This is a genomic window from Bradyrhizobium sp. Ai1a-2, assembly GCF_000426245.1.
GTDB lineage: Bacteria > Pseudomonadota > Alphaproteobacteria > Rhizobiales > Xanthobacteraceae > Bradyrhizobium.
The window spans coordinates 30,538-145,880 of sequence record NZ_AUEZ01000006.1; the positions used below are offsets into that span (position 1 = coordinate 30,538).

Genomic DNA, 115,343 nt, shown 5'->3' on the forward strand with positions numbered 1-115,343 from the left:
CTTAGCGCCAGCGTCGGGGCGCCAGGACCACACGACTTCGCCGTCCGCTGATGCTGTGTTCGTCGTTCACAGCACCCGCGTCCACCGCATCTCACCGCAACGTTCGTGACGATCGCGATGCGCCCCTCATTCGGGTGAGACGCGCGGAGTTAAATCACTGATTTGCCCGACGGCGAAAGCGATATGTTTTTTGCGGCAAGGCTGGACGGAGCAAATCACGTTGAAATCACTGCAAGAATTCGTGTGTTCTGACTCGTGCTCGGGGCGCTTTCTCAAGGGGGTGGCGCAGCTACACAAGCTGCGACCTACTGTTTCCTTGCGCCGAAGGCCGGCATTGCCGCTCACAAGCGCGATCGACGAATTCCACCGCACCCCGCGGAGGCGGCAAAGGGCGGCCGTCGTGCCTCACGAGCGGATACACTTCGAAAAGCCTTGAATGCCGGCCCTTCACCCAAGCGGCGCAAGCCAGTCTATCGCGCGGTTCCGGAAGCAGACGTTGGCTTCCGAGTGAAGGCTGATCGATTCGCGACGGCATTACGGATGTAGCGTTCTCCGCGGGCCTGGAAATACTGCGGCAACACCGAAAGTTCATGATCTCCAGCCAATTGCATTGGGAGAGTGCAATGCGCATTGTCGAAGACATAGATGGGAAGGCCAGAATGTCCCGACGGCGGGCAAAGTGGCCCAAAAATTTGCGCAGTTTGCCCTGCGCCACGCCCGATCGATTTCCGAACAGTTCACGAGACTTCGGCCCGCCGACCACATTTGCGGTGATGTCGACTGAGCATGTTGATCAAGTGGCTCCCCGCAAGCTCTAACTGCCAGGAGCGCGGCGTTCGGTGGTCACCTTTTCCGTCAATCCCAAAACGACAGCGGTTCTGGCGATTGATCTTCAGAATTGCTTCGTAGAGAATTCACCCGTGGCAGTGCCGGACGGCATTCGCGTTGTCGAGCGGATCAACGGCCTCGTGCGCAGGTTTCGAGAGGCTGGATCGCTCATCGTCTGGACTCGGCACGTGGTGCGTCCGGACCATGCGGATGTTGGGATCTTGGGGATCACTGCTCCGCCGGTGAGTGCAGGGATCATCGACGAGGACGGCCGTTCGTCAGCGCTCCATGCTGCCGTTGATCTGGGGAAGGCCGACATCATCTTGGGCAAGCCCCAATTCGGCTGTTTTCAAAGCACCTCGCTGGACTCACTCCTGCGCGCCCGAGGGATCGACACGGTTCTGATCGGAGGGATCGCCACAAATTTCTGCTGCGAGACTACTGCGCGGGAAGCTCACGCCCGTGAGTACAAGGTTTTGTTCCTTAGCGACGGTACCGCAACGTTCGATCTTGCAGATTCCAAGGGAGAGATGATCGGCGCCGCTGACTTGCAAAGACACACGCTGGCCACGTTGGCGTTCGCCTTTGCTGAGGTTCTGTCCTGCAGCGACGCGGTAGGGCGGCTCGTGTCCGTCGCCTGCTAGTACCTGCTCTCAGAAGAAATAGGAAACGATAGAAGGAGCCGGCCATGCACAGGACACTCGATCCTAGCCGAGACAGCCGATACGACAGTGCCCGTGAGCGGGCTCTCTCCCTGCCGCTGGAAGAGTTCGACCCCGGAGATCCCGAGCTGTTCCGCTCCGATACCCATTGGCCCTATTTCGACCGGCTGCGCAAGGAAGATCCCGTCCACTACACCAGCGACAGCATGTTCGGCCCGTATTGGTCCATCACCAAATACGACGACATCATGGATGTCGAAACCAATCATGAGGTGTTCTCCTCGGCCTCGGCGCTTGGCGGCATCACCCTGGTCGACGTGGCGTCCGACCTGCGCCGTGAGAGCTTGATCAACATGGATCCTCCGCGCCATACCGCGCAGCGCAAGACGATAGCGCCAATGTTCACCGCAACGCATCTCGAACAGCTCGCAATCGGCATCCGTAAGCGCTCTGTCGAATGCTTCGGCAATCTGCCGACCAATGAGGTGTTCGACTGGGTCGACCGGGTCTCGATCGAGCTGACGACGCAGATGCTGGCTGTGCTGTTTGATTTCCCCTGGGAGGATCGCCGCAAGCTCACGCGCTGGTCCGACGTCGCAACGACAATTCCGGGCCCTGGAGGCGTCGTCGCGACCGAGGACCAGCGGCAGGCTGAACTCGAAGAATGCGTGCGATATTTCAGCCGGCTCTGGGAAGCTCGCATCAATCAGCCGCCGAAGAGCGATCTGCTGTCGCTCCTGGCGCACAGCGCGGGCACGCGCGACGTGAACCCGGGCAACTTCCTCGGCAATCTGCTGCTGCTGATCGTTGGCGGGAACGAGACCACCCGCAATACCTTGTCGGGCAGTATCTATGCGCTGAACCGGCATCCGGCGCAGTATGAGAAGCTAAGGAAGAATCCTGCCTTGATAGACAGTCTCGTGCAGGAGGTGATCCGCTGGCAGACGCCGGTTGCGCACATGCGACGGACGGCACTTGCCGACATCGAGTTTCGCGGCAAGAAAATCAGGAAGGGCGACAAAGTCGCTATGTGGTACGTCTCGGCCAACCGCGACGAAGATGCGATCGAGAAGCCGTACGACTTCAGCATCGATCGCGAGCGGCCGCACCGACATCTGTCGTTCGGCTTTGGCATTCACCGATGTGTCGGGCTCAGGCTCGCCGAGCTGCAGCTCAAGATCATCTGGGAAGAGATCCTGAAGCGTTTCGGGCGCATCGAGGTGGTCGGCGAACCCAAGCGAGTGTATTCGAATTTCATCAATGGCTATGAGACCCTGCCGGTTCGGATTGCCGGATAGCAGAGCCGTTCAGACCGAAGCAGAATCTGATCCATGGCGTCGAGCGAAAGGGAGCAGGCACCGGATGCTGGAACATATTCGTTCGCTGGAGAGAGCCAGGTTTTCGGCAATGATGTCGGGCGATCTCACAGCGCTGTCTGCACTACTGGACGACGATCTGATCTATGTTCATTCGAACGGCCAGGCTGACAGCAAGGATGAGTACATCGAGAGCCTTCGTCAGGGCCGGATCACCTATGACGAGATATCGGTGACCGCCGACCGTTTCTGGCAGGTCGAGGGCTGCTTTGTCCTGGTCCAGTTCGTATCGGCCAGAATGCGCCTCGGTGCAGGGGCGGAGCCTGTCGACAGGGCGCTGACAATCATGTCCGTGTGGCGACTTGCCCCGGCCGGCTGGCGATTGGTTGCCATGCAGTCAACAGCAAGGCCTGACGGCACGACACCGTAGTTGCTGTGCATGGGGTGGAAGGCATAACCGCCATCATTGGCGCAATGGACCGAGGGTCAAAGCGCGCTCGCGGCTTTAACAAGTTGTAAACTTCTATTGATCAATTTGACTGACCTAGCCCATGTAGCAAGGAGCTCCAAATGTTGCGCCGCGAGCGTAAAGAGTTGGAACGGAAGCTTGCGCAAACCCGACGGCTGGCACAGGAACCGACCGATCTGTTTACGCTCGAGCGGTTGGCGCAGCTCATCGAGGAATTGGAGTTCCAGTTGGAGGCCGGTCGCGTCGCTGCCTAGAGCATGATGCGTTTTGGTCGAATCGGCCCGTCCACGCGTTTCACCTCTCCCGCTTGCGGGAGAGGCGTAGGCCCGCCTACGGCGGCCGTTCTTAAGAACGCCGAAGCGAAGCTTCGGCTATGGCGTAGGCGCCGGGTGAGGGCTCTCTCCACACGGTCGGACAGCTTGAATCGCGGAGAGACCCCCACCCCAGCCCTCCCGGAGCGAGCTATGCTCGTCTCCCCCGCAAGCGGGAGAGGGAGCCCAGCAGCGATCGCGGATGCAATTCGACCTGATTTCATCGCGCTCTCGGCGCGCGCTCGTCTGTCGTAAAAGCTGCGTTTGCCGCATCTCTCAGTCGGCTGCCGTGACGACGTAGTCGGCGAATTGCACGTGACTATCGGCCTTCGACCATAGACCGACGCGGCCTGAGACGGGCTGGGCCAATGTGTGCTCTAGATAGAGCTTGCCATCGAGATAGCCCTCGACCTTCGTGCCAACGATGCGGACCTTGAGGTCGTGCCATTGGCGCGTGGCGGTCGGCGTGTTGCGCACCCATTTGACCGACGAGCGCTTGCCGTTCTCGAACTTCCAGAGCACGAGGTTGTTTTCCAGACAGTTGGCGCGGATGGTCAGGTAGTTGCCGTTCGGCTTCAGGTTGAACAGGATTCCGGCACCCTGATCGATGCGGCCGGACAATCCCTGGAAGCGCACCGTGATCTCGCCATTGGTGAAGTCTTGGATGTTGGGCGCGATCACGTAGGGGAAATAGGCATAGGCCTGGACCCGGTCGAGGAACTCCGCGTAGCGCTCGCCATAAAGCGCGCGCGCCTTGTCGGCGATCTCGGCAGACGATTCTCCCTCCCTCCACTGCCGGCCGTCCACCGCGAGCACCTTCTTGCCGCTATCGTTCTCGATCCGCCAGATGCCGACGACCGGCACGAGCGATTTCGGTTCGGCGCCAACGGTTTCATCTCCGAAGTCGATCTTCGTCGGCTGCCCAGCGAGCGCCGGCAGCGCTAGCGCTGCGACAATCATCGCAGCAGCGACGGGCCTGATGCTTCCTCCTGCGGTCATGATTGAGCTCCTCTGCAGGTGAACGGGGATTTGGCCGGCGGGCGTCGGCTCCACCACCACGCGCCCGCGATCAACAGCGGTAGTCCGCCGACGAACCAGAACAGTGCCGCATCCGCCGTGGCGACCAGCGGATAGCCCGGATATTCGTCGCCGGGTGCGGACGCGGGCGGTTGCATGCCGGCGAGAGCGTACAACAGCGGCAGGACTTCGCGCGGGCTGGTCGAGCGGCTGACGTCCGATCGGGCGCCGTAGGAATATTCGATTTCGCCATAAGCATCGTTGGCCGGCTGGCCGGCGGCATCGCGATGGCTGCCAATGACAATGATCGAAACATTCGGCATCGCGCGATCGAGCTTTGCCAGCACGTTGCGCTGCAGATCGGCATAGCGTGGATCCTCGGGTGCGAGATTGACCTTGATGACCAGAGGCAATCGGAGCGTGGCGAGCAGCCGCTGGTCGGCAGCCGGGAAGGAGTTTCGCCGGTCCTGGGTGACATCGACCGATTGCTTGATCTGCGTCGTCATGCCGAGGGCCAGCAAGACGGCGAGCACGCATGGGACAGAACGCATGCACTTGGTTTGCGTTGGCGTGCCGGGCGGCAGCCAGACGGAGGCGAGGGCGGACAGGCCTGCGATTGCGCCGATGATGCCGAGCACCGGCCCGGCGGAGAACAAGCCCTGTTCGAACGGGCGCAGCGCTTGCGTCAGCGATAGTTGTGCGACAAAGGCCGCGACGCCGGAATGGCCGGCGAGGGTGAAATCGAGCACCCATGATCCGATCGTCACCGCCAGCGCGATGATGGCTGAAGTGGCCGAACTGTCGGCAATGGTCGCGGCGAATAGTGCGATCGCGCCCACGAGCAGGCCGTAGAGCAGATGGCCGAACAGGAGATTGACGGTCTCGGACGCCGCAAGATGCCCACCCATCATCGCCCAGATCGCGAGTGCTGAAAGGGCGGGGATGCTTGCCAGGATCCAGGCCGCGAGCACAGCGGCGAGCTTGGCAAGAATGAGCGTCGAGGATCGATAGGGCAACTGGATCAACAGGCGCAGCGCGCCCGACTCCTTTTCCTGCCCCAGCACGCGGATCGCCACGAATGGGAACAGCAGCGTGACCGCGACGTAGAAAGCGCCGAATGTCGGCACCAGAACGCCGTCGAGCGGCGACAGGCTTGCCGCCAGAACTGGAGATTGCCGCGCGGACGCGCTCGCTTCGCCATAGAGCGAGACGGCCTGAACGAAACTGTAGCCGATCAACGGACAGACCAGGAGCAGCATCGTCCATAGCGCGCGGCCGCAGACGATCTCGGCCAGTTCCTTTGCAAGCAACGGAGTGAGCGGCGCCTCGCGAGCGAGATATGGTTCAGGTGAGCGCAAGGAAAATATCCTCCAGCGAACCGCCCGTCAGCGCGGCTTTCGCGCGCAATTCGCCGAGAGTGCCGATACCGCGCACCTTTCCTCCGGCGAGCAGCAGAAAGCGGTCGCAGACACGCTCGGCATCCGCGAGCTGGTGGATGGCGAGGATGAAGGTGCGTCCCCGCGCCGCTTCCTGGCGGATCAGGTCGATGATGGTTCGCGTCTGCCTGATGTCGAATCCATCGAACGGCTCGTCCATCACCAGCACGTCGTGCGGCGTCAGCAGGCCGAGCCCCAACAGCAACCGGCGATTATAACCCTTGGACAGTGCATGCACGCGCTTGCCAAGGACCGGCGTCAATCCGACGGCAGTGACCGTTGCGGCTGCCTGCGCCTGCGTTCGCTTGTAGACCCGCGCAAAGAAGGTCATGGCGTCGATCGCGAACCGGTCCTGATAGGGCCGTACTCCGTCGGGCAGATAGAACAGCGCTTCCTTTCTCCGCGGCGGCGGCAATTCCTCGCCGCACCAGAACACGGCGCCTTGCTCCGCTGCAAGCAGGCCCACGAGCGCTTCCAGCAAGGTCGTCTTACCGGCCCCGTTCGGACCGACAATGCCAAGGATTTCGCCGGTCGCGACGGAAAATGAGACGTGCGCGACCGCCATCTCGCGGCCATAGCGCTTGGTGAGGTTTTCCACGCGCAGGAGCTCGCAGGGCTTATCGCGAGCAGCGGCATCCGCAGGGATCATGGACCGCTCCAATCGCGGCGGGCGCACACATGGGCTCCTTTCTCACTTCTGCGCCACGGCTGTCTTGTCGAGCGCGGCGCGGATGCCTCGGGCGAGCTTCAGTGCGTCGTCGTTGGCCCAGAAATGGATGAAGAACATCCGCGGCTGCTCGTCGAGCATGTGACTGTGGATCGCGGTCACCTCGATGTCGCCGGCGCGCAGGGCTCGGATCAGCGGATTGACCTCGTCGCCGGTGACGAGGAAGTCGCCGGTGATGGCGGCCTTGCCGCCACCGGTCGGCTGGAAGTTGATCCCGTTGGCGCCGCCCATCGCGGGGGTGACCGCCATGCCTGCTTCGGTCGCCGGCTCGCGGCGCGGGATCGTGAACTGATCGACGCCGCCGGTGACGTTCCCCTTGGCGTGCATGATCTCGTCGAGCTTCGCGGTGTCGAGGTCGACGGCGGGTGTCGATCCGCCGGTCGTCGCCGCCGGTGGTTCGAACGGCGTCTTGCTGCCGGTCGACAGCGCCTCGTGGATCGCGGTGGCCAGCTTCGCCGGATCGCCATGGCCGGCGACATGCATGTAGAACGTCGCGGGCGAAGCGCGCAGGATGTGGTTGTGGACCGCCGTGATGTCCAGGCCGCTGTTCAAGAGCTTCGTCATGACCGGCGTGATCTCGGATTCGAGCAGGACGAGGTCGCCCATCACCATCGCCTGGCCGTCCATCGGTGTGAACGCCACCCAGCCGCCAAGCGCGAGCGCGGGCTTGATAGCTACGCCGTCGAGCGTGACGTGCAGATCGGACCGCGGCAGGCCATAGCGATGGACCTCGCCGCTGACGGTGGCGGTCTTGCCGAGCGCTGCGTCCACCTTCTTCCAGTCGATCGCCTGCGCGTGAGCTTCCGAGATGAACGGCTCCGCAAAGATGTTCCAGTCGACGGGCTGCGCCGACGCGAGGCTCGGCAAAAGCAAGGCCGCGGCGATGGCGGCAAAACGAGTTTTCATGGTCATGGGGATTGGCTCCTCTTGTTGGAGTTCGTGTACTGGAGATGCTTGTGCTCGCGGCGGCAGCGCGCAGCTCTACCGCCGCTCCTTGATTTGACCGCTGCTGTCGACGACGATCTGGACTTCCTTGCCGTCCTTGACGGCCTTCACGACGATGCCTTCGGCCGTCGATTTCATTTCACCGACCTGCGAGTAGCCGGCGGATTCGAGCTTCGCGACGAGTTCCTGTTGCGTCAGGGCGTATGCAGGCGACAGCACGCCCGTCATCATCAGGCAAAGGGCTGCACCGGAGATCAGTCGCATCATGGTCTTTGCTCCCGGGTTGTGCCTCCAGCCCGCTTGTCTTGTTGATATCGTCATCCTGCCGGCCTCCGCATGCGGTCAGATGATGCCGGTCAGGCGCAACAGGATGCCCGTGATGCAGGACGCCGCAAGGACGACAAGCATCCCCACATTGAAGCGGAAGATCGCGGTGGCGGCCGCGATCGACAACGCCAGCGCCGCCCAATCCACGCTGCTCAGCGCCGGTGCATCGAAGGAGAGGCCGAAGCCTTGAACTGGAAAAGTCTGCCGGAAGATCGTGTGCAGCGCGAACCAGATCGAGAGATTGAGGATGACGCCGACGACCGCGGCGGTGATCGCCGAGAGCGCACCGGCGAGCGCCTTGTTGCCGCGCATGGTCTCGATGTAGGGACCGCCGAGGAAGATCCAGAGGAAGCAGGGCGTGAACGTGACCCAGGTCGCGAGCAGCCCGCCGAGCGTGCCCGCCAGCATCGGAGACAGTTCGCCTGCCTCACGGAACGCCGCCATGAAGCCTACGAACTGGACGACCATGATCAGCGGTCCCGGCGTCGTCTCGGCCATGCCGAGGCCGTCGAGCATTTCGCGGGGCTCGACCCAGTGATAGTAGTTGGCCGCCTGCTGCGCCACATAGGCCAGCACGGCATAGGCGCCGCCGAACGTCACCATCGCCATCTTGCTGAAGAAGATCGCGATCTGGCTGAAGACATTCGACGGGCCGAGGCCAACGAGCAGCGCGGTGACGGGAACGAGCCAGAGCGCAAGCCAGATGGCACCGACGCGCAGCGCCCGGGACGCGCTTGGCCGAACGTGCTCTGGGACTGCTTCGTCGAGCATGCTGTCGATCGCGGCGGGATTCTTTCCGCCGTGCTCGAGCGCGGCGAATTCCGGCCTGTCGAGCCGTGCGCCGATGTAGCCGATGACACCGGCAGCCACGACGATCAAGGGAAACGGCGCCGCGAAAAAGAAGATCGCGACGAACGCGATCGCCGCGATCGCGATCATGACCCGGTTGCGAAGGGCGCGCTTGCCGATCCGGACCACCGCCTGGATCACGATCGCGAGGACGGCCGCCTTGAGGCCGAAGAACAGCGCCTCGACGAAGCCGACATTGCCGTAGGCGGCGTAGATGTAGCTCAGCGCCATGATGGCAACGACGCCGGGCAGGATGAACAGGCCTCCGGCCACGACCCCGCCGACAGTCCGGTGCAGCAGCCAGCCGATATAGGTTGCAAGCTGCTGCGCCTCGGGTCCGGGCAGCAGCATGCAGTAGTTGAGCGCATGCAGGAAGCGCGCTTCCGAAATCCAGTTCTTCTCCTCGACGAGGATGCGATGCATCACCGCGATCTGCCCGGCCGGCCCGCCGAAGCTCAGGATCGCGACGCGCAGCCAGACCGCGAGCGCCTCGGTAAAGGCGATGCCGTGCGCCTCGCCGGGCGAAGCGGCTTTGGAGTCTGCGGCGAGGGTGGTCATGGCTTCACCTTGCTGGTCGGCCAGTTATGGGTCTCCTTGGTCGCGTCGCGGCACCAGCGATAGAAGGCGTCGTAGAGAAGCAGGCCGGCGTTGAGCTGCTCGAGGTCGTCGTCGTACATGCGCGACAGGCCGAGCGACGCCGCGAGCAGGCCCGGCGCCTCCGGAGACAGATCGAGCCGCGCGGTGTCGGCCGCGCGCACCATGACGGCGAGCCGCTCGAGTGCGGGCGTGGACAGCCCGAACTCCTGCACCATCACATCGAAGGTGCAGAGCTCGCCGCGGTGGCTCCAGAACACATTCTCGATGTCGAACGGCGTGGCCGCGAAGCGCTCGGCGACCGCCACGACTTCCGCAGGAGTGACGAACAGGAAGACCGCGGCGGGATCGACGAACCGGCGAATCAGCCAGGGACAGGCGATGCGATCGATCTTCGGCCGCGATCGCGTCACCCAGACGGTGCGCCCGCGCCCGTCACGCTTCGGAATCCTCTCGGCGGGCACGGTGGGCAGTTCCGCCTGTTTCCAGCCGAGATGGCCGCCTTCCAGGATCTCCGCCGCGATGCCGTTGTGGCGGAGCCAGGCGGCGGCGCCTTCGCTGAGCTTCTCGCCCTTGTTGCAGATGACGATCGCCGAGCGCCCGGCCAGCTCTCGCGCCCAGTCGTGAACGTCGAGATGTGAGCGGCGCGTCGCGCCCGGGATCAGTCTCGGATCCGCCGCGAAGTCGTCATCAAGGCGGACGTCGATCAGAACAGGCACGCTGGCCGTGCCAATCAATCGTGAAAGCTTGTCAGGGGAAATGGATGTGTATGAAGACATGCTGCGTCCCTCATCGTTAAGGACGCGATACTTGGGCATGTCGCCTCGCGGGGAGATCGCCTAATCCCCGTGAGGCAAAATAAACTCCTTGCTGCCGGCCATGTCAATCGACGTCGCGATGCGTCCGCAGTCCTGACAAATCCCTGATCGGATGTTCCGATCGGTTCCGCGACATGTCGAAGCATGGCGATGTCCGTCGCCCCGCTGCATACTGCGACGTGCATTTCGCGGACGAACCGATAACGCACATCTTGTTGACCGTCCCTCCTGATTGACGCCCCAGATCTGTGGTTCGATCTTGCTCTTGAACCTGGCAATGGGGCCGGGATGGAGATCATCTGATGAGCGCCGTGAACGCAGTTTCTGGTCCGGTCGTGACTGCCGTTGCGCCAGCCGATATCGAACGGGCCATTTCCGTTCTGGTGCTTGCCTTCAGCACCGATCCGGTGGCGCGTTGGACCTATCCGGATCCGGACCAGTACCTCGCATCACTCCCGGCGTTCGTGCGCGCATTCGGCGGCCGCGCCTTTGAGCAAGACACGGCGCGCTGTGCCGACGACTATGTGGGCGTGGCGCTGTGGCTGCCGCCGGGCATCGAGCCCGACGAGGCGGCCCTCGCAGCGACCATGCCGGCAGGGCGAGAGTCCGAGATGGCTGCCGTTTTCGAAGGGATGGCGGCCTATCATCCCCATGAGCCTCATTGGTATCTGCCGCTGATCGGTGTCGATCCGGTGTATCGCGGCAAGGGTCGTGGCGGAGCGCTGCTGGGAGACGCCGTTCGGCTGTTCGATCGGGATCATGTTGCGGCCTATCTCGAATCCACCAACCCGGCCAACATCCCGCTGTATCAGCGACATGGCTTCGAGCTCCTCGGCACGATCCAGGCGGGGACATCGCCGCCACTGTTTCCAATGCTGCGCCGGGCTCGCTGAGGGCGCCGGCTTCGGCTGAAGCGTTCCGCGCAAGTTCACCAAAGCGATCGCGTGTTCCAGAGGGCGACGGCTATCTGCCGGGCGTCAGCGTCGCATCGTGTCGGCCTGTTTCCCAATAGGAACAAATGGTCGCTGCGATGCAGCAACCGAAGATTGAATTGTCCGATGACAGACCGGGGAAAGGAGATGTAGCCTCACGAAAAATCAAATGCACGGGAGGATGGCATGCCAGACGCAATGGTTGCAGCACGTGCTTCAGAGGCGACAAACGGCACGGCGCAACAGGTCGACGTCGCGGTGGTGGGGGCCGGGTTCGCCGGCCTCTATCTTTTACACCGGTTGGCCAAGGCTGGCTTCAGCACGGTGGCGTTGGAGGAGGCCGACGACGTCGGCGGCACCTGGTACTGGAATCGCTATCCCGGCGCGCGTTGCGACATTCAGACCATCGACTACAGCTACACATTCGATCCGGAGCTGGAGCGCGCGTGGCAATGGTCGGAGAAATACGCGACCCAGCCTGAAATCCTGCACTATCTCGGCTTCGTCGCCGATCGTTATGACCTCAGGCGTCATATCCGCTTTGGCACCAAGGTCACGGCGGCGACGTGGGATGAGGCCGCGGAGCGCTGGCTGCTCACGACCGATAGTGGCGCGGCCGTCTCGTGCCGCTACTACATCATGGCCACGGGCTGTCTCTCCGCGCCCAAGCCGCCGGAGATCGACGGGGTCAAGGACTTCGAGGGCGACGTCTATTTCACCAGCCGCTGGCCGCATGAGGGAGTCAACCTCGCCGGCAAGCGCGTAGCCGTCATCGGCACGGGATCGTCGGGAATCCAGTCGATCCCAATGATTGCGGAGCAGGCGGCGCACCTCACGGTTTTCCAGCGCACGCCGAACTTTGCGCTGCCCGCGCACAACGGTCCTCAGCCGGCGGATCGGTTCGCGATGCTGGAGGGTGACCGCGCCGGCTATCGCGAGCAGGCGCGCTGGTCGCTCACGGGCGTGCCATATCCGCAGCAGACCGTGGTGAGTTGGCAATTGAGCGATGCCGAGCGGCGCGAGCGCTTCGAGCAGGCCTGGGCCGCGGGCGACCTCGTCCATGTGCTGACGCAGCTCTGGGCCGACCAGGGCGTGGACGTCGACGGCAACACGCTGGTCAGCGAGCTGATTCACGAGAAGATCCGCGCAGTCGTGAAGGATCCTGATACGGCCGAGGCGCTCACGCCGCGCGACCATCCGTTTGGCGCCAAGCGTCCCTGTCTCGATACCAACTATTATGCCACCTATAACCGTCCCAACGTCACGCTGGTGAACCTGAGGCAGGAGCCGATCAAGGAGATCACGGCCTCCGGCATCACGACCGAGAAGCGCAGCTTCGATCTCGATGTGATCGTGTTCGCCACCGGCTTCGACGCCATGACCGGCGCCATCAAGGCGGTGCATCCGATCACGGGACGTCACGGAAAATCGCTGTCCGACGTCTGGTCGCACGGACCGCAGACTTATCTCGGGCTGACCGTCGCGGAGTTTCCCAACCTGTTCATGATCACGGGGCCGGGCAGCCCGTCGGTGCTGTCGAACATGGCGGTATCGATCGAGCAGCATATCGACTGGGTGGTCGATCGATTGATCGCGCTGCGCGAGGCGGGCTTCACCACCATCGAAGCGACCGAGACGGCGCAGGCCGGTTGGGCGCAGCACATGGCCGACTGCGCGACGGTCACGCTGCATCGGCTCGCCAACACCTGGTACACGGGCGCAAACGTTCCGGGCAAGGCGCGCGGCGTGATGCCGTATACCGGCGGCGTCGGCCCGTATCGCAGCATCTGCAACGAGATCGTCAGCCGCGGCATGCTCGGCTTCAAGCTCACCGGGCCGAACGTTGCAGAGCAATGCAACGACGGCGAGGTCGTACGCCTGCAACCGGATGTGCGGCTCGTGCTCGGCATGCTCGCGGACATGAACCTGCCGCCGATCGAGTCCCTCGGCGCCCAGGGCGCGCGCGACTTCCTCGACGAGTTCAACAAGGGCCGTCCCGCGGGCCGGCCGGTCGGAGAGATCGTCGACGGCACGCTTCCCGGCAATGACGGTCCGCTGCCCTATCGCCTCTATCGGCCGGCGACGCCGGGGCCGCATCCGATCGTGGTCTATTTCCATGGCGGCGGCTGGGTGCTGGGCGACGAGCAGTCGGACGATCCGTTCTGCCGCGACATGTGCCGGCGAAGCGGAATGATTTTCGTCAGCGTTGGCTATCGGCATGCGCCCTGGCACCGCTTCCCGACCGCGGCGGAGGATGGCTTTGCCGCGACGCGCTGGATTGCCGAGCATGCGGCCGAACTCGGCGGTGTGCCAGGACCGGTGCTGGTCGCCGGCTGGAGCGCCGGCGGCAATATCGCGGCCGTCACCTGCCAGCTCGCGCGCGATCGCGGCGGCCCCGAGATCGCGGGACAGCTCCTGCTGACCCCGGTCACCGACTGCACGTTCGACCGGCCGTCCTACACCGACAATGCGACGGGTTACTTCGTGACGCGTTCGCTGATGTATTGGTTCTGGGACATCTACTGCTCGCCCGGCGACCGGACCGATCCGCGCGTCTCGCCGCTACGCGGCAAGCTGGAGGGCTTGCCCCCGGCCTTCGTGGTGACCTGCGAGTTCGATCCGCTGCGTGACGAGGGGATGGCTTACGCCGAAGCGCTCGCTGCTGCCGGCGTACCGGTCGAGCAGCTCAACGCCCGCGGCCATTTCCACTGTTCGTTCACCATGGTCGACGTGATTATCACCGGCGTCAGCGGACGTGTGCGGATGGCCGAAGCCTTGCGCCGGTTTGCCGGGCTGGGTGACGAGGGGGCGGTGCCTATCGGCGTGGCCGCGGAGTAGAAGAATGTAGAACGTAGGATGGGTAGAGCGAAGCGAAACCCATCAAATCGCATCGACTGAAGCGAAACCCATTACTCTCCGGGATGAAGGTGATGGGTTTCGCTGCGCTCTACCCATCCTACGCGTCTACGCGCTGTCTCGCGACGTCCGCCTCGATGTGGCGAAGATATCCCAACTCACCATGAAGATCGCGGCGATCAGCGGGCCGATGACGAACCCATTCAGGCCGAAGACCTCGATGCCGCCGAGCGTGGAGATCAGCACGACGTAGTCGGGCAGCTTGGTGCCCTTGCCGACCAGGAAGGGACGCAGCACATTGTCCACCAAGCCGATGACGAGCACGCCATAGGCAATAAGACCGAGGCCCTGCCATATGGCGCCGGTCGCCAGGAAATAGATGGCAACGGGGATCCAGACCAACCCGGCGCCGATCGCCGGCAATAGCGACAGGAAGGCCATCAACACGGCCCACAAGATCGGCGCGTGAACGCCCAAAAACCAGAACGCCAGTCCGCCGAGCGCGCCCTGAGCCATCGCGACCAGCACGCCACCCTTGACGGTGGCGCGGACGACATCGGCGAATCGCGTGAACAGCGCGGACTTCCGATCGGCCTCGAGGGGAACGGCCTCCCTGATCCTATCAGCCACTGCCTTGCCGTCGCGCAACAGGAAAAACAGAAGATACAGCATGATGCCCAGGCTGATCACGAAATCGAATGTGTTCATCCCGATGCTGAGCGCCTGAGGCGCCAGAACCTGTCCGCCCTTCATGAGGCCGGACGTCAACGTTTCGCGCAGGGCCGAAAGATCGCCCAGGTTGAAGCGATCCAGCCAGCCGGTCGCCCACGCAGGCAGCGCATCGAAAACCCGCTGGACGTAGCCGGAGAAGTTGTACTCCCCGGACTGTATCTTTGAGTAGAGACCGGCAGCTTCTCGAGCCAGGGACGTCGCGATGATAGCGAGCGGCAGCAGCACCATCGCGATGATAAGCAGGACCGTGATCGAGGCGGCGAGGGTCTCCCTTCCGCCGACCGATCTCAATATCCTCCGGTTGACCGGCGCAAAGATGACGGCCACGACGATAGCCCAGAGCACCGCGCCATAGAACGGCTGCAGGATCCAGGCGAACGCCAGGGTGACGACGAACAGCAGCAGCAGGAAACCTTGATCTTCAATCCGTCGCACGGCCGTCTCGCTTTCACCTTTGCAGCCATCTTCCATACAACGAATCCGATGCGGGCTCCGTTCACGGACTTGTATAACGCCTTTCGGCCCGCGCCGTGCCGTAGCGCTCTACCGACTTGCATCTGCTCAATGATTCCCACGCTCGATTGGGCCGGGGGACGTCCGCCAACGGCCGGTCAGCAGCGAACGAACTCAGAGAATCGCTTCGATACCTTTGCGACGGATTACGTCAAGCAGGACAAGCGCCGGGCCGGTCGGACGTCTAACCCCGCGTTCAAGCTGCGAGACGTATCCCACGGTCAGGTTGAGGTAACGCGCGAAAACCGCCTGGCTAAGGTTGGCGTGTTCGCGGAGAGCCCTGATTTGGCGTCCCGTCAGCGACGCCTTGACGGCGGGAGGGATCTCGGCCTTGTGCCGCATGGTGATCTTCTCGTGCTCGGCTTTTGTCAGCAGGCCGCTCGCGCGCATGTCCAGCGCCGTCTCCAACAGTTCTTTGGTGAGCCGGCTGGTTCTCGTCTTTGGCTTCTTAGTCTTCGCTGCCATGTCGCACCTCGATCAAGGTTCCGTCCTTGAGGGCTTGTTCGATCTTTGGATCGCTGGCGTTCAGGAAAGACTCGGCGATCTGCCGCAACGTCACCAACTCCGCATCATCGATATTTTCGCGTTCGTTTTTCGCGAAGCCGAACAGGAAGACGGCTCGATGAGAGCCAAACCCGACAAGCAGGCGAAAGCCTCCTCTCTTACCCTCTCCCGGCCTCGCAACACGCTGTTTGATAATGCGGCCGCCAAGGTCGGCGTCGATCAAGCCGCGCCGTGCGCGTTCGACGGCGGAAACCAGACTGGTATCGGGGATGCCATTCTGACGGGTGAACCTCGCAAGCGTCTTGGTCTTAAAGATGCGCACAAGCTCTTCTCTAATTCCATAAACTATAGTTTATAGCGCTATAGATAGCAAGGGCCGAGCTCGACGAGTTCTGTCTGCTACAAGCTGGAGAACCTGATCGCCGCAAGTGTACTTCTGCAATGCTGCACTCGCTGGTGCGTGACGTCGTCATGCGCCGGTATTCTCCCACAAGATGCCTCCGTCCCATTTGGCGGAGATGTCGCATCCTGCAAACGTCGTCATAGTCTCGCGCCGAAAAAGAAACGTGGAGGAAACATGACGGAGAGCACCATTGAGACGATCGCTTCGCCGGTCGAGGAGGGCGGGGCGGTATCGCCCAGGAAAGTGTTCTGGGCGACCTGGTTCGGATGGATGCTCGATGGCTTCGACTCCTCCATGTACAGTTATATCCTGGTCGGCGCGCTCTCGGAATTGTTGCCGGCGAGCGGGATCGAGGCGAGCCACGCCAATATCGGCATCTATGGCGGCCTCCTGTTCTCGATCTTCATGCTTGGCTGGGCCTGCTCGATGGTGTGGGGCTGGGCGGCTGACCGCTATGGCCGCGTCCGGATCATGTGCTGGACGGTGCTGGTCTATTCGTTGTTCACGGCACTGTGTGGGCTTGCCACCGGCGTCGTGATGTTCGCTCTGTTTCGCTTCATGGCGGGCTTTGGCGTCGGCGGCGAATGGGCGGCGGGTACGCCGCTGCTGCAGGAATCCGTGCCCGAACACACAAGGGTGAGATTGGCCGGCTGGCTGCACACGGCGACGCCGACAGGACTGTTTCTCGCCGCTGCCGTCACGCTGATCGGCGGCAGCGTGCTCGGCTGGCGCGGCATGTTCCTGCTCGGCATCCTGCCGGCGCTGTTGATCGCGTACTTGCGCAGCAACATCCCAGAGCCCGCCCGCAGCCACGCGTCCAAGACCAAGACCTCCGTGGCGGCGCTGTTCTCGGGCGCGCAGGCGCGCACCACCTGGGCGGCCGCGCTGATGATGGCCTGCATCATCTTCGGCCTGTGGTCATCCAACTTCTGGGCGCCGACGGTGATCATCACCAAGCTCACCGCGGCGGGCGCGACGCCGGCCCATGCGCAGCAGATGGGTGCGGTCGCGGGTTTGATCACCAATGTAGGCACGCTGACCGGCTGCCTGCTGATGCCATGGATCACTGGCTACCTCGCAAGCCGCCGCCGGACGGCGGTGCTGTTCTTCATGGGCTCGCTGATCTCGGTGGTGGTGAGCTACAAGATCGCCATCGAGCAGCTCGACAACCTCGCGCTGTTCCTGGTCCTGCTTCCGGTGCTCGGCTTCTTCACCAACGGCGTCTTCGGACTGTTCACGATCTGGCTGCCGGAGATGTTTCCGACCGCCTTGCGGGGATCCGGCTCCGGCTTTGCCTTCAGCATGGGGCGCGTATTGGGCGCGGCCGGCCCGACCCTGATCGGCGCGCTCGCTGCAAAGACCGGGAGCTATCCGCTCGCGATCTCGCTGCTGTCGCTGATCTACGTGGTCGGCCTGCCTTTCATCGCGATGGCGCCCGAAACGGCGGGGAAGCCGCTGGCAAAGTAGAGTCAGGCGCGCGCTTCGGTTCGCATCATTCGGCCAGCTCCGGAACGCGCGCCTTGCTCGCCGTCACCGGCGCCGCGACCGGCGGATGTGATTGGTCCAGGTCGTCGGAAGGCAGGCCGAAACCCTTGACGATGCCGAAGATCGCGGGGATCACGATCAGCGTCAGCAAGGTCGAGGAGACCATGCCGCCGATCATGGGCACCGCGATCCGCTGCATGATCTCGGAGCCGGTGCCGGTGCTCCACATGATCGGCAACAGGCCGGCCATGATCGCGACCACCGTCATCATCTTCGGCCGCACGCGCTCGACCGCGCCCTCCATGATCGCATCGCGCAGGTCGCTCCGGGTCAACGCGCGTCCTTCGGCAACGCGACGCTCCCTGATCTCGGCCAGCGCCTGGTTGAGATAGATCAGCATCACGACGCCGGTCTCGGCGGCGACGCCCGCGAGCGCGATGAAGCCGACCGCGACCGCAACCGAGAGGTTGAAGCCGAGCCACCACATCAGCCAGAGGCCGCCGACCAGCGCGAACGGCAGCGACAGCATCACGATGGCGGTTTCGGTGACCGATCGGAAGTTGAGGTAGAGCAGCAGGAAGATGATCAGGAGTGTCGCCGGCACGACGATCTTCAACCGCGCCATTGCGCGTTCGAGATATTCGTACTGGCCGCTCCAGATCACATAGTAGCCCTGCGGAAACTGGATGCTTGCCTGCACGGCATGCCGCGCGTCGGCGACGTAACCGCCGAGGTCGCGGTCGCGGATGTCGACATAGATGTAGGTCGCAAGCTGTCCGTTCTCGGTCCGGATCGAGGTCGGCCCACGCGCCGGCTGGATGGTTGCGACCTCGCCGAGCGGCACCGCGCCTCCCGCCGGCATCGGCACCAGGATGTCGCTTCCGATCGCTTTCGGATTGTCGCGGAGATCGCGGGGGTAGCGCATGTTGACGGTGAAGCGCTGCCGGCCCTCGACCGTCGTCGTCACCGTCTGTCCGCCGAGCGCAGTCGCGATCGTATCCTGTACGTCCTGGACCGACATGCCGTAGCGCGCGAGCGCCGTGCGGTCCGGGGTGATCTCGAGATAATAGCCGCCGATGCCGCGCTCGGCATAGGCCGACGATGTCCCCGGCACGGCTTTGAGCACCTGCTCGATCTGCCTGGCGAGACGATCGATCTCGATCAGGTCGGTGCCAACAACCTTCACGCCGATCGGCGTGCGGATGCCGGTCGAGAGCATGTCGATGCGCGCCTTGATCGGCATGGTCCAGGCGTTGGAGACACCAGGGAATTGCAGCGCCTTGTCCATCTCCGCGATCAGGCTGTCGATCGTGAGGCCCGCGCGCCATTGCTCCTTGGGCTTCAGGTTGACGATGGTCTCGAACATCTCGGTCGGCGCCGGATCGGTCGCGGTCGCGGCGCGTCCGGCCTTGCCGTAGGCCGATGAAACCTCGGGGAACGCGCGGATGATCCGATCCTGCATCTGCATCAGCTCGGCGGCTTTGGTCACGGAGATGCCGGGCAGCGTGGTCGGCATGTAGAGCAGGGTGCCTTCATTCAGGTTCGGCATGAATTCCGTTCCGAGCTGTCGCGCCGGCCAGATCGTCACAGCGAGGACGGCGAGCGCAAGCAGCACGACCAGCGTCTTGGCACGCAATACGCCCGTGATGACGGGACGATAGATCCAGATCAGGAAGCGGTTGATCGGATTTTTGTGCTCCGGAACGATCTTGCCGCGGACGAAGATCACCATCAGTGCCGGCACCAGCGTGACCGACAGCAGGGCGGCGGCCGCCATCGCGAAGGTCTTGGTGAAGGCCAGCGGGCTGAACAGCCGGCCTTCCTGGGATTCCAGCGTGAAGATCGGCATGAAGGAGACGGTGATGATCAGCAGGCTGAAGAACAGCGCTGGCCCCACTTCGGCGGCGGCATCGATCAGGATCGAGAGCCGCGACTGCCCGGGCCTGGCACGCTCGAGATGCTTGTGGGCGTTCTCGATCATGACGATGGCGGCGTCCACCATGGCGCCGATCGCAATGGCGATGCCGCCCAGACTCATGATGTTGGAGCCGATGCCGAGCAGCTTCATCGCGCCGAATGCCATCAGCACGCCGACCGGCAGCATCAGGATCGCGACCAGCGCACTGCGGACATGCAGCAGGAACACGACGCAGACCAGGGCGACGACGACGCTCTCCTCCACCAGCGTGTGCTTCAAGGTATCGATGGCGGCGTTGATCAGGTTCGAGCGGTCGTAGACCGGAACGATCTCGACCGATTTCGGCAGGCTGGTTGCGATCTCCTTGAAGCGCTTCTTGACGTTCTCGATCACATCGAGCGCGTTGACCCCGAAGCGCTGCAGCACGATGCCGCTCGCGACTTCGCCCTCGCCATTGAGCTCGGCGATGCCGCGCCGCTCGTCCGGGCCGAGCTCGACGCGGGCGACGTCGTGCAGCAGCACCGGCGTGCCGTTTGCGGTCTTGAGCACGATATTGCCGAGATCGTTGATATCCCTGATGTAGCCCTTGCCGCGGATGACATATTCGAACTCGGACAGCTCGACGGTGCGGCCGCCGACATCGGCGTTGCTGGCGCGGATCGCCTCGCGCATCCTTTGCATGGTGATGCCGCGGTCGCGCATCCGCTGCGGATCGAGGATCACATTGTACTGCTTGACGAAGCCGCCGATTCCAGCGACCTCCGCGACGCCCTCGGCCTTGGCGAGCGCGAATTTCAGATTCCAGTCCTGGATCGTGCGGGTGTCGGCGAGGTTCAGCTCTTTCGAGATCACGGCATATTGGTAGACCCAGCCGACACCGGTCGCGTCGGGGCCGATCGTCGGCGTCACGCCGGCCGGCAGGCGCGAGGCAGCGGAATTGAGGAATTCGAGCACGCGCGAGCGCGCCCAATAGATATCGGTGCCGTCCTCGAAGATCACATAGACGAAAGAGACGCCGAAGAACGAGAAGCCGCGCACGACCTTCGATTTCGGCACCGTCAACATCGCTGTGGTCAAGGGATAGGTGACCTGGTCCTCGATCACCTGCGGCGCCTGGCCCGGATATTCGGTGTAGACGATCACCTGGGTGTCGGAGAGATCAGGGATGGCGTCGAGCGGCAAGTGAAGCAGCGCATAGATGCCGGCCGCCGCGGCGAAGCCGGTGCCGAACAGCACCAGCAAAAGGTTGCGTGCCGACCAGGCGATGACGCGGGCGATCATGGTCGTCCTCCCATGCCGCTGGTTGATGATGTCTCCTGCGCGCTGCCCGCGCCGGAAAAGCCCTTCAGCGCCGCCTTGAGATTGCTCTCGGCGTCGATCAGGAAATTGGCCGAGGTCACGACTATGTCGTCTTCGCTGACACCCTCCGTGATCTCGACATAACCGCCGCCGCGATGTCCGACCTTGACCTCGCGCGGCTCGAACCGGCCGCCTCCCTTGTCGATGATGACCGTCTGCCGGTTGCCGGTGTCGAGCACGGAGCTGTCGGGTACGGCGAGCACGGGATCCTGGCTGCCGACTTCGATCTCCGCATCGACATACATGTCGGGAAGCAGCGCGAGGTCGGCGTTATCGAGTTCGATCCTGAGGCGGGCGGTGCGCGTTTCGCGGTTCACCTGCGGATAGATCACGCTGACCTTGCCGGCGAAGGTTCGGCCCGGGAAGCTGCGGGCGCGGACGATGACGGGCTGGCCGACTGCCACGCCGCCGAGATCGCGTTCCGCCACGTCGACGACCGCCCAGACGAGCGAGGTGTCGGCGACGCGGAACAGCACGTCGCCGGGCTGCGCGCGCATGCCCTCGATTGCATTGCGCTCGAGCACGATGCCGTCGCGCGGCGCGGACCACTGGATCACGATCGGGACGGCCTTGGTCTTTTCCATCGTCGCGATGGCGGATTCCGGCACGTCGAGATTCATCAGCCGCTGCCGGGAGCCCCGGCCATAGCTTTCGATCGCCGCCGTGGTCTTCGAGGTGATGGTCGCCAGATATTCGGCGGCGGCCGAGGAGACTGCGGGGCTGTAGATCTCCATCAGCGGCTGGCCTTTGGCGACGCGGCTGCCGGTGGTGACGTCGGCGACCTTGTGCACATAGCTTTCGGCACGCATGGCAATGACCGAGACGCGGCGCTCATCGAGCTGGATCGTGCCCGGCGCGCGCACCACTGTGCTGACAATGTGCAGCATCACCGGTTCGGACTTGACGCCGGTGCGCTGGATCCGGCCCGGCGACAGCCTGATCGAGCCATCGTCGGTCTCCTCGCCCTCGTAGACGGGGATGTAGTCCATCCCCATCGAGTCCTTCTTCGGCGTCGGCGACGTATCCGGCAACCCCATCGGGTTGCGGTAGTATTTGATCTTGCGGGTGCTCGCAGGCGTGCCGCTCTCGGCGGCGGCTGCGTGCGAGACTGTGTGACCCGCGAGCTTCGACGGAAGTCCGCCGGCGAAAATGGCGATGCCCGCCGCTGCGAAGGTCGCAGCGGCGGCGCCGATCATGATGGCGCGGGTCATTTCTGCGCCGTGACGACGAGCTTGTTTTCGACCGCGCCGGTTTCGCCTCGCACCTTGGCGCCGAGCGACAGCTGCCAGCGGCCGGCCATGCCCAGAGTGGCCTTGAACTTGTACGTTCCAGGCTCGCCGCCGGGCACGATGGTGACCCTGGTCGCCATCTCCTGCATGCCGTCAGGCGCCATATCCAGCCGGGTGGCGAAGATCACGGCATCCGGCACCGGCTTGCCGGTCCTCTTGTTGACCAGCCGAACCGCGATGATCTTGTCCGCTCCCGCCTGGACGTTCTGATCGACCAGTTGGAACTCGTAGTCCTTGATCTCTGCCCGCGCGGTGCCGGTCATGGCCAGCATGGCCATGCCCATGAGCGCCGCCGAGACGGCGCGCCTGGTGTTGAACGCTTTCATTTTCCATTCCTCGATTGCTTTGGTCTTGCTGCTTGCGCAGCACGTGTCATCCGCGCGGCGTCTCAAGCCGCGCGGCAGCGCCCGGCGCCGTGACGCCGGTCAGGCCAAAGTTCGAGGGGGATGGTCGGGAGGTGGACGCGCCAGTCCGTCCGCGATGATGTCGTCCAGCGGACGCAACTGTTCGTCGAGCCGCCGGTTCACTCCAACCATGCTGGTCGATGGGCCGGCCAGCAGCACCTGCATCATGCAGATCGCAACCAGCGGACAATCCTGGCAAGCCGGACTCTTCTCTTTGTCCGGGCAGCAGGGCATGTCCGCCATCATGTCGGACATATCCATATCCGTCATGTCATGATCATCCGCCATCGGCGCCATCTGCACGCCGGCAGACGACAGCAAATGCTCCGCCGCGGCCGGAGTGGCGAGCGGCGCCAGGGTCAGGCTTGCCGTCACCAGCAGCGCGACCATGAGCTTGAGCAGTTGGCGGATGTCCATGCGCCAAGTTTCGCACAGGTGGCCGGTCGCTGGAAGGGCTCCGTGCTCGCAAAATGGGTGGGGGACCGGAACACGGTGGTCATTCCGGGATGCGCCGTGAGGCGCAGGCGGGGAATCCATTGGGCCACATACGCCATGGTGAAATGGATTTCCGGGTTCTCACTGCGCAAGCCCCGGAATGACGGGAATGGTGGGCGCGTTTCCGCATGCCCAATATTTCGCCAAAACGCTTGACCGGGAGGCAATTCGCGACGAAGTTTGGCGCCGCCGTGGAAATTCCTTCTCAGTTCAGCCCAAATCCGGACCTGTTCATTCCCGATTCGCGCCGGGCGTGGCTGCGGCTTGCCGTTGCCGTGGTGATCGGCTCGCTCGGCAGCGTGGGCATGTGGTCGGTGGTGGTGGCACTGCCGGTGGTGCAGGGGGATTTCGGCGCCACGCGAGGGACCGCGTCGCTCGCTTTCACCCTCGTCATGATCGGCTTCGGCTCCGGCGGGGTTCTGACCGGCAAGATCACTGATCGCTACGGCATCGTCACCGCGATCGGGCTCGGCATCGGCATTCTCGGGCTCGGCTATATCGGCGCCGGCTATTCGCCCTCGATCTGGTCGTTCATCCTGTTTCATTTCGCGATCGGGCTGTCGTCATCGGCGACGTTCGGGCCGTTGATGGCGGAAGCCTCGCACTGGTTCGACCGCTACCGCGGGCTTGCGGTCGCGATCGCCGCCAGCGGCAACTATATCGGCGGCACGATCTGGCCGCCGCTGGTGAATCTCGGCATGCAGCAATTCGGCTGGCGCACCACGCATGTCGCGATCGGCATCTTCACGGCGGTGGCAATGACGGTCGCGCTGTTCGTGCTGCGGCGCCTGACGGGCGCGGCAAGCCAGCGCAGCCATCTCAACGCCGCGCCGCCGCGCGTCAATGTGCGGCTCTCCACCAATGCGCTGACGGCGATCCTGTCGCTCGCCGCGGTCGCCTGCTGCGTGGCGATGGCGATGCCGCAAGTGCATATCGTCGCCTATTGCGGCGATCTCGGCTATGGCGTGGCGCGCGGCGCCGAGATGCTGTCCCTGATGCTCGGCTTCGGCATCATCAGCCGCATCGGCTCGGGCTTCCTTGCCGACCGGATCGGCGGCATCCGCACGCTCCTGCTCGGCTCGGTCGCGCAGGGCACGGCGCTGTTGTTCTATCTGTTCTTCGACAGCCTGACCTCGCTCTACATCATCTCGGCGATGTTCGGCCTGTTCCAGGGCGGCATCGTGCCAAGCTACGCCATCATCATCCGCGAGGCGATGCCGGCCGCAGAGGCCGCCACCCGCGTCGGCATCGTGATCTTCGCCTCCGTGATCGGCATGTCCTTGGGCGGCTATGTCTCCGGGGTGATCTTCGATGCCACCGGCTCCTACGCCGCCGCCTTCGCCAACGGGCTCGCCTGGAATGCGCTCAACGTCACCATCATGCTGATGCTGCTGATCCGCTCGCGACAGCGGCTGGCGATGGCGTAGAGCTTTTCGCCGTCGTCACAGGCACGATTTCGGCAACAGCATGTGGATGCCCTTGTTGCCGTCGACCAACTGCGTCACTCGTAAATTGCCCGCCAGCGAACACAGCATGTAGGCCTGGTTGCGAGAGAGGTTGGTGCGGGCGCAGACGTGCTTGACCATCTCCCGCACCGCCTGCCTAGCGGCATCATCGAGATCTTCGTCGAGGCCGATCGACATCAAATGCGTCGCGCTCTCGGCGAATGGCCACTCGATCGCCATGTCCTTGCGCACGGTGAGGCGGAAGCTGCCGGTGACGCCGGTCTCGAGCGCGGTGATGCAGACCTCGCCGTCGCCCTGCACCGCGTGTCCGTCGCCGGCGAAGAACAGCGCGCCATCATTGAACACCGGCAGATACAGCGTGGTCCCGGCGCGCAGTTCCTTGTTGTCCATGTTGCCGCCGAATGAGCGCGGCACCGGCGATCCGCAGCGGCCCCAACTCGGCGGCGGCGCGGTCGCGATGATGCCGAAGAACGGATCGATCGGGATTTCCGTGCCCCACGGCATCACGCAGACATTGCGCTCCCGATCGATCGAGGGGTGAATGGTCTCGTAGTCGGTGAACTCGTTGGGCAGCGTGCCGAGCAGTGGCAGGATCGAGACAAAGCCCCAATCCTGCCGGACCTTCACGTCCAGAATGTCGACCTGCAGCGTGTCGCCGGCGCGGGCGCCGCGCACATAGACCGGTCCGGTGATGAAGTGCGGGCCGGGTCCGGGCGGCAGCGTTTCCAGCGCCGTTATGTAATCGGCGCTGACAAGGCTGAGATCGTCGGGCAGCGTCTCTTTCCCGCCGGCGGGAAAGCTGTGGAACGTGACTGTGTCGCCCGAGCTGACCTCAAGAACGGGAGGGGTGGAGCTATCAAGGTAGCCCCATACCATAACGTCGGGGGTGCTCGGAAGTTCGTGTCGTCTCGGCATGGCGTTGTACTCCGATCTCGGAGAAAGCAAATCGCCTGCCAAACCACGCCTGCGGGCCGGGCAACGGCAACGCTTCCGCGAGATGGCACGATTTCTGAATTTCCGAGACTCCAATCAATCCATCGGCGCTGCGACCAAAGCGTGGGAGCAGCCCGGTGAAAGCTTGGAGGGAGCATCCGATGAGGCGTTCGCAATTCACCGAAAACGAAATCCTGCATCTGCTTTACGAAGCAAGCGCCGGCGTCTCCGTTGCTGAAATCTGCAACACCGCCGGCGTGTCGGTGCGAACCTTCTACCGCTGGCGCCGCCGGTTCGGCGGTCTCAACGTGCCGGCCGTCCAGCAGATGAAGGAATTGACCGCCGAAAACGCAAGGCTGCGGAGCCTGGTCAGCAATCTGTTCGAGCGTTTGCGCGAACCCGCTGCCGATCCGCCGTCGGTTGCGATCGCTGCGGTGGGGGACGACAAAGCGCGCCGGCAGGAGCAGGCGATCCGCAGCGCGGCGAAAAAGTGCGGCGGCGCGGTGACCGGACGCTTTGCGTCGGTCCGTGTCAATCCCTGATGGCGCAATCCCGCGACCGACAGGCGCTGGTTCTTGCGTCGTAAGGTGACGTTTCTTTGGGCGGCGATAATGTCAAAACTGACATTATGGGATTCTGTGTGACGTCGAATTGCTCATCGTGCCTCTTTCTGAAGCAGCTAAATTACAAGCCGCGATCAGTCACGAGATCATTGTGTCACTGCGAGTGACGCAATGAACTGTAGAGGCACGAACCGGGCAATCGCTGTCGTTTCTTTCAACTTGCTGCCCATTCATTCAGCGCACTAGTCTCCCGCGCATCACCGCCTTTTTGTTGTGCGAGGAGTCCTGAACCATGACTGACCATCGCCGTTCGCTCTTCAGCCATTCCTTCAACCGCCGGCGTTTCCTGACCAGCGCGGCGGCAATCGCGGGTGGGTTGGGCGCGTCGTCGCTGGTCGGTTCGCGCAGCGTGCGTGCTGCAACATTGAAGACCGTTCGTTTCAGCGAGGCCGTGCACAATCTCGGTTACATCAACCTCTATGTCGGCATGCACGCCGGCATCTTCAAAAAGAACGGCCTCGATATGCAGGTGAGCGCCGCCGGCGGCGACACCCAGACCTTTGCGGCCGTGCTCGGCGGCTCGGCGGATTTCGCCATCGGCGATGCGACGATGGCGCAGATCTCGCGCGAAAACGGCGGCCCCGGCGTCGTGGTCGGCACGGTGGTGCAGCGCGCGCATTACTTCGGTGTGTCGAAGACGCTTCAGCCGATCACCGATCCGAAGGCCTTCAAGGGGCTGAAGATCGTCACCTCGCCCGAGCCGAACACCAATTACAGCGTCGCCAAGCGGCTGCTCGAGAAGGCCGGCCTCAAGGTCGGCGTCGATGCCACAATCGTGCCGGTCAATCCCGGCACCGAGATCGCCGCCATGCTGGCGGGGCAGGCGGATATCGCCATCGCCTACCAGCCCAGCGTGGCCGCGGCCGAAGCGCAGGGCGCCAAGGTGGTGTTCGATTTCTCCAGCTATATCGGGCCGTTCTGCAACACCGGCATCATGGTGCTGCCAACCACGATCCAGAAGGACCCGGAGATGGTGCAGGCGCTGGTGACCTCGTTCGAGGAGGCGTCGCGCAAGACCTACGCCGATCCCGCCTTCGCCAAGGAAGTCGCGCGCAAGGAGTTTCCGGATTTGCCGGGCGACGTCGTCGACAAGGCGATCGATGCCGAGCTCAAATTCCTGATTCCGGCGCAGTCGGTCGTGACCAAGCAGGACCAGTGGCAGAACCTGATGGACATGCAGGTCTATCTCGGCAACGCCAAGGGCTCTGTACCGTTCGAGCAGATCATCGACAATTCCTTTGCCGATAAGGCGGTCGCCAGCCTCAAATGACTGATGTCGGCAATGCAAAGACCGCCGGCGCTGCAAGCGCGGTAGCCGGCGGCGCCGTCGTTCCGCCGCTGGTCGTGGAACACGTCTCCAAGGGCTATGAGGTCAACGGCGAGATCGTGCCCGTGATCGGCGATCTCAGCCTGACACTGCGGGAAGGGGAGATCGTCAGCATTGTCGGGCCGTCCGGCTGCGGCAAGACCACGCTGCTCAACACGCTGTGCGGTCTGCTCAGTCCGGACTCCGGACGCATTCGCTGGCATGGCCGCGAGGTCACCGGCCAGCCGCAGAATGTCGGCTACATGCTGCAGAAGGACCTGCTGCTGCCGTGGCGGACCGCGCTCGACAACGCCATGCTCGGGCTCGAAATTCGCGGCGTCGCCGCCGCCGCCGAGGCCGAGGACCGCAGCCGCGCGATGCTCGATCAACTCGGCCTGCACGGCTTTGCCGACCACTATCCCTCGACGCTCTCGGGAGGCATGCGGCAGCGGGTGGCGCTCGCGCGCACGCTGGTGCACGAGCCTGATGTTCTGCTGCTCGACGAACCGTTCGCAGCGCTCGACTTCCAGAGCAAGCTCTTGATCGAGAATGATACCGCGTCGCTGGTCCGGCAAGGCAGGCGTTCGCTGCTGCTGATCACCCACGATATCGAGGAGGCGGTGTCGCTGGCGGATCGCGTCATCGTACTGTCGAAGCGGCCGACCCGCATCAAGGCCGTCTACGACATCGCGCTCGGCGCCGAGCGTACCGACATGATCGGCCTGCGCCAGAGTCCCGAATTCAGCCACTATGTCCGGCGCATCTGGGCCGACCTCGACGTGGTGCTGCAATGACCGCGGAGGTGGATGCCGGAATGGCTCGTTCGACGGGCGCCTCCACGCCAATCCCGGATACGGCCGCGCGACGGCGGCGGTGGAAGCGGCTGCGCGCGACCGCGCTCGTGCTGGCCACACAGGTCGCGATCCTGATCGCGTTCCTTGTCTTCTGGGGTCACATGACCTCGCGCAACAGCGCGGCCGCCTTCATGTTCGGTTCGCCCTCGGCGATCGGCGGATTCCTGCTTCAGATGGCGCGCGACGGCAGCCTGTGGCGCGACCTCTATGTGACCGGCAGTGAAACTCTGCTCGGATTCTTTGTCGGCAACCTGGTCGGCACGGTGATCGGCCTGTCGCTGTGGTATTCGCGATTCGTGTCCCGCGTCGTCGAGCCGTTCGTGATCGCGATCGGCTCGATCCCGATCATCGCGCTGGCGCCGATCATCATCATCTGGTTCGGCACCGGGCTGATCTCGAAGGTCGCGATGTCGACGCTGTCGGTCGTCATCGTCGCGCTCGTGACCTCCTACAAAGGCGCGCTCGGCGTCGATCCGGACCAGATCAATCTGATGCGGACGCTCGGCGCCTCCAAGTTCCAGGTCTTTCGCAAGCTGGTGGTGCCGGCTTCGCTGACGGACATCTTCGCGGGGCTGAAGCTCACGGTCGGCTTCGCCCTGATCGGCGCGATCGTCGGCGAGTTCATGTCGTCATCGGAAGGGCTGGGCCACGCCATCTTCAAGGCGGGCTCGCTCTACATCATTCCAAAGGTGTTCGCGGCACTGGTCGCCACCATCGCGCTGGCGCTGATCCTGACCTTCATCGTCGGCAAGATCGAACGGCTGCTGATGCCGTGGCGGCGGCTATAAGCATGATCCGGAAAAGTGGAAACCGGTTTTCCGAAAAGATCATGCTCAAACAAAGAATCCTGCAACGGTCATTCAAGGCGGAGTGAAGATGTCAAAGCGCATCACCAAGGAAAACAACATCAAATACGCGCTGTCCGGCGACGAGCGCTTCATCGCCAGCGTCGAACCCGGCGAAACCTTCGTGGTGGAGTGCGCAATCAACGCCAATGACGGCACGATCCGTCATCTCGGCCAGCAATTGACCGAGAAGGATGTCACTTTTCCATTCGTCAACGGTGCGACCGGGCCGATCGAGGTTCGCGGGTCGAAAGCCGGCGACATGTTGAAGGTCGAGATCGTCAAGATGGAGCTGGACCGGCTCGGCTTTACGGCATTGTGGCCCGGCATCGGCATGTTTCCCGACTGGGTTCGCCGCAAGGAATTCGGCATCCAGACCCGGGTGGTCGAGGTCAAGGACGGCCTTGTGCACTGGAACGAGCACCTCAAGCTGCCTGTCAAGCCGATGATCGGCGTGCTCGGCGTCGCGCCGGTTCACGGCGCGGTGCTCACGGTCGACAATGGTCCGCACGGCGGCAATCTCGACGTCCAGGAGATCACCAGCGGCAACACCGTGATGTTCCGCGTCAACAAGGACGGCACGCATCTGTTCATGGGCGATTGCCATGCGATTCAGGGCGACGGCGAATGCAACGGGATGGGCGCGATCGAGATCGCGGCGACCTTGACGGTGAGGGTGTCGCTCGAGAAGGCGCCGCCGCGGCTGAACCATCCGCGGATCGAGACGCCGACGCATATCGGCACGCTCGGCTGCGCCCGGCCGCTCGAGGACGCGATGCGGATCGCGTTCGAGGAAATGGTCTACTGGCTGGAGGACGACTGGAAGATCCCGGCCGCCGAAGGCTACATGTTGCTCGGCCAGATCGCCGAAGCGCGCTGCACGCAGGTGGTCAATCCGAAATATACCTACATCTGCAAGGTCGATAAGAGCGTGTTGGCGCGATATTTCGGCTGAGCCCCCTGAACGCCGTCGGTGCGAAGGACGCCCGGTTTCCGTACCCCAAAGTCCCGCGGGATTGATCGAGCGCAAAGCGGATCGGCGACAATCCGCTAGCTTTTCTCCAGCAACCATGGAGAAAAGCCATGACACTCGACACCATCCTGGTCGTCATCGGCGTGACGGCGATGTTCGTGACGATCGCTGCGGCCATCGCCTGGGGCGACAAGCAGACCCGTAATCTCTGAGACCGCGCGGCGCCTGCCGCATTCAGAATGTCGGCGGGGTGCAGGCGCTGATCACCTCGCAGGGCTTGCCGCCGACGCAGCGGAAGCGATGCGGGCGGCGGCTTTCGAAATAATAGGCGTCGCCGGGATTGAGGATGCGGCGCTCGTCATCGACGGTCACCTCGAGCTTGCCCGAGACCACGATGCCGCCTTCCTCGCCGTCATGCACCAGCGGTACGCGCCCGGTATCGCTGCCGGGCTCGTAGCGCTCCTTCAGTATTTGCAGGCTGCGGCCGAACAGGTTGTCGCCGATCTGGCGGTAGGAGATCGGCTTCTTGCCGATCTCGGTCAGTTCGTCGGAGCGATAGAACACCTTGCGGCGGCGCTCCGGCTCGAGCGCGAAGAATTCCGCCAGTCCCATCGGAATTCCGTCGAGGATGCGCTTCAGCGCCCCCACGGACGGATTCATCTGGTTGGACTCGATCAGCGAGATCGTCGAATTGGTGACGCCGGACCGCTTGGCGAGTTCGCGCTGCGACAGCTTCTGCTGCGCGCGAATGAATCGCAGCCGGCCACCGATATCGACGCTCATGGGACAATCCCTGTTGCAGGTGTTGCGGATCGCGCAAATATGCCGCGTTCGCCCCAATGAGATCAATGGGTTGCGGCGGCAAAGAAAAAGACTTGTTGCGCGTTTGAGAGCGTGTTCGGCTTGGTTTTCAGCAGTGGAGCGACGCCGTGACCGTTCATCAGATTCCGAACACCATCAAGCTTGATTCGTTCTGGATGCCGTTCACGGCCAACCGGCAGTTCAAGGAGACGCCGCGGCTGTTCGCCTCCGCCGAGGGCATGTACTACACGAGCGTCGACGGGCGGAAGGTGATCGACGGCTCGGCCGGGCTTTGGTGCGTCAATGCCGGCCACGGCCGCAAGCAGATCGCCGCAGCGGTCGAGCGGCAATTGATGACGCTGGACTTCGCGCCGTCGTTCCAGATGGGCCATCCGATCGCGTTCGATTTCGCCGAACGCCTCGCCGCGCTCGCGCCCACGGGATTGGATCGCGTCTTCTTCACCAATTCGGGATCGGAATCGGTCGACACCGCGCTGAAGATCGCGCTCGCCTATCACCGCGCAGCTGGCCAGCCCACCCGCACGCGCCTGATCGGCCGCGAGCGCGGTTATCACGGCGTCGGCTTCGGCGGCATGTCGGTCGGCGGCATGGTGGCCAACCGCCGCGCTTTCGCGACCCATCTGCCTGGTGTCGACCATATCCGCCACACCTATGACCTTGCCCGCAACGCCTTCTCCAAGGACCTGCCGGAATATGGCGCCGAACTCGCCGACGACGTCGAGCGGCTGGTGGCGCTGCACGGCGCCGAGACCATCGCCGCCGTCATCGTCGAGCCGGTGCCGGGCTCGACTGCGGTGCTGCCGCCGCCGAAGGGCTATCTGCAGCGGCTGCGCGAATTGTGCGACAAGCACGGCATTCTGTTGATCTTCGACGAAGTCATCACCGGTTTCGGCCGGCTCGGCACGCCGTTCGCCTCGCAATTCTTCGGCGTAACACCCGATCTGATGACGACCGCAAAAGGCATCACCAATGGCACCGTTCCCTGCGGCGCGGTGTTCGCCAGCCGCAAGATCTACGACGGATTGATGACCGGGCCGGAAAGCCAGATCGAACTGTTCCACGGCTACACCTATTCCGCGCATCCGGTGGCCTGTGCCGCCGGCCTTGCGACGCTCGATATCTACAAGGACGAAGGCCTGCTGACGCGCGGCGCCTCGCTCGCTGACTACTGGCGCGACGCGCTGCATCAGCTCAAGGGCCTGCCGAACGTGATCGACATCCGCAATGTCGGCCTGATGGGCGCCATCGAAGTCGCTCCGCGCAAGGATGCGATCGGCGCACGCGGCTATGATATGATGGTCGATTGTTTCAATCGCGGCTTATATCTTCGCCAGAGCGGCGACTCATTGGCGATGTCGCCGCCCCTTATCGTCGAGCGCAGCCATATCGACGAGATGATGTCGATCCTCGGTGACGCCATCAAGCGAGTGGCCTGACCCTTGCTCCAGCCGTTGCGGAGATTATTTGCAGCGGCAAGTCATGCCGCGGCGGGAGCCTGGAAAGCGTGAAAGTCATCATCCTCGGCAGTGGCGTCATCGGCGTCACGTCGGCCTACTATCTCGCGCGTGCCGGTCATGAAGTGACTGTCATCGACCGGCAGCCAAAGCCGGCGCTCGAGACGTCCTTTGCGAATGCCGGCGAGGTCTCGCCCGGCTACTCTTCACCCTGGGCCGGCCCTGGCGTGCCGATCAAGGCCATCAAATGGCTGTTGATGAAGCACGGTCCGCTGGTGGTGCGGCCGAAGCCCGATCCTGCGATGTGGATCTGGCTGTTGAAGATGCTGCGCAATTGCACCGCGGAGCGCTACGCGGTCAACAAGAGCCGGATGATCCCGATCGCGGAATACAGCCGCGACTGCCTGCGCGCGTTGCGCGGCGAAATCGGCATCCACTATGACGAGCGCTCCCGCGGCACGCTGCAATTGTTCCGCTACGCCGCCCAGCTCGACCACACCGCCGACGATATCGCGGTGCTCAAGCAATATGGCGTTCCGTTCGAGCTGCTCGATCGTGAGGGCTGCATTGCCGCCGAGCCGGCGCTCGCCGCCGTGAAGGACAAGATCGCGGGCGGGCTGCGGTTGCCGCAGGATGAGACCGGCGATTGCCACATGTTCACACAGGCACTCGCGCTCGAAGCGGAAAAGCTTGGCGTGCGCTTTCAGTTCAACGTCAAGATCGACGGACTGATCGCGGATGCCTCGCACATCACCGGCGTTGCGACCAGCAATGGCGTGCTGCAGGCCGACGCCTATGTCGTCGGGCTCGGAAGCTGGTCACCGCGGCTGCTCAGGCCGCTCGGCATTTCGCTGCCGGTCTATCCCGTGAAAGGCTATTCGATCACGGTGCCGATCGTGGACGCCACCGGTGCGCCGGAATCGACTGTCATGGACGAGAGCTACAAGGTCGCGATCACCCGGCTCGGCGACCGCATCCGCGTCGGCGGCACTGCGGAGATTTCAGGCTATTCCGACAAGCTCTATGCCGCGCGTCGCGCAACGCTTGATCATTCGCTGACGGATCTGTTTCCACGCGGCGGCGATCTCGCCAAGGCGACGTTCTGGAGCGGCTTGCGGCCGATGACGCCGGACGGACCCCCGGTGATCGGTGCGACACGATATGGCAATCTCCATCTCAACACCGGCCACGGTACGCTCGGCTGGACCATGGCCTGCGGGTCGGGCAGGGTGCTGACGGACCTGCTGTCCGGACGCAAGCCGGAGATCGATGTGAGCGAGCTGTCGATCGCGCGCTACGATCACCGGTTCGGTTGAGTGAAGCGGGCGCGGATCAACCTCGCCCCGCTTGCGGGGAGAGGTCGAAATTCAAGCGAAGCTTGAATTTCGGGTGAGGGAGTCTCCACGAGTACATCTGTCGCCGTGTTCGCGGAGAGAGCCCATCACCCCAACCCTCTCCCCGTAAGAACGGTGAAAGGGAGAACTGCTGCCGTCGCAGCAGTCCGAAATGGTCATGCGCTAGCGCGCGATGAGATCAGGTCGAATTGCATCCGCGATCGCTGCTGGGCTTCCTCTCCCGCTTGCGGGGGAGACGAGCATAGCTCGCTCCGGGAGGGCTGGGGTGGGGGTCTCTCCGCGATTCACGCTGTCCGACCGCGTGGAGAGAGCCCTCACCCGGCGCTTGCGCCATAGCCGAAGCTTCGCTTCGGCGTTCTTAAGGACGGCCGCCATAGGCGGCCTACGCCTCTCCCGCAAGCGGGAGAGGTGAAACGCGTGGACGGGCCGATTCAACCAAAACGCATCATGCGCTAGCGCTTTCGCTTCGCAGCCTTCTTCACCGCCGTTGGCTTTGGCGCCGTCACCACCTTCGCCGGTTGCAGGCGTAGCCCGTCGATGAACACATCTAACAGCCGCAGCACGGTCGATTGCCAGCCTGCCTGGTCGTGCATGTAGCACAGGCCGATGAGCGCGCGCAGGACGTCCTCGGCGCTGATGTCGGCGCGGATCTCGCCGGCGGCGACTGCGCGGGCAAGCAGCGCGGCGATCGCCTTGGTCAGTCGGTCGAGCGAGTAGGCGTGAAGCTCGGGGGAGCCGTGGGCGACCAGCGCCAGCGCGGCCGCCATGCCCTTCTTGGTGGCGACGAATTCGACGTTGGCGTGCAGCCAATGCCGCAGCGCTTCGACCGGATCGGCTTCATCGTGCAATTGGTCCGCGAGATCGCCGAGTTGATCCACCTCGCGCCGATACACCGCTTCATACAAAGCCTCGCGAGTCGGGAAGTGGCGATAGAGCGTGCCGATGCCGACCCCGGCGTGCCGCGCCACGGCCTCCAGGCTGGCTTCGGGACCACCGGCGCTGAACACGGCTTTCGCCGCCTCCAACACGCGCTCCCGGTTGCGCACGGCATCTGCCCGTGGCTTGCGAACTATTCCTGCGAACTGACTGGCCATCAGATTTGTGATCATCCCTCCCTTGTAAAACGGAGGCATCCTCCGTATATGCGATGAACACCCGGCCTGCAAAGGTCCGCCGATTGACACATTGGCGGCCGCCGGCGGCGCGTTACCACTGTAACAATTCCACCATAGCACTGATCGGAGCCCTGCATGAATTTCTCCATCAGCCTCACCATGAACGGTGTGCGGCGGGAGATCGAGCTCGACGACCCCCGTGTCACCCTGCTCGATCTCTTGCGCGAGCGTCTTGATCTGACCGGCACCAAGAAGGGGTGCGACCGCGGCCAGTGTGGCGCCTGCACCGTCCTGGTGGACGGGCGGCGCATCAACTCCTGCCTCGCCTTGGCAGTGAGCCAGGACGGCGCTGACATCCTCACCATCGAAGGTGTCGCGCATGGCGACCAGCTCCATCCGGTGCAGGCCGCCTTCATCGCCCATGACGCCTTCCAATGCGGCTTCTGCACACCCGGCCAGGTCATGAGCGGAATCGGACTGATCACCGAAGGCCAGGCCGGCGATGATCCCGAGCGCGTGCGCGAATGCATGAGCGGCAATCTCTGCCGCTGCGGCGCCTATGCCGGGATCACCGAAGCCGTGCTCGAGGCCCAGAAAACCATCGCGAATTCCGATCAGAGGCGCTCCGCATGATGAATTTCGACTACGTCAGGCCCTTGACCGTCGCCGAGGCGGTCGCGGCCGCGTCCGAAAAGGGCGCAACCTATCTTGCTTCCGGCACCAATCTGCTCGACCTCATGAAGGGCGGCGTCTGCCATCCGAGGCGCCTGGTCGACGTTACGCGGCTGCCGGGACTCGGCCGCGTTGAATATCTTGCCGATGGCAGCGTCCGGATCGGCGCGCTGGTCCGTAATGCCGACCTCGCGCACGATGCGGAATTCGTCCGCGCTTTTCCGTCAGTGGCCGAAGCGCTGCTGTCGGGCGCGTCCGCGCAGCTTCGCAATGCCGCTACCGTCGGCGGCAATCTAATGCAGCGGACGCGCTGCGCCTATTTCTACGACGCCCCCAGCGCCTGCAACAAGCGCTGGCCCGGCGCCGGCTGCGATGCGCGCCAGGGCGAGAACCGGCTGCACGCCGTGCTTGGCTGGAGCGAGGCCTGCATCGCCACGCATCCTTCCGATTTCTGCGTACCGCTGGTGGCGCTCGACGCGGTCGTCGAGATCGAAGGCAAGAGCGGGCGACGCGAGGTGGCGCTCGAGGCGCTGCATCGCCTGCCCGGCGATACGCCGGAGCGGGAGACTTTGCTCGATCGCGGCGATCTGATCGTCGCGCTGCGGCTACCGGCCGAGGCACGCGCTTTCGCCGCGCACGCGCGCTACATCAAGGTTCGCGAGCGCACATCCTACGCGTTCGCCGTCGTGTCTGCCGCCGCAAGTCTGCGGATCGAGCAAGGCACGATCCGCGAGGCGCGGCTGGCGCTCGGCGGCGTCGCGGCAAAGCCGTGGCGCGCGCGGGACGCGGAGCAGAGTCTTGCCGGCGTCGCACCCGATGTCGCCGGCTTCCGCGAGGCTGCGCGCATCGCGCTCGCCGATGCAAAGCCCTCCGGCGACAACGCGTTCAAGATCGAACTCGCCCAGCGCATCGTGGTGCGGGCGCTGACGCTTGCCAGTGCGGGCACGCCGACGCGCATTCCCGCGCTTCCCGGCTCTCCCTTCTCATCAGGAGTGCGCCATGTCGCTTGAGCTCACCCGCGATCCTGCCCATCTCAGGCACGGCTCGAATATCGGCCAGCCGCTGACCCGCCGTGACGGCGTCCTGAAGGTCAAGGGCCAAGCCCGCTATGCCGCCGACAATCACCCGGCAGGAATGCTCTATGCCGTGATCGCCGTCTCCACCATCGCGCGCGGCCGCGTGACCTCCCTCGATGTCGATGCCGCCAAGCGCTATCCCGGCGTCGTCGACGTCATGACGCCCTCGCACAAGCCGCCGCTTGCCGAAGACCCGGACGGCAAGCCCAATCCTTTCGCGTTCAAGATGGAGCTCCTGCAGAACGACGAGGTGCGCTATGCGAACCAGGCGATCGCGGTCGTGATCGCTGAGACGCTGGAAGCTGCGACCGAAGGCGCGGCACTGCTGTCGCCGCAATATCACACCGAACTCGCGCGGGTCGGCCTCGATGGCGCGGAGAGCTATGTGCCGCCAGTGGTCGGTATCGGCAATCCGGCCGTCGTACAACATGGCGATGTCGACGCCGCGCTCGCCGGCGCATCGAACCGCATCGAGGCGACGTATGAAACGTCGGCGCAGTACCACAATGCGATGGAGCCGCACGCGATGGTCGCGGCCTGGGAGGGCGACAAGCTCTCGATCGATACGCCGAGCCAGGGCATGGCGATGGCGCAGATGCGGCTCGGTGGACTGCTCGGCATTCCGCCGGGCAATATCTATATCCGCAGCCCGTTCCTCGGCGGTGGTTTCGGCTCGAAGGGCCTGGTGTCCGGGCCGCAAGTGCTGGGCATCATGGCGGCCAAGCTGGTGGGACGTCCGGTCAAGCTGGTGCTGCGCCGTGATCAGATGTACGGCCCGGTCGGGCATCGTCCGCCGACCCGGCAGACGCTGCGCATCGGCACCGATAGTGAGGGACGGCTGACAGCGATTGATCATCACGCGAAGGTCACGACCAGCACCTTCGATGATTTCTACGAGCCTGCCGCCGACGCTTCGCACACGCTCTATGCAAGCCCCGCGATCAAGACCTCGCATGAGGCGGTGCGTGTCGATAGCGGCACGCCGCTGTTCATGCGCGCGCCGGGAGAGGCAACCGGCTCGATTGCGCTCGAGAGCGCCATCGACGAGATTGCCGTGGCTTGCGGAATGGACCCGCTCGACTTTCGGCTCAAGAACTATGCCGAGGTTGAGCCGATCTCCGGCAAGCCGTTTTCATCGAAGGCGCTGCGGCAGTGCTATGCCAAAGGCGCGGAACGCTTCGGCTGGGCACGGCGTCCGCTCGCGCCGCGGCAGATGCGTGACGATGATGGTTTCCTGGTCGGCTGGGGCATGGGTACGGCGACCTTTCCGGCGCTGATGTTCCAGGCGCAGGCGCGCGCGGTGATCCGCAGCGACGGGTCGGGCGTGATGGAGAGCGGCGCGCATGACATGGGGCAGGGCGCCTGGACTGCGCTCGCCCAGATCGCAGCCGATGGACTTGGGCTCGGCATCGACCAGGTCGAGTTCAGGTCGGGCACGTCGGATCTGCCGGATGCTGGCATCGCCGGCGGCTCGGCCCATACCGCGACCGCCGGTGCTGCGATCCACAATGCCGGCGCTGCGGTGATCGCAAAGCTCGCCGATCTCGCGACCAATGACCAGCGCTCGCCGCTGTTCGGCGCCGGCAACACCGGCGTGATCGCGCGGGAAGGGCGGCTGTTTCGTCGTGACGACGAAACGCGCAGCGAGAGCTATGCGGATATCCTCACGCGTGCCGGCGTCGCCGAGATCGAAGCCAGCGGCGGCGGCGCGGCCGATCCGGCAGCGCAGTCGAGCTACGCCATGCATGCGCATGGCGCTGTGTTCGCGGAGGTGAAGGTCGATCCCGAGCTCGGCCAGGTCCGCGTCACGCGCCTGGTCGGCGCCTTTGCCGCCGGCCGCATCATCAATCCGCTGATGGTGCAGAGCCAGCTCTTCGGCGGCATGATCTGGGGCGTATCGTTCGCGCTGCACGAGGAAGCCGTCATGGATCATCGCTCCGGCCGGATCCTGAATGCGAACCTCGCCGAATACCATATCCCCGTGAATGCCGACGTGCCGTCCCTCGATGTGCTGACCGTCGACGAGCACGATCCGCATGTCAACGCGCTCGGCATCAAGGGCGTCGGCGAGATCGGCGTCACCGGCAGTGCCGGTGCGGTCGCCAATGCGGTCTGGCACGCCACCGGCGTTCGCGTGCGCCGCTTCCCGATCCGGATCGATGATCTCCTGACGGGGCTCTAGAACTGAGCCGCGTCAGCGTCCCTGGAACACCGCAGCCCGCCGCTCGATGAAGGACTGAATGCCTTCGCGGGCGTCGGCGCTGTTCAGGACCCGTTCGCGGATCGACGGGATAAAGGCAATCGCGGCGGCCTCGCCGCCCTCGATATATTTCGCGGCCGCTTCCTTGGTTGCCTGGATGCCGAGCGGCGCGTTGCGCGCGATCGTCGCGGCCAGCTCCATCGCGCGGGCGATCTGCTGGCCCGCCGGCACCACCTCCTGCACCAGGCCAATCTCGCGGGCGCGCTGCGCCGTGAATTCGTCGCACAGGAACAGGTGATACATCGCATTGCCCCAACCGGTGCGCGACAGGAAGCGGAAATGCGCGCCGCCCAGCGGTGCGATCCCGCGCTTTGCTTCCATCTGGCAGAACCGGCTGTCATCGGCAGCAACGACGATGTCGCCCGCCAGCATCAGCTCGATGCCGATCGTGAACACGATGCCCTGCACGGCCGTGACGATCGGCTTCCTGCAGCGCTTGGAAAGACCGAATGCGTCGACATTGCCTTCCTTGAAGTTACGCTTCTCGGCGGTGGGGCCGAAGAATTTCGGCATGTCGAGGCCGGCAGTGAAATCCTTGCCCTCGGCGCAGATGACGCCGACCCAATAGGCATCGTTGTTGTGCAGCTCGGTCAGCGCGTCGGAGAGCTGCTCCATCATCTGCGGCGAGAAGGCATTCTTCTTCGTCGGGTTGTCGATGATGATCTTGAAGATGTGGTCGTGTGCTTCAGTGCGGATGCTGCCTGGCGTGGTCATATTCCCTCCGTTTCGTTGTCAGCATTCGTCATCGCGCCACTATCGTCAGCCGCTCGACGATGGTCAGGCAGGAACTCGAAGCGGTGCTGTCAGCTGCGATTCTGGGCTGAGCAGTCCGCGCTCCGGATTCTTGTTTTGACGTGTTTTCCTCACGCGAACCGGTGTCCACCTCGCTCGAAAATGCTCTAGCCTTCCGCCACCGCTTCGCTCCAGGCGTGGAACGGCTCGGTGGCGCCGCTGTTGGTGTCGCCGTCGCGCAGCACCACGCTGGGGCAGGCGAATTTCAGCGGCATCGTCTGCAGGCGTGCTTGCTCATAGTCGAACCGTGAGCGCAGCGCCTCGCGGGCCCCTGGCAGCAGCCGCGCGTCGCCGATCACGATCGCGCCCTCGCTGGCGTCGATCCTGGGCTGGTGGATCGCAGCATCGAGGTCCATGCCGTAGTCCATCACGAAGGAGAGAAGCTGCGTCACCGCCGGCAGGATCCGCCGGCCGCCGGAGGCGCCGACGGCGAGGCGCCGGCCATCGGCGGCCTGCGCCACGACCGGCGTGTAGTTGGTGAGGCAGCGCTTGCCCGGCGCCAGCGAGTTCGGCGTGCCCGGCGTCGGATCGAACCACATGATGCCGTTGTTCATGGTGATGCCGGTCTGCGGCGTCACGAATTTGGAGCCGAAGGTCGACAGCAGCGTTTGCGTCACCGCCGCGATGTTGCCGTCGCGGTCGACGACGGAGAAATGCGTGGTGCAGGCGGGCGCGACCGCTTCCGCGCCGAGCGAGCGGCGGCCGTCGGCATCGCCCATGCCTTGCAGGCGTTCGCGATAGGCGGTCTGTAGCGCCTGCGCGTAAGCGGTGTAGGCGGCGGCATCCGGGGTGCTTGAGGGCTGCACGCTCTGCTGCAACAGGCGCAGCGTATGCGCGAGCGTCGGCCCGGCAGTCAGTTCGGGCGTCGCATAGACATGACCGCCGCGATAGGGGATGCGCAGCGGCTCGCGCACATGGGCGCGGAACGCCGCCAAATCCTCGACCGACAATGCGCCACCACTTTCCCGGATGTCAGCGGCGATGCTGCGGGCCAGGCCACCCTCATAGAAGTCGCGCGGTCCTTCGGCGGCAAGCTGCGCCATGGTTGCCTTCAGCCGGTCCTGGGGCAGCCGCACCACCGACTTGATTCCCCATTGCGCATTCGGCGGCAGGCCGTCGTGCAAATAGCCGGCGGCGCTTGCCGGATAACGGCGGAGGTCGGCGGCCGAGCTTGCGATCATCAGCGTGGTCCACCAGTCGACCAACAGGCCTTCGCTGGCGAGATCGACGCTGGGCTCGAGCAATTCCTTCCACGGCAATTTGGCATGGCGGCGATGCGCCTCCTCCATGCCCGCCACCACGCCGGGCACCGCGATCGAGCCGGGGCCATGCAGGTTGCGGTCGTCCTTCACCCGCGCCCAGGGAAACAGGTCAGAGGCGGTGCCGTCGCCGGTCAGCGGATAGTCCTCGATGCGAAGGCTGTTCGGCGCCCGCATGCCGTAGTCGATCACCTCATAACGGTTTTCGCGGGCGCGGTAGAGCACCATCGCGCCACCGCCACCGACGCCGCTCATCCAGGGCTCCACCACGCCGAGCGCAAAGGTGGTCGCGACCACGGCGTCGACGCAATCGCCGCCCGCCGCCAGCACGGCCGCACCGACCTCGGCGGCTCTTCGCGACTGCGAAGCGACGACGCCGCCTTTGGAGGTGACGGCCGGTTTGCGGATCTGCTGCGTGTTGGAGAACTGGTCAGACATTGCGGTGTTCAGGCCTTCTCGGAGGGAATGGATCGAGGAAGCCCAGCATGCCGGGCGCTGCAGGTTAAGGCAACCGGCTCCCAGATCGGAGGTTCAGGCCGAATCCGCATGGGTGGTAAGGTATCTATCCTTCGCTTTCATGCGGCAATCAACTACCCTGTTCGGAGCTTTGCCAGACAACTCGCCTAGGGCTCGTGGGCCGCGACGGATGGTTGGGATGCAAGAAAAACTGATCTCCAACTACGAAGAAGGCGTACAGCATGGCCCCGCCTAAGCGGATCAGCGGCGTTGCCCTGCCGATCGCCTTCTGTGCCGTTCTTCTATGCTCCGGCCCGGCCTCAGCCGGTGTCTGGGCCGCCGATACGCTTTCCAACGACGCTGCATTGGATCTCTTGGACCAGATTGTTCCAAACGGCAGTGTCGAATTGATCCGTAGTGCTCTCGACGCCGCTTTGACCTCTGGTTCGCCTGTCAACGACGAGCAAGCTACGCGCGCTTTGGCAGCCGCCGAAATTGTTGCGGCTATGATGGGAAGTCCATCACGGCATCTATCTGCTCCATGCAAGGAATGGGCGGCGCTCCATTCGAAGGATGCAAATCGCGACCTGATAGAGCTGGCGGTCAAAGCCGTCGATCGGGTCGGCAAGGACTCCGAGACGCAAGAGCTGATGCAGGAAGACGGCGCAAAGAACTTGCAGGAATGGCAGGTGAGTGTGACGGATCTCAAGTCACGGCTTATCAGCCGGTGACAGAGGCGCCCAACAGCGCGCCTGTTCCTTCGGACTGGAAGTGGTAACTAGCCATGAGCAATCAACTCGTGAAAGTTCGGTTTCGGTTGGACTCTGAGGACTGGCATGGCCATGGAGGTGAAAAGTTATGGGCTGCAAGGCTCGATACCGGCCTTTTCGAAATCAAGAATAGTCCCTTCTTCAAACAGGGAATTAGCTATTGCGATATCGTAAAGGCGTCGCCCAGCGATGATCCAATGCAGTTTGATTTCGAATCGGTTGTCGAGCGGGGCCATCATTCCACCTACATGATTCTGGTCGACCCCACCGAGAGCCGAAGAGGCCAGTATTGGAAGAGGCTGGGGGATGGTGGCTGCACATACGAAAGCGGCCAAATTAAACTGAGTATTGGAGTGCGGTTGCTCTTCTCAGTGGACGTTCCGCCAGCCGCTAATTTGGATGAAGTCGTTGAGATTCTAAGAAGCGGACACGACGACGGGGTGTGGATATATCAAACAGGATATGCAAGCTCTCACGACGCAGCAAAGGCAATGACTAAACCCAGTTGATGCCGTCCATCAATCTCCTCGCTCTCTTGGATGCGGAGCGGCGCCAATCATCGGAGCCGCTCCGCTGGCGGTGGTTGTTTCGCCCCCGTTCTCCATGCTTGATCGTTGATGCGGGCCTTCGTCATTCCGACCATTTCGAGTTCAGGATGACGTCGCAGAAATTGATCCGGTGGTAGGTCGGGTCGCGCAGCGCCAGCACGTCCGCCTTGACGTTGCCGAAGGTCGTCTCCGGCTTCTTGATCGTTCCGGCGGCAAATGCATCGATGATGCCGTTCTTGAAGCCGTGGCCGCGCGGATGGTGGGCGCAGACCTCATGGCGCTGTGCGGCGGTGAAGGAGTCGAATTTCAGCCCCAGCACGTCCATCTCGACGCCGGCCGTCACCAGCGCCACCACCGGCCGCTTGTGCTGCGGGATACCCGGCGTGGTGTGCAGCGCGATCGCGTCCCAGACATCTTCGACGTCCCGCTCATTGATGCGGTGGGCGCGTAGGAAGCTTGCCGCGGCATTGGCGCCATCGACCTCGAAACGCTCGTCGGTGCTGGCATAGGGCGGCTGCAAGCCCATGTCATGGAACATCGCGCCGACATAGAGCAGTTCATGGTCGACCTTCAGCCCGCGGCGCTGCCCGGTCAGCGCACCGAACAGGAAGACGCGGTTGGAATGGTGGTAGAGCAGTTCGGATTCGGTGTCGCGAACCAGTTCGTCGACCTCTCGCGCCAGCTTGCTGTCGGGAATGGTGATGCCGGCAATGATCTTGGTCATGACCTGATCTCCTTACGGTCTTGGTGAGTTGCTTGCATATTTATTGATGCTTTGCGTTGGCGCGAACAACGCCGCCGATCCCTGCGAAACCGTCAAAACACCACGCTTTTCTGCCGATGGCGTTCGTGCAAGAAGCTGCTGGCTGAAATGCATGGCCGGCTGGCAGGATTCCATGCATAGTCGTCGCGCGCATCCACGCGCAGGAACTGGATTGTTGGTCGATGAAGGCGGTCGCTCTGGCGATCTTTCCGGGAGTGCAGGCGCTCGATGTCGCAGGCCCGCTCGACGTGTTCGTCGAGACGAATGGTTTCGTGGGAACGGATCGCGGCTACCGGCTCACGTTGATCGGCGCCGAACGGCAGCCGTACCGGGCGTCGAACGGGATGTCGATCACGCCGGAGATGACATTTGCCGATGCGCCGCAAACGTTCGACCTCGCGCTGGTCGCCGGCGGACCGCAGCTTCCGACCACGCCGCCGGATCCGCGGCTTGTCGACTGGCTTGGCGAGAGCGCCTCGCGCTGCCCGCAATATGGCTCGATCTGCACCGGCGCGTTCGCGCTCGGCCATGCCGGCCTGATCGACGACAAGTCGGTGACGACACATTGGCAGAATGCGGCCAGCCTTGCCCGGCAGTTCCCGAAGGCGAGGGTCGAGTTCGACCGGATCTATCTCCGCGATGGGCCGCTGTTGACCTCGGCCGGCGTCACCGCGGGAATCGATCTCGCGCTCGCGATCGTGCAGGATGATCACGGGCCGGAAGTCGCTCTCGCGGTCGCCAAGCGGCTTGTCGTCGTTGCACAGCGGCAGGGCGGGCAGTCCCAGTTCAGCCCCTATCTCGTGCCGCCGGCCGAGAAGGATTCGCCGATCGCGCGCGTCCACGCCCATGTGATGGCGCATTTGCGCGAGGCGAACGGCGTCGATGTGCTGGCCCAGGTGGCCGGAATGAGCACGCGCAATTTTGCCCGCGCGTTCAAGCGCGAGACCAATGTGACGCCGGCCGAGTTCGTCGAAAGCGTGCGTGTCGATGCCGCGCGCAACCGCCTCGAAGGTTCCGACCTCCCGCTGAAAGTGGTCGCGCATGAAAGCGGCTTCAGCAGCGCCGAGCATATGCGCGTCGTGTTCGTCAAGCGCCTCGGGATCACGCCGAGCCAATATCGCGCGAGTTTTCGCAAAGTCTGAGCCGCCCCATTTCGCGGGGTTCGCAGCCGGTGTAGAAGATTGTCCCGAAATCCGTGCGAATCCGAAAGAGCCGGCAGGCTCTGGAAAGATACCCTTGCCGATGCACGGTATCGCAACAGTCAAGGACGGCCCGCAAACGGTGAGGCCGCTGACCAAAAAACAAGGATGGCACGAATGCTCAAGTCCACGCGCCCCGAATTGGAAAGCCCGACCGACCTGAAACCCGAGGCGACTCGCGATATTTCAGCGGCGCTCAGCGCTCTGTTGGCCGATGTGTTCGCGCTGTATGTCAAGACCAAGAACTTCCATTGGCACATGTCGGGCCGCCACTTCCGCGACTACCATCTGCTGCTCGACGAGCAATCCGACCAGATCTTCGCAATGACCGATCCGATCGCCGAACGCGCGCGCAAGATCGGCGGCACCACGATCCGCTCGATCGGTCAAATCTCGCGCCAGCAGCGCATCCTCGACAACGATGCCGACTATGTCGACCCGCTGGACATGCTGGCCGAGCTGGGCAGCGACAATCAGCAGCTCACGCGCGAGATGCGCCAGGTTCACAATGTCTGTGACGAGTATGGCGACGTCGCCACCGCGAGCCTGCTGGAAAACTGGATCGACGAGACCGAGCGCAGGACCTGGTTCCTCTACGAAGCGACGCGGAACAGGAACTCCTGACCAGAGCCGCACGGATGCCCCGAGGAGGCTGACCGATGACGGACGCAGCGAACATCGGACCAGGTCTGGGCCACGCCATTCACGCCATCAGCGGGAAATGGGGTCGGTTCGTTACGCTCGGCGTCGCCGATCTCATCCTCGGCGGCATCGGGTCGGCCCTGGATCGTCGTGGCGGGCATCGCGCCTCGCGGCATCCTGCGTCATATCAAAGCTGAGGTCATCATGGCCGCCGATTGTGCTTTCACCGAACGGGCCGGCCTCAATTGGCGCGGTGGCCGCGCGAGTTCCTCGTCGCGGGCGGTGGCGGAGGAGACGGCGATCGCGCTGACCTTCGACGGATCGACCTATGCCGTGATGATGGCGACGCCCGCCGATCTGAAGGATTTCGGCGTCGGCTTTGCCATGACGGAGGGCGTCGTTGCCCGCGCCGACGAGATCAGGAGCCTGGATCTGATCGAGACCGATCTCGGCATCGAGGTCCGGATGTGGCTCGCAGAAAGCCGGACAGCGGCGTTGTTCGCGCGGCGGCGCGTCACGATAGGCCCGGTCGGCTGCGGGCTCTGCGGCATCGAAAGCCTGGTGCAGGCGAGACGTACCGTTCCCAGGGTGAAGAAGGGAACAACGTTCGACGCGCGTGATCTCCTGGAGGGCATGCGCACGCTTCCCTCCCTGCAGGACCTCAACCGGAAAACCCGCGCGGTGCATGCGGCCGCTTTCTGGCAGGCCAATGGCGGCGTCGGTCCGGTGCGTGAGGATGTCGGCCGCCACAATGCGCTTGACAAGCTCGCCGGCGCGCTGGTCCGTCACAACAGGTCGGTTGCGAACGGCGCCGTTCTGCTCACGAGCCGCATCTCGGTCGAGATGGTGCAGAAGACGGCCATGATCGGCGCTCCCGTCATCGTCGCCGTTTCCGCGCCGACGACGCTCGCGATCAAGACCGCGGATGAAGCGGGAATCACCTTGATCGCGGTTGCGCGCGACGACGGCTACGAAGTGTTCACGCATCCCGAACGCATCGTCTTCGCACAGGGAATGCGTCGGCGTTCTGTTGAGACGGACGACGGATTTGCGCCGGCGTGAACTGAGAATGAATCGCTCAAGTCGGGTGCAGCCACGATGAAGTTGCGCTCCCTCTCCCGCTTGCGGGGGAGGGCCGGGGTGGGGGTGTTTCCGCATTGGGACTCCCCAAGAGGAGAGAGCCCTCACCCGGCGCTATGCGCCGACCTCTCCCGCAAGCGGGAGAGGTGAAGCCAATCCGCAGCCGACGACAGAAACTCGGAAAGATCGCGGAAGCGCAGTCCTCAATGCAAATCCGTAAAAGACGTTCGTTTCAGGAAGCCTGCACGCGGCACCACACGTAGCCTCGTTGCTATGCCGATGCCTGCTTCCGAACAGCGCGCAAAGAGAGGCGACAATGAGTGACTTCCGCAAGGAAACCGACAGTCTTGGTGAAGTCGATGTCCCCGCCGACAAGCTCTGGGGCGCCCAGACCCAGCGCTCGCTCGAACACTTCAGCATCGGCAAGGATCTGATGCCGCGCGAGATGATCCACTCCTACGCGATCCTGAAGAAGGCGGCCGCGAACGCCAACCATGCCGGCAAGCGGCTCGACACCAAGGTCCACAAGCTGATCGTTCACGTCTGCGACGAGATCCTGCAGGGCCAGCATCACGACATGTTTCCGCTGCACGTCTGGATGACCGGCAGCGGCACGCAATTCAACATGAACGTCAACGAGGTGATCTCGAACCGATGCTGCCAGCTCGCGGGCACGCCACTCGGCAGCAAGCATCCGGTTCATCCGAACGATCACGTCAACATGTCGCAATCGTCGAACGACAGTTTTCCGTCCGCGATGTACATCGCGGCCGCCGTCAACGTGACGCAGCGCCTTGTTCCTGCGGTCAAGGCCCTCCACGATGCGATCGATGCCAAGGCCACGCAGTGGGACGATGTGGTCAAGATCGGGCGCACCCACATGCAGGATGCGACGCCGCTGACGCTCGGCCAGGAGTGGTCGGGCTATGCCGGCATGCTTGCCGACGACCTCGCGCGCATCGAGGATTCGCTCAAGGGCGTGTTCAGGCTCGCGCTTGGCGGTACGGCGGTGGGCACCGGCATCAATGCGGCGCCAGGCTTCGCCGAGGCAGTGGCCGCGGAGATTGCGCGCCTCACCAAATTGCCCTTTGTCAGCGCGCCGAACAAGTTCACCGTGCAGGGCGCGCATGATGCGCTGGTTCAGCTTTCCGGCACGCTGCGCACGCTCGCGGTCTCGCTCTACAAGATCGGCAACGACATCCGCCTGATGTCCTGCGGCCCGCGTGCCGGTTTTGCCGAACTGATGATCCCGGAGAACGAGCCGGGCTCCTCGATCATGCCGGGCAAGGTCAATCCGACCCAGGCCGAGGCGCTGACGATGATCGCGGTGCAGGTGATGGCGAACGATGTCGCGGTCGGGTTCGGCGGCGCCAGCGGCTATCTGGAGATGAACGTCTACAAGCCGCTGATGATCCATAACATCGCCCAGTCGATCACGATCCTGACCGACGGTTGCACGAACTTCCGAAGGTTCCTGGTCGAAGGCACCAAGCCGAACCAGAAGAAGATCAACGAATATGTCGAGCGCTCGCTGATGCTGGTCACCGCGCTCGCGCCCGTGATCGGCTACGACAAGGCGTCGGCGATCGCGCACTATGCGATGGACAACGACCTCACGCTGAAAGCCGCAGCGCTGAAGCTCGGCTTCGTCAGCGAGTCCGAGTTCGACCGCATCGTCGATCCGGCCAAGATGGTCAAGCCCTATGTGGCCCAAGGCAACGCACCGGCCAAAGTCGGCACACCGACAGGCTGAAGGAGCACAGCATGATCAGATGCGTCAGGTTATGGACCGGTGACGACAACAATTCGTATTTCGAGGAAGGGCTCATCGAGCTCGAGCCGGGCCAGCGCGGCGACTGGCTCAGCAGCAAGGCCGACGTCGTCACCATCTCCTTCCAGGAGACTGCATCGGGCGGCGCGTTTGCCTGGCACACCGCGCCGGTCCGCCAATTCGTGATCACGCTCTCCGGCACACTCGATTTCCAGACCCGTGACGGCGAGCATTTCCTGCTGCATCCGGGCGACATCCTGCTCGCGGAAGACACCGTCGGCTCCGGCCATAGCTGGAAGCTGACCGACGATTCGTCGTGGCGCCGCGCCTATGTGGTGTTGCGGCCCGGCGCGCATGTGCCGTTCCGCGTTAGAGCATGATCCGGAAAAGTGGAAACCGGTTTTCCCTCGCGACAAACGCGAAGCGTTTGCGCGGAGATCATGCTCAAACAAAGAAGACGGGATCATGATCCGATTACGTCTAATCGGATCATGATCCAGGGAGCACCAGCCGGCGTCGGCATGAGCCATTCAGGACTGCGACATCCAACCGGAAGGAGACATCCATGCAGAGCACTCCCACTAGCGAACCGGACGTCGTCCTCATCGGCGCAGGCATCATGAGCGCCACGGTAGGCGTCTTTCTCAAGGAACTGGAGCCACAGCTCTCGATCTCCATGTTCGAGGTTCTCGAGGATGCCGGGCTGGAAAGCTCGGATGCCTGGAACAATGCCGGCACCGGGCACGCGGCCAATTGCGAGATGAACTACACGCCGGAGCGTGCCGACGGCAGCATCGATATTTCCAAGGCGCTGCAGGTCAATGTCGAATTCGACCTGTCGCGGCAGTTCTGGTCCTTTCTTGTCGGCAAAGGCGCGATCACAGATCCGCGCACCTTCATTCACCCGGTGCCGCATATGAGCTTCGTATACGGCGCCGACAATGTCGCCTTCCTCAACAAGCGGTTCAAGGCGATGTCGGCCCATCCTTGCTATGAGGGCATGGAGTATACCGAGGACCCGAAGCAGGTCGCTGACTGGGTGCCCCTGGTGATGGAAGGCCGCAGCGGCGACGATCCTGTCGCCGCAACGCGGATCATCACCGGCACCGATGTCGACTACGGCTCGCTGACCCATCATCTGGTTCATCATCTCGTCAGCCAGCCCGGCTGCGCGGTCCACTACAAGAGCCTCGTCACCGATCTCGCTCGCGATCAGGACGGTCGCTGGCGCATCGAGGTCCGCGATACCGACACTGGCGAGAAGCGGTCGGTCAAGGCAAAGTTCGTGTTCATTGGCGCCGGCGGCGGCGCGCTCCCGCTGTTGCAGAAATCCGGCATTCCGGAGGGTCAGGGCTATGGCGGCTTTCCGGTCTCGGGAATCTGGCTGCGCTGCGACGATCCCGCCGTCAACAAGCGTCACCACGCCAAGGTCTACGGCAAGGCCGCGGTCGGCTCGCCGCCGATGTCGGTGCCGCATCTCGACACCCGCGTCATCGGCGGGCAGCACTCGCTCCTGTTCGGGCCCTATGCCGGCTTCTCGAGCAAGTTCCTCAAGCACGGCTCGCGGCTTGATTTGTTCGAGTCGGTCCGGCCCGCCAATGTCGAACCGCTGCTTGCGGTGGCGCGCGACAATTTCGACCTGACCGAATATCTGATCGGGCAGGTGCTGCAATCCGAAAGCCATCGCCTGGCGACGCTCGACCAGTACTATCCGAAGGCCGATCCGAAGGATTGGAGGCTGCAGGTCGCGGGCCAGCGCGTCCAGATCATCAAGCCCGACGTCAAGCGCGGCGGACTGCTCGAATTCGGGACCGAACTGGTCGGCGCTGCGGACCATTCGCTGGTCGCGCTGCTCGGCGCGTCGCCGGGCGCCTCGACAGCGGCCTTCATCGCCATCAGCGTGCTGGAGAAGTGCTTTGCCGACGAGCTCACGGCGAATGCATGGCTGCCGAAGCTGAGGCAGATCATCCCATCCTACGGCATATCGCTGATCGATGATGCGGATTTCCTGCGGCGTATCCGTGCCACCACCGCCGAGGTGCTGAAGATCGACAACATTCCGCCGCCGGCCGCTACGCCAACTGCGCAGCGGGCTTGAGGGGACAGGAGACTTCCGATGGACGCCACGGCACTTCTTCTGTCACGATTGCAGTTTGCCTTCACGATCTCGTTTCACATCATCTTCCCGTCGTTCACGATCGGCCTAGCCGCCTGGCTGACCGTCCTCGAAGCGATGCACATGCGTACCGGCAGACAGGTGTACCGGACGCTGTTCGAGTTCTGGCTGAAGATATTCGGTGTCGCCTTCGGCATGGGTGTCGTGTCAGGTGTCGTCATGGGCTTCCAGTTCGGCACCAACTGGAGCGTGCTGGCCAAGATGTCGGGACCGATCCAGGGGCCGCTGCTCTCTTACGAGACGTTCACCGCCTTCATGCTGGAGGCCAGCTTCTTTGGCATCCTGATCTTCGGCCGCAGTCGCGTACCGCCATGGTTCTATCTGTTCTCGACCGCGATGGTGGCGCTCGGCACCACGCTCTCGGCATTCTGGATCATGACCAACAACAGCTGGATGCAGGCGCCGGTCGGCTATGTGCTGCAGAATGGCCAGTTTGTCCCTGATGACTGGGTGGCGATCCTCTTCAATCGCGTGGTCTGGGTGCGGTTTCCGCACATGCTGATTGCTTCCTATCTGACCGGCGCGTTCTGTGTGGCGGCGACGGGAGCATGGTTCTTGCTGCGGCGGACCTATCACGCGGAGGCACGTGTCATGCTGCGCATGGGCCTTTCGCTTGCGGCCGTGCTGATTCCGGTCCAGCTCTTCATCGGACATCTCGTGGGCGATTACGTCCACGACTATCAGCCGGCCAAATTCGCCGCGATCGAGGCCCGCTGGCATGACGAGCAGCCTGCCGCCGAAGTGCTGATCGCAATCCCCGATCCGAGCACCGAGTCCAACAAATATGCGATCAGCATTCCCGTCCTCGGCAGCATCATCGGGAGCATGAGCCTGACCTCGAAGGAGGTCGGACTGACCAGCTTCCCGCCGCAGGACCGGCCGCCGGTGATCATCCCGTTCTTCACTTTCCGCATCATGGTCGGCTGCGGCCTCGTGATGCTGGGACTGGCCTGGCTCGGGACCTATCTCAGCTTCAAGCATCGCATCGAGCGGAATCGCTTGCTGCTGTGGGGCATCTTCCTCAGCTTTCCTTTGCCATGGATCGCGATCCTCACCGGCTGGTACACCGCGGAGGTCGGCCGTCAGCCCTGGTCCGTCTATGGCGTGCTGCGCACGGCGGATGCGGTGACGCCATTCCTTACGGCCTCCGCTGCCATGACCACGCTGATCCTGTTCGTCCTGGTCTACGCCTTCATCTTTTCGTTTGGCACCTATTACATCTATCGGCTGCTGCGCGCCGGCCCGGCCGGAATTCCAACCACCGAGCCGGGCGAAGCGGCGCCGAACCGGCCAATGTCGATGGCGGACCAGTCCTCGGTCGCCGCACGCAGCTATATCAGCGCAGGAGAATAGACATGGTGATGTTCTGGGTAGCGCTGCTCGCAATCAGCATCCTGATCTATCTCCTGCTCGATGGATTCGATCTCGGCGTCGGCATGCTGTTCGGCCTGGCGAAGAACGAGAAGGATCGAAACGAAATGCTGCACACCGTCGCGCCGGTCTGGGATGGCAACGAGACCTGGCTCGTCGTCGCGGGCGTGATCCTGTGGGGCGCCTTTCCCGCGGCCTATTCGATACTGCTCTCCGCCTTCTATATCCCCGTCATTGTCATGCTGCTGGGGTTGATCCTGCGCGGCGTGGCTTTCGAGTTCCGCAACAAGGCGCTGGCCTCGCGCTGGGTATGGGACCTTTCCTTTTCGGGCGGCTCACTCGCCGCAAGCTTCATGCAAGGCGTGATGGTCGGAGGGCTGGTCGAAGGACTGCAATTTACCAATGGCGAATATTCCGGCGGCGCGCTTGGGTGGCTCAGCGGATTTTCGGTGCTGTGCGGTATCGGCCTTTGCCTCGGATACACACTGCTCGGAGCCTGCTGGCTGGTGCGGAAGAGCGAGGGGTCCGTTCGCGCCACCGCGCGCCGGCAGATTCCCGTGCTTGCGATCGCGGTGCTGGTGTTCCTGGTCGTCGTCTTTGCCCATGCGCTGATCGAGAATCTTCCGATCCTGCAGCGCTGGACCGAGAGGCCGTATCTGTTCGTGTTTCCGGCGATCGGCGCCGCGGCGGCGCTGGTGCTTGCCACCAGCATCCTGCGCCATGACGATTACTGGCCGTTCCATATGGTGGCGACGATCTTCGTTACCGCCTTTGGGACATTGGCGCTGTCGTTCTGGCCCTATATGATCCCCTCTGTCATTACGATTGAGGAGGCCGCGGCGCCGCATTCCAGCCTCGCCTTCATGTTCTGGGGCGAGGGCCTGTTCGTGTTCCCGCTCATGCTGCTCTACATCGTGATCGGCTACCGCGTGTTCCGTGGTAAGGTTGGTCCCATGACCGATCATTACTGATGCGGCATGAGCTCGATTGAGATCAGCGCGCAGTCTGCCCGATGTGCATAGGTGAGGCAGATGACCAGGGCGGGGTCGCTCCTGATTGATTGGACTGCGGGTCGGCTTCCCGACGCAAGGCGGCTTGCTGGCCGGCTGCGCGTCCCGGCGTCGGCGCTGCTGTTTGGGTTGCGCCTCTGGGCGGGCGTTTGCCTCGCCCTCTATCTCAGCTTCTGGCTTCAGCTCGAGAATCCATCCTGGGCCGGCGCGTCGGCGGCCATCGTCAGCCAGCCGCACCTTGGAGCCGCGCTGCGCAAGGGCTGGTTTCGCCTGATCGGGACGGCGATCGGCGCTGTGGCGATCGTGGTACTGGCGGCATTCTTTCCGCAACAACGGGTCGGATTCCTGCTTGGACTGGCGCTGTGGGGAGCAGGCTGCGCCTTCATGGCGACGCTGCTGCGCAATTTCGCGTCCTATTCGGCAGCGCTCGCCGGCTTCACGGCGGCGATCGTCGCAATCGATTTGCTCGGCGCCACCGGCGGCGCCAATGGCGAGGTCTTCACGCTTGCAGTGAGCCGCGCCAGCGAGATTTGCGTCGGCATCGTTTGCGCGGGCCTGGTGATGACGATGACGGATTTCGGCAATGCGCCAGGCCGGCTGGCCAAGGAGATGGCTGCACTGGCGACTGAAATCATGGCTCAGCTCGTCGCGACGTTGGCGGGAAGGCGAGAGCGGCCGGAAGAATCCCGCCGGATCGGCTTCGGTCTGGCGCAACGGATCGGTGCTCTCGATCCCGTCATGGATGAGGCGGGCGGCGAGTCCTACGAGATTCGCTATCACATGCAGGAATTGGAGTCGGCGTCGACCGGTCTCCTCCGCGCGCTGTCCGCCTGGCGAAGGGTGGCCGTCCATCTCGATCTGTTGCCAAGCGAGCAGGGCCGGGATGAGATCGGCCAGATCGCGCGCGGCTTTCCGACGGAACTGACGGTGCAGTCCTCCAGCGCCGCGATGATCGCGCAATCCGATCCGGTTCGTTTGCGCAGGTCATGCGCTGCGGCCGTGCGTGCATTGCTCGCCATGCGATGTGCGACGCCGTCGGTCAAGCTGATCGCCGATGAGGCGGCGCGGTCGCTGCTCGCGCTTCGAAAAGCGCTCGGCGGCTTGCTCGCGCTAACTGATCCCGCGCAGCCTGTTCGGGCGCGGCGGCGCGAAAGACTGCCTGTTCCGGACTATGCTCCGTCGATTCTCAACGCGGTGCGGGCGTTCATCGCTATTGCCGCGGTCGAAATGCTCTGGATCGTGACGGCGTGGCCGAACGGCGCGTTTGCCATCGCCTTCGCGGCGATCGCGCTCACCCTGTTCTCGGCCCGGCCCGATCAGGCCTATGCGATCACCATGATGTTCACGGTCGGCGCCGCCATCACGACCGTGCTCGCGGCCATCGCCAATTTCGCGCTCCTGCCGCAGATGACATCCTTCGCCGGCCTGTGCTTTGTGATCGGGCTTGTTCTCGTTCCGGCCGGTGCGTTGATGACCCAGCCCTGGCTGCCGCCGGTCTTCATCGCGCTGGTCGCGACGTTCATTCCTCTGCTCGGGCCGGCGAACCAGATGACCTACAATACGCTGGCTTTCTACAATGTCGCGCTGGCGATCTTCGTGGGACTCGCGTCGGCCGCGCTTGCATTCCGCATGGTGCCGCCACTATCGGCAGAGCTCCGTGTCCGCCGCTTGCTGCGGCGGACACTGCGGGAAATACGGCAGCTTGCCACCGACCGGCTCCAACTTACGTCGGAAGCCTGGGAAGAGCGGATCTACAACTACCTGCAGGCGCTGCCCGCACAGACTGAGCCGATGGCGCGCTCTGACCTTCTGTCGGCGCTGGTGGTCGGCAACGCTATCATCCGGCTTCGTCCCGTCGCCGGCCGCTTTGATCTCGATCAGGAATTCTCCGTTGCACTGGATGCGGTCGCGCAAGCCGACATCACAAGCGCGATCGAGCGCCTCGCCGACTTCGACGCGGAGCTTGCCGCGGTCGCGCGCACGACGCCGGGATTGCGCGTCAGGGAGCGGGCGCGCGGCAGCATCCTCGTGCTGTCGGAAACGCTCGCACAGCATAAGACCTATTTCGAAGCATCGCCGCCATGAGCTTTTTCGAGATCAACCTGTTTGGCGTCTACGTCGCTCCTATTTCGCTGCTGATGGCGGCGGCCTGGCTTATACTGATCGCGCTGCGACGGATGGTGGCGCGTTTCGGTCTGCTACGCCATGTCTGGCATCCGGCGCTGTTTGAGCTCGCGGTTTATATTATTGTGCTTTCATGCGTGGTTCTTGTGCTAGCTGAGGTATAGCGATGTCTGACGTTCAGGCGCGATTGGCTGGCGAGCCGGGCGATCGGAAAGCTGTGCCACGCCCTTCGGCAAGCAGGGCGAGCCGCAAAAAGCCGCTCAGTTCCGTGATCCCGGTATTGCTCACGCTGGGCGCTGTCGCGGTGGCAGCGTTGTTCGGTTGGTTCGCGTGGGATGTCTATATGGGGCGGCCGTGGACCCGCGACGGCATGGTGCGGGCTTATGTGGTGACAGTCGCGCCGGAGATTGCCGGGCGGATCGTCAAGCTGCCGGTCGCCGACAACCAGATGGTGCACAAGGGCGACGTGCTGTTCGAGATCGAACCGGCCGATTATCAGATCGCGCTTGACGCTGCCCACGCCCAGGTCGCGCGCGACCAGGCCGCGCTCGAATATGCGCGCGCCAATGAAGGACGGCAGGCGACGCTGCGTGGAGAAGGTTGGGTCTCGACGGACGTCTTTCAGCAATCGGCGAGTTCGCTGCATCAGCTGCAAGCCGCTGTTGCCGCGGATCAGGCCGCTGTCGCCAAGGCGGAGCTCAATCTCAGCCGCGTCACCGTTCGCTCGCCGGTCAATGGCTATGTGACGAACCTGCTGGCCCAGCGCGGCGACTACGCCAATATCGGCCAAAACCTGGTCTCGCTGGTCGACGCCGATTCCTTCTGGGTCGACGGTTATTTTGAGGAGACCAGCCTTGGAAGGATTCGCGACAACGATGCGGTGACCGTCCGCTTGATGGGCTATAGCCAGCTCATCCGTGGCCACGTCGCCGGGGTCGCGCGCGGCATCACGGTCGCCAATGCGCAGCCGGGGCAGAGCGGTCTCGCTTCGGTCAACCCGATCTTCACCTGGGTGCGGCTGGCCCAGCGCATACCGGTGCGTATTCACATCGACCAGGTGCCGGATGGGGTGCGCCTCGTTGCCGGCACGACGGCCAGCGTGGAAGTCGGCCGCTAGGCTCTTCCGCAGTTTGGCCGTCGATCCCGGTCGGCTATTTTGTCGCAGGCATCGCAAAGTGCCGCGGGAGCATGGTTGCGTCGCGTTCCCGGCATCCCCGTAGAATTGCGGAGATTTCCCTGATGTGTTCTAACGTCAGGGATCAGCGATACCCGGAAAATCAGTTTTGAATCCGAAACATTTGTCTGCTGCCGTCCGGTGGAGTTTTCATTCGGCCATTGCATGCGGAGATGGCGCATGAAGTCCCTTGCGTCGCCCCACGGCCTGACGAACGGCGAGGAATCGGTCGTCTTCGTCGTTGACGACGACGAGAGCGTGCGACGGGCGCTTGCGAACCTGTTCCAGTCGGTTGGCCTTGCCGTGCAGGAGTTCGGCTCGGCCGCGGAACTGTTGCAGAGCAAGCTGCCTGACGTCGCGAGCTGCCTGGTGCTGGACATCCGGCTGCCCGGGTTGAGCGGGCTCGACCTCCAGCTCGAATTGGCCAGAGCAGGCATCCACATTCCGATCATCTTCATGACCGGTCACGGCGATATTCCGATGAGCGTGCGGGCCATGAAGGGCGGGGCGATCGATTTCCTGACCAAGCCGTTCCGCGATCAGGACATGCTCGATTCCGTGACGACGGCGATCAAGCGCGATCGCGAAAGGCGCGAGTCGGACAAGGCCGTGACGGGTCTGCGGGAACATTTCGAGACCCTGACCGAACGTGAACGCGAAGTGCTGGCTTTGGTGGCTGCCGGGCTGATGAACAAGCAGATCGCGGCGCAGATTGGGGTTGCCGAGATAACCGTCAAAATCCATCGCGGCCGCGTCATGAAGAAGATGGGCGCAAAATCGCTGGCCGATCTGGTCAGGATGGCCGAAATAATCGGGATTCGCCGCCGATAGGTGTGGGCGAGAAACCTAAGTATAATTCCCGGGTGCGCCGATAGAGCGCATTTTATCATTACAAGCGTACGGTCCAGAGAGGCGGGTACCGGCTTTTCCGCGCAACAAACGGCGAACGTTTGGGCGCAGATCGTGTGCCAGACAAGAATCTAGGCGGGCTGACGATTCGAGGAAAAGTCATCGCGCGCTAGCGGATCCTTATTCCCGTTCCCCCCAAAAGGACAGCGATTTTGCCGACAACACCGATGATTTCCATCATCGACGACGATGCGTCCGTCCGTACCGCGACCGATAATCTGCTGAGGTCCCTGGGTTATGGCGTTCTCACGTTCGAGTCGGCTGACCAGTTTCTGCAGTCGGACGTGCTCGACCAGACCTCCTGTGTGATCGCCGATGTCAATATGCCCGGCACCAACGGCGTTGAGCTCCTGCTTCGCCTGCGCGCCCGGGGGGCGCAGGTGCCTTTCATCTTCATCACGGCTTTTCCCGAGGCGGCCGTGTCCGCGCAGGCCTCCCGCGCCGGTGCGGTCTGTCTCTTGACCAAGCCGTTCGAGACGGACAATCTGATTCAAAACCTTGAACAGGCCCTGCAGGGGCGTGGTGAGCAAGGTCCGACAGTTAAGATCTGAGTTCTTCGGCCGGCGGGCTTTTCGACCCGATCGGCGAGCAGGCCGGACAGGTCCTGACTATGCCCAAAGTTGCAGCTTGATCGCCCTTCACGGCTCGTCCAGTCGTGGCACACGGAAACTCAACGGGTCTTGAGTTGGAAGAACTCCCGGGCGACCGTAAGCAGGTATACCACGATTGGGCGGCACAAGGAGCATAGCGCATGTATCCGGGCCAGCGTAGTAGCGACACAGGTGCGCCCGTTTTGTCCGTCGATGCGCCGCGCGGCTCCTCAGATTGGCGTTTGGGACTGACGGATATCGATCAGACGCCTTGGGCGACGTTCTCCCGTTATGCCGTTGCGATCTTGTCGGTTGCCGCGGCGCTAATCGCTTCCAAGGCCGCGGTCCAGTACCTGGACATCGAACCGTACGTATCGCTGTTCCTGTGCGCCATCATGTTTGCTGCCTGGTTTGGCGGCCTCGGCCCCGGCCTGGTGTCGACCGCGCTTGCGGGTCTGGGGTTCGAGTATTTCGTGGCATCTCCGACCCATTCGTTCGAGATCGATGTTCATCAGGTCCCGCGCGTGGGCCTGTTCTTGATCACGGCACTGTTCGTCAACTGGATCAGTGCGGCGCAGAGAAAGGCGACGAGATCGCTCGAGCTTTCCCGCCGCGACCTCTTGGCCTCGCTCGAAGAGCAGAAGCGGACCGAAGCACAGCTGCTGCGGAGTGAAATGTACCTGGCCGAGGCCCAGCGGCTGAGCCGGACCGGCAGTTTCGGCTGGAAGGTGGCGAGCGGTGAAATCAGCTGGTCGGAGGAGACGTTTCGGATCTTCGAATGCGATCCGGCGACGACGCCGACACTGGAATTCGTCCTTCAGCGCATGCACGCTGAAGACCGGGATTTCGTGCGGCAGATACTCGACGAGGCCTCCCGGGACGGTGTGGATTTCGGTCACGATGCCAGGCTCGTAATGCCGAGTGGCGCGATAAAGCACATCCGTGCCTTGGCCCATGCCGTGAAGGATGGTCACGATGGCATCGAGTACGTCGGCGCCGTGACCGACGTCACGGCCGCCAAGGTGGCCGAAGCCGCGCTCAACGACGCGCAGGCCGATCTCGCGCACGCGACGCGCGTGATCACGCTCGGCGAGCTGACATCCTCCATCGCCCACGAGGTGAACCAGCCGCTGGCCGCGATCATGTCCAACGGCGAAGCCTGCCTGCGCTGGCTCGATCGCGGCGCGGCAGGCCTGGAGCATGCGCGGCGCTCGGTGGAATGGATCGTCAAGGATGTCAGCCGGGCGGCCGACGTGATCGGGCGCGTTCGGGCGCTGGCGCGCAAGACCGATTCGGAACGGGCGCTTCTTGACGTCAACGAGGTCGTCAACGAAGCGCGCGTGCTGATGCGGCGCGAGCTCTCGAGCAAGCATATCACGCTGCGCACCGAGCTCGCCGCCGATCCGCTGATCGTCCGGGCCGACCGGGTCCAATTGCAGCAGGTCGTCATCAACCTGGTGATGAACGGCATCGAGGCGATGCAGCCGGTCACGGACCGGCCGCGCGAATTGCTGATCCGGTCGCAGCGCAGTTTCGACGCCGATCAGGCCATCCTGATCATGGCCGATTGCGGCGTCGGCTTCTCTGACGACAATGCCGAGCGGCTGTTCAACGCGTTCTTCACCACCAAGTCGACCGGCCTTGGCTTGGGATTGTCGATCTGCCGCTCGATCGTCGAAGCCCATGGCGGAAAGCTGTCCGCCTGCCGCAACACCGGGCCCGGCGCGACCTTCCAGTTCACTCTGCCGCTCCATGAGGATATCGGGCGGGCGCAATGAGCCTTCCCGACTGAGCTGACGCCGTCGGCGTGATACCCAGGTTCATGCCTTTGGCAATGATACCCACATTCATGCCTTCGGCATGATACCAGGGCTGTTGTCGGGCCACTTCGCGATGGTCGCTTCGTCGACGTTGAGAGACTGCGCCACCAGCTTGGGCGGCGTATGCGTGAGCCAGTTCGTCAGCGAGACTTCCTCGTAGCGTGGCGCGCGGAACACGCCGACGAATTGCAGGTCGGTATCGCCGACATTCTCCACATAGTGCCCGTAGTTCTTCTTGACGTAGCCGATGTCACCCGCGTTGAAGTCCATCGTCAGCGCGTTGGGGCCGGTGTTGAACACCGTCATCCGACCTTTGCCCTTGAGGTAGTATTGCCACTCGTCGGCGTTGGGGTGCCAGTGCATCTCACGGACAGCGCCCGGTTTGAGCGTGACCAGTGCCGACGCCACCGTCGTTGCGACATTGAAGTTGGTGCTGTCGGCAACGTGGATGCTGCCCGCATCCGACTGTCTGCGCGGACGCGAGCCTTCGAGCGAGAAGATGAACGGATGCGGCGGCATGTCCGCGTTCTTGCTGATCGCAGCGCGGTCGGCAGCCAGCTCGCCGGGCACGGTGCCCTGGAATATCCAGAGGTTGTGCAGCGGAATGTTCGCAAAGCTTTCGACGGGAACGCCGAAATTCTTGGCGAGCAATTCGGGCGGCGTATGCGCCATCCAGTCCGACAGCAGCAGCGTATTGAATTCGTCGGCGTGGCCGTCATCGAAGCAGATCACGAATTCGCACCCGTCGGGTCCCAGTCCCTGCAGCGAGTGCGGTGTACCGGCCGGAAAGTACCAGAGGTCGCCTGCCTTGACGTCGCCGACATAAGGACGCCCGTCCGCGTCGAGCACGGTCACGCGGCAAACGCCGTAGGTCATGATCGCCCATTCGGCGGCCTGGTGCCAATGCAGCTCGCGAATGCCGCCGGCGGCGAGGCGCATATTCACGCCGGAGATTTCCTTCGAGATCGCGAAATCGTCGACCGTGACCTGCCGCGCCCAGCCGCCGTTCTGGATGCGCCTCGGTGCATTGTTGAAGGACGCCCAGGTCGTGGGCAGGCCGCCTACGTCGGTTGCAGGCGGAGTGAATGCGGACGGAAACTGCTTGGCAATGGCCGGATTTTGCGGACCGGGATCGGTCAAACTTCCTGGCGACTTGGCGTTGATCGCGCCCTGAGGCGGCTCGTCCGGATTACCGAAACTTGCAGCATGCGCGGATGCGGTCATTGCGGCTCCTACAGCCGACGCCGCCAGAAGGTCTCGTCGCGAGAACATGGGCTGAGACTCCAGAAAGAGAAGGTCAAACCGGCACGGGCCCGCTCATCAGCGGCCCCATTCATCGACAGTTAGACTGGCGATCCTCGTTTCACTTCCGTAATGACACGCGTTTTTCCGGAACGCACTGCCGCGATGACAGAGAACGCACAGCTGCGTGAGCGCGATGCGAAGGATCTTCACGCGGCGGGCGGTGCGATTGAGCAAATCCGACCTCGTTTTGGAAAGACATCTGTTGGACAGCTCTCCTTTACTCAACCGATCCTGGCCGCTTTCAAAGGTGTTTGCCGATGACCATTCGCAAATCCATCCGTCCCTATCATCAACCGGCTGGCGGATGGGGCGCGCTCAAGGCATTGAGCGAGCACCTGATCGAGCAGCGCGTTCCGATAAAGGGCGCCACGACGCTGAGCCGGATGAATCAGCCGGAAGGATTCGATTGTCCCGGCTGCGCCTGGCCGGATCCGAAGCACACGTCGTCGTTCGAATTCTGCGAGAACGGCGCCAAGGCGGTCGCGTGGGAAGCGACGGCCAAGCGCTGTACGCCGGAGTTCTTCGCCGAGCACTCCGTCACGGGGTTGTCCGGCTGGAGCGACTACGAACTCGAAATGGTCGGTCGGCTCACCCACCCGATGGTCTATGACCGCGCATCCGATCATTACCGTCCCGTAAGCTGGGACGACGCTTTTGCGATCATCGGCCGTCACCTCGGCGGGCTGCCCGACCCGAACATGGCGGAGTTCTACACCTCCGGTCGCACGTCGAACGAGGCCGCGTTCCTCTATCAGCTTTTCGCGCGCGAATACGGCACCAACAATTTTCCGGACTGCTCGAACATGTGCCACGAGGCGACCAGCGTCGGCCTGCCGCAGTCGCTCGGGGTAGGGAAGGGCACCGTGCTGCTCGAAGACTTCGACAAGGCGGACTGCATCTTCATCTTCGGCCAGAATCCCGGCACCAACAGCCCGCGCATGATGACGAACCTGTGGAAGGCGTCACGCCGGGGTGCAGCGATCATCTCCTTCAATCCGTTCCGCGAGCGCGCGCTGGAGCGTTTCCAATATCCGCAGAATCCCATCGAGATGGCGACCTTGTCGGCGACCAAGATCAGCTCGCCACTCTACCAGGTACGCGTCGGCGGCGACATTGCCGCGCTCAAGGGCATCATGAAGGTGCTGGTCGAGGAAGACGAGGCCGCGCGCGCAAGCGACAAGCCCGAGATCCTCGATTGGGATTTCATCCGTGGTCACACCGTCGGCATCGAGGCGTTCATTGCGGACCTGAAAGCGACGCAATGGCCTGATATCGAACGGCAGTCCGGTCTGGCGCGCGAGGATCTCGAGCACGCCGCGCATGTCTATATGAAGGCCGAGCGCGCAATCATCGTCTATGGCATGGGCATCACCCAGCACAAGCGCGGCGCATGCAATGTGCAGCAGCTCGCCAATCTCGCACTCTTGCGCGGCCATATCGGACGCGAGGGCGCCGGCCTCTGTCCGGTGCGCGGCCACTCGAACGTGCAGGGCGATCGCACCGTCGGCATCACCGAAGTGCCGACAAAGGAATTCCTCGATCGCCTGGAGCATAGGTTCAATTTCAAGCCGCCGACTGCACACGGCCATAACGTGGTGACGGCGCTGGAGGCGATGCTGCGCGGTGAGGTGAAGGTATTCGTCGCCATGGGCGGCAACTTTGCCGCGGCGATTCCCGACTGGCAGCAGACGCAGGCGACGCTTCGTGGTCTCGACCTCACGGTCCATGTGTCGACCAAGCTCAACCGCAGCCATCTGATCCACGGGCGCGAGGCGCTGATCCTGCCGTGCCTCGGGCGCACAGAGGTCGATATCCAGGCGACCGGACCGCAATCGATCACGGTCGAGGATTCGATGTCGATGGTCCACGCCTCCGGTGGCCGCAACAAGCCGGCCTCGGACCATCTCCTGAGCGAGCCTGCGATCGTTGCCGGAATGGCGCGCGCCACCCTCGGTAACCGCAGCGTGGTGGACTGGGAGGCCCTTGTCGCCGACTACGACCGCATTCGCGATGCGATCGAAGACGTGTTCCCGATCTTCCAGGGCTACAACGCCCGCATTCGCGTGCCGGGTGGTTTCCATCTCACCTCGACAGCGCGCGAGCGGATCTGGATGACGCCGTCGGGAAAAGCCAATTTCCTGCTGTTCGCAGGATTGGGCGAGGATACCTGCGAAAGCGATCCGGAGATGCTCTGGCTCAGCACCATCCGCAGCCATGATCAGTACAACACGACGCTCTATTCGATGTCGGACCGCTATCGCGGCGTGTACGGTCAGCGCGACGTGGTGTTCCTGAACGAGCTGGAAATGAAGAAACGAGGCCTTGCGGACGGCGACCGGGTCGACCTCGTTACGCTCTCGACCGACGGGATGGAGCGCAGCGTGCACAATTTCCGGGTGGTCGGCTATTCCTTCCCGAACGGCTGCTGCGCTGCCTACTATCCCGAGACCAACCCGCTGGTGCCGCTCTATGCTCATGATCCCATGAGCTTCACCCCGTCTTCCAAGGGCATTCCGATTCGGATCGTGCGCTCGGTGGCGGAAGCTCAAGGCGAGTGACGATTACTCCTTCTCCCGTTCTGCGGTCGCTATGTGTGCTGCGCTCCCTCTCCCGCTTGCGGGGGAGGGCGGGGTGAGGGTGTCTCCGCGATGCACGCTGTTCGACCGTGTGGAGAGAGCCCCCACCCGGCGCTTCGCGCCGACCTCCTCCGCAAGCGGGAGAGGTCAAGTGAACCCGCGGTTGGTCAATCAATCATGGTCGAGCGGTTGCGCGCTCTAGAGAACTCACGCGGCGGCATTCTCATTCACGCCGAACCGCTTCTCGAATTCCGCTACGTTGACGATGCCGCGGCGGTGCGTGCCTTCGCCGATCTTGCGCTCCTCGTTCCAGGCCTCGACCGCGAACAGGATGTGCTTGGAATCGAGCTCGACGACGCGGGCGGTCGCGCGCACGGTGTGACCGACCGGGGTTGCCGCGAGATGGCGGACGTTCACCTCCATGCCGACGCTGACGAATCCTTTCGGCAGCGCGGCCGAGATGGCGGCGCCTGCGGCGATCTCCATGTGCAGGATCATCATCGGTGTCGCATAGACCCGCGGCATGCCCGGCACGAAATGTCCGACCGTCATTTCCGGTCTCACGACGATTGTCGTCTCCGCGCTCATGTCGAGCTTCAATAGTTCACGTGCATCCATGTCTGCTTCCTTATTCTGCGGCCGCCGCAACCACTTTCTTGGCGGACTGCTTGCCGGTACTGCCGAGCCATTGGCCCAGCCTGTCGAGATAGAGGTAGACCACCGGGGTCGTGTACAGGGTCAGGACCTGCGACAGCATCAGGCCGCCGACGATGGTGTAGCCGAGCGGCTGGCGCAGCTCCGATCCTGTGCCGGTACCGACCATCAGCGGCACGCCGCCGAGCAGCGCCGCCATTGTCGTCATCAGGATCGGCCGGAACCGCATGGTGCAGGACCGATAGATCGCCTCTTCCGGGCTCAAGCCCTCATTGCGCTCGACCTCCAGCGCGAAGTCGACCAGCATGATGCCGTTCTTCTTGACGATGCCGATCAGGAGGATGATGCCGATGATGGCGATCACGGTGAGATCCATGTGCACGGCCATTAGCAGCAGCAATGCACCGATGCCCGCCGAAGGCAGCGTCGACAGGATCGTGATTGGATGGATGAAGCTCTCATAGAGCACGCCGAGAATGATGTAGATGACGATCAGCGCCACGCCGATCAGGAGCGGGGTGCCCGAGAGCGAGGACTGGAACGCCTGGGCGTTCCCCTGGAACGACGTCGCGAGCGACGCCGGCTTGCCGGTTTCCTTTTCGATATTCTGTACGCCGGCCACCGCCTCGCCCAGCGACGCGCCGGGCTTCAGGTTGAAGGAAATCGTCACTGACGGAAACATGCTCTGATGGTTGATGAGGATCGGCGCCGGCTTGATCTCGCTCTTCACGAGCTGGCTGAGCGGGACCTGCTGGCCGCTCGCGGAATTCACGTAGATGTCCTTCAGCGCCTCGGGGCCGTACTGGAAGCTCGGATAGACCTCCATCACGACGTGATACTGGTTCAACGCGGTAAACATGGTCGAGACGATGCGCTGGCCGAAGGCGTCATCCAGCGTGTTGTCGATGGTGGAGGGAAGGATGCCGAAGCTCGACGCCACCTCGCGGTTGACGGTGACATCCAGCATCGGTCCGGCGTTGGCCTGATCGCTGGCAACGTCGGTGACGAAGGGCAGGGCCCTTATCCGTTCGAGGAAGATGGCCGCCCAATGCGTCAGTTCGTCCGAATCCGCATCGGTCAGCGAGTACTGATATTGGGTCTTCGACAGGCGCGCGCCGATGGTGATGTCCTGCGCGGCCTGCATATAGAGGGTGATACCCTGGATATGGGCGAGCTGCGGCCTCAGCCGGTTGATGATCTCGTCCGCGCTCGCCTTGCGCTGCGGCTTGGGCTTGAGCATGATGAAGATGCGCCCCTGATTGAGCGTCGCGGTCGGCCCGCCCGGCCCGATATAGCTCGCGACCGAATCGATCGCGGGATCCTTCAGCAGCGTGTCGACCAGCACCTGCTGCCGCTCGGACATCGCCGGGAACGAGATATCCTGCGCGGCTTCGGTGATGCCGACGATCTGGCCGGTGTCTTCCTGCGGGAAGAAGCCCTTCGGAATGACGACGTAGAGATAGGCGGTGAGCGCGACCGTGCTCAGCATCACCATCAATGTCGTGAAGCGATGGTGCAGCACGACTTTCAGGCCGCGGGCATAAAGCGCGAGCAGGGAATCGAAGGCCCACTCGAAGGCGAGATAGATCCTGCCGTGCTTCTTGTGGCTGTCGTCCTTCAACAGCCGCGAGCACATCATAGGCGTCAGCGTCAGCGAGATCACGAGCGACAGCAACAGCGAGGCGGTGATCGTGATCGCGAACTCCTGGAACAGCTTGCCGACATAGCCACCCATCAAAAACAATGGGATGAACACCGCGATCAGCGAGAGCGTGATGGAGACGATCGTGAACCCGATCTCGGCCGAACCCTTGAGCGCGGCCTGCATCGGGGTGAGGCCTTTCTCGAGATGCCGCACGATGTTCTCGATGACGACGACGGCGTCGTCGACGACGAAGCCGACCGCAATCGACAGCGCCATCAGCGACAGGTTGTCGAGGCTGTAACCGAGCACGTAAAGCACCGCGAAGGTGCCGATCAGCGATAGCGGAACGGTCACTGCCGGAATCACGGTCGCCCAGAGATTCCGCAGGAACAGGAAGATCACCATCACCACCAGAGCTACCGTCAGCATCAGCGTGAACTGGACGTCGGCGACGGCTGCGCGGATGGTGGTGGTGCGATCGGCCGCGATCGTCACCTTGATCGCGGGCGGAATGGACGCCTGAAGCGTAGGCAGCAGCTTCTTGATGCGGTCCACGGTCTCGATGACATTGGCGCCGGGTACGCGCTGAACCGCGAGGATGATCGCCGGCTGCTTGTCATACCACCCGGCCAGCAGATCGTTTTCGGGAGCCTCGATCGCCTTGCCGATATCGCGAATTCGCACTGGCGAGCCGCTGCGATAAGCGATGATCAAATCGTCATAGGCGGCGGGGTTGAGCAGTTGATCGTTGGTGTTGAGCGTATAGGTCACGCGTGGGCTGTTGAGGGTGCCCTTCGGCAGATCGACATTGGCGCCGGCGATGACGGTGCGGACGTCCTCAAGGCTTATTCCCCTTGCGGCGAGTGCTTGCGGATTGACCTGGATGCGGATGGCGGGTTTCTGCTGGCCGCCGATGCCGACCAGGCCGACGCCCGGAATCTGCGATATCTTCGGCAGCAGGATGTTTTCGGCGTAGGCATCGACCGTGGTCATCGGCAGCGAGTCCGACGTCAGCGCGATCAGCATGATCGGCGTCTCGGCCGGATTCACCTTCCGGATCGTCGGTGGGTAGGGAATGTTCTGCGGCAGATAGGGGCTCGCGGCATTGATCGCCGAGAGCACATCGACGGCGGCGCTGTCGACTGTGCGCGAGAGTTCGAATTGCACGACGACCTGGGCGACACCGAGCGCGCTCGACGATGTCAATTGCGTCACGCCCGGGATCTGGCTCAATTGCTGCTCAAGCGGCGTCGCGACGGAGGATGCGATCGTCTGTGGATCGGCGCCGGGCAATTGCGCCGAAATCTGGATCGTCGGGTAGTTGACATTCGGCAGTGCGCCAACCGGCAGCAACGGATAGGCGGCAAGCCCGCACAGCAATAGCCCGGCCATCAGCAGGACGGTGGCGATCGGCCGGGCGATGAACGGCGCAGAGAGATTCATGGAATGGCCTTCTGCACCGAGCTCTGCAGATCGGCTTCCGTCGCGGCCTTGCCGTGCAATTCCTTGACGCGGCTGCCCTGCTGCAATCTGTATTGGCCGTCGACGACGACGGTCTCCTTGGCCTTGAGTCCGTCATCGATCAGTGCCTGCCCGTGGCTGATCTGCCCGACCTTCACGGAGCGCAATTGCGCGGTCCCATCCGGCGTCACCACGTAGACGTAGGAGCCGTTCTGGCCTTGCTGGACCGCGGAAGCGGCGATCGTCAGCCCGTCCTTTCGGGTTTCAAGCAGCAGGTTGACGTTGACGAGCTGGCCGGGCCAGAGCCGGTGCGCGGCATTCGGAAATTCGGCCTTGAGCTGGATGCTGCCGGTCGTCTGCACGATCTCGTTGTCGACAAGCAGCAGCTTGCCTTCGTCCAGCTTGATCTTGTTGTCCTGGCTGTAGGCGATCACCTTCAGCGGGCCCTTCGCCATCTCCTGCTGGATCCGCGGCAGATAGGTCTCCGGGAGCGTGAAGATCAGTGAGATCGGTTCGATCTGGGTGACGACCACGAGGCCGTTCGGATCGGTCGGATGAATGATGTTGCCGACGTCGATCTGGCGCACGCCGGTTACGCCGGGAATCGGCGACGTCAAGCGCGTGTAGCTGAGCTGGATCTTGGCCTCGTCGATCTGGGCCTGATCCGCCTTCACCGCGCTTTGCAGCTGCGCCACCTGCGCCTGTTGGGTCTGCACCAGTTGCGGGGTGGCATAGCCCTTGTTGCCGAGCTGGGTGTAGCGCGACAGATTGGCCTGCGCGTTCTCAAGCTGTGCATTGTCGCGCGCGAGGTTCGCGGTCAGCTGCTCGATCTCCGCCTGGTAGGGCCGCGGATCGATCTGCGCCAGCAGGTCGCCAGCCTTGACGGTTTGTCCTTCGACAAAGGTGATCTGGGTGATCTGTCCCTGGATTTGACTGCGCACCAGGTCGGTATTGTAGGCGATCACCGTGCCGACACCGGTCAGATAGATCGGGACATCACCGCTGGTGACGGTCGCTGCGACCACCGGGATCGGCGCCGGCACCGGCACCGCAGCGGCTTGCTCCAACGTCAGCGAGCGCTTGAAATACCAGAACCCGCTGCCCGCCAGTGCCACGAGCAGAGCGGCTACTGCGATCGCGATCTTTCGCTTCACGACATGCCTCGCAAATGTGTTTATCTCAACAACCGCCTGCCGCCGTTGTCGTGATTGTCGCGCCATCGGTCGGGCAAGGCATCGCCTCGGTCGGAGGCGAAGAGCCTATTGGCGACGACGCAGGTAATGGGAGCGACAGCGCCGGGCTGAGACCTGCACCGCCCAGTTCAGTCGCGCCCAAGGGGATTCCGATCGGCGCCACGGTTGACGATGTCGAAGTCATCGGACGCACGATGCTCGTCGTGCCGCGCGCGCCGCAGCCGGTCGATGAACTTCCCGATAGCCCTCCGCCATCGAAAACCGCTCCGGGCTTGCTGGCGACGAAACAGTTTTCGTTTCCGAAATTCACGCCGGTTCCGGATTGCGGCAGCACCGGACTGGTGCCGGGTATTGCAAGTTCGGTCGATCCCAACGGAATGCCTGCCGGCCGGATGGCGGAACCCGTTGTCGAAACCAGCGGCGAGGTCAGGTTCGAAAATGGCTGCACGCCAGGCGTCGCTGCCTGCGCGCTTGCAGGTTCGAGCGACATCGATTCGGCGGCGAGCCACAGCGAAGTGCAAGCGGCGAGTGCGGCGATCAGGGATCGTCGTCCGGACGTGCGCGAAAGCTGGTTTCGCCTCGACCGAAGCGGACCTGTCATAGGACGGCTCTCCGGAGGTTAAGCTCTCCGAAAAGTTACTTCCCGGCTTCCGCGACGGTATTTCAAGAACGCACGCCCCACCCGTCGAACGCACGCAGCAGATACCAAGGTATGATGTGCCTAGCCCACAATATACGTGCGTGGAAACGCCCGTAGAATGGAGCGCGCGTTGGTGCTCGATATTCTCCAAGGCAGAAGTCGGAACGCGGCCGCTTCGAGGAGAGACGCTCAAGGAAGAGTGATCTCTCGATTGGTAACTTGAAGAGGCCTTCCGGCGTACGGTCACCATGACGACAGAAAGATGGTACCATGCCGCAGATTCAGCTTCGACGAGATGACAACGTACGCTTCAACGATGATTTGTCGGTTCGCGCGACAGTCCACGAAGGGTCATATCGCCGCAAGACAGCCGCAACCGACCGTCGGGATAAGCCGGCGCAAGCCGCGGTGCTGCTGCCCGGCCGTCCTGTCGTCGATGACAGGATGGCGCTTGCCTTTGAACGCCTGCACCTCGTGCTCGCGATCGCAGCGCAGGGCTATGTGGAGGAGAATGCCGCTGAGCGCGACGCACTGTTGAACGCCGCCAGCAGCCTCGACGTCTTCCAGCACAAGGCTGCGATCGAAAGGCTCAAGGACCCCGTCATCAGATGCCTGTCGGATGCGCTCGCGGATACCAAGCGGGCCTATGACCGTCATGCCGGAATTCGCGCCGATGCGCTGCGGCTCGCTGTCGCCATCAGGCTGCTTGGCTTGCAGGCTGAGAACCGCTCATCCGTCGATGATGGAGCTGTCACCACGGACCCTGCCGAGCGGGCGGTGGTGGGATTGCAGAAATGGCGGCTGAAGCGCGTCGCGGACTATGTCGACAGCCATCTGTCGAAGAAGATCACGTTGTCGGATCTGGCGGCGGTCGCGGGATTGAGCCGGATGCATTTCGCGTCGCAGTTCCGGATGGCGACCGGCGTTCGGCCGCACGAATATCTGCTGCGACAGCGGATTCGCCGCGCCGACGAACTGCTTCGAAACACGACCATGACGATCGTCGATGTCGCCCTGAGTGTCGGTTTCCAGACCCAGGCGCATTTCACCACGGTGTTCAAGCGGATCGCAGGAAGCACGCCGGCCCAGCGGCGAAACGCGCACTATGCCGCCGGCGAGGCTGCCTAGAGCATTTTCGGTTCTGATCGCATCAGAACCAAAGCTCTAGATTCTCCACTTCGCTCGAAAATGCTCTGGTAACGCCGGCAGCATGGGACCGCTTAGCGCGCCCCCGCGAGCGCGCGAGTCGCCTTGTCCAGTTGGGTGTTGCATTGTGCCAGATCGCCTGCGCGATCGGCGGCGCGGGCGAGGTCGAGCGCAGCGAGGACGCGTTGCAGACGCCGTCCATATTTGCCTTCGGTGGCCGCGATCGATCGCGGCGTCGGCTGGTAGTTGCGCGTCGCGTCGAGACTCTCCTTCTGCCAACCCCCGGCGCCGGCGCGTTTCTCGATGGCGGCATCCGCCTGGGCTTGAACACGCGCGATCGAGTCCCCGCACGGACCGGCGTGGCTCGGCGGAATCGTCATAAGCAGGATGAGGATGGCTGCCCCGAACGGCGCGACCTTCTCCATGGGTTCGTCTCCTTGTATGCGGCAACTGTGACTTGGTTACCAAATGACAATGTTCGTGACGATGTCTTTCGCAATTGAACGTGCTCGCGCAACCACAAGCTTTTCGAGACGACGGCCGCGACTTCCATCCACTAACGTTGCCTCTCTTGGTCCCGGCTTGGAGTCACGCTGCCATTCGCCCTTAAGATGATGACGGTATCGCGTTGCAATTAACATTGCATTTGCGAAGGGAACAAGGTGCCGCTGCGGCGGTAGACTGTCTCTGACTGTCCGGTTATGTAGGGAGGCTAGGGAGGGGCCAGCCCGTGGAAACGGGCGGCCGAGACGATCATGTTCGAAGGACACGATCCCTATCTCGTCGCGCTGTCGGTGGCGATCGCGATCCTGGGTGGATATACGGGCTTCAGCTTGGCGGCGCGGATTCGCGGCACGCCGGGCGGCAGCAATCGCATCCTGCTCGCGGGCGCCGCCGCGTTTCTGGCTGTCGGCATCTGGACCATGCATTTCGTCGGCATGCTGGCGGCGCCGTTGCCGCCCGACACCGTCTATCTGGTCCTACCCACGATCATCTCTTTTCTGATCTGCGCCCTGGTGGTCGGTATCTCCCTGTTCTTCGTCAGCATTGGCGAGCCGTCGCTCACACGCGTGGTCTCGTCGGCAATTTTGCTCGGCGCCGGCATCGCCAGCATGCATTATGTCGGCATCCACGGTCTGTCCGGTCATTTCACGATCGAGCACGACGACGGATTCGTGCTGCTGTCGGTTGTCGTGGCAATGGTGACGGCCTATGGCGGCCTGCGCGCTTTCCTTGCGCAGCAGGAAGGCTTTCGCCTGGTCGTCAGCTCGATTGCCTACGGTGTCGCCGTCTCCGGCATGCACTACACGGCAATGGCCGGGATGCATTTCGTGCCGCTTGCGGCGGGTGCGCATCAGCATCTCGGCGGCAGTCTTGTTGCGTCGCAACAAATTCTTTCGATCATCGTTGCGGTGCTCTGCTTCGTGATCGCGGCTGGCTTCCTGCTGTCGCTGGTGCCGGATCCGCGGCGGCAGAATCTGGTTCCGGCCATGGCTGGCGATCTGGCGCCGTCGGCCGATGTGCTCGTGCCTGAACCGGTCGCAGCGATTGCTGCACCGCGAATGAGCATGGCGCCGCTCGGCGGCGTCGGCCGGCCGCCCCGCCCGGCGCCGGCGCCGCGGCTGCCGGTGGAAGGCGCCGACGGCACACACTTCATAGACATCGCGGATGTGCGCAGCCTCAGGGCTGACGCTCATTATACCCGGGTCCATGACGGGACCCGGGAACGGATGTGTCCGTGGTCGATCTCCGAGGCCGAAGCGCAGCTTGATCCCGCTCTGTTCATGCGGGTGCACCGCAGCCACATCGTCGCGATCCCCCATGTGGCCTTCGTTCGCAGGGAGGGCGATGGGGCGATCATCGAGCTCGACGGCTCCCCGCCGCATCGCGTTCCCGTGAGCCGCGCCAAGATCGCCGAGGTCAAGGCGCGACTCGGTCTCAGCCGTCGCCATGCCTAGGCCCGGCAGCCCGCCATAGGTCGCAGCGGCTGACGCAATTCGTGTCCCGCCGTCCGCATTTCGTGCGAAAAACCCCATTCCGTGCCCGAACGATTGCGATCGGGAAAAACCGGAGAGACCGTCCCGCCAACGTCCACGCGCCCGACCGGCGCCAAAGGACGATTGGAGGAAACGATGATCCCGGGACCTTTCAGCTATCACCGGCCGGCAAGCCTAGCCGACGCGGTCAAATTGCTGGCCGATCTGGGCGACGACGCCCGGCCGCTGGCGGGCGGACACAGCCTGGTGCCGATGATGAAGCTGCGGCTCGCCACGCCCGCTCATCTGGTCGACCTTCACGATGTGGCCGACCTCAAAGGCATCCGCGGCTACGGCGACACGGTCGTTATCGGGGCGATGACCACCCAGCACGAACTGCTGGCGTCCGGGGAAATCCGGCAAACATTGCCGATCCTGCAGGAGGCCGCAGCGCTGATCGCCGATCCCCAGGTTCGCTACTGCGGCACCATCGGCGGCAATGTCGCCAATGGCGATCCCGGCAACGACATGCCGGCGCTGATGATGGTGCTCGGAGCGAATTTCCGGCTGAACGGACCAGGCGGTGAGCGCGACGTGCCGGCGAACGAATTCTATCAGGGCGCCTATTTCACCGCGCTCGAGCCAGGAGAAATCCTGACGTCGATCTCCATTCCGGTGCCGCCGGCCGGCCACGGCTATGCTTACGAGAAGCTGAAGCGCAAGGTTGGCGATTACGCCACCGCTGCCGCGGCCGTCGTGCTGACGATGGCGGGCGGCAAGGTCGCGACCTGTGCGATCGGGCTGACCAATTTGCACGAGACGCCGCTGCTCGCGACGGATGCCGCCAATGCCGTCATCGGCACGAGCCTTGATGCGGCCACCTTGAAGAAGGCAGCGGCCGCCGCGGAAGCGATCATGGCGCCGGCGGCGGACGCTCGTGGACCAGTCGAATACCGCAAGCATGTCGGCGGCATCATGGTGATGCGGGCGCTGCAGCGCGCCGCTGGCGGCACCGCTTAGAGGAGAGGGATACATGGCAAAGACACATGTGACCATGAAGGTCAACGGCGCGGAGGTCGAAGGCCTCGTGGAGCCACGCACGCTGCTCGTGCATTTCATCCGCGAGAACCTGCAACTTACCGGCACCCACGTCGGCTGCGAGACCACCCATTGCGGCGCCTGCACCGTCGACCTCGACGGCATGTCGGTGAAGAGCTGCACGGTATTCGCCGTGCAGGCCAATGGCTCCGAGATCATCACCGTCGAAGGCATGGCCAATCCCGACGGTACGCTCTCGGCGCTGCAGGAAGGTTTCCGGATGATGCACGGGCTGCAATGCGGCTTCTGCACGCCCGGCATGATCATGCGCGCGCACCGGTTGTTGCAGGAGAACTCATCGCCGACCGAGCAGGACATCCGGATGGGTATGTCGGGCAATCTCTGCCGCTGCACCGGGTACCAGAATATCGTTCGGGCGATCCAGTACGCCGCCGCCAAGCTCAACAATGTCGAATTCAAGGAGGCCGCGGAATGAACGACATGACTCCCACGCGGGAACAACGCACCGCCGCGCTCGAAGGCATGGGCTGCAAGCGCAAGCGGGTCGAGGACATCCGCTTCACGCAAGGCAGGGGCAACTATGTCGACGACGTCAAGCTGCCCGGAATGCTGCATGGCGATTTCGTCCGCTCGCCGCATGCGCATGCGCGCGTCAAGTCGATCAACGCCGAAGAAGCGCTGAAGGTGCCGGGCGTGCTCGCGGTGATCACCGCCGAGACGCTGAAGACCGTCAACCTCGCCTGGATGCCGACCTTAGCCGGCGATGTGCAGATGGTGCTGGCCGACGGCAAGGTGCTGTTCCAGAACCAGGAGGTGGCGTTCGTGGTTGCGACCGACCGCTACGCCGCCGATGACGGCATCAACAAGGTGGAGGTCGAATACGAGCCGCTACCGCCGCTGGTCGATCCGTTCAAGGCGATGGACCACAATGCGCCGGTGCTGCGCGAGGACCTCGACGGCAAGACCACCGGCGCGCATGGGCCGCGCAAGCATCACAACCACATCTTCGAATGGACGGTCGGCGACAAGGACCTGACCGATGCGGCGTTCCGCAAGGCCGAGGTCACGATCAAGGAGATGATCTCCTATCATCGCACCCATCCGTCGCCGCTCGAGACCTGCCAGTGCGTCTGCTCCTTCGACAAGGTTAAGGGCGAGCTGACGATCTGGGGCACCTTCCAGGCGCCGCATGTGATCCGCACCGTGGTGTCGCTGATCGCCAAACTGCCGGAGCAGAAGATCCATGTGATCGCGCCCGACATCGGCGGCGGCTTCGGCAACAAGGTCGGCGCCTATCCCGGTTATATCTGCGCAGCGGTCGCCTCCATCGTCACTGGCAAGCCGGTGAAGTGGGTCGAAGACCGGATCGAGAATTTGACCGCAACTTCCTTTGCGCGCGACTACCACATGACGACCGAGATCGCGGCGACGAAGGAGGGCAAGGTGACCGGCCTTCGCGTGCATGTGCTCGCCGACCACGGCGCGTTCGATGCCTGCGCCGACCCGTCGAAATGGCCGGCCGGCTTCTTCAACATCGTCACCGGTTCTTATGACTTCCCGACTGCGCATCTGTCTGTCGATGGCGTCTACACCAACAAGGCGCCGGGCGGCGTCGCCTATCGCTGCTCCTTCCGCGTCACGGAGGCGGCTTATTGCATCGAGCGTGCGATGGACATCCTGGCGCAGAAGCTCGGCATGGATCCGGCGGAGCTGCGGCTGAAGAACTTCATCAAGCCGGAGCAGTTCCCTTATCACTCCGCGCTCGGCTGGGAGTACGATTCCGGCGACTACCACACCGCCATGCGCAAGATGATGGAGACGACTGATTACGCCGCGCTCCGAAAGGAGCAGACAGAGAAGCGTGAGGCCTTCAGGCGCGGCGAGACCCGCGAGATCATGGGGCTCGGCGTGTCCTTCTTCACCGAGATCGTCGGCGCCGGCCCGTCGAAGAATTGCGACATCTTAGGGATTGCGATGTTCGACTCCTGCGAGATCCGCATGCATCCGACCGGCGCGGGCATCGCCCGGATGGGCACCAAGAGCCAGGGCCAGGGGCACGAGACCACCTGGGCCCAGATCATCGCCACGGAAATCGGCATTCCTGCCGACAACATCCAGGTCGAGGAGGGTAACACCGACACCGCGCCTTACGGGCTCGGCACCTATGGCTCCCGCTCGACCCCGGTCGCAGGCGCCGCGATCGCGATGGCTGCGCGCAAGATCAAGGCCAAGGCGCAGATGATCGCGGCCTACAAGCTCGAAGTCCACGAGGACGATCTGGAGTTCGATATCGACGGCTTCCGCGTCAAGGGCCTGCCGGAGAAGTTCATGTCGATGAAGGATATCTGCTGGGCGGCCTATAACTCCGTGCCCCCGGGCATGGAGCCGGGGCTGGAGGCGGTGAGCTATTATGATCCGCCTAACATGACCTATCCGTTCGGCGCCTATCTCTGCGTGATGGACATCGATGTCGATACAGGCGTCTACAAGGTCCGGCGCTTCTATGCGCTCGATGATTGCGGCACCCGGATCAATCCGATGATCATCGAGGGCCAGGTGCATGGCGGGCTTACCGAAGCCTTCGCGATCGCGATGGGCCAGGAGATCCGTTACGACGACACCGGCAATGTCGTGACCGGATCGTTCATGGACTTCTTCATGCCGACCGCGGTCGAGACGCCGCATTGGGAGACCGATTTCACCGTGACGCCGTCGCCGCATCATCCGATCGGCGCCAAGGGTGTCGGCGAGAGCCCGAATGTGGGCGGCGTGCCGGCGTTCTCCAACGCCGTCAACGACGCCTTCTCGTTCCTGGGCTCGACCCACATCCAGATGCCGCACGATTTCTGGCGCAACTGGCAGGCGGCGAAGAATCTGGGAGCGGTCGCCTAGATGAAGAGACGTGAGGAGATCGCGGAGCGACTTGCCGCATCGGGCTACATCGCCGATGCGGAGCTTGCGACCGCGATCTCGCTGATGCAATTGCTGCGGCGTCCGCTGCTGCTGGAAGGCGAGGCGGGCGTCGGCAAGACCGAGGTCGCGAAAGCGCTGTCGCAGGCGCATTCGACCGAGCTGATCCGCCTGCAGTGCTATGAGGGGCTCGACCAGTCGGCAGCGCTCTATGAATGGAACTACCAGCGGCAGCTCCTGGCGATACAGGCGCATCATGGCGAGGATGCGGATGCGGTCGAGGACCGGATATTCTCCGAGAAGTATCTTCTCGAACGGCCGCTGCTCGCCGCGATCCGCCGCGAGCAGGCGCCGGTGCTGCTGATCGACGAGATCGATCGCGCCGATGACGAGTTCGAGGCGTTCCTGCTCGAACTGCTGTCGGATTTCCAGATCTCGATCCCAGAGCTCGGCACCATATCCGCCATCACGATCCCTCACGTCGTGCTGACGTCCAACGGCACGCGGGAGCTCTCGGATGCGCTGCGGCGGCGCTGTCTCTACCATTACGTCGACTATCCCGATGTCGACCGCGAGACGCGCATCATCCTGGCGCGGATCGAGAATGCGAGCCCGTCACTGTCGCTGCAGATCGCGCGCATGGTGCAGGAGATCCGCAAGGAGGATCTGCGCAAGGTTCCTGGCGTTGCCGAAACGCTGGACTGGGCTGCGGCGCTGGTCGGGCTCGATATCCGCGATCTCAACGATGCACCCGAGACGGTGCATGAGACGTTGATCTGCCTGCTCAAGACTCATGAGGACCGCGCCCGCTTCACACCGGAAGTGACGCAGCGGCTATTGGGGAAAGTCGCATGAGCTGCTGTGGCACCAATCCGGGCTTCGAGGAGATTGACGAGGTCTCGCGCCTCGTCTCCGGCCGGCTTGCAGCCTTTCTCCGCACGCTGCGCGACAACGGCTTTCGCATCGGCCTTGCCGAGGGCCGCGATGCCGCGGCGCTGATGGCCGAAGGCTATGCGGCACGGCCTGGATTGCTGCGATCGGCGTTCAAGCATCTGTTCTCGGCGCGGAAGTCAGATTGGGAGAAATTCGACGGGCTGTTCGATGCGTTCTGGCTCCGCAAGCGGGTACGCTCGCGATCGCGGACGATGGCGTCGGGACAGGCGGCGAACAGCCCTTCGCTGAAGAGCCTGGAGGGCCGACCCGAGCCGGGCGCCAGCCAGTCGGCGACCGACCAGGTCCCGTCGTCCGACGACGCGCCTGAGGGGCGTAGCGGCGAGGGACGGATGGAAGGCGCATCGCGCGCGGAAAATCTCGCCGAGGTCGATTTCCGCAAGCTCGCCGATGCCGACCAGGTTGCGCAGGCGCATGAGGCTGCGGCGCAACTGGCCAAGGTCATGCGCACGCGATTGACGCGGCGTGATCTCGCGCGGCGGCGCGGCTACCGGCTCGATCTCCGCCGCACCATCCACCGCAACATCAGCCATGGCGGCGTGCCGATCAGCCTGGTGAAGCGGCGGCGCAAGGACAAGCCGTTGCGGCTGATCGTGCTGCTGGATGCGTCCGGCTCGATGAGCATGTACACCAGTGTATTCCTGCGTTTCATCCACGGCGTGCTCGACGAATTCCGCGAGGCCGAAGCATTCCTGTTTCATACGCGCCTCGCTTTCGTCTCCGACGCCATGAAGGAGAGGGACGCCGGCCGCGCGCTGGACCGGCTCTCGATCATGGCGCAGGGCGCGGGCGGCGGCACCAGGATCGGCGACAGCCTGCAGACGTTCAACCGCTGGCATGCCGCGCGCGTCATCCATTCGCGCAGTTGCGTGATGATCGTGTCCGACGGCTACGAGACCGGCGATGCGGCGCTGCTCGGCCGCGAGATGGCGGCGCTCGCGCGGCGCTGTCGTCGCATCGTCTGGCTCAACCCGATGATGGCCTGGGAGGGTTATGCGCCGGAGGCGCTCGGCATCAAGGCGGCGCTGCCGCATGTCGATCTCTACGCGCCCGCCAATACGCTGCAGAGCCTGCGCGCGCTCGAACCCTATCTGGCGAAGCTCTAGAGTTTTGTTTTGACGCGTTTTCTTCACGCGAACCGGTGTCCACTTCGCTCGAAAACGCTTTAAAGGAGTTGTCCGATGACCGCTCATGTCGAAGTCATGGATTTGGTCGCGCAGATGAAGTCGGCCGAACGCACCTTCGTGCTCGCGACGGTAGTGCGGACAGTCTCGGTGACCGCGGCGAAGGCCGGCGCGAAGGCGATCATCGCGCCTGACGGCACCATCGTCGCGGGCTGGATCGGCGGCGGTTGCGCACGAGCCGCTGTGCTGAAGGCGGCGCGCGAGGCGCTGGCCGACGGCGCACCGCGGATGGTGTCAGTGCAGCCGCAGGACCTGCTCGCCGAACTCGGCGTCAAGGCCGGCGAGAGCCGCGAGGGCATACGCTTTGCCAGTAATATGTGCCCGAGCAAGGGCACCATGGATATTTTCGTCGAGCCGGTGCTGCCGCATCCCTCGCTCATCATCCTTGGCGCGAGCCCGGTGGCGCTGTCGCTGGCCACGCAGGCGCGCACGCTCGGCTATCACGTCACGCTGGCCGCACCAGCCGCGGATGTTCCCGCCCAGCCGGATGCCGACGAGCGGATCGACGGCTTCCAGCTCGGCGAATTGAACGACGCGAAGCGTTTCATCGTGGTGTCGACGCAAGGAAAGGGCGACGAAGCCGCGTTGCGCGCGGCGGTCGCGATCGATGCCTGCTATCACGCCTTCGTCGGCAGCCGCCGCAAGATGGCTTCGCTGCGCGCCAAGCTGATCGGCGAGGGGGTGGCCTCTTCGCTAGTGGATCGGGTCAAGGCGCCGGCCGGCCTCGACCTCGGCGCCATCACGCCGGAGGAGATCGCGATGTCGATCCTCGCCGAGATCACGATCGAACGGCGGCGCGGCCAGCGCTTGCCGGTTTCCGCCTGAAGTCACGGAGTAACCGATCATGCAGATGAACGACAGCCAGCGTATCCCCGCGTCGAAGGAGAAGGTGTGGGCGATGCTGAACGATCCCGCGGTGCTCAAGGAGTGCATTCCCGGCTGCGAGGCGCTGGAGATGACGTCGCCGACCGAGATGACGGCGACCGTCGTCATCAAGGTCGGGCCCGTGAAGGCGTCCTTCGGTGGCAAGGTGACGCTGTCCGATCTCGATCCGCCGAACAGTTATCGCATCTCGGGCCAAGGCTCCGGCGGCGTCGCCGGCTTCGCCAAGGGCGGCGCGACGGTGCGGCTGGAGGCGGAGAGTGCCGATGTCACGGTGCTGCATTACGAGGTCGATGCGCAGATCGGCGGCAAGCTTGCGCAACTCGGCTCGCGGCTGATCGACTCCACGGCAAAGAAGCTCGCCGGTGAATTCTTCACGCGCTTTGCCGTTGCGGCAGGCGGGACATCGGATGCAGCGCAGCCGGAAGCCGGCGAGAAGAAGGGCTGGATCGCAAGACTGCGCGCGCAGAACCCGTAGGGTGGGCCAAGGCGCATCAGCGCCGTCCCACCATCTCGCGTTTCGCTCGTGACAGTAGGCACGCTTCGCTTTGCCCACCCTACGCTGTCCCGGGTCAAGCCCGGGACGACATGCACGCGCTGTCATCCCGGATCAGAAGTTCACCGCGATCTCGGCAAGGCGGCGATGGGCGTTCTCGCGCGCGGTCCGAATCGCGTCGGCCAGACCGGTGGTCGGGCCGATCGGCACGAAGCGGACGCTGCTGATGCCGATGAAGCGAAGGGCCTCGCGCAAGTACGGCGTCGCCATATCGATGCGTCCGCGATTCATGCCGGTGACGAAGTCGCTGCCACTTGCGAGGATGACGAGCGTCGGCCGGTCCGTGAGCAGGGGCAGATAGCCCCGCGACGGATCGAAGCGGAACGTCAGGCCGGGTTGGATGATTACATCGAGCCACTGTTTCAGCTTGTAGGGAACGCCGAAATTCCACATCGGCGTCGAGATCAGCACGCGGTCGGCAAGCGCGAGGCGGAGCGCGATGCGCTCGGCGGCGGCGAAGCCGTCACGCTGCGCGTCCGTGAAGGCCTGGCCCTTCAGGCGGGCGTATTTGGCGTCGAGGATCGCGCCGGAAAATTCCGGCAGGTGATCGCGCCAGAGATCCATCAGATCGATGTCCCAGTCCGGCCGAATTTTGCGAAAACGGTCGAGGAAGACGCGTGCACCGGCGGCCGATTCCGAATCGGCGCGCGGCGAGCAGGCGAGATGAAGGAGTTTTGCCACCTCCTTGCGCCTTTCATCCCAGGGCCTTGATGACGGTGTCGACGTTGGTCACGACGGCGACGTTCTGCAGCGCGAAGTTGATCGACGCGTTGTGCCAGTCCGCGTTCATGGTCGAGCAGCAATCCTCCGGCACGATCATGAAGTAGCCCTTGTCGGCGCCAGTGCGGGCGGTGTGCTCGACCGACATGTTGGTCCAGGCGCCGGTATTGATGATCATGTCGCGGCCGGTGGCTTTCAGGATGGTTTCGAGCCGCGTGCCCTCCCAGGCGCTCATGCGCATCTTCTCGACGACGAAATCGCCCGCGCGCGGCTCGAGCCCGGACACGGGCGCCGCGCCCCAACTGCCGCGCACCATCGCCTTGCTGTCGACGAGGCCTTCGAACAGCGGCGCATTCAGCGTGACGCCCGGCGCGCCCGGCTCGACGATGAACCAGACATGGATGATGACGACGCCGCGGGAGCGCGCGACTTCCGCAAGCCGGCGGACATTGTCGACGACGTGCTGCTGCCGCGCATGCGCCGGCGCGCCTGATTCCGCGAATGCACCGCCGTCCATGATTACGTCGTTCTGCAGATCCTGGATGATCATCGCGCAGCGCTGCGGATCAAGCCGCATGTCGCCATTGGTCAGGTTGGGGGCAGGGACCGAAGAGGCCGCAGTAGCGCCGCCGCGCCTGCCACTCATATAAGGCTCGTGGCGCGGACCGACCTTGGTCGGGATCGCGTAGACCGAGTGGGTCGCGGTCAGGTAGAGCGTGCGGAAATCTGCGCCGCCCCAGGTGAGATTGGCGACAAGCTCGGGCAGACGCACCTTGCCGAGCAACTCGCCATTGCGCGAATAGACCCAGACGCCGCCGGGCGCGCTGACCCAGACATTGCCGTGCTGGTCGCATTTCATGCCGTCGGGCACGCCGGGCTCGAACTCGGAACGGATGCCGCTGGCAAAGACGCGCGGATTGGATAGCGCGCCGTCGGCTTCGACGTCGAAGGCGCGGATCACCGCCTGCACGGTGTCGTTGACATAGAGCACGCGCTCATCCGGCGAGAAGCAGAGTCCATTCGGCTGCTCGAACAAATTGCGGTCGACAAGCAGGCGGAGCGCGCCGCCACCGGGCGGCACGCGATAGACGCCCTGGAAACCGAGCTGGCGCGGCCGTTCGACGCCATAGACCGGCATGCGGCCGTACCAAGGATCGGAGAAATAGATCGCGCCGCTCGAATGGACGCAGACGTCGTTCGGACTGTTGAGCTCCTGGTTCTCGAAGTGCGAGGCGAGCACCTCGCGGCGTCCATCCGGCCGCTCGCGGATCAGCGAGGAGGTGGCATGCTCGCAGACGATCAGGTTCAGGTCGGCGTCATAGGTCATGCCGTTGCATTTGTTCGAGGGACGCCTGACCTCGACGACGCCACGCCGTGCATCCCAGCGTCGGCGCACGTCGGCCGGCATGTCGGAGAACAACAGATAATGATCGGTCGGATGCCAGATCGGCCCTTCAGTGAACTCGAAGCCCGTGCCCACCTGGCCGACCGGCGCATAGGGATCGATCAGGTTTTCGAATTCCGGCCGCAGGGTGACGTGCGTCATCGGCTGAAGTCCTTTTGAGCTCACGCCGGGAACCAGTGGCGCTCCGGCAGGCTCTGCACGATGGGGCCGGGGACCTGGTCGTGCAGCCGGCCGACCACCGCGCCGCCTTCGATCTTGGCCGGCCGGTCGTGCACCGGGAGCAGATAACGCGAGCCGCTGAGCAGCTTCTTGATCGCGGCTTTCTCCGCGCGCTTGCTGGTGCCGTGGTTGCCGGTCGTGCGCGGCTCCCAGTCATGGATCTCGTTGAAGGGCGTCACGATCTGGTCGTTGAAGTCATAGATCACGTCGCCGCAGATCGTGGCGATGCCGTCGGCGGTGTGGACATGGATGTTCATCGAGCCTTCGGTGTGGGCATTGGCCGCGTCGCAATAGACGCCGGGCATCAGTTCGATCGGGCCCGTGATCTCGAGATCGAGGAAGCGCAGCGCGCCCTTGGTGTGCAGCCGGTCGACCAGATGCTTGATGTCGGGCGCGGGATATTGCGGATGCATCAGGCCCGACACGGAATATTCCAGCTCGCGGCGATTAAGGACAACCGTGGTGTTCATTGGAAACAGGTCGTCCTTGCCGGCATGGTCGATGTGAAGATGGGTGTGGCAGACGAAGCGCACGTCGCCCATGCGCACGCCGTGACGGGCGAGCTGGTTCTCGATCATGTTCTCATGGAACTGCAGGCCGCGCATGCCCAGCGTCTCCATGATCTGGTTGGAGCGATAGCCGGTGTCGACCACGACAGGATAGGGACCGCCGAGGATCAGGAAGCCGAGCGTCAGCACGCGCCGGGTGCGGCCGCAGTCGCGCCCGAGCACGAGGAAGCTCGACTCCAATTCGATATCGCCATAGTCCAGGATCTTGATTTCCAACGGCATCCATTCCCTCCCGATTGATCTTTGTCTTGTGCGGCGATCTCTTGTGCCGTCACGGATTGATGCGATAGACGCGCATCGCGGTGGCCCTGAAGAGCGCGTCGCGCTGCTCGCCTCGAAGCTGCACCGTGGCGGCGCGATAGGTCGCGATCAGTTCGCGATAGCTGGTCCAGAGTTTCTCGATCGGAAAATTCGAGCCGAACAGGCAGCGCTCGGCACCGAAGATATTGACGGTGTCCTCGATGATCCCACGGATATGCGTGAGGTCGTTGCGATGGATGAAGGTGCCGAGCCCCGAAAGTTTCGAGACCACATTCGGGCGGCTTGCCAGCCTCGCCATGCCGGCGCGCCAGGCGGCGCGGCCTTCCGCCGTCAGGTCCTCCAGCATGCCGGCGTGTTGCAGGACGAAGGTCACGTTGGGGCAGGCTTCGGCAAGGCCGGCGGCATCGGCCATCTGCGGCGCGAACACCTGCAGGTCAAAACTCCAGCCGTAGTCGGCGAGCCGCGCGACGTTGCGGCGGATCATCGGATCGGCGCAGAGGTCGGCGCGTGCGGCGAAACGGTGGAGCGGGTTTTCATGCCAGTGCAGTTGCATGCGCACGCCGCGCACCAGCGGATAGCGCGCGAGGCGATCGAGTTGCGGGCGCACATCGCTGGCAGAGAAGTCGGCATAGGCGACGATGGCATGTGGCCAGCCGTGCTCGCCCGCCGTCTGCTGCACCCAGGCGGTCTCGTCCTCGAAGCGATCAGTGGGCCAGTTGGTCTGGACATAGACCGAGCGGATCACGCCGGTGCCGGCGAGATCGTCGAGATATTCGCGGATCGGATAGTCGCGGCGGATCGGCTCATAGGGGCCGAAGATGCGCGGCTGCATCGGGCCGGACAGCCAGGCGAGATCCGCCTGCCGCCAGATGTGGTGGTGGGCGTCGACAATGTCGGTCATGCGGCTCTCCTTCCTCCGAGCGACAACAGATGCGATACGACGGCGGCGCTCGACCCGCCGTCGGAGAGATCATCGACGAAACGCTCGATCGCGATCAGCGCTTCGGTCTGCGGCTTGAAGCCGGGTCCGCTCGCAAGCGGCGTCAGCCAGCTCAAGGACCACGCGCGTCGCGACAATTTGGCGACCGCGTCGCGCAACGCGGAGACATCGCCGCGCTCCAATCCGTCGGAGACAACGATCACGGCGGCGCCACGCGCGTAGCCGCCGAACCGCGGCACGGCGAGGAACGCCTGCAAGGCGTCGCCGATGCGGGTGCCGCCGTCCCAGTCGCTGACGAGATGCGCGGCCGCATTCAGCGCCTGCTCGCGGCGCTTTAGCCGCAGCGCGCGGGTGACGCGCGTCAGCCTGGTGCCGAAGGTGAACACTTCGACATTGCGCGTGGCCTGCATGAGCGCGTGGGCGAGTTTCATGTTCTCCTCGGTGCGCACTTTCATCGAGCCGGAGACGTCGATCAGGAGCAGGATTTTGCGCGGACGCAAGCGCCGCTTCAGATGCCCGAGCCGCAGCACCTCGCCGTCGTTGCGCACGCTGTCGCGCAAGGTGCGGCGGATATCGGCGAAGGGCCCGCGGCGCGCGCGCATTCGCCGGTGGCCACGACGGCGCGGCAGCCGCCGCGGCGCTTCGCGCGCGAGCCGGCGCAGCACGTCGCTGGTGGTGCCCTGCGCGAAGCGCCGCTCGACCAGGGCTTCCGTGCGGGCAGCGGTGAGGCCGGATTCGTTGGCCTCGTCGGCGAGCGGCGGTTCGTCCTCGCCGCGGCCTTCTTCCTGCAGGCGGACGATCTCCTCGTCCTCGCCCTCGGCCCGCTCGATCGTTTCGGCACCGCGGAAATGGATATCGAACAGCCGGTCATAGGTCGCGCGCCGCTCCGGCGGCGGCGCCAGCGTCGCGAGACCCGCGCGGCGGATGTCCTCTAGGCTGCGCGGCCCGAGCAGTGCGATGGCGGCGAGGAAGGCGGTGGTCTGTTCCGGCGCGACCGCGAAGCCGTTGCCGCGGAGCAGCGCGACAAAGGAGACGAATACCTGTGCGGCTCGTGGCAGCGGCAATTCGTCGTTCACGCAGCAGCCTCCGCTATCAGTGCGTCGAGTCGCGGCGAGATGAAATGCAGATCCTCCTCATCCTTCAGCGCGACGCCGATCGATCGCTTGAACGCATCCGGCCAGCGCGCACCGCCCTTGTGCAGCAGCGTGGCAGCCTCCGCCCAGTCGACGGCCTCGGCGATGCCGGGCACCTTGCTCAGGGGTTCGCGCCTGAGTTTTTCGACCGCGGCGACGACGGCACGGGCGGTCGATTCGGCGACGCTGGATGCCCGCATCATCACGATGCGCGCTTCGCGCTCGGCGGTCGGATAGTCGATCCAGTGGTAGACGCAGCGGCGGCGCAGCGCCTCGTGCAGGTCGCGCGTCCGGTTCGAGGTCAGCACCACGACCGGATGTTCCGACGCGCGCACCGTGCCGCGCTCGGGGATGGAGATCTGGAAGTCGGACAGGAATTCGAGCAGGAAGGCCTCGAACTCCTGGTCAGCGCGGTCGATTTCGTCGATCAGCAGCACCGTCGAGTCGGGTGCGCGCAGCGCGGCGAGCATCGGCCGCTCGATCAGGAAGGTCTCGCCATAGATGTCAATGGTCTCGTCACCAGCCTGGCGGATCGCCAGCATCTGGCGCGGATAGTTCCACTCGTAGAGAGCGGCCGCGGCGTCGATGCCCTCATAGCATTGCAGGCGGATCAGTTTGCGGCCGAGCACGGCGGCGATCGCCTTGGCGGCCTCGGTCTTGCCGACGCCGGGAGCGCCTTCCAAGAGCAACGGCTTGCCGAGCGCGAGCGAAAGATAGGCTGATGTCGCGATACCATCATCGGCGAGATAGTAGGCCGCGCGCAGCGCCTTCTCCAGCGCTTCCGGCGAGTCGATGCCGACGATGTTGCTGCGGACCGGCATGTGTCCTGCCTCTAGCGCCGCGCCTGCGGCCGCGCGCCGCCCTGCGCCTTGATCGCGCGCAATACGCGTTCCGGCGTGATCGGCAATTCGTTGATGCGGACGCCGACGGCGTTGAAGATCGCGTTCGCCACGGCCGGGAGCACCGGATTGGCGCACATTTCGCCCGGACCCTTGGCGCCGAACGGCCCATCGGCCGCAGGGCGCTCCAGCACCGCGATATCGTGCGGGCAGATGTCGCCGGGCCCCGGCATGAGGTATTCGACGAAGTCGCGCGGCCCGTGGCTCGGGTCGGGATAATAGGGCTCTGGCGTCTCGTAGAGTGCGTGGCTGATGCCCATCCAGGCGCCGCCGACCAGTTGCTGCTCGACCAGCCGTGGATTGAGGGCTCGGCCGAGCTCGTAGGCGCTGTCCATGCGGACCATCGCAACTTCGCCGGTCTCGTCGTCGACTTCGACCTCGGCGACCAGGCAGGCATGCGCGTAACATGTCGCGGGCGACATCTCGCCGGTTTCAGGATCGACGTCGGACAGCGGCACCAGGAAGATGCCACGGCCGGAGATCGTCTTGCCCTGCTTGAACTGTGCGGCGATCGCGACGTCCTTGGTCGAGATGGAACGGTGCGGTGCGCCCTTGACGTGGATGTTGCCGCGACCGTCGGTTTCGAGATCAGCCGCGTTCACCTCCAGCTCCTCGGCTGCCGCCTCCATCATCACGCCGCGTGCCTCACGTGCGGCCATCATCACTGCATTGCCGACGCGATGGGTACCGCGGGAGGCAAACGAGCCCATGCAATGGGGGCCGGTGTCGGAATCGGCGGTGTCGACATAGACGTCCTCGACCGGCACGCCGAGCGTCTCCGCGCAGATCTGCCGCGTCACCGACTTCATGCCCTGGCCGAGATCGATCGAGGATAGCGCCACCGTGAACTTGCCGCTGGGATTGGAATGAACCAGCGCCTGGCTGGGATCGCCGCCGAGATTCATCCCGATCGGGTAGTTGATCGACGCGATGCCGCGTCCGCGATGCCTGGTCATGGTCAGCGCCTCCTGGTGCCGAAGACGGAGGAGAAGCGGGCCGCGCCATGCGACGGCGCCAGCGGCCGCGGGGGAGGGGGCGGTGGTGGCGATGGCGGCTCGCGCGAGGTGGCGGGCGCGCGGTCATAGGTCGTCCGTTGTTGCGACGGCGCCGTTGCCGGCGCGTAGGACTCGCGCGGCGTCGGCGGAATCGCGGCGCGGCTGCCGCCGCCTTCCTTACGCGAGGAGGCGCGCTTGAACTCCTCGCGGATCGGCCATTTGGCCTTCTCGGCGGCGACCTGGACGCATTCGATCAGCGCGGTGTTCTTGGCTTCGCGGCGATGCGCCTTCATGTCGCCGTCGCGATAGGCGTTGAGGATGCGGAACTCCATCGGGTCCATGCCGACGAGATGCGCGAGCTTGTCCATCTGGCACTCGATCGCGAAATCCATCGCGGTGACGCCGAACCCGCGCATCGCGGTTGCCGGCGTGCGGTTGGTGAAGACGCAATAGACGTCGCCATAGACATTGGGGATCGTGTATGGGCCCGGCAGATGCGCGGCGCATTTGACGGCGGCATAACTCGACAGTCGCGTATAGGCGCCGCTATCGAAATAGGCGCGGATCTTGCGCGCTACGATCCGCCCGTCACGCATCACGCCGTCCTTGATGTAGATGCGCTCGGCCCCGCGCGGTGGACCATATTGCATCTCTTCCTCGCGCCCGAACAGGTAGCGCACCGGACGCCCCGTCAGCATGGCGCCGAGGATAGAGAGCGGTTCGGTGAGCGTATCGACCTTGCCGCCGAAACCCCCGCCCACGGTGCCGCCGATGAAATGGAAGGTGTTCGAGGGCACGTCGAGAATCTTCGCGCAGGTGTCGAGCGAGAAGAACAACGCCTGGGTCGAGGTGTAGACGATGTAGCGGCCGTTGGTGTCGGGTGCGGCGATCGAGCCATTGGTCTCGGTCGGCGCGTGCTCGATCGGCGACATCTGGTAGCGCTGCTCCAGCACGTGATCGGCCGCGGCGAGGCCGCGCTCGACATCGCCAAAGCGCAGCTTCTGGTGATCGTAGACGTCGTGATAGATGAACGCGTTCTTCGGATAGGTGTCGTTGACGACAGGCGCGCCGGGCTTCAGCGCGTCCTCGACGTCTAGCACAGCCGGCAGCGGCTCGTAGTCGATCCTGACCTTCGCCATCGCCTCATAGGCCTCGCGCGGGCTGTCGGCGACGATGGCGACGATCGGCTCGCCCTTGTAGCGCACCTTGTCGACCGCGAGCGACGGCTCGTCGTCCTTGCCGAAATTGATCAGGCTGAGCAGGGTGTTGAGATTGCGTGGCACGTCGCTGCCGCGGATGATCCGCCGCACGCCCGCCGAGCGCTCGGCCTCGCTGGTGTCGATGCGGCGCAGCCGCGCATGGGCATGCGTGCTGCGAACCACCTTCAGATGCAGCATGCCCTGCAGCTTGTGGTCATCGAAATAGGTCGAGGTGCCCGTGACATGCCCGAGCATGTCCTGCCGCTGCGTGCCCTTGCCGATCTCCTTCAGATTGTCGTCGCGCTCGTCGGCGAAGATGTCCTTGCGCAGTTCCAGCATGGCCTCTTCCTTTACGCGCGGGCGCGGCCACCCGAGGCGGCGGCCAGCACGGCATTGATGATGGGTTCGTAGCCGGTGCACCGGCAGATATTGCCCGAGATCGCCTCGACGACCGCGGCGCGGCTCGGCTGCGGGTTGCGGTCGAGTAAGGCCTTGGCGGCCATCAGCATGCCCGGCGTGCAGTAACCGCATTGGGCGGCGAAGTTGTCGGCGAAGGCGCGCTGCAGCGGATGCAGGTTTGGGCCTTCCTTGATGCCATCGAGCGTCTCCACGGAGCGACCGGCGACCGTCTCGGCCAGGGTCAGGCAGGAGAGATGCAACTCGCCGTCGATCAGGATGCTGCAGGCGCCGCAGCCGCCCTGGCCGCAGCCGAATTTCGGTGTCATGTCGCCGATCAATTCGCGCAGCGCGACCAGAAGATTGGTGCCGCCGTCGACGAAGATCGCGACGTCGCGGCCGTTGTGTTGGAATTGTAGGGCGGTCTTGGCCATGGTGATCCTATTCCTGACCGGACAGCAAACGTCGGAGATGAACGCCGACGACCTCGCGTCGGTACCAGCCGGAGGCGAGCGCATTATCGGCGGGCGCGATGCCCTCGACCGCAGCAGCGGTGGCGGCGCTGATCGTCGCAGCATCGAGCGTGCGTCCTTCGAGGGCTCGCTCAGCGGCGCGGGCGCGGATTTGTGTCGGCGCCATCGAGCCGAGCGCGATGCGCGCGCCGGCGATGCGGCCGCTGCTGACGGGAAGATGCGCCGCGAGCGTGATCACGGCGCCGCCCTTCGGCTTGATGCGGGCGATCTTGCGATAGCGAAACGCATCCGCGCTCGCGGGCTTCTGAAAGGAAACCGAAAGCACGAGCGTGCCGGTCTGCCGCTCGCGCGTCTGCAGGAATTCCTCGATCGGCATGTCGCGGCTGCCGAGGCCGCCCTGCACGGAAACGACGGCGTCGAGCGCGAGCAACGCGACGGTGAAGTCGCCATATGGGATAGATGCAAAGAGATTGCCGCCGACCGTGCCCATGTTGCGCACCGCCGGTCCGCCGATCGAGCGGGCCGCGGCGTGCAGGAAGCCGAGATCGCGCTCGGCGAGAATACGGGCAAAGGTGACGCCGGCCCCGATAATGATGCGGGAGCCGGTCGCATCGATCCGCGTCAGCGCATGGTCGCTGGCGCGCACGATGGTGGAGATCGAGATGTCGCCCTCGTTCAGTGCGCGCATCACCAGCGTGCCGCCGCCGAGATAGCGAGCGCTGCGGTCCGACGACAGCACAGCGGCTGCCTCGCCGGTGCTGGTGAAAGTCCTTACCGTCACGCTCATGGGCGTTCCTCCGCGCTCATGCAGCCTCCTTCAGATGCCGGCGAATGGCCTCGAAACCGGCCTGGTAGATCTGCTCGGACACCATCTGCGTGATGCTGACGCCATCCTCGGGCCGCGTCGTGAAGCGCGATTCCCAATGCCAGAAGGTGCGATCGCCGTCGGTGACGGGCAACAGGCGGACATGCGCCACATAGTTGAACATCGGGATCGGCGTATCGAGCAGGCAATAGCTGAAGGATTGTTCGAGGTCGGACAGTGCCAGCAACTGCTCGCGCAGCTCCGAGCCGTCCTTGAGCTTGAAGCGCCTGATGCAGCCGATCTTGTCGGCGCTATGTGCGCGCTCGATCGTGCTGGTCGCCACCGCCGGATGCCAGCGGTCGTGTCCGTTGAAATCGCGGAGCACGCCCCACACCGTGTCGGTCGGCGCATCGATGATCGTGCTCTTGACGATATGCGGCACGCTAGCCTCCGAACGCGCGCTTCAGGGCGTCGAAGCCGCCCTGGAACACGCCGCCGCCGATATTGCCGACGAGTTCGGCCTCGCGCTCGGGCGCACAGTCGAACTCGGCGGTCCATTCGAGAAACGTCTGGTCGCCGTCGGTCACCGGCGTCAGCCGCAGCGTCGCGACATAGTTCTCCACGCCCATCGGCGATTCCAGAATCGAGTAGGTGCAGAACATGTCGTAGTCCGACAGTCCCAACAGCTTCTCGCGAATGCGGTCGCCGTTGCGCAGGCGGAAATCCCTGATACATCCGATCTTGTCGGCGGGCTCGCCGCCTTCGATGCGGCTCTCGGCAATTGCCGGGTGCCAGTTCGGCAGGCCGTTGAAGTCGCGCACGCGGGCCCAGACGCGATCGTTGCGGGCGTTGACGACAGTGGAGACATAGACCCTGGCCATGGCGCGTGCTCAGTCCTTCTTGCGCGGGGGGCGCGGCTCGGCCGTGGCCGGGCTTGCGGACGGCTTGGCTTCACCGCTCTTGCGGGTCGCCGACTCCTTGATGCCCTGCATGTCGCGCGCCTCGCGGATCAGGCCGGGCATCTTGGCAAGGCTGCCACCTTCGACGCCGATGTCCGACAGGATCGAATCGATCAGCGGCGCCTGCACGCGGTAGCGTAGCGCGGAGTCGATCACCTCGTCGGTGGCGCTGCGGGAAGAGCCGCCGTTGCCATGGCCGTTGCCATTGAGGCCGTCGACCTGGAGGATGCGGATGCCCTCGATCTTCTCTATCGGCTTGACGCTCTCGCGCACGATGCCCTCGATGCGGTCGAGCAGCTTGCGGCGGAACAGCGAGTAGCGCGCCTGGTCGGTGAGCACGTTCTCGGCCTCGTTGAGCAGCCGCTGCGCTTCGGCCTCCACGGCGGCGCGCACCCGCTCGGCTTCGGCGGCAATCCGCGTCTCCTCGGCCTGCTTCTCGGCGAGCAGCACCTCCACCGTCTTGCGACGCCGTGCGATCTCGCTCTCGCGCGCGGTGACGACGCGCTCGGCGGCTTCGGTCGCGCGCACCCGCGCATCTTCCGCCGCCACCTTGGCTGCGGATTCTTCCAGGGATTTCTGATAGAGGGCGATCGCCTTCTCCATCAAGGCGGTCTCGACGTCCTTCTCGCGACCAACCTCGAGTCGGCGCAGGTCGCGCTCGCGGCCGATCCTGGCCTCGTCGAGGCCGCGGTCTGAGGCGATGCGGGCGCGCTCGACCTCCTCGCGGGAGGCGATCTCGGCCTCCTGCAGCGACTGGACGCGGGCGATCTCGAGCTGCTCGATGGCGCGGCGGCGTTCTAGCCGCGCTGCCTCCAGCGCCTGCTCGCGCGAGACATCGGTGGTCTCGACTTCCTTACGCGCCACTATCTCCGCCTGCTTGATCTGGCGGTCGGCATCGATGCGCTCGGAGCGTTTGGCGGCGAGCGCGATCACGCGCTCCTCGTCGGCAATTTCTATCGTCTTCTTCTGGTCGATATTGAGCACCTCGCGAGTCCTGGAGGAGGCGATCCGCTCGGACTCCAGCGCAAGCTCCACTCCGATGCGCTGGCGCTCGATTGCATCGCGTCGCTTGAGGTCTGCCGCCTCGATGGCCTCGGTGCGCGCGATCTCGAGGGCGCGCGTCTCGCGTTCGGCCTGGATGCGCTCGGCCGCAACAGCCTTCTCCTGCGCGATCCTTGCGGCCTCGATCGCCTCGCGCGAGGCGATGTCGGCTTCCTCGACGGCGCGGTTGCGCGCGATCTCCAGCGAGCGGATGCGTTCCTCCTGGGCGATACGGGAGGCCTCGGTGGTTTCACGCGCGGTGATGCCGGCGACTTCCAGCGCCTGGTTGCGCTCGATCTCCAATTGCCGCGTATTCTGCTCGGCGGCGATCCTCTCGGCCGCGAGAGTGCGCTCGCGGGCAATACGCGCGGCTTCGACGGCGCGCTGCGCCTCGATCTCGGCTTCCTGGATGGCGCGAACCTGCTGGATCTCCAGTGCCCGGGTGCGTTCGTCCGAGGAGATGCGCTCGAGATTGACGGTCATGGTCTGGGTGATGCGCGCCTTCTCGGTCGCTTCCCGCGCCGCGATCTCGGCTTCCTCGACCGTGCGCGTGCGCTCGATCTCGCGCCGCCGGGTCTCTTCCTCGTTGGCGATGCGCGCATCGGTCACGACGCGATCCTGCTGGATGCGCGCCTTCTCGATCGCTTCGCGCGCCGCGATTTCGGCTTCTTCCACCGTGCGCATGCGCTCGATCTCGCGCTGGCGCACTTCGCGCTCGGAGGCGATCCGTGCGGTATCGACGGAACGCTGATTGGCGATACGTGCCTTCTCGATCGCCTCGCGCGCGGTGATCTGGGCCTGCTCGGCCTCGCTCTCGCGGAGCGCACGTTCGCGCGCCACTTCAGTGCGCTGCAGGGCGCGGCGCATCTCGATGTCGCGCTCCTGCTCCAGCCGCGCGGTCTCGCTCTCGCGCTCGATCTCGAGCGCCTGCCGTTCGGCCTCCAGGTTGCGGGAGCGGATCTTGATCATCGAGTCCTGTTCGATGTCGTTGCGCAGCTTGCGCTTGGCCTCGATGTCCTCCATCAGACGGGTGAGACCTTCGGCATCGAAGCGGTTCGACGGGTTGAAAAACTCGAGGTCGGTCTGGTCGAGGTCGGTGATCGCAACGGATTCGAGCTCGAGGCCGTTCTGGGCCAGCGCTTCGGCCGCCGCGGCCTTGACGCGGGCGACATATTCGCCGCGCTGCTCGTGCATCTGCTCCATCGTCATTTCCGACGCGACCGAACGGATGGCGGAGACGAATTTGCCGGAGAGCAGCGTATGAAGTTGTTCCGGCTCCATGGTGCGGCGGCCAAGCGTGGCGGCGGCGATCGAGACGGCTTCACGGGTGGGCTGCACGCGGACGTAAAAATCCGCCTCGATATCGACGCGCATGCGGTCGCGGGTGATGACGGCATCCTGCCTGGAGCGCACGATCCCCATCGGCAGAACGTTCATGTTGACCGGCGTGTAGTCGTGGATGAAAGGCAGCACGAAGGCGCCGCCATTGATCACGACACGCTCGCCGAGGAAGCCGGTGCGGACGAAGGACACCTCTTTCGACGAGCGGTGATAGAGCCAGTTGACGATGTAAACGATGACGACGATCGCGATGATTGCGACGATGAGCCAGAGGATCAATTCGCCAATGAGCATCCCTGACATCTTAACCTCCCTTGCTCGGCGCTAGCGTGCGCCGATCGCCTTGAACCTGCGTACCTGATCTGTCAGTGCCCGCTCGACCGGCAGGCGCTCCATCGAGGAAGCGCCATAGAAGCCGTGGCATTTGCGGGTCTTCTTCATGATGAAATCAGCGTCGGCGGGGTCCGCGATCGGGCCACCATGCGCGAGCACGAGGATGTGCGGATTGACGCTGAGCGCGGCCTCGGCCCAGGCATCGATGCGGGCCGGACAATCCTCGAGCTTGAGCGCGGTCTGCGCGCCGATCGAGCCGCCGGTGGTCAGGCCGAGATGGCAGACGATGATATCGGCGCCGGCGATCGCCATGGCCGCCGCTTCCGTCTCGCTGAAGACGTAGGGCGTCGTCAGCATGTCCTTGTCGTGGGCTTTGGCAATCATCTCGATCTCCAGCGCATAGGACATGCCGGTTTCCTCGAGATTGGCGCGGAAGGTGCCGTCGATCAGGCCGACGGTCGGAAAGTTCTGTACGCCGGAGAATCCGAGCGCCTTGAGCTGGTCAAGGAACAGATCCATGTCGCGAAACGGATCGGTGCCGTTGACGCCGGCGAGCACCGGCGTTTTGGTCACGACCGGCAGCACTTCGCCCGCCATCTCGAGCACGATCGCATTGGCGTCGCCATAGGGCATGAGGCCAGCAAGCGAGCCGCGGCCCGCCATGCGGTAGCGCCCGGAATTGTAGATCACGATCAGGTCGACGCCGCCGGCCTCCTCGCACTTGGCCGAGAGTCCGGTGCCGGCGCCACCGCCGACGATCGGCTCGCCCCTGGCCGCCATGTCGCGAAACTTCTTGAGCAGCGCCGCACGTTCAAACCTGGCCATGGGTCACCTCGCCACTCTCCGCCGTCCACCGGCGCGTCCGAGCAGAGGACGGAACGCGGCTACGATCGCAGCCGCAAATTCGGGATCGTTGATGTTGCGCTTGACGCGAATGAGCTGGCGGTTGCCGGTCTGGCGCACGGTGCGCTCCAATGCGCGGAACAATGCCGCATCGGCATCGGGGTCCCAGAACGGTTGACCTGCCGCATCGAGCGCGGAGATGCCGCCCTCGGGCAGGAAGAAGCGCACAGGACCGTCCATCTGGTTCAGCCGTTCGCCGATCCAGCGGCCCATGCGCTCGTTCTCTTCCACTGTCGTCCGCATCAAGGTGACCTGCGGGTTGTGGACGTGGAATTTGCGCTGGCGGTAGCGCTCAGGGATGGTGTCGTGCGCGCCGAAATTGACCATGTCGAGTGCGCCGACGGAGCCGATATAGGGCACGCGGCTGCGGATGATCGCGCCGAAACGATCGTCGGTGGCCGGGAAGACACCGCCCATCAGGAGATCGCAGACCTCAGTAGTCGTTAGATCGATGACGGCGGCGAGCTGGCCGGAATCGACGAGCTTCTCCATCGAGCGGCCCCCGACGCCGGTGGCGTGGAACACCAGGCACTCGAAATCGTCCTTCAACTCGGCCGCGATCTTCTGCACCGCAGGCGTGGTCACGCCGAACATGGTGATGCCGACGGCGGGAAGGCTGCTGCCGGTCTCGCGCTGGCGGGCGCCGCGCTCGTCGAGACGTGCTTTCACCATGCCGACCAGCGCATTGGCGCCGTTGGAGAGCACCGTGCGCGAGATCGAGTTGAGACCTTGGACGTCGGTTACCGAATACATCATCATGATGTCGGCCGGGCCGACATAGGGACCGACGTCGCCCGAGGCGACGGAGGAGATGATGATCTTGGGCACGCCGATGGGCAGGGTGCGCATCGCGGGCGCGACCAACGAGGCGCCGCCGGAGCCGCCGGCCGAGATGATGCCGGCAACATTGCCCTGGCGGCGCAGCCATTTCGCGAAGGCATCCGCCATTGCACTGACCGAAGCGCCGCGATCGGCGCCAAACACGCCCGATCCGCCGCGGCCATGGTTCAGCGCGATCTCCTGGGCCGAGACATCGCAGGTCGTCTGCTTGCCGCTGGTGGAAACGTCGACCAATCTGCTGCGCAGCCCGCTCGCCGCGACGATGTCGCGGATGAAACGCAGCTCCGGTCCCTTGGTGTCAAGCGTGCCGACTACCAGTACTACCGGCGGGCCGGCGGTTTGTGCGGCAGCGGGTTCACGCCGCTGCCGCGTGCCCTCTTCAAGCCGCGTGACGCCAGCCGAATGCGTTCGCGCGACCGCCTCGATGCGGGCGATCGAAACCGGCTGCGACCAGCGCGTCGGCGGCGTGGGGTTCGAGATGTAGATGCGGACCGGGCCTTTGGCACGCGCGGGCTGCGGCGTGGCATCCGGCTCCGGCTTTGCGGGGCCGGCGTCGACATCGGCTGCAATATCGCCGTGCTGCCCGACGCCGAGCAGGCGCTGCTGCAACTCGCGGTCGGCAGCCAGCCGTACGGAATCGATGATGCGGTTGATGCGGCCGTTGACCATGATGGCGACATTCTTGGAAACCGCCGTTGCCACGCCGATGTTCTGCTCGATCACGAGCACCGACATGTCGCCGTCTTCGCCGAGGCGGACCAGCATCTCCTCGACCTGCGCGACGATCACCGGCGCCAGACCCTCGGTCGGCTCGTCCATGATCAACAGGTGCGGGTTGGTCAAAAGCGCGCGCGAAATCGCGAGCATCTGCTGCTCGCCGCCCGAAAGCTGGCTGCCGCCATGCTCCTTGCGCTCGGCAAGGCGCGGGAAGGTGTCGTAAATCCGCTCGACCGTCCACGGGCCGCGGCGCATCCCGCCGGCGAGCTGCAAATGCTCGTCGACGCTGAGCGAGCGCCACAGGCGCCTGCCTTGCGGGACGTAGCCGACGCCGAGCCGCGCGATCCGGGCCGGGCTCATATGCGTGACGTCCTCGCCGCGAACGCGCACCGAGCCGCCGCTGGCCCGCACCAGGCCCATGATGGTCTTGCACAGCGTGGTCTTGCCCATGCCGTTGCGGCCGACCACCGAGAACACGCCGGAATCGAGCGTGAGGTCGACGCCCTGCAGTGCGTGCGAATGGCCGTAATAGACGTCGAGGCCTCTAACCTCCAAAGCGGGCGCGGCGCGGCGGATATCAGCCATGTCCGCCTCCGAGATAGAGCTCCTGCACTTCAGGATCGGATTCGATCTCGCGCGGCAGGCCCTCCTTGAAGACGCGGCCGTTGTGCATCATCGTGACGCTCTCGACGACGCGCAGCGCGACGTCCATGTCGTGCTCGATGATGATGTAGCCGATATGCGCAGGCAACGAGGTCAGGATCTCGATCAGCTCGAGCCGTTCCGCCGGCGACAGGCCTGCCGCCGGCTCGTCGAACAGGATGAAGCGCGGCGCGCCGGCGAGCGCGAGCGCGATCTCGAGCTGGCGCTGCTGACCGTGGGCGAGCTCGGCGACGCGCTGGTCCTTCACGGCGGTCAGGTGAACGGCCTGCACCAGCGCTTCGGTCGCGTGCATCAACGCGTCGTTCGCGCCGGGACGCAGGAAGGAGAAGCGTCCGCGCGAGACGCCGCGGCAGGCGAGATAGACATTGTCCTGCACGGTGAGGCCGGGGAACAGCGCCGATATCTGGTAGGTGCGGCGCAGGCCGCGGCGGATCCGTTCATAGGGCGGGAAGCGCGTGACGTCCTCGCCGAAGAAGCGGATGGTGCCGGACGAGGGCGGGAAATCGCCGGTGATGCAGTTGAACAGCGTGGTCTTGCCGGCGCCGTTCGAGCCGAGCACCGCGCGCCGCTCGCCCGGCCGCACCGTCATCGTCACGTCGGTCAGCGCGGCGAGTGCGCCGAACAACCGCGTTACGCCGCGCAGTTCCAGCGCGGCGCCGGCGCCGACTGCGGAGAGGCGGTGGGCGACGCTATCCATGGCCGCGCCCCGTGGTGGAACTTGAGGCGCGTCCTTGGCGTCGGCGCCAGCGCTCCCAAAGGCCGATCACACCATCCGACGACCAGAACACGATGGCCAGGAAGCCGAGTCCGATCAGGAGCCGGAAGCGGTTGCCGTCGAGCCCGAACTTGATCAGGACGTCGAGCGCGAAGGTGCGCAGGATCACGAAGATCAAGGCGCCGATGAAGGGGCCGACTGGCCGCGTGATGCCGCCGACCACGGCGATGATCAGGATGTCGATGCAGCGCTCGACGCCGACCGAGCCGGGCGAGATCTGCCGGTAGTTCCAGACCTGAAGCACGCCGCCGAGACCGGCAATGAAGGACGCGAACGCATAGGCGGCGACGCGGTGGGCGTTGACGTTGAAGCCGAGCGCCGCCATGCGGCGGGCATTGTCGCGAACGCCCTGCAGCGCAAGGCCGAATGGGGTGCGCGAGACGTATTGAACCGCGAAATAGCAGAGCGCGGCGACGCCGAGGATCAGGTAGTAGAAGGGAATGTCGGAGCGCCAGTCGACGCCCCAGAACTGCGGCGTGGCGACCGTGTTGATGCCGGTATGGCCGTTGAAGATGGCCCAGTTCTGGTTGGTGAAATAATAGAAGGCCGCGCCGATCGCGAGCGTGATCATGATGGTGTAGATGCCCTCGGTACGGACCGCGAGCGCGCCGCCGAGCGTGCCGAAGATCGTCGCGAGCACGAGTGCTATCGGCGTCGCCAGCCACCACGGCCAACCGAGGCTGATATTGGCGTTGCCGCTGACGCCGAACACCGCGACCATGTAGCCGGCGAAGCCCGCAATGGTGAGCTGCATCAGGCTGACCATGCCGCCATAGCCGGCGAGGAACATCAGGCTGAGCGCGATGATCCCGAGGATCAGCGTCGTGCCGAAGATCTCGATCAGGAAGAAGCCGTTGGCGATCAGCGGCATGATCACGAGGATCAGGGCGACCAGCCACGCGGCCGGATTGTTGAGCTCGGGCCACGCGCGGAACTTCGGGCGCTCTACCGCAGTCGCTGTTGCATGAAGCTGCGTCAACGACATGTCATCGCCTCGCGAGCAGGCCCTGCGGCCGCACCGCCAGGACCAGGACCATGATCAGGAAAGTCACGACGATGGCGTAGGTCGGGATGTAGACGGAGCCGAGCTGCTCGGCGAGGCCGATGATGATGGCGCCGAGCGCAGCGCCCGGGATCGACCCCATGCCGCCGACGATCACGACCACGAGTGAGGCGAGCAGGAAGCGCGTATCCTCACCCGGCGAGATCGACTGGAAGGTGCCGCCGACCACGCCGGCGATGCCGGCAAGCCCGGCGCCGAGCGCGAACACCAGCACGAACACGGCCTGGATCTGCACGCCGGTCGCGGCCAGGATATCGCGATCATCGACGCCCGCGCGCACGATCATGCCGATCCGCGTGCGGTTCAGCGCGAGCCACATCGCAACTCCGATCACGACGGAGGCGGCGAAGATCGCGAGCCGCACCATCGGATATTGCAGATAGACCGGCTCGCCGGAGGATTTGACCGCGGTGATGAAGGGTAGCTGCACCGGGCCGACCAGCCAGCTCGGCGTCTGGATCTGATAGAAGTCCCCGCCGAACACCCACAGCATCAAATCGGCGAACACGATCGCAAGCCCGATCGTCACCATCGTCTGCCGTAGGTCCTGGCCCTCCATGCGGCGGAACACCAGGATCTGCAGCAGCACGCCGACGAGACCGACCGCGATGAAGGCGACTACGAAGCTCAGGATCCAGGAACCGGTCCAGGCGCTGATGGCGTATCCGACATAGCCGCCGAACAGATAGAGCGAGCCATGCGCCAGGTTGACGTTGCGCATCAAGCCGAAGATCAGCGTGAAGCCGCTGGCCACCAGGAAATACAGGCCGCCGAGCGTGATGCCGTTGAAGACGGCGTTGAGGAAGACGCGCTTGCGGCCGATCGCCTGCTCCAGGCCCGGCGGCCAGACCGCGAAGACCAGCCACAGCAGGAGCGCGATCGCGATGATCGCGATCAGCGCCCATGCCGGATGGCGTTCGATGAACCGTGCCATCGACGTGCGTTCCCTCAAGGCCTCGCGATCGTCTTTGCGGATCGCGTTATTCGTATCCTAACGGAGGCCGAGGCGGCGGATTTGACCGGGAGTATCTTTTATCAGGGACGCAGCACCTTGGCGGCGCGGCGGTAGTCGGTTGGGGCCATGCCGACATTGGCGGCGAAGAAGCGGGTGAAGCCGCTTTGCGAGGAGAAGCCGAGATCGTAGCCGATATCGGCGATCGGCGCCTCGGTGTCGACCAGCGCGTCCAGCGCCTGCTCCATGACCAGTGTGTTGCGATAGAGATGCGGCGTGACGCCGGTCTGGGTGCGGAACAGCCGATAGAAGTGAGGCCGCGACAGGCCGGAGGCGCGGGCGATCGAATCCAGCTCGATCTCGGCGCCGGGGCTTTCGGACAGCAGCTTGACGGATTTGCGGATGCGAAAATCGGTGATCGCGGCGGCGGTGCGAATTTCCTGACAGGTTTCGGTTTGCCGCCAGCTTTCCTCGTAGCTGAGATCGATCAGGCGCCGCAATTCGCCATCGAGGCTCTTGAGCGAAGGTGCGCCGCACACAAGCGCCGCGGTGTGCCGGATCAGCCGGTCGAGTATGTCGCTGCGCTTGAAATGGGTGCGGCCGAAGCGAAGGCCTTGCGCACAGGACACGTCAGGCGCGAACCATTCGGCGTTGACGTAGAGCACGAAGAAGATCGCGCCCCGTTCCATGTCCGTCGGCAGGAAGTTGTGCGGCTCCCACGGGTTGACCGCGACGACGGAATCCTCGGTCAGGAGCCGGCGCTGATCGCAGACGTCGATCTGCGCCGGCGTGCCACCGACATGGAAAATCAGATGTCCCTCGCGGTGCGCATGCACGTTGAAGGGACGGTTCAACTGATAGACCGTCGCGCGACCGAACCGGCCGTGGAAGACGGCAAGCGCTTTGCTCATGCCCTCCCTCCCGCGGGATGTTCTCATCTTTTTCAACTAGCGTTCAACATCCGGGAAAAGAACGCAAGCGTGTCAACGCCGCGCGCCCGTCAGCCAACGGTCGGTTCGCACCCGCAAAAATTAGGTCAGTACTTCTTGCATTCCGGGATAGTGCGGCTCGGCAAGCCGATCTTGGCGAACACCGCCGGATCGTAGCCGAGCGTCTGGTTCACGTTCGGAATCACCTTCACGACCTTGCTGAACAGGGCGCCCTTGCCGTCGTCCACCACCTCGGTCACGAAATTGGTGCCGATCGCCTGGCGGTTGGAATCGAGCTTGATCTTGCCGTTGGGCGCGTCGAGCTCGATCTTGGCCAGCGCTTCCTTGAGCTTCGCCTGGTTGTTGCTGAGGTCGCCATTAACCTGACGCAGCGCCAGGATCAGCGCCATGGTCGAGCCGTAATAATTGGTGGCGAGCAGCGAGGGGCTCGGGAAGCGTTTGTTCGGCGGGAAAGAGTCCTGATAGGCCTTCACGAATTTCTGCCAGCCGGGATCCTCCCAGGTGTCGGCCTGGCCGCTCGCGGCGATGGTGCCGATCAGCGCGTTCTTGGCGCTGCCCTTGGACGACAGGATGGTCTGGTCGATCATGATCGAGCCGCCCATCAGATGCGCCTTGCCGCCGGCCTGCTGATACTGGTTGAGGAAGTTGACGGCATCAGCGCCGCCGAGGCCGAGATAGATCGCATCGACATCGTCCGGCAGGGCGGCGATCACGGAGGCGAAGTCCTTGGTGCCGAGCGGCACCCATTGCCGGTTCGTGACCTGTCCGCCGGCGCCGCAGAATTCAAGCACGAGGCCGAACACCTGCGTGTAGATGAAGGAATAGTCCTCGCCGACGGTCGCGATCTTGCGATAGCCCTTGCTATCATAGGCATATTTGCCGAGACCGGTCTGCCACTGCGCGCCGTCCATGTTGTAGCGGAAGAAATTCGGAGCAGGGTCGACATAGGTCGTCTCCTGCGCACCGGAAGCGGCGTTGATAAAGGTCAGCTCGGGGCGCGACTTGGCGAAGTTCTTCACCGCGATGCCTTCGTCGCCGGAAAGTGGCGAGAGCAGGATCTGCACCTTGTCCTGCTCGATCAGCTTGCGCACGGCGCGCACCGCGGAATCGGGCGTCGCATCCGTCGAGGCGATGACGAATTCGAGCTCCTTGTCGCCGACCTTCTTGCCGAGCGTATTGAGCGCGGTCTGGAAACCGCGGATGCCGTCCTCGCCGAGCACGGTGTAGGTGCCTTCGAGGGTTGCGGTAACGCCAACCTTGATCTTCTCCTGCGCGACTGCGGCGCCTGAAAGCAACAGGCTGCCTAGCGCGATCAGTCCCACACTGCCTTTCAACATTGCTGTCCTCCTCCCATTTTGCAGCGTCTTGCATGCGGCCCGCGCGTTTGCGCTGGCTGCGACGTCTGGTTGTTGGGCGAAGGCTAACCGATGGCGGATGCAGCGCGGACGTCTCCGCGCCGCGCGGCTTGACGGGCAGTCTCATTTTGCATGCTGCGCCGCAATGATATCTGGCGTGGGATTGTGGTGCGGAGAGGGTCAGTCGACGCGGATGCGTAGATCTGACGCAGGGACGGCGGACATAAAGAGGGCGGCGTTTCGGATTGAAACGCCGCCCTCTTTCTTGCTGATGGCTTGCGACAGCCTTCAGGATCTCAACGACCTGCGAGGTCGAAGCGATCGAGGTTCATGACCTTGGTCCAGGCCGCCACGAAGTCCTTCACGAACTTCTCCTTCGAGTCCGCGCAGGCATAGATTTCGCCGAACGCGCGGAGCTGCGAGTGCGAACCGAAGATCAGGTCGACGCGGGTACCGGTCCACTTGAGCTCGTTCGACTTGCGGTCGCGTCCCTCGTAGACGCCATCCCCCTTGTCGCTCCACTGCGTACGCATGTCGAGCAGGTTCAGGAAGAAGTCGTTCGTCAGCTTGCCGGGCTTGTCGGTCAAGACGCCGTGCTTCGACTGGCCGACATTGGCGCCGAGGACGCGCAGTCCGCCGACGAGAGCCGTCATCTCCGGCCCGGAGAGCCGCAGCAGTTGAGCCCGATCCACCAAGGCTTCCTCAGGCAGCATGAACTGATGCCTTTTGCCAATGTAGTTGCGGAAGCCGTCGGCCCGCGGTTCGAGCGGAGCGAAGGAGGCCACGTCGGTCTGCTCCTGCGACGCATCCGTGCGTCCCGGCGCGAAGGGGACCTTCACGTCGGTGCCGCCGTCCTTCGCAGCCTTCTCTACCGCGGCGCTGCCGGCGAGCACGATCAGATCAGCGAGCGAGACCTTCTTGCCGCCCTTTTGCGATCCGTTGAACTCGCTCTGGATGGCTTCGAGCTTCTGCAGCACGGTCTTGAGCTGCGCCGGTTCGTTCACCTCCCAGTCCTTCTGCGGGCTCAGCCGGATGCGAGCGCCGTTCGCACCGCCGCGCTTGTCCGAGCCGCGGAAGGTGGACGCTGACGCCCAGGCGGTCGACACCAGCTGCGACACCGACAGACCTGAGGCGAGGACCTTCGCCTTCAGCGCTTCGATGTCCTTGTCGTCGATCAGCGGATGATCGACGGCCGGGACCGGGTCCTGCCAGATCAGCGTCTCCTTCGGCACGAGCGGGCCGAGGTAGCGCGCGATCGGACCCATGTCGCGGTGCGTGAGCTTGAACCACGCGCGGGCAAATGCGTCCGCGAACTGATCCGGATGCTCGTAGAAGCGGCGCGAGATCTTCTCGTAGGCCGGATCGAGCCGCAGCGAGAGATCGGTGGTCAGCATGGTCGGCAGGCGCTTCTTCGACTTGTCGAAGGGATCCGGAATTGTCGCCTCGGCTCCCTTTGCCTGCCACTGCCAGGCACCGGCCGGGCTCTTCACCAGTTCCCATTCATATTTGAACAGGTTCTCGAAGAAATAGTTGCTCCACTGGACCGGGGTCTGGGTCCAGATCACCTCGGGGCCGCCGGTGATCGCATCAGCGCCGATACCGGTGCCGAATTTGCTCTTCCATCCGAGGCCCTGATCCTCCAGCGCACCACTTTCCGGCTCCGAACCGACGAGGGACGGATCGCCGGCGCCGTGGGTCTTTCCGAACGTGTGGCCGCCGGCGATCAGCGCGACGGTCTCCTCGTCGTTCATCGCCATGCGGAAGAACGTCTCGCGGATGTCGTGCGCCGCGGCGACCGGGTCTGGCTTGCCGTTCGGTCCTTCCGGATTGACGTAGATGAGGCCCATCTGCACGGCGCCGAGCGGCTCGGCAAGCTGGCGTTCGCCGCTGTAGCGTTCGTCGCCCAGCCAGGTGCCCTCAGGACCCCAATACAGTTCTTCGGGCTCCCAGACATCAGCGCGACCGCCGGCAAAGCCGAAGGTCTTGAAGCCCATCGACTCGAGGGCGACGTTGCCGGCCAGGATCATCAGGTCGGCCCAGGAGATCTTGCGGCCGTACTTCTGCTTGACCGGCCAGAGCAGCCGGCGCGCCTTGTCGAGGTTCGCGTTGTCAGGCCAACTGTTGAGCGGCGCGAAGCGCTGCTGGCCGGCGCCGGCGCCACCGCGACCGTCGGTGATGCGATAGGTGCCGGCGCTATGCCACGCCATGCGGATCATCAGGCCGCCATAGTGGCCGAAGTCAGCCGGCCACCACTCCTGCGAGTCCGTCATCACGGCACGCAGGTCCTTGATGACCGCGTTCAGGTCGAGCGTCTTGAATTCCTTGGCGTAGTTGAAGTCCTTGTCCATCGGATCGGACAGGCTGGAATTCCGATGCAGGACATCAATGTTCAAATGTTTTGGCCACCAGTCACGGTTTGTAAATCCGTGTCTTTCACCCGCGACCGGGCATTTTGTTTTGTCGTCCATGATTGCCTCCTGCGGCAGTTTCTGGTGGGGGTCTGGAATCAGTCTAAACAACCGTTATCATCAGGTGAAATTGACTTTAGTGATTGTTGCGATAAGATATTCTGATGATCCAGTTTACCCTGCGACAGCTTCGCTATTTTGACGCGCTGGCGCGTCATGGCCATTTCGGACGTGCAGCCGAGGCATGCGCCATCACGCAGCCGGCGCTGTCGATGCAGATCAAGGAACTGGAAGAAGCGGTCGGCGGCGTGCTGCTCGAGCGCAGCGCCCGGCAGGTCGTGCTGACGAAGTTCGGCGAAGAACTCGCCCAGCGCGTCCGCGAAATCCTGCGCTCGGTCGATGAACTCGGGGACTTTGCGCGTGCGTCGCGGGACCAGCTCGTCGGCCGGCTGCGCATCGGCATGATCCCGACGATTGCGCCCTATCTGCTGCCCAAGGTGATCGCCAATCTCACGCAGATGCATCCCGAACTCGACATTCACGTTCGCGAGACGGTGACGCCGAAGCTGATCAAGGAACTGGCGGAAGGCCGGCTCGACACGGCCATTGTCGCCCTCCCGGTGTCCGAGCCCTCGCTGACCGAGGTCGCGCTGTTCACGGAAAATTTCCTGCTGGTGCGGCCGGGCGAGGACGAGGGCACGCCGGTGCCTAGCAGCGAAGCGCTGCGCGAGATGAAGCTTCTCCTGCTGGAGGAGGGACATTGCTTTCGCGAACAGGCGCTATCGTTCTGCAACATGCAGTCATCGCCGCCGCGGGAGGTGCTGGAAGCAAGCTCGCTGTCCACGCTCGTTCAGATGGTCGGCGCCGGCATCGGCGTCACCCTGATCCCGGAAATGGCTGTGGGGGTGGAGACGCGCTCGGCATCGGTCTCCGTCGCCCGCTTCAAGGACCCGCAACCGTCGCGAACCATCGGCATGGTCTGGCGCAAGACCAGCCCTCTGGCGAGGCAGCTTATGCAGATTTCCGAAGTGGTTTGTCTGTCAGCCGAGGCGTTGCGCGAGCAGCGCGCTCCAAAGTCGTCATCACGATCACGCCATCGCCGGGCCTGACCGGCGTCGACCGCCCTGGCGGGCGGTATCTCCAAGTTGGATTCCAAGCGCCTCGAAGCATGATTCCGAAAAGATCATGCTCAAACAAAGAAACGACAGGAGATCGATACGATGGCCGGACAGTGGATCGACATCGCCGCAACGGATGGCGGCAGCTTCAAGGGATACCTCTCTGTGCCCGCCTCGGGCTCCGGTCCCGGCATCCTGCTCCTGCAGGAAATCTTCGGCGTCAACGCCTCGATGCGCGCGGTGGCGGACTACTATGCTGAGGAAGGCTACGTCGTGCTCGCGCCAGATCTGTTCTGGCGCATGGAGCCGGGCGTCGAGCTCGGCTACAGCGACGCGGATTTCGGCAAGGCGATGGGCTACTACCGGCGTTTCGATGTCGACCGGTCGATCAAGGATGCGGCCGATGCGCTGAAAGTCCTGCGCGCGCGTCCTGAATGCAAGGGCGGGGTCGGCGCGCTCGGCTTCTGCCTGGGCGGCAAGCTCGCTTATCTCGTTGCCGCGCGCACCGATGTCGACTGTGCCGTCAGCTATTACGGAGTCGGCATCGAGGCCGATCTCGGCGAGGCCGGCAACGTCAAGGGGCCGATGGTCTTTCATTTTGCAGAGCTCGACCGCTTTGCGCCGGCGGAAGCGCGCGAACAGATCAAGGCGGCATTTGCTGGACGTCCCGACGTCGAATTCTATCTCTATCCCGGTTGCGATCACGCGTTCGCTGCGCCGGAGCGGGCGAGCTTCAACAAGCCTGCATCGCTGATGGCGCATACGCGTTCGATCGCGCTGTTCCGGAAGGTGCTGGGTCCTCGGTACGATCTCTCCGCCTTGTGGGACAAGCATACCGAGCTCGAATTCGCGACGCGCTCGGCCGAAGAGACCATGAAGACCATGGTCGCCGAGCCCTATGTCAACCACATCCCGACCATGACCGGCGGCGTCGGCTATCGCGACCTGCTGCGCTTCTACAAGAACCACTTCATCCCGAAGACGCCGCAGGACACCAAATTGGTGCCGATCTCGCGCACCATCGGTGCCGACCGCGTCGTGGACGAGATGCTGTTCTGCTTCACCCACGACATCGAGATCGACTGGATGCTGCCCGGCATCCCGCCGACGGGCAAGTATGTGGAGATCCCGCTGGTCGCGATCGTCCGCTTCCGCGGCGACAAGCTCTACAATGAGCATATCTATTGGGACCAGGCCTCGGTGCTGGTGCAGATCGGCTTGCTCGATCCTGCGAAGCTTCCGGTGGCGGGCGTCGAGACCGCGAAGAAGCTGGTCGACGAGTCCTTGCCGTCGAACACGTTGATGGCGCGCTGGGCAGAGAGCGCTCCGAAATAATCAACTGGTCGACGACACTCTAGCCGCTGTCGCGCAGCACCAGTTCGAAGCCCAGATCGATTCGGCGTTGGCCGCCGCGCTCGAGCGTCAGTGTTGCGGCGGTGCGGCCGATCGCATCGCCATGGACGCTGATGGTGCTGAGACTTGGCGAGATCAGCCGTCCCATCTCGAGATCGCCGAGGCCGACGACCGCGACCGGCTGTGCCGCGGCCGGGCCGTCGCGCAGCAGCCCGGCCTTGCGCAAGCCTGCCATGAAGCCGATGGCATGGGCGTCGTTGGCCGCGAACACGGCATCGACGCCGGGCAGATTTGCATGCGCAGCCACGCTGCCGGACGCGTTGCGTTCGAGGATCAGCCGCCGCGGCTGGTGTAACCCGCACGCCAGCGCGTGGTCCTGGAAGCCGAGCCACCGCCGTGTGCCGCGCGGGTCGTCGCCGCCGATGAAGGCGAGATGCTGACGGCCCTGCGCGATGAAGTGACGCGCAACCGCAGCGCCGGCCTCGTAATTGTCGAAGCCGGCAACGGCATCGATCGGATCGATCGGCAGCTCCCAGGTTTCGACGATCGGAATCCGGGCGTGACGCAGCAGGCGCTTGCCGTCCTCGGTCGCGGGCGAGCCGACCATGATGATCGCTTCCGGCCGCCGCGACAGCAGTGCCGCCAGCATGCGATCCTCGCGCGCAGCGTCGTAGCGCGACTGCGCAAGGATCACGGAATAGCCGAGCGGCTCGAGCTTGTCGGAGAGGCCCTGGACGGTGTCGGCAAAGATCGAGTTCGCGATCGTCGGCACCAGGACGCCGACTGAATTGGTCTTCGCGCTCGCAAGCGCGCCCGCGACCAGGTTGGGCACATAGCCCAGTTCCCGCATCGCCTTCTCGACCCTGGCGCGGGTCTCCGGCGCGACCAGATCCGGCAGCCGGACCACGCGACTTACCGTGATCGATGAAACGCCCGCGCGTTTGGCCACCGCCGACAGCGTCGGGGCGACCTCGTCGGAGCTGGTTTCGGTCTCAGTCAATTCGGAACCCATGGTGGCGGTGAATCTGCACGATTCCAGATTGCGCATCCATAGTGACAGCGCTAGCATTGCGAATGACAGCGCTAACATATGGCGATGATAGCGCTAGCATAACAAAAGGAGGAACCGCCGTATGATTTCAGACGAAGTGGTCCAGGCCTACCGACGCGACGGAGTGATCGTCGTCCCCGAGGTGCTCAACAAGGATACGCTGGCGCAGGTCCGCACCGTGCTGGCCGAACTGGTTGCCGGCGCGGCCAGTGTGACCGAGCATACCGACGTCTATGACCTCGAACCCGGCCACACCCAGGAGAACCCGCGAGTCCGCCGCATCAAGGCGCCGCACAAGGTGCATCCGATCTTCGATCAGATCGTCCGCAGCGAGCCGGTCATCTCTATCCTCACCAAGCTGATCGGACCCGGTCTGCGCCTGCATGGCTCCAAGCTCAACATGAAGTCCGCGCAGTACGGCTCGCCGGTCGAGTGGCATCAGGACTGGGCGTTCTATCCCCACACCAATGACGACATCCTTGCGATCGGCGTGCTGCTTGACGACTGCGATCTGGAGAACGGCCCCATGATGGTGACGCCCGGGTCGCATGTCGGCGGCACCATGTGGGATCACCATGGCGAGGACGGCTGCTTCGCCGGCCTGATCGATCCGGACCTGATTCAGGACGACATCAAACGGGCCGTGCCCTGCATGGGCAAGGCGGGCAGCATGTCGTTCCATCACGTGCGCGCGCTGCACGGCTCGGCGACCAACACCTCGAACCGCCCGCGCAACCTTCTGCTTTATGAAGTTGCGGCAAGCGATGCCTGGCCGCTGGCAGGCGTGAAGGATTTTGCGGAGTTCGACAGCCGCCTGCTTGCCGGCGGCTCGGTGATCGCGCCGCGGATAACCAGTGTTCCAGTGCGCATGCCGCTGCCGCCGCCCAAGCGCCAAGGCTCGATCTACGAAACGCAGTCCGCGTCGAAGAAGACCTACTTCACGCGCGCCGCCTGACAGAATTCCGACGAAGCCCGCGGGGAGCAACACCCGCGGGCTTCGCGCTTGCGACGATCAAAAAACAAATCAACAGGGATGGAAACCAATGACCGAGCTCAAGGCCGGCGGCACCGGCCAATCGCGTTTACGTGTGATCCTTGCTGCGAGCGTCGGCTCCGCGCTCGAATGGTATGACTTCTTCCTCTATGGCACCGCGGCTGCGCTGGTATTCGGCGAGCTGTTCTTTCCCAAGAGCGATCCCGTCGTCGGAACGCTGCTGGCGTTCCTGACCTTCGGCGTCGGCTTCGTGGTGCGTCCGTTGGGCGGTATCATTTTCGGCATCATGGGCGATCGCTACGGCCGCAAGCCGGTGCTGGTCGCCACGCTGCTGATGATCGGCGTCGGTACCACCGCGATCGGCCTGCTGCCGACCTACAATCAGATCGGGATCTGGGCACCTCTGCTTCTGGTCGCCATGCGCGTGGTCCAGGGCCTTGGCGCCGGCGCCGAATATGGCGGTGCGGTGATCTATCTCGTGGAGAATGCGCCGCGCAGGCATCGTGGCTTCTGGGGCGGCTTCGCGCCGCTTGGCGTGTCGGTCGGCAATCTGCTTGCGGCCGGCGCCTTTGCGCTTGTGACCATGCTGCCGCGCGAGGAGATGCTGAGCTGGGGCTGGCGGCTGCCGTTCCTGGCGAGCTTCCTGTTGATCCTGGTCGGCATCTTCGTGCGCCTGCGCGTGACGGAGACGCCTGTCTATACCGAGGCCGTCGTCGCCCGCGGCAAGGTCGAGCGCAATCCGGCGATGGAGGCGCTGCGCCGGCATCCGCGCAACTTCCTGGTCGTGCTCGGCGCGCGGATGGCCGAGAACGGGCTCGGCTATTTCTTCCCGGTGTTCGGGCTCAGCTACGTCATCACCACGGTGGGCGTACCGAAATCGGAGGCGCTGAGCGCGCTGATGCTCGCGTTCACCATCGAGCTGTTCGCGATCCTCGGTTTCGCGGCGCTGTCGGATCGCATCGGGCGGCGACCGGTCTATCTGTTTGGTGCGCTCGCGGGCGTAGCGCTGGCTTTCCCGTTCTTCTGGATGGTCGGCACCAAAGAATGGATCTGGATCGCGGTGGCCTTCATCCTGGCCCGGGCCGTGGTGACGGCCGCGATGTTCGGACCGCAAGCGGCGTATTTCGCCGAGCTGTTCCCGCCGCAGCGGCGCTTTGCGGGGTTCGCGTTTGCGCGCGAGCTCGGCTCGCTGCTCGCGGGTGGGCCGGCGCCGTTCGTCGCAACGGCGCTGGTCGCCGCTTACGGCAGTTGGTGGCCGGTCGCGTGCTACGCGGTGTTCCTGTCGCTATGTACGGTGATCGCGGTGTGGATCGGGCCCGAGACCTATCGGGAGGATATCACCGCCGACGAGCCCGCCATGCAGCACGACTTGCCCGCGGCGATGCCGCAACGAGCCTGAGGGCGGCGCAGCCACTCCGCGTCCAGTCGTCGCTCCGGTTCGGAGTCCATGCTGCTTCCCACCTCTCCTTGAAACGGGGAGGTCGGTTTGCGCTCAAGTGCAAACAGGGTGGGGATCATCTCTCACCACGAGCGTCTGCGCCCGTGGCTTGACCCCCATTCCTTCATGTCGACCCGCGCTCTCGCGCCTTCGGTTGCACCTGTCATGGATCTCTCCCTGATGTTGGTCGTCGGTTGGCGTGCACGCGGCGCGCGCACGTTCATCTGATATCGATTGCCGCAGCGACCTGGGCGCGGTTCGGACCTCCGCAGCCTTTGTCGACCGGATCTCCGGCGCCTCGTAGCTTTCCCCTGGAACCGCCGTGATGGCAACGCCACCGAGATGGGGCCTCTCGGTTCCCTCTCACGCACTTTCACGATCTTTTTATTCCCGCTTCATGACAGATCGGATGCGGATCCGGGCAGGCGCACTACTTCAGATGATATCCGTCATTTAAGAGGAGATTGCCCAGGTCTGGGCTTTGAGCAGCTATGGGTGAAGTCGTTCGATTTGTTCCAAAGTCTGAACTCGAGCGCGCTCGGCTTATTCGAGAAGCGCGCGCGATCTACGACTCCATTTTCCCGCCATCCGATGAGGCCAGCTCACAACGGGACGACGAAACGCCGCAGCGCCGGTGATTTTGCCCTTCAAGACGGGCGCTGCTCGCGCGTGCGCTGGGCGCTCGGGCAACAGCAATCTGAGTCTGCCCTGACGCCGGCCGCGGTCCGCGTGCTTACGTTTCATGTTATCTTGCGGCCAGCCGCCGCGGGCCCTGTACCGGGAATTTCCGCGGCACCTTTCTCCTCCTAGATCATCCCCGTCGCCATTGTGATGATGTCCGCGCTCCCTCGGATCGCGCGGAGAAAAATACCCATTGAGTTCGCTCGACCACCAATCGCCGCCGATCCCTCTTGAGTTCGGTCGGGAAGTGAGTGTAAACGTAACACCAAAATAGAACAGCGTTCTGTTCTGCAGAACAGCGGCTTGGAGGAAGACGGCGTGAACCCTGATGCGACATCGACCGACCGGCCATCTGTCGCGTTCGACAATCAGGTGGTCGAAGCGTTCAAGACCATTCCGGAATTGCTGTCTCGCGACGAGAAACTGATCGGTCGCGGTCGGTGGCTCGACGTGGAGTGTCTGCTCGGACCGACGGTGCAGCCGTTTCATGTGACCATCCGCAGCGGGCGTATCCTCGATATGACTCCCGCGCCGGTGCTGATGCGGTCCTGGCGCTTTGCCTATCGCGCGACGCCGGCTGCGTATCGCGCCTATTGGCAGGCGATGCCGCCGCCGGGCTGGCACGATCTATTGGCGCTCACCAAGCGCGGAGAGGCGACGCTGGAAGGCGACCTGCATCCCTTCATGTCGCATCTGCAGTACTTCAAGGATCTCCTGGCGCTGCCGCGTCGCAGTGGTTTCGGGGGTGCGTCATGAGTGGCTTTGTTGAATCGATCGTTGGGCGCTACGTCCATGTCGAGATCGATGGTGAGATCAACCGCATCTATTTCGAGGAGAATGGTAGCGGCATTCCCTTGGTTTGCCTGCACACCGCCGGCTCCGATGCGCGGCAATGGCGCCATTTGCTTGTTGACGAAGAGTTCACGAAGCAGTTCCGCATCATCGCGTTCGACATGCCCTGGCATGGCAAGTCGAATCCGCCGGACAGCCAGTATGACAACGAGTACCGGCTGACCACGGCGACCTACACCGCGACCATCCGCGCCTTTTGCGAAGCCTTGAAGCTCGATCGGCCGGTGGTGATGGGCTGCTCGATCGGCGGACGTATCGTCCTCAATCTCGCGATATCGCATGCCAGCGAGTTTCGCGCGCTGATCGGGCTCGAGGCCGCTGACTTCCAGCAGCCTTGGTACGACACGGCGTGGCTGAACCGGCCCGATGTCCATGGCGGCGAAGTTTGCGCTGCGCTGGTTTCGGGCCTGATCGCGCCGAATGGTCCGGCGACGGCGCGCGACGAGACCCTTTGGGGCTACAAGCAGGGCGGCCCCGGCATCTTCAAGGGCGATCTCTATTTCTACCGGGTCGACGGCGATCTGCGCGGCCGCGTTGGTCAGATCGATGTGCGTCAGTGTCCGCTCTATCTCTTGACCGGCGAGTATGATTTTTCCTGCACGCCGGAGGATACGCTACGCACGGCTGCGAGCATTCCCGGCGCCAAGGCCACGATCATGGAGCGGCTTGGCCATTTCCCGATGAGCGAGAATCCAGCGCAGTTCCGCGCCTCTATCGCTCCGGTGCTGCAAGAGATCCTGAGCGGGCAGAATACTTGAATTTGGTGAGGGAGGCGTATTGATGAAGTTGTGTTGGACGATCGCGGCCGTGCTGGCCGCGCAGAAGAGCGTCGCGTCAGCAGCTGATAACGTCATTCGAATCGGCGTGCTCAACGACCAATCCGGAGTGTTCGCCGACAATGGCGGTCGCGGTTCGATCGCCGCGGCAAAGCTCGCGGCGGAGGATTTCGGCAACGAAATCCTCGGCAAGAAGATCGAGATCGTCACCGCCGATCATCAGAACAAGCCGGACATTGCCTCTGCCACCGCGCGCAAATGGTTCGACAATGAAGGCGTCGACATGATCGCCGATGGCGCCGCATCCTCCGCCGGCTTTGCCATCCTCGAAATCGCGCGGCAGAAGAACAAGATCTTCGTCATCAGCGGCCCCGGCTCGTCCGACTTCACCGGAAAGTCGTGCTCGCCGATCAGCTTTCACTTCAACTACGATACCTATGCGCTGTCGAAGCTGACCAGCGACGCGATCACGCGCGCCGGCGGCAAGACCTGGTACTTCGTCACGGCCGACTATGCGTTCGGCCATGCGTTGCAGCGTGATGCCACCAAGTTCATCGAGGCCGCCGGCGGCAAGGTGATCGGCTCGGCCGCACACCCGCTCGGCACTGCGGACTTCGCCTCGTTCCTGCTGCAGGCGCAAGGCTCCAAGGCCGACGTCGTCGGGCTCGCGACCTCGGGCGCGGACGTGCAGACGGCGATCAAGCAGGCTGGCGAATTCGGCATCGTCGAGGGCGGGCAGAAGCTGGCCGGTCTTCTTGTCTTCATCACCGACGTCAACTCGCTCGGGCTGAAGGCGACGCAAGGCCTGCAGGTGACAACCTCCTTCTACTGGGACCTCAATGAGGAGACGCGCGCATGGTCGAAGCGCTATGCGGCGCTGATGGACGGCAAGGTCGCGAGCATGGTCCAGGCCGGCGTCTACAGCGGCGTCCACCACTATCTCGCCGCGGTCAAGGCGGCCGGCACGACGGATACGACAGCCGTTGCCGCCAAGATGCACGAGATGAAGGTCAACGACATGTACAACAAGGATGTCGTCGTCCGCCCTGATGGGCGCGTGCTGCACACCATGTACCTGGTGCAGGTGAAGAAGCCCGAAGAATCCAAGTACAAATACGACTATTACAGGATCGTCAGCTCCAGGCCCGGCGAAGAGGTGTTCCGGCCGATGAGCGAAGGCGGCTGTCCGCTGGTCAAGTGAAGATATGGAGACGGGCGGGCGGTCGCATCGACCGCCGCCCCAAAGTGTGAGGAGAATGCCTGCATGACAGGGACAATCGGATTCATCGGTCTTGGCGTCATGGGCGAGCCGATCTGCCGCAATCTGGTACGCAAGAGCGGACGGAAGGTGCTGGCCTTCGACCTTTCGGCGGAGCCGCTGGCGCGGATCGTCGCCGATGGCGCCGCGGCCGCAGGATCCGTTGCCGATGTCATCAGCGGCAGCGAGGTCATTTTCATCTGCCTGCCGAGTGCCAAGCATGTGTCATCGGTCTTCGAGGATGGCATCGCGCAGTCGATCCGGAGCGGCCAGACCGTGATCGATCTGGGCACCTCCGAGGTCGGCATGACCCGCGAGTTTGCGCGGCGGCTGGCGGAAAAGGGCGCGCTCTGGATCGACGCGCCGATCGCGCGCACCCGCCAGGCCGCGCAGGATGGCACGCTCAGCGTGATGGTCGGCGCGACGGCCGATGCGTTCGCCAAGGTCGAGCCGCTGATCCGGCATTTCGCCACCGACGTCACCCTCTGCGGCGGCACCGGCGCCGGCCAGGTGACGAAGATCCTGAACAACATGGTGCTGTTCGAGACAGTCAATGCGCTGGCCGAAGCCGTCGCCGTTGCGAGCCACAGCGGCGTCGAACCAAGGCTGCTGCTGGAAACCCTGTCCAAGGGATCGGCGGACAGTTTTGCGCTCCGCAACCACGGCATGAAGGCGATCGTCGCGAAGGAATTCCCGCTGCGGGCGTTCTCGACCGAATATGCGCTGAAGGACCTGAGCTACGCGCTGGAGCTGGGCGGGCAGGCCGGCCTGAACCTGCGGGGCGCAGCGCTGATGCGCAGCATTTTCGAGGAGACAATCGACAAGGGGATGGGAGATGCGTACTTCCCGGTCATCGCAAAACTGATCGATCCCGCCGGCTTCTCCAGCTAAAGCGGGATGACTTTTCTTCGAATCGTCAGCCCGCTTTAGCTGTTTATTTGAGCATGATCTTTCGGAAAACCGGTATCCACTTTTCCGGATCATGCTTTAGGAGACACCATGCGTTCACCCGGCGTCGCCGCCGTCGACCGTGCGCTCACCATCCTGGGCGCGTTCGAGGAAAGACCGGAGCCGATGAGTCTCGCCGAGCTCTCCCGGCACACCGGGATGTACAAGAGCACGCTACTCCGGCTGATGACCTCGCTGCAGGAGTTCGGCTATCTCGTGCAACTCCCCGAGGGGCGATATCATCTTGGTCCGACGCCGTTCCGGTTGGGAGCGATCTATCAGCGCGCCAACAATCTGCATGACCAGGTGATGCCGGTCCTGAGGCAACTGGTGGCCGCAGGCACGGAAAGTCCGTCGTTCCACGTCCGCCATGACGGCAAGCGCCGTCTGTGCGTCTTTCGCATCGATTCCCAGCACTCGACGCTCGATCGCGTCGAAGCGGGCATGCTGCTGCCGCTCGATCGCGGCGCTGCGGGACGCGTGATCCTGGCGTTCGATGGGGAGAGCGGCGAGGCCTACGATCGCATCAGGAACGGCGCCATTGCGGTTTCGTTCGGCGAGCGCGACCCGGACTGCGCCGGCGCTGCCTGTCCGGTGTTCGGGCCGAACGGCAAGCTGGTCGGCGCGCTGTCGCTTTCCGGTCCCAAGCCGCGCTTCACCAAGGACAGCATCAAGACGATGTCATTGCTGCTGTCGCAAGCGGCGGCACGGCTGACGCGGTCGCTGGGCGGACCGACCGAGCTTCTCGATCGCGTCGCCCCGCCGCTTGAGGGGACGGCGCGCTCGCCGCGACGGGCAAGGAGATAGCGCGCAGCGTTCGCTATTGCTTCTGCAGGAGTTTCAAGCGGCAGCGCAGCGCTTCCCTGATATGGGTGCGCGCCAGCCGCTCCGCCTTGTCGCCGTCGCGGGCGGCGATCGCGCTGATGATGGCGCGATGCTCCTTGCGGCTGGTCGAGGGGCGGCCGGCCACGGAGAACGTGGTGGGGCCGAGCAGCGCGATCCAGTCCTGCAACTCCTTTGAGGCG

General features: G+C 64.0%; 103 protein-coding genes (1 of these 103 running past the window's edge). 55 read left to right on the top strand and 48 right to left on the bottom strand.

Translation table 11 applies throughout. The annotated features are described in order from the left end of the window. Window positions 1-839: 839 nt before the first annotated feature. From K288_RS0106420 to K288_RS53540, 4 genes are all read left to right on the top strand, one after another. Window positions 840-1,472, top strand: coding sequence for an isochorismatase family cysteine hydrolase (locus K288_RS0106420; protein WP_160168943.1), 633 nt, complete (start codon window positions 840-842; stop codon window positions 1,470-1,472). A 44-nt stretch (window positions 1,473-1,516) separates the two neighbouring features. After that, window positions 1,517-2,788 carry a cytochrome P450 gene (locus tag K288_RS0106425; protein ID WP_027578782.1) on the top strand — a complete coding sequence of 424 codons (1,272 nt, stop codon included), beginning with the start codon at window positions 1,517-1,519 and terminating at the stop codon, window positions 2,786-2,788. Between the two features lie 64 nt (window positions 2,789-2,852). Further along, window positions 2,853-3,236, top strand: coding sequence for a nuclear transport factor 2 family protein (locus K288_RS49475; protein ID WP_051334390.1), 384 nt, complete (start codon window positions 2,853-2,855; stop codon window positions 3,234-3,236). Between the two features lie 140 nt (window positions 3,237-3,376). Then, window positions 3,377-3,529, top strand: a complete 153-nt coding sequence (locus K288_RS53540) for a hypothetical protein (RefSeq protein WP_160168944.1) — start codon at window positions 3,377-3,379, stop codon at window positions 3,527-3,529. 333 nt (window positions 3,530-3,862) lie between these two features. Here the strand turns inward: K288_RS53540 and K288_RS44880 are convergent, their stop codons facing one another. The 7 genes from K288_RS44880 to K288_RS0106470 form a co-directional block, all read right to left on the bottom strand. After that, window positions 3,863-4,585 carry a hypothetical protein gene (locus K288_RS44880; RefSeq protein ID WP_051334391.1) on the bottom strand — a complete coding sequence of 241 codons (723 nt, stop codon included), beginning with the start codon at window positions 4,583-4,585 and terminating at the stop codon, window positions 3,863-3,865. Further along, complete coding sequence (locus K288_RS0106445) at window positions 4,582-5,961, bottom strand: ABC transporter permease subunit (RefSeq protein ID WP_043159420.1); 1,380 nt, start codon at window positions 5,959-5,961, stop codon at window positions 4,582-4,584. The genes K288_RS44880 and K288_RS0106445 overlap by 4 nt, the downstream gene beginning before the upstream one ends. Further along, window positions 5,948-6,688 carry an ABC transporter ATP-binding protein gene (locus K288_RS0106450; RefSeq protein WP_051334392.1) on the bottom strand — a complete coding sequence of 247 codons (741 nt, stop codon included), beginning with the start codon at window positions 6,686-6,688 and terminating at the stop codon, window positions 5,948-5,950. The genes K288_RS0106445 and K288_RS0106450 overlap by 14 nt, the downstream gene beginning before the upstream one ends. Window positions 6,689-6,730: 42 nt before the next feature. After that, window positions 6,731-7,678 (bottom strand): DUF1259 domain-containing protein, encoded by a 948-nt coding sequence (locus tag K288_RS0106455; RefSeq protein ID WP_027578786.1) that lies wholly within the window; start codon window positions 7,676-7,678, stop codon window positions 6,731-6,733. Between the two features lie 69 nt (window positions 7,679-7,747). Further along, on the bottom strand, window positions 7,748-7,975 hold the full coding sequence (locus tag K288_RS0106460) for a PepSY domain-containing protein (protein ID WP_027578787.1): 228 nt from the start codon (window positions 7,973-7,975) through the stop codon (window positions 7,748-7,750). A 78-nt stretch (window positions 7,976-8,053) separates the two neighbouring features. Then, window positions 8,054-9,445, bottom strand: a complete 1,392-nt coding sequence (chrA, locus tag K288_RS0106465; RefSeq protein WP_027578788.1) for a chromate efflux transporter — start codon at window positions 9,443-9,445, stop codon at window positions 8,054-8,056. Next, window positions 9,442-10,260: a sulfurtransferase/chromate resistance protein gene (locus tag K288_RS0106470; RefSeq protein WP_027578789.1), complete on the bottom strand. Its 819-nt coding sequence runs from the start codon at window positions 10,258-10,260 to the stop codon at window positions 9,442-9,444. The genes chrA and K288_RS0106470 overlap by 4 nt, the downstream gene beginning before the upstream one ends. A gap of 341 nt (window positions 10,261-10,601) precedes the next feature. On the opposite strand from K288_RS0106470, the gene K288_RS0106475 reads away from it, so the two are divergent. Continuing rightward, complete coding sequence (locus K288_RS0106475) at window positions 10,602-11,192, top strand: GNAT family N-acetyltransferase (RefSeq protein WP_043159421.1); 591 nt, start codon at window positions 10,602-10,604, stop codon at window positions 11,190-11,192. A 225-nt stretch (window positions 11,193-11,417) separates the two neighbouring features. Next, the gene (locus K288_RS0106480) at window positions 11,418-14,069 is read left to right on the top strand and encodes an alpha/beta hydrolase fold domain-containing protein (RefSeq protein WP_027578791.1); all 2,652 of its coding nucleotides are present in this window, start codon (window positions 11,418-11,420) and stop codon (window positions 14,067-14,069) included. A gap of 126 nt (window positions 14,070-14,195) precedes the next feature. Here the strand turns inward: K288_RS0106480 and K288_RS0106485 are convergent, their stop codons facing one another. The 3 genes from K288_RS0106485 to K288_RS0106495 form a co-directional block, all read right to left on the bottom strand. Next, on the bottom strand, window positions 14,196-15,254 hold the full coding sequence (locus K288_RS0106485; protein ID WP_027578792.1) for an AI-2E family transporter: 1,059 nt from the start codon (window positions 15,252-15,254) through the stop codon (window positions 14,196-14,198). Between the two features lie 192 nt (window positions 15,255-15,446). Beyond that, window positions 15,447-15,722: a helix-turn-helix domain-containing protein gene (locus tag K288_RS0106490; RefSeq protein ID WP_152535422.1), complete on the bottom strand. Its 276-nt coding sequence runs from the start codon at window positions 15,720-15,722 to the stop codon at window positions 15,447-15,449. 58 nt (window positions 15,723-15,780) lie between these two features. Next, the gene (locus K288_RS0106495; RefSeq protein ID WP_027578794.1) at window positions 15,781-16,158 is read right to left on the bottom strand and encodes a type II toxin-antitoxin system RelE/ParE family toxin; all 378 of its coding nucleotides are present in this window, start codon (window positions 16,156-16,158) and stop codon (window positions 15,781-15,783) included. Between the two features lie 255 nt (window positions 16,159-16,413). On the opposite strand from K288_RS0106495, the gene K288_RS0106500 reads away from it, so the two are divergent. Further along, on the top strand, window positions 16,414-17,706 hold the full coding sequence (locus tag K288_RS0106500; protein WP_027578795.1) for an MFS transporter: 1,293 nt from the start codon (window positions 16,414-16,416) through the stop codon (window positions 17,704-17,706). 25 nt (window positions 17,707-17,731) lie between these two features. Here the strand turns inward: K288_RS0106500 and K288_RS0106505 are convergent, their stop codons facing one another. The 4 genes from K288_RS0106505 to K288_RS0106520 all read right to left on the bottom strand — a co-directional run bounded on the left by K288_RS0106505 (window position 17,732) and on the right by K288_RS0106520 (window position 23,111). Further along, window positions 17,732-20,923, bottom strand: coding sequence for a CusA/CzcA family heavy metal efflux RND transporter (locus K288_RS0106505; RefSeq protein ID WP_027578796.1), 3,192 nt, complete (start codon window positions 20,921-20,923; stop codon window positions 17,732-17,734). Next, window positions 20,920-22,212 carry an efflux RND transporter periplasmic adaptor subunit gene (locus tag K288_RS0106510; RefSeq protein ID WP_027578797.1) on the bottom strand — a complete coding sequence of 431 codons (1,293 nt, stop codon included), beginning with the start codon at window positions 22,210-22,212 and terminating at the stop codon, window positions 20,920-20,922. Before K288_RS0106510 ends, K288_RS0106505 begins: the two co-directional genes overlap by 4 nt. After that, complete coding sequence (locus K288_RS0106515) at window positions 22,209-22,616, bottom strand: FixH family protein (protein WP_027578798.1); 408 nt, start codon at window positions 22,614-22,616, stop codon at window positions 22,209-22,211. Before K288_RS0106515 ends, K288_RS0106510 begins: the two co-directional genes overlap by 4 nt. 99 nt (window positions 22,617-22,715) lie before the next feature. After that, window positions 22,716-23,111 carry a hypothetical protein gene (locus tag K288_RS0106520; protein ID WP_027578799.1) on the bottom strand — a complete coding sequence of 132 codons (396 nt, stop codon included), beginning with the start codon at window positions 23,109-23,111 and terminating at the stop codon, window positions 22,716-22,718. 269 nt (window positions 23,112-23,380) lie between these two features. Here K288_RS0106520 and K288_RS0106525 point away from each other — a divergent pair, with 269 nt between their 5' ends. Continuing rightward, window positions 23,381-24,616, top strand: coding sequence for an MFS transporter (locus K288_RS0106525; RefSeq protein ID WP_043159442.1), 1,236 nt, complete (start codon window positions 23,381-23,383; stop codon window positions 24,614-24,616). A gap of 15 nt (window positions 24,617-24,631) precedes the next feature. Here the strand turns inward: K288_RS0106525 and K288_RS0106530 are convergent, their stop codons facing one another. Further along, entirely contained in the window at window positions 24,632-25,570 is a 939-nt protein-coding gene (locus K288_RS0106530) for an acetamidase/formamidase family protein (RefSeq protein WP_027578801.1), read from the bottom strand. Window positions 25,571-25,749: 179 nt separating this feature from the next. Between K288_RS0106530 and K288_RS0106535 the strand changes: the two genes are divergently transcribed. From K288_RS0106535 to K288_RS0106555, 5 genes are all read left to right on the top strand, one after another. Next, window positions 25,750-26,130, top strand: a complete 381-nt coding sequence (locus K288_RS0106535; protein ID WP_027578802.1) for a transposase — start codon at window positions 25,750-25,752, stop codon at window positions 26,128-26,130. A gap of 313 nt (window positions 26,131-26,443) precedes the next feature. Beyond that, window positions 26,444-27,481: an ABC transporter substrate-binding protein gene (locus tag K288_RS0106540; protein WP_027578803.1), complete on the top strand. Its 1,038-nt coding sequence runs from the start codon at window positions 26,444-26,446 to the stop codon at window positions 27,479-27,481. Next, the gene (locus K288_RS0106545; protein ID WP_027578804.1) at window positions 27,478-28,311 is read left to right on the top strand and encodes an ABC transporter ATP-binding protein; all 834 of its coding nucleotides are present in this window, start codon (window positions 27,478-27,480) and stop codon (window positions 28,309-28,311) included. The genes K288_RS0106540 and K288_RS0106545 overlap by 4 nt, the downstream gene beginning before the upstream one ends. Window positions 28,312-28,331: 20 nt before the next feature. Beyond that, window positions 28,332-29,159, top strand: coding sequence for an ABC transporter permease (locus K288_RS0106550; protein ID WP_244443076.1), 828 nt, complete (start codon window positions 28,332-28,334; stop codon window positions 29,157-29,159). A gap of 88 nt (window positions 29,160-29,247) precedes the next feature. Next, the gene (locus K288_RS0106555) at window positions 29,248-30,171 is read left to right on the top strand and encodes an acetamidase/formamidase family protein (protein WP_027578806.1); all 924 of its coding nucleotides are present in this window, start codon (window positions 29,248-29,250) and stop codon (window positions 30,169-30,171) included. Between the two features lie 252 nt (window positions 30,172-30,423). Here the strand turns inward: K288_RS0106555 and K288_RS0106565 are convergent, their stop codons facing one another. Then, the gene (locus K288_RS0106565; protein ID WP_027578807.1) at window positions 30,424-30,972 is read right to left on the bottom strand and encodes a cupin domain-containing protein; all 549 of its coding nucleotides are present in this window, start codon (window positions 30,970-30,972) and stop codon (window positions 30,424-30,426) included. 146 nt (window positions 30,973-31,118) lie between these two features. On the opposite strand from K288_RS0106565, the gene K288_RS0106570 reads away from it, so the two are divergent. After that, window positions 31,119-32,447: an aspartate aminotransferase family protein gene (locus K288_RS0106570; protein ID WP_027578808.1), complete on the top strand. Its 1,329-nt coding sequence runs from the start codon at window positions 31,119-31,121 to the stop codon at window positions 32,445-32,447. A 68-nt stretch (window positions 32,448-32,515) separates the two neighbouring features. Then, window positions 32,516-33,781, top strand: coding sequence for a D-amino acid dehydrogenase (locus tag K288_RS0106575; protein WP_027578809.1), 1,266 nt, complete (start codon window positions 32,516-32,518; stop codon window positions 33,779-33,781). A 491-nt stretch (window positions 33,782-34,272) separates the two neighbouring features. Here K288_RS0106575 and K288_RS0106580 read toward each other — a convergent pair whose 3' ends face one another. Continuing rightward, window positions 34,273-34,914 (bottom strand): TetR/AcrR family transcriptional regulator, encoded by a 642-nt coding sequence (locus K288_RS0106580; protein WP_027578810.1) that lies wholly within the window; start codon window positions 34,912-34,914, stop codon window positions 34,273-34,275. Window positions 34,915-35,070: 156 nt separating this feature from the next. Here K288_RS0106580 and K288_RS0106585 point away from each other — a divergent pair, with 156 nt between their 5' ends. The 3 genes from K288_RS0106585 to K288_RS0106595 are packed head-to-tail and all read left to right on the top strand — an operon-like array spanning window position 35,071 to window position 38,865. Then, complete coding sequence (locus tag K288_RS0106585) at window positions 35,071-35,568, top strand: 2Fe-2S iron-sulfur cluster-binding protein (protein WP_027578811.1); 498 nt, start codon at window positions 35,071-35,073, stop codon at window positions 35,566-35,568. Then, window positions 35,565-36,617: a xanthine dehydrogenase family protein subunit M gene (locus tag K288_RS0106590; RefSeq protein WP_027578812.1), complete on the top strand. Its 1,053-nt coding sequence runs from the start codon at window positions 35,565-35,567 to the stop codon at window positions 36,615-36,617. Before K288_RS0106585 ends, K288_RS0106590 begins: the two co-directional genes overlap by 4 nt. After that, the gene (locus tag K288_RS0106595) at window positions 36,607-38,865 is read left to right on the top strand and encodes a xanthine dehydrogenase family protein molybdopterin-binding subunit (protein ID WP_027578813.1); all 2,259 of its coding nucleotides are present in this window, start codon (window positions 36,607-36,609) and stop codon (window positions 38,863-38,865) included. Before K288_RS0106590 ends, K288_RS0106595 begins: the two co-directional genes overlap by 11 nt. 12 nt (window positions 38,866-38,877) lie before the next feature. On the opposite strand, the gene K288_RS0106600 is transcribed toward K288_RS0106595, so the two are convergent. Together K288_RS0106600 and K288_RS0106605 are read right to left on the bottom strand one after the other, a co-directional pair. Beyond that, complete coding sequence (locus K288_RS0106600; RefSeq protein ID WP_051334393.1) at window positions 38,878-39,657, bottom strand: crotonase/enoyl-CoA hydratase family protein; 780 nt, start codon at window positions 39,655-39,657, stop codon at window positions 38,878-38,880. Between the two features lie 185 nt (window positions 39,658-39,842). Then, a complete protein-coding gene (locus K288_RS0106605; RefSeq protein ID WP_027578815.1) occupies window positions 39,843-41,432 on the bottom strand; it encodes a gamma-glutamyltransferase in 1,590 nt (529 codons plus the stop codon). A 260-nt stretch (window positions 41,433-41,692) separates the two neighbouring features. On the opposite strand from K288_RS0106605, the gene K288_RS0106610 reads away from it, so the two are divergent. Next, window positions 41,693-42,181, top strand: a complete 489-nt coding sequence (locus K288_RS0106610) for a DUF4259 domain-containing protein (RefSeq protein WP_027578816.1) — start codon at window positions 41,693-41,695, stop codon at window positions 42,179-42,181. Window positions 42,182-42,234: 53 nt separating this feature from the next. Continuing rightward, on the top strand, window positions 42,235-42,729 hold the full coding sequence (locus K288_RS0106615) for a DUF4265 domain-containing protein (protein WP_027578817.1): 495 nt from the start codon (window positions 42,235-42,237) through the stop codon (window positions 42,727-42,729). A gap of 121 nt (window positions 42,730-42,850) precedes the next feature. Here the strand turns inward: K288_RS0106615 and K288_RS0106620 are convergent, their stop codons facing one another. Continuing rightward, window positions 42,851-43,492, bottom strand: coding sequence for an HD domain-containing protein (locus K288_RS0106620; protein ID WP_027578818.1), 642 nt, complete (start codon window positions 43,490-43,492; stop codon window positions 42,851-42,853). A gap of 221 nt (window positions 43,493-43,713) precedes the next feature. Here K288_RS0106620 and K288_RS0106625 point away from each other — a divergent pair, with 221 nt between their 5' ends. The 15 genes from K288_RS0106625 to K288_RS44895 all read left to right on the top strand — a co-directional run bounded on the left by K288_RS0106625 (window position 43,714) and on the right by K288_RS44895 (window position 59,355). Continuing rightward, a complete protein-coding gene (locus K288_RS0106625; protein WP_027578819.1) occupies window positions 43,714-44,673 on the top strand; it encodes a GlxA family transcriptional regulator in 960 nt (319 codons plus the stop codon). Between the two features lie 174 nt (window positions 44,674-44,847). After that, window positions 44,848-45,354 (top strand): DNA starvation/stationary phase protection protein, encoded by a 507-nt coding sequence (locus tag K288_RS0106630; protein ID WP_027578820.1) that lies wholly within the window; start codon window positions 44,848-44,850, stop codon window positions 45,352-45,354. 35 nt (window positions 45,355-45,389) lie between these two features. Beyond that, a complete protein-coding gene (locus K288_RS52175; RefSeq protein ID WP_152535417.1) occupies window positions 45,390-45,569 on the top strand; it encodes a hypothetical protein in 180 nt (59 codons plus the stop codon). 7 nt (window positions 45,570-45,576) lie between these two features. Beyond that, window positions 45,577-46,434 (top strand): formate dehydrogenase accessory sulfurtransferase FdhD, encoded by an 858-nt coding sequence (gene fdhD, locus K288_RS44885; RefSeq protein WP_051334406.1) that lies wholly within the window; start codon window positions 45,577-45,579, stop codon window positions 46,432-46,434. A 334-nt stretch (window positions 46,435-46,768) separates the two neighbouring features. Further along, window positions 46,769-48,205: a class II fumarate hydratase gene (gene fumC, locus K288_RS0106640; RefSeq protein WP_027578821.1), complete on the top strand. Its 1,437-nt coding sequence runs from the start codon at window positions 46,769-46,771 to the stop codon at window positions 48,203-48,205. A gap of 11 nt (window positions 48,206-48,216) precedes the next feature. Beyond that, window positions 48,217-48,603 carry a cupin domain-containing protein gene (locus K288_RS0106645; RefSeq protein ID WP_027578822.1) on the top strand — a complete coding sequence of 129 codons (387 nt, stop codon included), beginning with the start codon at window positions 48,217-48,219 and terminating at the stop codon, window positions 48,601-48,603. A 185-nt stretch (window positions 48,604-48,788) separates the two neighbouring features. Further along, window positions 48,789-50,321: a malate dehydrogenase (quinone) gene (gene mqo / locus K288_RS0106650; RefSeq protein ID WP_027578823.1), complete on the top strand. Its 1,533-nt coding sequence runs from the start codon at window positions 48,789-48,791 to the stop codon at window positions 50,319-50,321. Window positions 50,322-50,339: 18 nt separating this feature from the next. Next, entirely contained in the window at window positions 50,340-51,752 is a 1,413-nt protein-coding gene (locus K288_RS0106655; protein WP_027578824.1) for a cytochrome ubiquinol oxidase subunit I, read from the top strand. 2 nt (window positions 51,753-51,754) lie between these two features. After that, entirely contained in the window at window positions 51,755-52,741 is a 987-nt protein-coding gene (gene cydB / locus K288_RS0106660) for a cytochrome d ubiquinol oxidase subunit II (RefSeq protein WP_027578825.1), read from the top strand. A 60-nt stretch (window positions 52,742-52,801) separates the two neighbouring features. Further along, window positions 52,802-54,865, top strand: coding sequence for an FUSC family protein (locus K288_RS0106665; RefSeq protein WP_027578826.1), 2,064 nt, complete (start codon window positions 52,802-52,804; stop codon window positions 54,863-54,865). Beyond that, window positions 54,862-55,068: a DUF1656 domain-containing protein gene (locus tag K288_RS0106670; RefSeq protein WP_027578827.1), complete on the top strand. Its 207-nt coding sequence runs from the start codon at window positions 54,862-54,864 to the stop codon at window positions 55,066-55,068. The genes K288_RS0106665 and K288_RS0106670 overlap by 4 nt, the downstream gene beginning before the upstream one ends. Before the next feature lie 2 nt (window positions 55,069-55,070). Next, window positions 55,071-56,021 (top strand): HlyD family secretion protein, encoded by a 951-nt coding sequence (locus K288_RS44890; RefSeq protein ID WP_084799496.1) that lies wholly within the window; start codon window positions 55,071-55,073, stop codon window positions 56,019-56,021. A gap of 237 nt (window positions 56,022-56,258) precedes the next feature. Then, window positions 56,259-56,909, top strand: a complete 651-nt coding sequence (locus K288_RS0106680; RefSeq protein WP_027578828.1) for a response regulator transcription factor — start codon at window positions 56,259-56,261, stop codon at window positions 56,907-56,909. A 245-nt stretch (window positions 56,910-57,154) separates the two neighbouring features. Next, a complete protein-coding gene (locus K288_RS0106685; RefSeq protein WP_027578829.1) occupies window positions 57,155-57,538 on the top strand; it encodes a response regulator in 384 nt (127 codons plus the stop codon). A 200-nt stretch (window positions 57,539-57,738) separates the two neighbouring features. Then, complete coding sequence (locus K288_RS44895; RefSeq protein ID WP_051334394.1) at window positions 57,739-59,355, top strand: ATP-binding protein; 1,617 nt, start codon at window positions 57,739-57,741, stop codon at window positions 59,353-59,355. A gap of 69 nt (window positions 59,356-59,424) precedes the next feature. Here the strand turns inward: K288_RS44895 and K288_RS0106695 are convergent, their stop codons facing one another. Then, complete coding sequence (locus K288_RS0106695; protein ID WP_027578830.1) at window positions 59,425-60,669, bottom strand: oxalate decarboxylase family bicupin; 1,245 nt, start codon at window positions 60,667-60,669, stop codon at window positions 59,425-59,427. Window positions 60,670-60,959: 290 nt separating this feature from the next. Between K288_RS0106695 and K288_RS0106700 the strand changes: the two genes are divergently transcribed. Further along, a complete protein-coding gene (locus K288_RS0106700) occupies window positions 60,960-63,260 on the top strand; it encodes an FdhF/YdeP family oxidoreductase (protein WP_027578831.1) in 2,301 nt (766 codons plus the stop codon). Window positions 63,261-63,485: 225 nt separating this feature from the next. Here K288_RS0106700 and K288_RS0106705 read toward each other — a convergent pair whose 3' ends face one another. Genes K288_RS0106705 through K288_RS0106715 form a run of 3 tightly spaced genes read right to left on the bottom strand, consistent with a single transcriptional unit; the run spans window position 63,486 to window position 68,192 of the window. Next, window positions 63,486-63,896 (bottom strand): thioesterase family protein, encoded by a 411-nt coding sequence (locus K288_RS0106705; protein WP_027578832.1) that lies wholly within the window; start codon window positions 63,894-63,896, stop codon window positions 63,486-63,488. Between the two features lie 10 nt (window positions 63,897-63,906). Further along, window positions 63,907-67,020, bottom strand: a complete 3,114-nt coding sequence (locus tag K288_RS0106710) for an efflux RND transporter permease subunit (protein ID WP_027578833.1) — start codon at window positions 67,018-67,020, stop codon at window positions 63,907-63,909. Beyond that, on the bottom strand, window positions 67,017-68,192 hold the full coding sequence (locus tag K288_RS0106715; protein WP_027578834.1) for an efflux RND transporter periplasmic adaptor subunit: 1,176 nt from the start codon (window positions 68,190-68,192) through the stop codon (window positions 67,017-67,019). Before K288_RS0106715 ends, K288_RS0106710 begins: the two co-directional genes overlap by 4 nt. A gap of 14 nt (window positions 68,193-68,206) precedes the next feature. Here K288_RS0106715 and K288_RS52180 point away from each other — a divergent pair, with 14 nt between their 5' ends. After that, window positions 68,207-68,854, top strand: a complete 648-nt coding sequence (locus tag K288_RS52180; RefSeq protein ID WP_210164427.1) for a hypothetical protein — start codon at window positions 68,207-68,209, stop codon at window positions 68,852-68,854. A 287-nt stretch (window positions 68,855-69,141) separates the two neighbouring features. Beyond that, complete coding sequence (locus K288_RS49485) at window positions 69,142-69,999, top strand: AraC family transcriptional regulator (RefSeq protein WP_051334396.1); 858 nt, start codon at window positions 69,142-69,144, stop codon at window positions 69,997-69,999. Between the two features lie 92 nt (window positions 70,000-70,091). Here K288_RS49485 and K288_RS0106730 read toward each other — a convergent pair whose 3' ends face one another. After that, on the bottom strand, window positions 70,092-70,442 hold the full coding sequence (locus K288_RS0106730; protein WP_043159424.1) for a hypothetical protein: 351 nt from the start codon (window positions 70,440-70,442) through the stop codon (window positions 70,092-70,094). A gap of 330 nt (window positions 70,443-70,772) precedes the next feature. Between K288_RS0106730 and K288_RS0106735 the strand changes: the two genes are divergently transcribed. From K288_RS0106735 to K288_RS44910, 8 genes are all read left to right on the top strand, one after another. Beyond that, window positions 70,773-71,975: an MHYT domain-containing protein gene (locus K288_RS0106735; RefSeq protein ID WP_027578836.1), complete on the top strand. Its 1,203-nt coding sequence runs from the start codon at window positions 70,773-70,775 to the stop codon at window positions 71,973-71,975. 174 nt (window positions 71,976-72,149) lie between these two features. Continuing rightward, complete coding sequence (locus K288_RS0106740) at window positions 72,150-73,013, top strand: xanthine dehydrogenase family protein subunit M (RefSeq protein ID WP_027578837.1); 864 nt, start codon at window positions 72,150-72,152, stop codon at window positions 73,011-73,013. A gap of 13 nt (window positions 73,014-73,026) precedes the next feature. Next, window positions 73,027-73,527, top strand: coding sequence for a (2Fe-2S)-binding protein (locus K288_RS0106745; RefSeq protein WP_027578838.1), 501 nt, complete (start codon window positions 73,027-73,029; stop codon window positions 73,525-73,527). Then, a complete protein-coding gene (locus K288_RS0106750; protein ID WP_027578839.1) occupies window positions 73,524-75,944 on the top strand; it encodes an aerobic carbon-monoxide dehydrogenase large subunit in 2,421 nt (806 codons plus the stop codon). The genes K288_RS0106745 and K288_RS0106750 overlap by 4 nt, the downstream gene beginning before the upstream one ends. Next, window positions 75,945-76,817 (top strand): MoxR family ATPase, encoded by an 873-nt coding sequence (locus tag K288_RS0106755; RefSeq protein ID WP_027578840.1) that lies wholly within the window; start codon window positions 75,945-75,947, stop codon window positions 76,815-76,817. It begins immediately after the preceding gene. Continuing rightward, window positions 76,814-78,019, top strand: a complete 1,206-nt coding sequence (locus K288_RS0106760) for a VWA domain-containing protein (RefSeq protein ID WP_027578841.1) — start codon at window positions 76,814-76,816, stop codon at window positions 78,017-78,019. The genes K288_RS0106755 and K288_RS0106760 overlap by 4 nt, the downstream gene beginning before the upstream one ends. A gap of 75 nt (window positions 78,020-78,094) precedes the next feature. Beyond that, the gene (locus tag K288_RS0106765; RefSeq protein ID WP_027578842.1) at window positions 78,095-78,922 is read left to right on the top strand and encodes an XdhC/CoxI family protein; all 828 of its coding nucleotides are present in this window, start codon (window positions 78,095-78,097) and stop codon (window positions 78,920-78,922) included. Between the two features lie 19 nt (window positions 78,923-78,941). Next, window positions 78,942-79,457 carry a carbon monoxide dehydrogenase subunit G gene (locus tag K288_RS44910; RefSeq protein WP_051334397.1) on the top strand — a complete coding sequence of 172 codons (516 nt, stop codon included), beginning with the start codon at window positions 78,942-78,944 and terminating at the stop codon, window positions 79,455-79,457. Window positions 79,458-79,589: 132 nt separating this feature from the next. Here K288_RS44910 and K288_RS0106775 read toward each other — a convergent pair whose 3' ends face one another. The 21 genes from K288_RS0106775 to katG form a co-directional block, all read right to left on the bottom strand. After that, window positions 79,590-80,216 (bottom strand): NAD(P)H-dependent oxidoreductase, encoded by a 627-nt coding sequence (locus tag K288_RS0106775; RefSeq protein WP_027578843.1) that lies wholly within the window; start codon window positions 80,214-80,216, stop codon window positions 79,590-79,592. Window positions 80,217-80,229: 13 nt separating this feature from the next. After that, entirely contained in the window at window positions 80,230-81,801 is a 1,572-nt protein-coding gene (locus K288_RS0106780; protein ID WP_027578844.1) for an isochorismatase family protein, read from the bottom strand. Between the two features lie 20 nt (window positions 81,802-81,821). Next, on the bottom strand, window positions 81,822-82,670 hold the full coding sequence (locus tag K288_RS0106785; RefSeq protein WP_027578845.1) for an MBL fold metallo-hydrolase: 849 nt from the start codon (window positions 82,668-82,670) through the stop codon (window positions 81,822-81,824). A 49-nt stretch (window positions 82,671-82,719) separates the two neighbouring features. Continuing rightward, window positions 82,720-83,610: an amidohydrolase family protein gene (locus K288_RS0106790; RefSeq protein WP_027578846.1), complete on the bottom strand. Its 891-nt coding sequence runs from the start codon at window positions 83,608-83,610 to the stop codon at window positions 82,720-82,722. After that, a complete protein-coding gene (locus K288_RS0106795) occupies window positions 83,607-84,725 on the bottom strand; it encodes a VWA domain-containing protein (protein WP_027578847.1) in 1,119 nt (372 codons plus the stop codon). The genes K288_RS0106790 and K288_RS0106795 overlap by 4 nt, the downstream gene beginning before the upstream one ends. After that, on the bottom strand, window positions 84,722-85,603 hold the full coding sequence (locus tag K288_RS0106800; RefSeq protein ID WP_027578848.1) for a MoxR family ATPase: 882 nt from the start codon (window positions 85,601-85,603) through the stop codon (window positions 84,722-84,724). The genes K288_RS0106795 and K288_RS0106800 overlap by 4 nt, the downstream gene beginning before the upstream one ends. A gap of 11 nt (window positions 85,604-85,614) precedes the next feature. Then, entirely contained in the window at window positions 85,615-86,637 is a 1,023-nt protein-coding gene (locus K288_RS0106805) for a molybdopterin cofactor-binding domain-containing protein (RefSeq protein ID WP_027578849.1), read from the bottom strand. Between the two features lie 2 nt (window positions 86,638-86,639). After that, a complete protein-coding gene (locus K288_RS0106810) occupies window positions 86,640-88,214 on the bottom strand; it encodes a molybdopterin cofactor-binding domain-containing protein (protein WP_027578850.1) in 1,575 nt (524 codons plus the stop codon). Window positions 88,215-88,225: 11 nt separating this feature from the next. Then, window positions 88,226-88,705: a (2Fe-2S)-binding protein gene (locus K288_RS0106815; protein ID WP_027578851.1), complete on the bottom strand. Its 480-nt coding sequence runs from the start codon at window positions 88,703-88,705 to the stop codon at window positions 88,226-88,228. Window positions 88,706-88,712: 7 nt separating this feature from the next. Continuing rightward, entirely contained in the window at window positions 88,713-89,531 is an 819-nt protein-coding gene (locus K288_RS0106820; protein ID WP_027578852.1) for an FAD binding domain-containing protein, read from the bottom strand. A 16-nt stretch (window positions 89,532-89,547) separates the two neighbouring features. Further along, window positions 89,548-89,991 (bottom strand): SRPBCC family protein, encoded by a 444-nt coding sequence (locus tag K288_RS0106825; protein ID WP_027578853.1) that lies wholly within the window; start codon window positions 89,989-89,991, stop codon window positions 89,548-89,550. A gap of 1 nt (window position 89,992) precedes the next feature. Continuing rightward, the gene (locus K288_RS0106830; protein WP_027578854.1) at window positions 89,993-90,430 is read right to left on the bottom strand and encodes an SRPBCC family protein; all 438 of its coding nucleotides are present in this window, start codon (window positions 90,428-90,430) and stop codon (window positions 89,993-89,995) included. A 9-nt stretch (window positions 90,431-90,439) separates the two neighbouring features. Further along, window positions 90,440-93,193, bottom strand: a complete 2,754-nt coding sequence (locus tag K288_RS0106835) for a flotillin domain-containing protein (RefSeq protein ID WP_027578855.1) — start codon at window positions 93,191-93,193, stop codon at window positions 90,440-90,442. A 21-nt stretch (window positions 93,194-93,214) separates the two neighbouring features. After that, window positions 93,215-94,048: a phosphoenolpyruvate hydrolase family protein gene (locus K288_RS0106840; RefSeq protein WP_027578856.1), complete on the bottom strand. Its 834-nt coding sequence runs from the start codon at window positions 94,046-94,048 to the stop codon at window positions 93,215-93,217. Between the two features lie 3 nt (window positions 94,049-94,051). Continuing rightward, window positions 94,052-96,268: an ABC transporter permease gene (locus K288_RS0106845; RefSeq protein ID WP_027578857.1), complete on the bottom strand. Its 2,217-nt coding sequence runs from the start codon at window positions 96,266-96,268 to the stop codon at window positions 94,052-94,054. After that, window positions 96,261-97,043 (bottom strand): ABC transporter ATP-binding protein, encoded by a 783-nt coding sequence (locus K288_RS0106850; protein ID WP_027578858.1) that lies wholly within the window; start codon window positions 97,041-97,043, stop codon window positions 96,261-96,263. The genes K288_RS0106845 and K288_RS0106850 overlap by 8 nt, the downstream gene beginning before the upstream one ends. Further along, window positions 97,036-98,106, bottom strand: a complete 1,071-nt coding sequence (locus K288_RS0106855; RefSeq protein ID WP_027578859.1) for a branched-chain amino acid ABC transporter permease — start codon at window positions 98,104-98,106, stop codon at window positions 97,036-97,038. Before K288_RS0106855 ends, K288_RS0106850 begins: the two co-directional genes overlap by 8 nt. Window position 98,107: 1 nt before the next feature. Continuing rightward, window positions 98,108-99,118 carry a branched-chain amino acid ABC transporter permease gene (locus K288_RS0106860; RefSeq protein WP_027578860.1) on the bottom strand — a complete coding sequence of 337 codons (1,011 nt, stop codon included), beginning with the start codon at window positions 99,116-99,118 and terminating at the stop codon, window positions 98,108-98,110. A gap of 101 nt (window positions 99,119-99,219) precedes the next feature. Then, a complete protein-coding gene (locus K288_RS0106865; protein ID WP_027578861.1) occupies window positions 99,220-100,047 on the bottom strand; it encodes an AraC family transcriptional regulator in 828 nt (275 codons plus the stop codon). 125 nt (window positions 100,048-100,172) lie between these two features. Continuing rightward, window positions 100,173-101,423 carry an ABC transporter substrate-binding protein gene (locus K288_RS0106870; protein ID WP_027578862.1) on the bottom strand — a complete coding sequence of 417 codons (1,251 nt, stop codon included), beginning with the start codon at window positions 101,421-101,423 and terminating at the stop codon, window positions 100,173-100,175. A gap of 314 nt (window positions 101,424-101,737) precedes the next feature. After that, window positions 101,738-103,909 carry a catalase/peroxidase HPI gene (gene katG, locus K288_RS0106875; RefSeq protein WP_027578863.1) on the bottom strand — a complete coding sequence of 724 codons (2,172 nt, stop codon included), beginning with the start codon at window positions 103,907-103,909 and terminating at the stop codon, window positions 101,738-101,740. Between the two features lie 104 nt (window positions 103,910-104,013). On the opposite strand from katG, the gene K288_RS0106880 reads away from it, so the two are divergent. Then, window positions 104,014-104,958 carry a hydrogen peroxide-inducible genes activator gene (locus K288_RS0106880; protein ID WP_027578864.1) on the top strand — a complete coding sequence of 315 codons (945 nt, stop codon included), beginning with the start codon at window positions 104,014-104,016 and terminating at the stop codon, window positions 104,956-104,958. A gap of 111 nt (window positions 104,959-105,069) precedes the next feature. Beyond that, window positions 105,070-106,302, top strand: coding sequence for a dienelactone hydrolase family protein (locus tag K288_RS0106885; RefSeq protein WP_027578865.1), 1,233 nt, complete (start codon window positions 105,070-105,072; stop codon window positions 106,300-106,302). Between the two features lie 19 nt (window positions 106,303-106,321). On the opposite strand, the gene K288_RS0106890 is transcribed toward K288_RS0106885, so the two are convergent. Then, window positions 106,322-107,320: a LacI family DNA-binding transcriptional regulator gene (locus K288_RS0106890; RefSeq protein ID WP_160168945.1), complete on the bottom strand. Its 999-nt coding sequence runs from the start codon at window positions 107,318-107,320 to the stop codon at window positions 106,322-106,324. Between the two features lie 133 nt (window positions 107,321-107,453). Between K288_RS0106890 and K288_RS0106895 the strand changes: the two genes are divergently transcribed. The 7 genes from K288_RS0106895 to K288_RS44915 all read left to right on the top strand — a co-directional run bounded on the left by K288_RS0106895 (window position 107,454) and on the right by K288_RS44915 (window position 115,125). Further along, window positions 107,454-108,326, top strand: coding sequence for a phytanoyl-CoA dioxygenase family protein (locus K288_RS0106895; protein WP_027578867.1), 873 nt, complete (start codon window positions 107,454-107,456; stop codon window positions 108,324-108,326). Between the two features lie 88 nt (window positions 108,327-108,414). Next, window positions 108,415-109,764 (top strand): MFS transporter, encoded by a 1,350-nt coding sequence (locus tag K288_RS0106900; protein WP_027578868.1) that lies wholly within the window; start codon window positions 108,415-108,417, stop codon window positions 109,762-109,764. A gap of 1,038 nt (window positions 109,765-110,802) precedes the next feature. Continuing rightward, window positions 110,803-111,240, top strand: coding sequence for a hypothetical protein (locus K288_RS0106910; protein ID WP_051334407.1), 438 nt, complete (start codon window positions 110,803-110,805; stop codon window positions 111,238-111,240). Beyond that, window positions 111,237-112,094, top strand: coding sequence for an alpha/beta hydrolase (locus K288_RS0106915; protein ID WP_027578870.1), 858 nt, complete (start codon window positions 111,237-111,239; stop codon window positions 112,092-112,094). The genes K288_RS0106910 and K288_RS0106915 overlap by 4 nt, the downstream gene beginning before the upstream one ends. A gap of 22 nt (window positions 112,095-112,116) precedes the next feature. Further along, window positions 112,117-113,313 carry an ABC transporter substrate-binding protein gene (locus K288_RS0106920; protein WP_027578871.1) on the top strand — a complete coding sequence of 399 codons (1,197 nt, stop codon included), beginning with the start codon at window positions 112,117-112,119 and terminating at the stop codon, window positions 113,311-113,313. A 63-nt stretch (window positions 113,314-113,376) separates the two neighbouring features. Beyond that, window positions 113,377-114,261 (top strand): NAD(P)-dependent oxidoreductase, encoded by an 885-nt coding sequence (locus K288_RS0106925; protein WP_027578872.1) that lies wholly within the window; start codon window positions 113,377-113,379, stop codon window positions 114,259-114,261. A gap of 108 nt (window positions 114,262-114,369) precedes the next feature. Beyond that, a complete protein-coding gene (locus tag K288_RS44915) occupies window positions 114,370-115,125 on the top strand; it encodes an IclR family transcriptional regulator (protein WP_051334399.1) in 756 nt (251 codons plus the stop codon). A gap of 13 nt (window positions 115,126-115,138) precedes the next feature. Here the strand turns inward: K288_RS44915 and K288_RS0106935 are convergent, their stop codons facing one another. After that, a protein-coding gene (locus tag K288_RS0106935; RefSeq protein WP_027578873.1) for a GntR family transcriptional regulator crosses the window boundary here: on the bottom strand, window positions 115,139-115,343 show its 3' end. It continues 476 nt past the right edge of the window; only the last 205 of its 681 coding nucleotides appear in the window; its start codon lies off the right edge, out of view; its stop codon occupies window positions 115,139-115,141.

Coding starts and splice junctions, on each gene's coding strand:
- K288_RS0106425 (WP_027578782.1), top strand. CDS start 1,517: ATGCACAGGACACTCGATCCTAGCCGAGACAGCCGATACGACAGTGCC.
- K288_RS49475 (WP_051334390.1), top strand. CDS start 2,853: ATGCTGGAACATATTCGTTCGCTGGAGAGAGCCAGGTTTTCGGCAATG.
- K288_RS53540 (WP_160168944.1), top strand. CDS start 3,377: ATGTTGCGCCGCGAGCGTAAAGAGTTGGAACGGAAGCTTGCGCAAACC.
- K288_RS44880 (WP_051334391.1), bottom strand. CDS start 4,585: ATGACCGCAGGAGGAAGCATCAGGCCCGTCGCTGCTGCGATGATTGTC.
- K288_RS0106450 (WP_051334392.1), bottom strand. CDS start 6,688: ATGATCCCTGCGGATGCCGCTGCTCGCGATAAGCCCTGCGAGCTCCTG.
- K288_RS0106455 (WP_027578786.1), bottom strand. CDS start 7,678: ATGACCATGAAAACTCGTTTTGCCGCCATCGCCGCGGCCTTGCTTTTG.
- K288_RS0106460 (WP_027578787.1), bottom strand. CDS start 7,975: ATGCGACTGATCTCCGGTGCAGCCCTTTGCCTGATGATGACGGGCGTG.
- chrA (WP_027578788.1), bottom strand. CDS start 9,445: ATGACCACCCTCGCCGCAGACTCCAAAGCCGCTTCGCCCGGCGAGGCG.
- K288_RS0106470 (WP_027578789.1), bottom strand. CDS start 10,260: ATGTCTTCATACACATCCATTTCCCCTGACAAGCTTTCACGATTGATT.
- K288_RS0106475 (WP_043159421.1), top strand. CDS start 10,602: ATGAGCGCCGTGAACGCAGTTTCTGGTCCGGTCGTGACTGCCGTTGCG.
- K288_RS0106480 (WP_027578791.1), top strand. CDS start 11,418: ATGCCAGACGCAATGGTTGCAGCACGTGCTTCAGAGGCGACAAACGGC.
- K288_RS0106490 (WP_152535422.1), bottom strand. CDS start 15,722: ATGCGCGCGAGCGGCCTGCTGACAAAAGCCGAGCACGAGAAGATCACC.
- K288_RS0106500 (WP_027578795.1), top strand. CDS start 16,414: ATGACGGAGAGCACCATTGAGACGATCGCTTCGCCGGTCGAGGAGGGC.
- K288_RS0106505 (WP_027578796.1), bottom strand. CDS start 20,923: ATGATCGCCCGCGTCATCGCCTGGTCGGCACGCAACCTTTTGCTGGTG.
- K288_RS0106510 (WP_027578797.1), bottom strand. CDS start 22,212: ATGACCCGCGCCATCATGATCGGCGCCGCCGCTGCGACCTTCGCAGCG.
- K288_RS0106515 (WP_027578798.1), bottom strand. CDS start 22,616: ATGAAAGCGTTCAACACCAGGCGCGCCGTCTCGGCGGCGCTCATGGGC.
- K288_RS0106520 (WP_027578799.1), bottom strand. CDS start 23,111: ATGGACATCCGCCAACTGCTCAAGCTCATGGTCGCGCTGCTGGTGACG.
- K288_RS0106530 (WP_027578801.1), bottom strand. CDS start 25,570: ATGCCGAGACGACACGAACTTCCGAGCACCCCCGACGTTATGGTATGG.
- K288_RS0106535 (WP_027578802.1), top strand. CDS start 25,750: ATGAGGCGTTCGCAATTCACCGAAAACGAAATCCTGCATCTGCTTTAC.
- K288_RS0106540 (WP_027578803.1), top strand. CDS start 26,444: ATGACTGACCATCGCCGTTCGCTCTTCAGCCATTCCTTCAACCGCCGG.
- K288_RS0106545 (WP_027578804.1), top strand. CDS start 27,478: ATGACTGATGTCGGCAATGCAAAGACCGCCGGCGCTGCAAGCGCGGTA.
- K288_RS0106550 (WP_244443076.1), top strand. CDS start 28,332: ATGGCTCGTTCGACGGGCGCCTCCACGCCAATCCCGGATACGGCCGCG.
- K288_RS0106555 (WP_027578806.1), top strand. CDS start 29,248: ATGTCAAAGCGCATCACCAAGGAAAACAACATCAAATACGCGCTGTCC.
- K288_RS0106565 (WP_027578807.1), bottom strand. CDS start 30,972: ATGAGCGTCGATATCGGTGGCCGGCTGCGATTCATTCGCGCGCAGCAG.
- K288_RS0106580 (WP_027578810.1), bottom strand. CDS start 34,914: ATGGCCAGTCAGTTCGCAGGAATAGTTCGCAAGCCACGGGCAGATGCC.
- K288_RS0106585 (WP_027578811.1), top strand. CDS start 35,071: ATGAATTTCTCCATCAGCCTCACCATGAACGGTGTGCGGCGGGAGATC.
- K288_RS0106590 (WP_027578812.1), top strand. CDS start 35,565: ATGATGAATTTCGACTACGTCAGGCCCTTGACCGTCGCCGAGGCGGTC.
- K288_RS0106595 (WP_027578813.1), top strand. CDS start 36,607: ATGTCGCTTGAGCTCACCCGCGATCCTGCCCATCTCAGGCACGGCTCG.
- K288_RS0106600 (WP_051334393.1), bottom strand. CDS start 39,657: ATGACCACGCCAGGCAGCATCCGCACTGAAGCACACGACCACATCTTC.
- K288_RS0106605 (WP_027578815.1), bottom strand. CDS start 41,432: ATGTCTGACCAGTTCTCCAACACGCAGCAGATCCGCAAACCGGCCGTC.
- K288_RS0106610 (WP_027578816.1), top strand. CDS start 41,693: ATGGCCCCGCCTAAGCGGATCAGCGGCGTTGCCCTGCCGATCGCCTTC.
- K288_RS0106615 (WP_027578817.1), top strand. CDS start 42,235: ATGAGCAATCAACTCGTGAAAGTTCGGTTTCGGTTGGACTCTGAGGAC.
- K288_RS0106620 (WP_027578818.1), bottom strand. CDS start 43,492: ATGACCAAGATCATTGCCGGCATCACCATTCCCGACAGCAAGCTGGCG.
- K288_RS0106625 (WP_027578819.1), top strand. CDS start 43,714: ATGAAGGCGGTCGCTCTGGCGATCTTTCCGGGAGTGCAGGCGCTCGAT.
- K288_RS0106630 (WP_027578820.1), top strand. CDS start 44,848: ATGCTCAAGTCCACGCGCCCCGAATTGGAAAGCCCGACCGACCTGAAA.
- K288_RS52175 (WP_152535417.1), top strand. CDS start 45,390: ATGACGGACGCAGCGAACATCGGACCAGGTCTGGGCCACGCCATTCAC.
- fdhD (WP_051334406.1), top strand. CDS start 45,577: ATGGCCGCCGATTGTGCTTTCACCGAACGGGCCGGCCTCAATTGGCGC.
- fumC (WP_027578821.1), top strand. CDS start 46,769: ATGAGTGACTTCCGCAAGGAAACCGACAGTCTTGGTGAAGTCGATGTC.
- K288_RS0106645 (WP_027578822.1), top strand. CDS start 48,217: ATGATCAGATGCGTCAGGTTATGGACCGGTGACGACAACAATTCGTAT.
- mqo (WP_027578823.1), top strand. CDS start 48,789: ATGCAGAGCACTCCCACTAGCGAACCGGACGTCGTCCTCATCGGCGCA.
- K288_RS0106655 (WP_027578824.1), top strand. CDS start 50,340: ATGGACGCCACGGCACTTCTTCTGTCACGATTGCAGTTTGCCTTCACG.
- cydB (WP_027578825.1), top strand. CDS start 51,755: ATGGTGATGTTCTGGGTAGCGCTGCTCGCAATCAGCATCCTGATCTAT.
- K288_RS0106665 (WP_027578826.1), top strand. CDS start 52,802: ATGACCAGGGCGGGGTCGCTCCTGATTGATTGGACTGCGGGTCGGCTT.
- K288_RS0106670 (WP_027578827.1), top strand. CDS start 54,862: ATGAGCTTTTTCGAGATCAACCTGTTTGGCGTCTACGTCGCTCCTATT.
- K288_RS44890 (WP_084799496.1), top strand. CDS start 55,071: ATGTCTGACGTTCAGGCGCGATTGGCTGGCGAGCCGGGCGATCGGAAA.
- K288_RS0106680 (WP_027578828.1), top strand. CDS start 56,259: ATGAAGTCCCTTGCGTCGCCCCACGGCCTGACGAACGGCGAGGAATCG.
- K288_RS0106685 (WP_027578829.1), top strand. CDS start 57,155: ATGATTTCCATCATCGACGACGATGCGTCCGTCCGTACCGCGACCGAT.
- K288_RS44895 (WP_051334394.1), top strand. CDS start 57,739: ATGTATCCGGGCCAGCGTAGTAGCGACACAGGTGCGCCCGTTTTGTCC.
- K288_RS0106695 (WP_027578830.1), bottom strand. CDS start 60,669: ATGTTCTCGCGACGAGACCTTCTGGCGGCGTCGGCTGTAGGAGCCGCA.
- K288_RS0106700 (WP_027578831.1), top strand. CDS start 60,960: ATGACCATTCGCAAATCCATCCGTCCCTATCATCAACCGGCTGGCGGA.
- K288_RS0106705 (WP_027578832.1), bottom strand. CDS start 63,896: ATGGATGCACGTGAACTATTGAAGCTCGACATGAGCGCGGAGACGACA.
- K288_RS0106710 (WP_027578833.1), bottom strand. CDS start 67,020: ATGAATCTCTCTGCGCCGTTCATCGCCCGGCCGATCGCCACCGTCCTG.
- K288_RS52180 (WP_210164427.1), top strand. CDS start 68,207: ATGTGTTTATCTCAACAACCGCCTGCCGCCGTTGTCGTGATTGTCGCG.
- K288_RS49485 (WP_051334396.1), top strand. CDS start 69,142: ATGCCGCAGATTCAGCTTCGACGAGATGACAACGTACGCTTCAACGAT.
- K288_RS0106730 (WP_043159424.1), bottom strand. CDS start 70,442: ATGGAGAAGGTCGCGCCGTTCGGGGCAGCCATCCTCATCCTGCTTATG.
- K288_RS0106735 (WP_027578836.1), top strand. CDS start 70,773: ATGTTCGAAGGACACGATCCCTATCTCGTCGCGCTGTCGGTGGCGATC.
- K288_RS0106740 (WP_027578837.1), top strand. CDS start 72,150: ATGATCCCGGGACCTTTCAGCTATCACCGGCCGGCAAGCCTAGCCGAC.
- K288_RS0106745 (WP_027578838.1), top strand. CDS start 73,027: ATGGCAAAGACACATGTGACCATGAAGGTCAACGGCGCGGAGGTCGAA.
- K288_RS0106750 (WP_027578839.1), top strand. CDS start 73,524: ATGAACGACATGACTCCCACGCGGGAACAACGCACCGCCGCGCTCGAA.
- K288_RS0106755 (WP_027578840.1), top strand. CDS start 75,945: ATGAAGAGACGTGAGGAGATCGCGGAGCGACTTGCCGCATCGGGCTAC.
- K288_RS0106760 (WP_027578841.1), top strand. CDS start 76,814: ATGAGCTGCTGTGGCACCAATCCGGGCTTCGAGGAGATTGACGAGGTC.
- K288_RS0106765 (WP_027578842.1), top strand. CDS start 78,095: ATGACCGCTCATGTCGAAGTCATGGATTTGGTCGCGCAGATGAAGTCG.
- K288_RS44910 (WP_051334397.1), top strand. CDS start 78,942: ATGCAGATGAACGACAGCCAGCGTATCCCCGCGTCGAAGGAGAAGGTG.
- K288_RS0106780 (WP_027578844.1), bottom strand. CDS start 81,801: ATGACGCACGTCACCCTGCGGCCGGAATTCGAAAACCTGATCGATCCC.
- K288_RS0106785 (WP_027578845.1), bottom strand. CDS start 82,670: ATGCCGTTGGAAATCAAGATCCTGGACTATGGCGATATCGAATTGGAG.
- K288_RS0106790 (WP_027578846.1), bottom strand. CDS start 83,610: ATGACCGACATTGTCGACGCCCACCACCACATCTGGCGGCAGGCGGAT.
- K288_RS0106800 (WP_027578848.1), bottom strand. CDS start 85,603: ATGCCGGTCCGCAGCAACATCGTCGGCATCGACTCGCCGGAAGCGCTG.
- K288_RS0106805 (WP_027578849.1), bottom strand. CDS start 86,637: ATGACCAGGCATCGCGGACGCGGCATCGCGTCGATCAACTACCCGATC.
- K288_RS0106810 (WP_027578850.1), bottom strand. CDS start 88,214: ATGCTGGAACTGCGCAAGGACATCTTCGCCGACGAGCGCGACGACAAT.
- K288_RS0106815 (WP_027578851.1), bottom strand. CDS start 88,705: ATGGCCAAGACCGCCCTACAATTCCAACACAACGGCCGCGACGTCGCG.
- K288_RS0106820 (WP_027578852.1), bottom strand. CDS start 89,531: ATGAGCGTGACGGTAAGGACTTTCACCAGCACCGGCGAGGCAGCCGCT.
- K288_RS0106830 (WP_027578854.1), bottom strand. CDS start 90,430: ATGGCCAGGGTCTATGTCTCCACTGTCGTCAACGCCCGCAACGATCGC.
- K288_RS0106835 (WP_027578855.1), bottom strand. CDS start 93,193: ATGTCAGGGATGCTCATTGGCGAATTGATCCTCTGGCTCATCGTCGCA.
- K288_RS0106840 (WP_027578856.1), bottom strand. CDS start 94,048: ATGGCCAGGTTTGAACGTGCGGCGCTGCTCAAGAAGTTTCGCGACATG.
- K288_RS0106845 (WP_027578857.1), bottom strand. CDS start 96,268: ATGGCTGATATCCGCCGCGCCGCGCCCGCTTTGGAGGTTAGAGGCCTC.
- K288_RS0106850 (WP_027578858.1), bottom strand. CDS start 97,043: ATGGATAGCGTCGCCCACCGCCTCTCCGCAGTCGGCGCCGGCGCCGCG.
- K288_RS0106855 (WP_027578859.1), bottom strand. CDS start 98,106: ATGTCGTTGACGCAGCTTCATGCAACAGCGACTGCGGTAGAGCGCCCG.
- K288_RS0106860 (WP_027578860.1), bottom strand. CDS start 99,118: ATGGCACGGTTCATCGAACGCCATCCGGCATGGGCGCTGATCGCGATC.
- K288_RS0106865 (WP_027578861.1), bottom strand. CDS start 100,047: ATGAGCAAAGCGCTTGCCGTCTTCCACGGCCGGTTCGGTCGCGCGACG.
- K288_RS0106870 (WP_027578862.1), bottom strand. CDS start 101,423: ATGTTGAAAGGCAGTGTGGGACTGATCGCGCTAGGCAGCCTGTTGCTT.
- katG (WP_027578863.1), bottom strand. CDS start 103,909: ATGGACGACAAAACAAAATGCCCGGTCGCGGGTGAAAGACACGGATTT.
- K288_RS0106880 (WP_027578864.1), top strand. CDS start 104,014: ATGATCCAGTTTACCCTGCGACAGCTTCGCTATTTTGACGCGCTGGCG.
- K288_RS0106885 (WP_027578865.1), top strand. CDS start 105,070: ATGGCCGGACAGTGGATCGACATCGCCGCAACGGATGGCGGCAGCTTC.
- K288_RS0106895 (WP_027578867.1), top strand. CDS start 107,454: ATGATTTCAGACGAAGTGGTCCAGGCCTACCGACGCGACGGAGTGATC.
- K288_RS0106900 (WP_027578868.1), top strand. CDS start 108,415: ATGACCGAGCTCAAGGCCGGCGGCACCGGCCAATCGCGTTTACGTGTG.
- K288_RS0106915 (WP_027578870.1), top strand. CDS start 111,237: ATGAGTGGCTTTGTTGAATCGATCGTTGGGCGCTACGTCCATGTCGAG.
- K288_RS0106920 (WP_027578871.1), top strand. CDS start 112,117: ATGAAGTTGTGTTGGACGATCGCGGCCGTGCTGGCCGCGCAGAAGAGC.
- K288_RS0106925 (WP_027578872.1), top strand. CDS start 113,377: ATGACAGGGACAATCGGATTCATCGGTCTTGGCGTCATGGGCGAGCCG.
- K288_RS44915 (WP_051334399.1), top strand. CDS start 114,370: ATGCGTTCACCCGGCGTCGCCGCCGTCGACCGTGCGCTCACCATCCTG.